The following is a 113,309-nucleotide window of genomic DNA, read 5'->3' as shown; positions in this document are numbered from 1 at the left end:
CGCAAGCTTGTGGCGCGCGATTACGTCGCCCATCGTATAGTTGCGCACATGTCCCATATGGATCCGGCCAGACGGGTAGGGGAACATTTCAAGCACATAGTATTTCGGCTTGTCCGCCTTGTGGTTGGCGGTGAAGATTCCGGCCTTGTCCCAGGCCTCTTGCCATTTTGCTTCGATTTCTGTGGCCGAATAGCGCGACATCGTGCGGTCCTTCGTAATGAAAACGCCGGGCATGAACCCGGCGTGGTAATATTGCGATTTGAAGCGGGTTGCTAGAGCTTGTTGTCCGCAATGCGCAGCTGACGGGCGCGGGACAGGATTGCATCTTCGATTGCGCGTGTGGTTGCCGCGCTGACCGGTGCACCCCCGCTGGTCTGCAGCGCAACCGACAAGGATCGTGCCGCCAGGGCGGGATCGCTGATGTGAACCGTGGCCCTGTATTGCCGTCCACCACCCGGAGGCGTGCCGTAACCTGTTACGATTACACCGGTAAAGGGATCGACTTCCTGCACAGGCAGAAAGTTAAGGACATCCAGCGAGGCAGCCCACAGATAGCGGTTCACATTGGTAACCTGCTCGGCGTCTGCGGTGTTGAATACATCCCAGATCGTTGAGCGATTCGGATCGTTCAGCTCACGCTCGTCCGAGCGACCGCCATCCACATTGAGTGGCGTTGCACTGGGTTCTGCGTTGCGATTCTGTCCGCAAGCCGACACCGCGGCTGTCACTATGATCAAACCGAAAATTGTCTGCAGGCGCATGTTGGACAGGTTCCGTTTCGTTGGTTTTAGGTTATTCACGTTACTCCTAGACAAGGTCTGGTTCGTCAACAAGCTTAATCTTGTCACATCCAGAGCAGGCTTCGGGGTTGATTCAGTGGGCAAATCAGACTGTGGCATCCTTGCACCAATTCTAGGCCAATGCGCGTCAGTTTTTATGCCAAGCTTGCGTGACAGGGGCAAAAAGGGCGAAACGGTTCCCGTGCTGAGACATGTGCCTAAGCACGTGTCGAGTTAAAAAACTTTTGAAACCGAGGGAAACAAGATGAAAAAAGTTCTCTTCGCATCGACCGCACTGATTGCAACCGCAAGTGTTGCAGCGGCCGAAGTTAAGTTCAGCGGCTACGGCCGTTTTGGTATTGGTTATCAGGAGGACCGCACAGCGGCCACCACCACCACCACTACCACCACCACTACTGCAAGTAGTGCAACTGTTCAGAACGTTAACGTGTTCGCGAACGACACTGACGACGCAATCCTGGTCTCGCGCTTCCGCTTGAACATCGACGGCACAGCCGAAACCGATGGCGGCGTTGAGTTCTCGGCTCGTGTACGTCTGCAGGCTGACGAAGACTCGTCCACCGGCGAAGCCAACTCGGCTGGCCTGAACGGCGCGCGCTTCTCGGTCATCTACGGTGGTCTGCGTGTTGACGCCGGCAACGTTGCTGGTTCTTTCGACAACTTGGCAAACTACTACGGTAACGAGCCTGGCCTGGAAAACTTCATCGGTCAGTATTCTGCCGTTGACTATAGCTTCCTGGGTTACTCGTCGACCGGTTCGGGTTCGAACGCTGTGTTCTTCCAGTACGCAGTTGGTGACTTCGCCTTTGGTGCGTCGTACGACCAAGCAACTATCTTTAACGGTGGTGGCAGCACAACCGACGCGGATCGTTGGGACGTAAGCGCGACTTACACATTCAACAACATCACTGCAGCGCTGGCCTATGGTCAAACTGACGCGGGCACTGGTGGCGACGATCCAAGCCTGCTGGTCTTCACCCTGGGTGCAGAATTCGGCGACTTCTCGGGTACGCTGTTTGTTGCTGACGATAAAACCGAAGTTGACGCCACCGACGGCACTGCTTGGGGTGTATCGGGTGCCTACAATGTTGGCGCAGCGACCACTCTGACCTTCGCCTACGGTGACGGTAACGCTGATGCGGACACGCAGCAGTACGGTATCGGCGCCATCTACGACCTGGGTGGCGGTGTATCGCTGCGCGGTGGTGTAGGTGTCAGCGACTGTGACGTCTGCGACGACTCGACCACACGTGCCGACTTTGGTGCACAGTTCAACTTCTAAGTTGATCTGAGCCGCAAAGTTTAAGGGCAGGTCTTCGGACCTGCCCTTTTCTTTTTGTCCGACATAGTGTTTTTCTTCGCCCATAACTGATCGAGGACCCAAATGTCGCTGCAAGAAATATCTGCCCGGATAACCAAAGCCGAAACTGCCTCGGGGCGGGACGTCGGGGCCGTGAAGCTGATCGCCGTGTCAAAGGTTCAGCCGAATGAGCGTGTAGCGGAAGTGCTTGCTTTAGGGCATCGCTGTTTTGGTGAAAACAGGGTTCAAGAAGCCGTCGGAAAATGGCCGGAATTCAAGCAGCAATATCCAGATGTCGATTTGCATCTGATTGGCCCCCTGCAAACGAACAAAGCCCGCCAGGCGCTCGAGCTGTTCAGCACGATCCATTCCGTTGATCGTCCGAAACTGGCCAGCACTCTGGCCCGGCTTGCGCAAGAGGTCGGCACTTGCCCGGACCTGTTCATTCAGGTCAATACCGGTGAAGAGGATCAAAAGGCAGGAATTCTGCCCACCGAGGCGGATGCATTTATTGCCGATTGCCGCGGGCTCGACCTTCCGATTCAGGGCCTGATGTGCATTCCGCCTGTCGAGGAAGAGCCATCTCTGCATTTCGCCTTGCTTGCCAAGATAGCTGAACGCAATGGTCTGAAAGGGCTATCCATGGGGATGAGCAGCGATTTCGAGCAGGCCATTGCACTTGGCGCTACCCATGTGCGCGTCGGCTCGGCCATTTTCGGTGAACGAGTTAAGCCTGAGGGATAATCAACCGCGTGCCTGGCTCGATTCGACGTGCGATCCACCGCAGATGGTCGCGCCGAAAGGCAACGCAGCCTTCTGTAGGAAAACCGGGCCGTCGCCATTGATGCAGGAAAATTGCTGAACCGCGCCCAGCCACCGCATTGGGCCAGTTCCAGTCAGTGATCAGAACCAGATCGTAAAGCGGGTCCGCGCGGCGGAGTTTTTCGTGGCTGAAAGGATAAGGTGCGCTGACCATATGATTGTACTGCGTGTCTTGCACATCATCTGACCAGAGGTCCTGAGGACCGATTGGGATGGCCCAAGGCGACGGTCTTGCGAGCCGGTCGGGCCGGTACAGCATACCAACGATGTTGAGACAGCCGGTCGGCGTGGCGCCGTCCCCCTCACGCTTGCTGTTGCTTAACCCACCTTTCCCGATCGAACAGGGGAAATACCCGCCGCGAAAACGAACGCCGTGTCGGGTTAGAACCAGATCTGCGGGTGTCACAGCAAATGTCCCGACTTGGCTGCTTTGGTGGCCAGATAGTCGCGGTTATGGGCAGTTTCGCCGACTTTCAGCGGGACGCGCTCGGTGACGGCGATGCCGGTCTTCTCCATCATCGCGATCTTGGCGGGGTTGTTGGTCAACAGCCTTACGGAACTGAAGCCGAGCAATTTCAGGATGTCCGAGCCCAGACGGAAATCGCGCTCGTCATCCTCGAACCCGAGACGGTGATTGGCCTCGACTGTATCGAACCCTTGATCCTGCAGGAAATAGGCGCGCATCTTGTTGGCCAAGCCAATCCCGCGGCCTTCCTGATTCAGATACAGAAGTACTCCTGCCCCTTCAGACCCCATCTGGGCCAGGGCCCCACGCAGTTGTGGCCCGCAATCACATTTCAAGCTGCCCATCAGATCACCGGTGAAGCAGGCCGAATGCAGCCGAGCCAATACCGGTTTGCTGCGGTCGGGGCGGCCGATCTCTATTGCGTAATGTTCCTCGCCGCCATCTTCAGGGCGAAAAACGTGCAGGCGCCCGGCTTCGGATACCTCCATCGGCAGTCGGGCGGCCACGACCTCATTCAAAAGGCTTCGATCCGACAGATGTGGCGCGGCGCGGGTATGGTCAATACATGTCAGGCCATGTGCAGTAGCGAAGGTTCGACCATCTTGAACAGGAACAACGATTGCCGCCGGCAGAAGGTGGGCTGACTTGGTCAAAGCAATGGCAATGCGATGCAGATTGGCGTTGCCCTGACGCTCTGTCATCAGTGGGCCTTTCATAGGCGCGTTCAGATCGTCCGAGGGATCGGCCACCGCCTGCACCCAGGCAACATCGGCATCTGCCGGAACGATCACACGCGCCAGGTCACCGTCATAGGCCCGTGCCTTTAATGTCTCGGCCCGTCGGACAGTCACTGCGACTACAGGATCGCCACCCAGACCTTGCAAGTCGGCAAGCCGCTGTGCGCTCAGCGTTTCCGACGCAATGGCCAGTACGCTAAAGCCGGTGTCATCCGTCAGGGCGACCGGCAAGCCCATGCGCAGGTCAGCCCGTGCCCGAGCAAGCAGTTCCGAGATATCCGGGATAAGACTCATCTATTGTTACCCTGTAACGATCAGCCCTTCATGTAGCCTGATCAAAAGGAAATGTGAAACAATTCCTCATCCTGGGACACGAGGGCGTGAAACGGTTGCAGCAAACCTTGTTGATTGCATCTTTCGCGCGCAAGTGGTGGAAAAGGGCTTAGGAGGACCGGATATGGCACAGCTAAAGAAAATCCTGCTAGTGGATGATGATGAGGATCTGCGCGAAGCGTTGAGCGAACAGCTCGTGATGACCGAGGATTTTGATGTATTCGAAGCGTCGGACGGGGCATCAGCCATGGAGCGGGCTCGCGAGGCGATTTACGATCTGGTCATTCTGGATGTTGGCTTGCCCGACACGGATGGGCGCGAGCTGTGCCGCCTGATGCGCAAGCAAGGTGTGAAAAGCCCGATTCTGATGTTGACCGGTCATGACAGTGACGCGGACACCATCCTGGGTCTGGATGCCGGTGCCAATGACTATGTTCCCAAGCCGTTCAAGTTTCCGGTTCTTCTGGCACGTATCCGTGCACAGCTTCGCCAGCATGAACAATCAGAAGACGCGGTATTTGTGCTCGGGCCTTATACTTTCAAGCCGGCGATGAAGATGCTGATCACCGACGAAGACCGCAAGATTCGACTGACCGAGAAGGAAACCAATATCCTCAAGTTCCTGTACCGGTCCGCCGACGGTGTCGTCGCCCGTGACATTCTGCTGCATGAGGTCTGGGGCTATAATGCCGGTGTCACCACACATACGCTGGAAACTCATATCTATCGCCTGCGTCAGAAGATCGAGCCCGATCCATCCAACGCGCGCCTTTTGGTCACAGAATCGGGTGGATATCGCTTGGTATCGTAACTTGATGTGGATTGACTTGGATCAAAGTGATACCCTGTAGACATCTTTAAGTTACTCCCAACCCGTACATGTCCGGGTAATGACATGTACCTCCCTGTTGGACTGCCGGGCCTGATGGCCCGGCCTTTTTTGTTTGTGCTGCAAAATGTTTTGCGGCTCCTAGCGGATTGCGACAAAGTATATGTTCATGTAATGTTCTATTTCTGGAGTGCAAAATTGGAGGCGAAAGTGATTCATGGAAGTTGCCTGTGTGGCGCCGTAAAATTCCAACTTACCAGTGAACCTTCGGTTATGGGAACATGCCATTGTTCGCGTTGTCGGAAGGCAGGTGCAAGCACTGTTGTCTTCGTCAAGAAAGATGATGTTGTTTGGCTGGACGGTAAGGACCGAGTTGTCACTTACCAACCTGAACCGCCCTATAAATATGGCAGGTGTTTCTGCGATACCTGTGGGACGTCGTTTGGTGAAATTCTGGCTGATGCGGACAGTTTTCCGATTGCGGCCAATGCGCTGGACACTCCGTTTGATCTGAAAGTCCAGTTTCACGAATCCGTATCTGAGAAACCGCATTGGTACGAGATTTGCGATGATGCGCCCCAATCCTCAGGGCATCCGTCCTGATAATTTCTTTTACGATGGTACCTGTGAAAGCACCGCGTTAGGGTGCGCCAACCGCGACAGAGGAATTCCCTATGCCTTTTACTCTTGCCACATGGAACATCAACTCGGTCCGCCTGCGCGAGCCTATCGTGCTGAAATTGTTGCGCGAAGAGGCGCCGGATGTTCTGTGCCTGCAGGAATGCAAGTCTCCGGTGGACAAGATCCCCACCGAAGGGTTTGCCGAACTGGGTTACACTCACATGGTTGCGCGCGGGCAAAAGGGCTACAACGGCGTTGCGATCCTGTCTCGCCTGCCGATGGTCGAGGCGGGCGACATGGATTTCGCAGATCTCGGCCATGCGCGCCATATCGCGGGGCGGCTGGAAAACGGCGTGACGATTCACAATTTCTATGTCCCTGCGGGCGGTGATGTGCCGGATCGTGAGGTGAATGAGAAATTTGGCCAGAAGCTGGATTACCTGACCGATATGCGTGACTGGTTCCACGCGGAAAAGCCCGAAAAATCCATTCTGGTTGGTGATCTGAATATCGCTCCGCGTGAGGATGATGTCTGGTCGCACAAACAGTTGCTCAAGGTCGTTTCGCATACACCGGTCGAGGTCGAGGCTTTGGCCGAAACGCAGGACGCAGGCGGTTGGGTCGATGTCACCCGGCAGGACATCCCCGAAGGGCAGCTTTATAGCTGGTGGTCCTATCGCGCGCGGGATTGGGACGTGGCCGACAAGGGGCGGCGGCTGGATCACGTCTGGGCGACCCCGGATATCTCGAATGCAGGCCATTCCAGCCGCGTTCTGCGCAACGCGCGCGGATGGGAAAAGCCCAGTGATCACGCCCCGGTCTTTGCGACCTTTGACGTCTGACGTAAAACTCTGCCCTTGGTTTCCGGGTCAAGCGACTGCATATAGAGCGCAAGTTTAATCGAAAGAGTGACAGCCATGGACCTTCTGAACGGCGCAGACACCCCCGCCACCGATCTGATCAAGGACGGGACCGAAGCCACTTTTATGGCGGATGTGGTCGAAGCCTCGCAGGACGTGCCGGTCATCGTTGATTTCTGGGCGCCGTGGTGCGGCCCATGCAAAACGTTGGGCCCGCTGTTGGAAGAGGCTGTGACCGCCGCCAAGGGTGCGGTCAAGATGGTCAAAGTCAATGTGGACGAAGCACAGATGATCGCTTCACAGATGCGCGTTCAGTCTATCCCGACCGTGTATGCCTTTCACAAAGGCCAACCGATCGACGGATTTCAGGGCGCAGTGCCCGGATCCGAGATCAAAGCATTTGTAGATCGCGTGATCGAGGCGACAGGTGGCGAAAGCCCGGGTGGTCAACTGGACGATGCTGTCGAGGCTGCCGAGGAAATGCTGACCGAAGGTGCCGCAGCGGATGCCGCTCAGACCTTTGCTGCCATTTTGGGTGAGGATCCGAACCACGCCACCGCTTATGGTGGGCTGGTACGCGCGCATATCGCCACTGGCGATTTGGAGCAGGCCGAGGCAATTCTGAACGGGGCCCCGGCGGAGATTTCCACATCGCCAGAGCTTGAAGCCGCAAACGCACAATTGGAACTGGCCAAGCAAGCTGCAGATGCCGGCCCGGTGGCCGAATTGACCGCAGCGGTTGAGGCCGATCCTGACAATCATCAGGCACGGTTCGATCTGGCGCAGGCCCTGCATGCCAATGGCGAGGTTGAAGAGGCGGTGGCGCAGCTGCTGGAAATGTTCCGCCGTGACCGTGAATGGAACGAAGGCGCGGCCAAGTCTCAGCTGTTCACGATATTTGATGCGCTCAAACCCAATGATCCGATTGTTCTGAACGGGCGGCGCAAGCTCAGCTCGATGATATTTGCCTAATTCTGGATCAGGGCTACACTCGGGTACATGATGCATCCCGCTGATCTGCCGGAAACGGTATCCGTTTTCCCTTTGCCCGGGGCGCTGTTGCTGCCCCGATCGCGCTTGCCGCTGCATATATTTGAGCCGCGCTATCTGCAGATGCTGGACGACGCTTTGAAGACCCAGGAACGGTTGATCGGGTTGGTTCAACCGAATCCCTGTCAAAGCAACGAAAACAAGCTGCACCAAATTGGCTGCGCGGGGCGGGTGACGCAGTTTTCCGAAACTGAAGACGGCCGCTATCTGATCACTCTGACTGGCATCTCCCGGTTCCGTATTCAGGCCGAGTTGGATGCATTTACCCCATACCGCCGTTGTAACGTGACCTGGCGCGGGTTTGACCGTGATCTTGGCAAGGTCGAGCACGACGAGGGGTTTGATCGGGTGGGGCTTTTGAAGCTGTTGGAAAAGTTCTTTTCGTCGCGAAAGTTGTCGGCTGATTGGGATATGTTGAAAGACGCGAATGATGAACTGCTTGTGAATTCGCTGTCGATGTTGCTGGATTTTGATCCGGAAGAAAAACAAGCCTTGCTAGAGGCTCCCTGTTTGCGCACCCGACGCGAGACTTTGGTGACACTGATTGAATTCGCCATGCGCGGCGGAGCGAATGAGGAAACACTACAATGACCACCGTTGAACACGCTTTTGACCGCCACATGCTTGAGGCGCTAATTTGTCCGAAGACGCATACAACGCTGCATTATGACGCTGAAAAGCAGGAACTGGTGTCAAAAGCGGCGGGTTTGGCCTTTCCGATCCGCAATGGCATTCCTGTCATGTTGGTGGATGAGGCGCGCGAGCTGGACTAGATCGCCCGACCCTGCAGTAGTTTTGGCAGGTCCCCGGTCAGGCCGGCGGCCTCGCGCACGAAACCGCGACGCAGGCCGGGTAGTGACCCGACGACGCCCATCCCGATATCCCGTCCGATCCGTAGTAGAGGATTGTCGTTGGAAAACAGCTTGTTGAACACATCCGTCGCCATCGCCAAAGACGCGGTATCAAACCGTCGCCATTCCTGAAAACGCTCCAAAACCAGTGGCGAACTAATATCTTCCCCGCGCCGTCCGGCCAGGGTCAGCACCTCGGCCAGAGCGCCCACGTCGCGCAGGCCCGCATTCAGGCCCTGGCCTGCAATCGGGTGCATTCCATGGGCTGCGTCTCCGACCAGTGCCATCCGTTCTCCGATGAAAGAGCTGGCGATGGTCAGGTTCAGCGGATAGGTAAACCGATCTCCGGCCAGACGGATTTCGCCCAGGAAATCGCCGAATCTGGGGCGCAGGACCTGCAGATAGTCCTCCTCGGGCAGGGCGTTGATGCGCTTGGCCATTTCTGTTCGCTCGCTCCAGACGATAGAGCTGCGATTGCCGGTCAGAGGCAGAATGGCCAAAGGGCCGGGTGGCATGAAGAACTGATGCGCGATGCCGTGATGCGGCAAGTCATGTTCGATGGCGCAGACCAGCGCGGTCTGCCCGTAATCCCATCCTGTGCGTTTGATCCCGGCACGTTCCGCTGTGCCGCTGCGACGCCCATCGCATCCGATCAGCAGCGCACCCTTGACGACCGCGCCATCATCCAATGTCAGGCTGACGCCTGTTCCCGAGGTCTGCTGTGACACTACCGTCTTGCCGCTGATCTGGGTAATGGCCTTTTCCGCGGCCATCGCGTCCAGAAAGGCACGGCGCAGGTGGCGGTCTTCGACCATAAAGCCCATCGGACCTTCTTCGATCTCGGCATGGTCGAAATGCATGAAAAACGGCGACGGGCCAGCGCCTGCATGGCCATCGGTGACCTTGATTTCGAGCATTGGCTGGGCGTGTTTGGCAACCCGTGACCAAACCCCAATCGCCTCTAGCAGGCGCTGCGAGGCCAGGGCCAACGCATAGGCTCTGCCGTCAAAAGCCGCATTTTTGCGAACCTTTTCGGCCAGCGCGTCAATGACGGTAACTCTGTGCCCTGTTTGTGCCAGTGCCAAAGCCAAAGCGGGGCCATTCAGGCCGCCGCCGACGATCAGGATATCCGAGCTCTGTTCCATGCTGCGCACTATGCGCGCCCATTCGGGATTGTCCATGTGCGGTCCTGTCGCTACCGTCGCTGGGAATGCAGAAATTGAAGGGGGCAGTGATGCAGGATTGGTTGTCGATGACGGCTTGTGATCTGGGTCGGGGCATTGGCATGGGCCAGATTGACCCGGTTGAACTGACAGAGACCTTTCTGACTGCGATAGCAGCCCACCCGCATCGCGACCGAATCTATGCCCGCGTGACCGAAGCGCGCGCCCGAGCCGAGGCTGAGGCGGCGCAGGAACGGGCCAAGCTGGGATTGCGCCGATCATTGTTGGATGGGGTGCCGATCAGTTGGAAAGACCTGTTCGATACTGCCGGGACTGCCACCGAGGCAGGAACGGCACTGCTGAAAGACCGGGTTCCCAAAACTGATGCAATCGTGCTGCGAAATGCCAGTGCCATGGGCGCGGTATGTCTTGGCAAAACCCATATGAGCGAGCTGGCGTTCTCGGGTCTGGGCCTGAACCCGATCACCGGAACACCGCCCTGCATCGATGATGAGGATGCGGTTCCCGGCGGGTCATCCTCGGGGGCTGCGGCGTCCGTGGCTTGGGGCTTGGCGGCCTGCGCGATTGGCTCGGATACTGGCGGGTCGGTGCGGATACCGTCAGCCTGGAACAATCTGGTCGGGCTGAAAACCACTGCCGGGCGGGTCAGCCTGGAGGGTACAGTCCCGTTGTGCCTGCGGTTTGATACCGTTGGACCGCTGGCCCGCTCGGTCGAAGATGCGACCCATATGCTGGCCATGCTGGAGGGCGGGACGCCAGCTGATTTGCGCGGAGCCAATCTAAAGGGGCGTCGTTTCGCGGATTTGCAGACTGTCGCCAAGGATGATTTGCGCGCAGAGCCGCGTGTCGCTTACGAGGATGCCCTGGATCGGTTGCGTGAGGCCGGTGCAGATATCCTGCCTCTTGAGGTCCCTGAACTAGCCGACGCGATGGGGCTGTCGGGGGTTCTTTACACCACCGAAGCCTATGGCCTGTGGCGAGATGTGATCGAGGCCAACCCAGATGTGATGTATCCCGAAATACTCGAACGGTTCCGTGCTGGACGAAATGCTTCGGGCCCCGATTATGTTGCAGCCTGGTCAAGGCTGAAGGCGTGTCGCGGTGCATGGGACGTGGCCACTGCCGGGTTTGACGCCGTTTTGGCCCCAACTGCACCGATCCTGCCGCCCAATCTTGAACGGCTGATGAGCGATCATGACTATTACGTCACCGAAAACCTGCTGGCATTGCGGAACACCCGGATCGGCAACCTCATGGGGCTGGCAGCGCTGACCTTGCCGACCGGAAAACCGGGCTGCGGGCTGATGATGATGGGTTATCCGGGGTCCGAAGAGGCGCTTTTGCGGCTTGGTTCCGCGGCCGAGGCCGCATTGGCCTGAATGCCACAATCCCCTGATTCGGCACCGCTTTGTCTGGACGAAGCCCCGCCCGGACTGTAACCTGCTTGAAAACGGGGCGAAATGATCCCGATATTGAGGCAGTAGTTATGAATTTCCCCGAGCGGTTTTCGAACCTTCCGGAATACGCATTCCCGCGCCTGCGCACCCTGTTGGATCATCACCAACCGGGCGGTGAAGTGATTCACATGACCATTGGCGCGCCGATGCACGCTTTTCCGGCCTGGGTCAGCGACGTGATTGCGGAAAATGCTGCCGGTTTTCAGGGATATCCGCCGAATGAGGGTTCGGCCGAGCTGCGCGGTGCGATCACTGACTGGATTGCACGCCGTTATGGCGTCACGATGGATCCGGACACGCAGGTTATGGCCCTGAACGGGACGCGCGAAGGGCTGTATAACGCCGCCATGGCGCTGTGCCCCGAACAGAAATACGGACAAAAACCGGTCGTTCTGTGCCCGAACCCGTTCTATCAGGTCTATATGGTTGCCTCGATCTCGGTCGGGGCTGATCCGGTTTTTGTCCCGGCCACGGCGGCCACAGATCATCTGCCGGACTATGCGGGATTGCCCGCGGATGTGCTGAACCGCACTGTCGCCGCTTATATCTGCTCACCGGCCAACCCGCAGGGCGCAGTTGCCACGCGTGAATACTGGGTCGAGCTGATCCGGTTGGCTGAAACATATGATTTCCGCATCTTCGCCGATGAATGCTATTCCGAGATTTACCGCGACACAGCGCCTACAGGTGTTCTGACGGTCGCAAAGGAACTGGGCGCTGATCCTGAACGGATCACCCTGTTCAACTCGCTGTCAAAGCGGTCGAACGTGGCCGGGCTGCGGTCTGGCCTGATTGCAGGCGGGCCGGAAACGATCAAGCGGGTCAAGCAGTTACGCAATTATGCAGGCGCGCCATTGCCGCTGCCGTTGCAGGCCGCCGCCGCAAGGCTCTGGGCCGATGAGGCGCATGTGGACGAGAATCGCGCGCTCTATCAGGAAAAATACGCCATCGCAGACCAGGTGTTTGCAGGCATCCAGGGCTATATGCCGCCCGAGGCAGGGTTCTTTCTGTGGCTGCCGGTCGAGAATGGCGAGGAAACCGCATTGAAACTGTGGCAGCAGACCGGAGTTCGGGTGCTGCCGGGTGCATATCTTTCTCAAGGTGATCCGGGGCAAAACCCGGGCGAGCAATTTATCCGGGTCGCTATGGTGGCCCCAAAAACAGAGATGCGGCAGGGGCTGATCACGCTCCGCGACTGCATCTATTCGTGAGGTACGAGGGCAAAATGGCATCATATAACGCGCGCAACCGCGATCCATTGCTGGACAGCACGACTCAGGCCGCCATCGAAAGGCGCAGCAAAGAGTTGATCGGCATCGCCCTGATCCTACTTGGGTTGGCTTCGGCGGCGATGATCTGGTCCTACACACCGGATGACCCGAACTGGATGGTGTCGACGGATGCACCAGTGCAGAACTGGATGGGTCGTGTTGGTGCCTCGATCGCGGCGCCATTGTTCATGATTGTCGGTTGGGGCAGTTGGAGCATCGCGTTGGTTTTGATCGGCTGGGGTGTGCGTTTTGCCGGGCATTTCGGTGAAGATCGTGCCGTCGCGCGCCTGATATTTGCACCGATCTGGATCGCCATTGTCTCGGTCTATGCGGCGACATTAGTGCCGGGTGAGGCTTGGCGCGTAACGCATAGTTTTGGTCTGGGTGGATTGTTTGGGGATACGGTCATGGGTGCCTTCCTGACCTTGTTGCCCATATCCTCGCATTTTATTGTCAAGCTGATGTCTCTGGCGATGGCTATTGGGATGCTGACGCTGGGCGTGTTTGTTCTTGGTTTCACCAAGGATGACGTGCGCAAGGGGTTCCGCGCCTTCCTGCTGGGGCTGGTCATGTCCTATGACATATTGATGAATCTGCTGGGCCGTGGGGCTGCCGCAACAGCGGAGGCTGCGCGCGAACGTCGTGCCCAATGGGACGAACGCAAGTTGGCCCGCGCCGAAGGGGCCGTGTTCGACGACGAGATTGCCTTTGCGGACCCTGTTTTCAACGAGCCACTTCTGGAAGCGCCCGAACCGGTAAAGACCGGCCTTCTGTCGCGCATTCCTGATCTGATCCGCCGCCCGGACCCTATGCCCGAACCCGAGCTGATCGACCGTGAACCTGTCGCGGGTTACGAGGAAATGCCGGGTGAGGACCGTATCCGTTCAAAGATTTCTGCCGCCGTGCGCAACCGTAAGGTTGCAGTCGGAGAGATGGCTCCTGAGCCCGATCCCGACCTGCCGCTGACCAAAGGGCGGGGCCGTGGACCTGATCCGTTGATCCTGAATGCAGGGCCTGCGGACGAACTGCCGCCCGAGCCGCCAGTGACATCAACCGGGCTGCCGCCCGAACCGATGCTGTCAGCGCAGCCTGAAACAGAATGGCAGGAACCGCTGCATCAGGATTTTGCGCCCGAGCCAGATTTCGATGACGAGGCCGTTTTCGAGGATGACGCCGATGAGATGCCGCAAGCCCGCCCAGCGATGAAAATCCCCGTGGCCGAGCCGCGCAAGCCTGTGGTTGCGCAACCCGTGCGCCGCACCCCGCCGCCCTCGCGCCGGGCCCAGGCCGAGGCCCAGCCCGCGTTGTCGTTCGAGGAAAAGCACTCCGATTTCGAACTGCCTCCGCTGGGCCTGCTGTCCAACCCCTCCAGCATTCAGCGCCATCACCTGAGCGATGAGGCCTTGGAAGAGAATGCGCGGATGTTGGAAAATGTGCTGGATGACTATGGCGTCAAAGGTGAGATCGTCAGCGTCCGCCCCGGTCCGGTTGTCACCATGTACGAACTTGAGCCGGCTCCGGGTTTGAAAGCCAGCCGCGTTATTGGTCTGTCGGATGACATTGCCCGCTCGATGTCGGCCCTGTCGGCGCGGGTTTCGACCCTGCCGGGCCGCTCGGTCATCGGGATCGAACTGCCCAATGAAAACCGTGAAATGGTGGTGCTGCGCGAAATCCTTTCGAGCCGTGACTTCGGAGACGGCAATCAGGCGCTGCCTTTGGCGCTGGGCAAGGATATCGGCGGTGAATCCGTTGTGGCCAACCTGGCCAAGATGCCCCACCTGCTGATCGCGGGAACCACCGGTTCCGGTAAATCGGTGGCGATCAACACGATGATCCTGTCGTTGCTGTATAAGCTGACGCCGGATGAATGCCGCCTGATCATGATCGACCCCAAGATGCTGGAATTGTCGGTTTATGACGGCATCCCGCATCTGCTTTCTCCGGTCGTGACAGACCCGAAGAAGGCGGTTGTCGCCTTGAAATGGGTCGTGGGAGAGATGGAGGATCGCTATCGCAAGATGTCCAAGATGGGCGTGCGTAACATAGCGGGCTATAATGGCCGGGTGAAAGACGCGCTGTCCAAGGGCGAAATGTTCAGCCGCACGGTCCAGACCGGTTTTGACGACGAAACGGGTGAACCGATGTTCGAGACCGAGGAATTCGCACCCGAGTCGATGCCCTATATCGTTGTAATTGTCGACGAGATGGCCGACCTGATGATGGTCGCGGGCAAAGAGATCGAGGCCTGCATCCAACGTCTGGCGCAGATGGCTCGGGCCTCGGGTATCCACCTGATCATGGCCACGCAGCGCCCCTCGGTCGATGTGATTACCGGCACGATCAAGGCGAACTTTCCGACCCGGATTTCCTTCCAGGTGACGTCAAAGATCGATAGCCGCACCATTCTTGGTGAAATGGGCGCCGAACAACTGCTGGGTCAGGGTGACATGCTGTATATGGCGGGTGGCGCGAAGATCACCCGTTGCCACGGTCCGTTTGTCTCGGATGAAGAGGTCGAGGAAATCGTCAACCATCTGAAGCAATTCGGCCCGCCGGATTATATGAGCGGTGTGGTCGATGGACCGACCGAGGAAAAGGCTGATAATATCGACGCTGTTCTGGGTTTGAACACCGGGGGCAACACCAATGGCGAAGACGCCCTGTACGATCAGGCCGTGGCGATTGTGATCAAGGATCGCAAATGCTCGACCTCGTATATCCAGCGGAAACTTGCCATTGGCTATAACAAAGCTGCGCGTCTGGTTGAGCAGATGGAGGACGAAGGCATTGTTTCATCGGCAAATCACGTCGGAAAACGCGAAATCCTGGTGCCAGAGCAATAGGATATTTAATAACAAGGGCAGAGCGCTTATCTGGGTCTTATGAAACAGATTGCTTTTGCCCTTGCACTGACACTGGCCGCACCCGCCGCCTGGGCGGCGGACAAGCTGCCGCTGTCGCAGATATCGAATTACCTCAATGGCCTGAAAACTGTCGAGACGACATTTACACAGGTCAATGATGATGGCTCACTGAGCACAGGAAAGCTGTGGATCGCACGGCCTGGAAAGATGCGGTTCGAATATGACCCGCCAGACAGCGCCGTTGTGTTGGCGCGCGCTGGCACCGTTCAGATATTCGATCCGAAATCCAATCAACCGCCCGAGCAGTATCCGTTAAAGCGAACACCTCTGTCTCTGGTTCTGGCACGGAATGTCGATCTGGGTCAGGCTAATATGGTGGTTGGGCATGACTTTGACGGAACGGCCACTGTCGTGACAGCACAGGACCCGAAAAACCCTGACTCCGGTCGAATTGAGCTGATGTTCACTGGCGATCCGGTTGAGCTGCGAAAATGGGTGATCCACGATAATGCAGGCGGACAGACAACGGTTCTGCTGGGTCAGCTTGAGACCGGAAAGAATCTAAGCAGCAACTTGTTCTCGAATAAGAACAGAAGCGGGTCAGGCAATCGCTGACCCGCTGTTTGTTCAGTAACGACAGCCTGACAGTTGCGCCTGGTACATCCGGGCGCGCGCATCCACATCATTGGCCACGTTCAGCAACCACGTCTTGCTGTAATGGCTGCCGCGGGCATAACCGGTATGGCCTTCATGATAGGCCAGATACTGATTGCGCGTGTCGCTTGGCTGGATGCCATTCCGCTCATAGCTTTTGTTCATGTACCAGCCGATGAAATCCGAAGCGTCCCGAATACGATCCCGCTTGGCCCGGCGTTTGCCGGTTTCGCGCTGATACTCATCCCATGTCCCGTCCAGCGCCTGGCTGAAGCCATAGGCGCTGCTCTGACGGCCCATCGGAATCACACCCAGAACATATTGATGGGGCGTTCGCGCATCGTGGCGATACCGGCTTTCCTGATAGATCGTTGCCATCTGAACGTGAACGGGGATTCCCCATTTCCGCTCGGTGCTTTTGAACGCCTTGATATATTCGGGCCGTTCACGCGCAATGCTGCATGCATCATTCAGCTTGCTGGGTGGCTGGTTGGAACCACCCCCGCAGGATGCCAAAAGCAGCACCCCGAAGAGTACGATAAGAATTCTGCTCATGTGCCTCGTGCCTTTTTTCTTCATTCTAGCGCAGATTGAGCGATTAGGAAATCACAATCGCTACAGAACAATAGCTAGAATTATAGGCAAAGCGCCGACGGACATCAGGGTTGAGACCATAACCAGCCCCGCAACCGCGTCAGAATCCGCCTCGAACCGTTCGGCTAGCAGGTATGAGGTTACGGCAACCGGTGTACACATCTGCACCACCAGAACGCCGAACGCGACGTTATCCAGATCAAACCCTTTTGCGATTGCCCATGCCAGGGCAAAACACACGACCAGTTTCAACGCCGATAGACAGACCGCTTGCCCTAGCTTTCTGGTGGTCAGCCGCGCAATCGCAACACCAAGCGTGATCAGCATCATCGGAATTGCCATCTGTCCCAGCAGGTCCAGCGTATTGGTCACGAAGACAGGTGTTTGCCAGCCCTGCCACAGAAACAGCGCCCCCAGCAGAGTAGCCCAAACCATGGGTTCACGTGCTACCTTGCCGAAAGCGCCTTTTCCCGCCACCAGGTAGATCCCGTAAGTAAAGGAAAACAGGGCGGTAACGGCCAGAAATATCACCGCGAAACCCAAGCCTGCCTGCCCAAATGCGAAAATGGCCAGAGGCAGGCCCAGATTCCCCGTGTTGCCGAATATCAGCGGCGCCAGATAGGTGCGCCTTTCCAGCTTGCTGGCCCGGACAAATACGCCAAATGCGACCGCCAGCCCGACATGGCCTGTGATGGCGGCCAAAGTGAACCGGGTCAGCTCTCCGGGCGGGATCTGGGTTTGCATCAGGGCCACGAAAATCAGGCTGGGCACGGCGAGCGTCACCGCAAGGCGGGTCACAAATTGCAGCCTGTATTCAAAGCCAAGTTTGACCCAGGCAAACCCGATCCCCGCCAAGAGGAAGACCGGGGCCACGATTTCGAGTACTGTCAGTAAGAGGTTCACAGACTGTTTCCCATTATTTTAGATCAATGATTGGCATTCCTATGAGGAAACGGGTAGTAAGACCTTTGGGGGCAAACGTGATGCTAAAGACACAAGCAAAGTACCGGCTGGGCCAAGTCGTCCGCCACAAAAAACATCCCTTCCGAGGGGTGATTTTTGACGTGGACCCAGAGTTTTCAAATACCGAAGAATGGTATCAGGCCATTCCCGAAGACAGCAGGCCGATCAAGGATCAGCCGTTTTATCATCTGTTGGCGGAAAATGACCAATCCTTCTATGTTGCTTATGTTTCTGAACAAAATCTGATTGCCGACCAGTCCGGAGAACCGGTCGAGCATCCGGATATCCCCGATATGTTTGGTCCGTTTGAAAACGGCGCATATCCGTTGCATTTCCATTTGAACTAAAAATGGAAGCGCGGGTGAAACCGGGCCCATACTGTCAATAACCAAGCGCGCACCCATCTTTTCGCGGATCGCTTGCGCCTTGCAAAACGCCGCTCTTCTGGATTCGGATCGCTTGAGCCCCGCCAAGAGGTGTTTCTGAAATCAGAACTTTGTGGCCGATTTCAGATAATTGTTGCGCGACCTTCCGCGAAATTCCGCGTTCCAGTTTCAAGACAGGTCCGTCTGCAAAGGCCCGCGGTGCGTCTATGGCCTGCTGCAGCGCAAACTCATCGTCAGTTAGCAGCGAGACCAGCTTTGCATGTCCTGTGGGCTGAAAGGCACCACCCATCACGCCGAAGGGCATCAGGATTTTGCCTTTCTGTTTCAACATGCCGGGAATGATCGTGTGCATCGGGCGTTTGCCGCCGCCAAACTCGTTCGGATGGCCTGATTGCAACGTAAATCCAGACCCGCGGTTTTGCAGCAGAATGCCGAATTTCTCAGAGGCGATACCCGATCCAAAGCTATGAAAGATCGAATAGATCAGCGATACCGCCATCCTGTCCCTGTCGACCACCGTGATATAAACCGTGTCCTTGTGAATGGCTTCGGTCAGTGGGGCAGCAGCGGGCATGGCATGGTTTGGATTGATAAGCTCTGCCAGCCGATCGGCTGTTGTCTGGTCCCAAAACCTGTCTGCGTGTGTCGTATGATCCGGATCGGCGATGAACCTGTTGCGGGCATCGTAGGCGAGTTTTGAGGCTTCGGCCTCGATATGCAGACGCTCTGCGGATAGCGGATCCATGGATCCGAGGTCAAAGTTCTTGAGGATATTCAGCAGCAAAAGGGCGGTTGCACCTTGGCCATTGGGCGGATGTTCCAGCAGGTCCAAGCCACGATAGTGCCCTGCGACCGGAACTGTGGGTGTGGCAGCGGTCGCGTCCAGATCTTCTGCTGTGTGTACCCCGCCCATGGCCGTCAGGGTCGAGATAATATCTTCGGCGACCTCGCCCGCGTAAAACGCCTTTCGTCCGTATTTGGCGATTCTGCGCAGCACTTCTGCCTGCCCGGCGGACCGGAACATGTCTCCGGTCTTTGGAACGTCTCCTTTCAGCAGATAGTGGTTCCTGGCTGCCCCCTGCAACGTGTTAGCACCCGGGCCCCAATCAAAAGCCACACGTGGGGCGACCGGCACGCCCTGGTCTGCATAGCGGATGGCGGGTTGCAGGATGGCGTCCAGCCCTAGTTTGCCCTCGGTTTCGGCCAGCTGGCAGAACGCCTCGACCGCGCCGGGAATGGTGACCGCATCCGGTGTATTGAGCGGAACTGCAGTCAGTCCCTTATCGCGCAAGCTGCCAGCGTTGGCTGCTGCCGGTGCCCGGCCAGAGCCGTTGAGGGCCCGAACCTCATCTTCTCCGGCGCGGTTGTACAGAACAAAGCAATCTCCGCCCAGGCCGGTCATTTGTGGTTCGCAAAATCCCAAAAGCACTGCCCCGGCGATGGCTGCGTCCATCGCGTTGCCACCTTGCTGTAGAATGCCAAGGGCCGCTTGGGCTGCCAGCGGGTGAGATGTGGCGCACATCCCTTCGGTCGAAAAAACTTCGGATCTGCCTGGTGCCTGAAAATCCCGCATTGCGCTGCCTTCCCGTGTGATCGCGCAGAAGGTATCGCGCGTCCGGGTATTGTCCAGTCAAATCAAAGGGGAAGTTCCTCGGCATCGTTCACTGGGTGGGGGCTGTGACATACGATGCCGAGGGAAGCTATCTGAGCTACAGTTAAGACTTTGATCTTTGTTTGCGGCGCTACAATGGTTCGAAAAGGGCCTTATTGTGACGTTTTATAGCCCTAATCCGGGTCGAGAAAACTGAATCGCAGTGACAACCGGTTGCAGCCTTCGCTACGGTCATAGCGGATTTCACTGGTCAGTTGGTGGATCAGAAACCATCCAAATCCCCCCTCGGGCAGGTCTTCACGTCTTTCCCCCAGAGGTGCAGGTGCACCTTCTGGTACGCGAAAGCCAGGAAGGGGATTGCCGGTATCCGAGATGAGGATTTCCAACCAGTTCTGATGCAGGCGGCAGTGTACCTTTACGCTGGCGGGCGTGGTTCCGGCATAGGCGTGTTCAACGACATTGTTAATGGCTTCGGCCAGGGCAATTCTGACATCAGCCGCTTTGTGTGCAGGCAGCCCTTTGGACGACAGTGCCTGGCTCAACTTGGCAATGCCAGAGCTTGCTTCGACCTCGGTCGCAGCGAAGCTCAAATCGAAACTGATGCCGTTACACATTAGCCTTGCGCCTGTTCAGTTTCTCCTTGTGTTCAATCCGGCGCACCGGACAGTGCGTCATCCATCGTTGGGTAAAGCTTGAACACTGTGTCCATGCGCGTAAGACGAAACACCTTTTCCACAAAAGGCTGAAGACCTGCCAGATCCAGGCGCCGTTCAGCCCCGAGTTGTTTCATGGCGGCGACAATGGCGCCCAAACCACTGGAGTCAATGAATTCGACACCGCTGAGATCCAGAACCACGCGCACAGCCCCACCTTCGGTTTCCGTGCGCATGTTTTCTTTGAACTGAATGGCCATTGCGGCATCAATCCGGTTGGATTGTACAGTAATTATTTGAATATTGTTGGTCGTAGTACTGGACAGGCCCATACGTGACGGTCCTTTAACTGAAATCGCTCGTAGAAATACGCTAGACGGGAATTCTTACCATTCGGTATCCATTGAATGACAAGAATTTAGGAGCGCCCAGATGAAGCAAGTTGTAATCGCCGGAGCAGCACGTACCCCGATGGGTGGATTTCAAGGAATGTTCGATGGTGTTTCTGCCGCCGATCTGGGTGGAGCCGCGATCCGGGCCGCGCTGCAGGGTGCCGGTGCTGAAACGGTTGACGAAGTACTGATGGGCTGCGTTCTGCCAGCCGGTCAGGGTCAGGCCCCTGCACGTCAGGCTGGGTTTGCAGCCGGTTTGGGCCAAGAGGTCCCGGCCACGACGCTCAACAAGATGTGCGGATCAGGGATGAAGGCTGCGATGATGGCCTTCGATCAGATCGCATTGGGCCATGCCAACACAATGATCGCAGGCGGGATGGAGAGTATGACGAACGCGCCCTACCTGTTGCCCAAAATGCGTGAGGGTGCGCGCTTGGGGCACGCTCAGGTCGTCGACCACATGTTTCTGGACGGGCTGGAGGACGCCTACGACAAAGGTCGTCTGATGGGCACTTTCGCCGAAGACTGTGCCGAGGCGTTCCAGTTCACCCGCGAAGCGCAGGACGAATACGCCCTGCAGTCCCTATCCAACGCGCTGGCCGCGCAGGACAGCGGCGCGTTCGACGGTGAAATCACTCCGGTAACCGTCCGTACAAGGAAAGGCGAGGTCACGCAGTCCGCGGACGAGCAGCCGAAAACCGCCCGCCCGGAAAAGATACCTTCGCTGAAACCGGCTTTTCGCAAGGGTGGAACGGTGACGGCGGCCAACGCGTCGTCGATCTCTGATGGGGCGGCAGCTCTGGTTCTGGCGTCAGCTGAAGCCGCCGAAGCGCAATGCCTCTCGGTTCGGGCGCGCATTCTGGGTCATTCCAGCCATGCGCAGGCTCCGGGATTGTTCACGACTGCGCCAGTTCCCGCTGCGCAAAAGCTTTTGGCCAAAATCGGCTGGTCCAATGATGATGTGGATCTGTGGGAAGTAAACGAAGCCTTTGCCGTGGTGCCGATGGCATTCATGCATGAGATGGGTCTGACGCGTGACAAGGTAAATGTGAATGGTGGTGCATGCGCTCTGGGTCATCCTATCGGCGCTTCGGGAGCGCGTATCATGGTCACCCTGCTGAACGCGTTGGAAAAGCGGGATCTGAAACGCGGCGTGGCGGCGATCTGCATCGGTGGTGGAGAGGGGACTGCAATCGCGATTGAGCGCGTTTGACGCGGGGCCGATTCCACCATAGGTCCGGTGCTGTAGAACCTGTTTACAAGATCACTGACCGGACCCGCTCCCCATGACCGTTGATTACGATACGCTGACCAAGACAATCGTCGCCCTAACCGCAGGCGAGACAGATCAAGTTGCTCTGATGGCGACAATCGCCTGTGAGGTTCATCACGCCGATGATCGGTTTGACTGGACGGGGTTCTATCGCGTAACAGATCCGGGCATTTTGAAAATCGGCCCCTATCAGGGTGGTCACGGGTGTCTGGTTATTCCCTTCGGGCGCGGTGTCTGTGGTGCCGCGGCGCGGACCGGAAAGGTACAGTTGGTGGCGGATGTGCATGCGTTTCCAGGTCACATCGCCTGCGCCTCGTCTACGCAGTCCGAACTGGTGCTTCCGGTGCGCAATGCCTCGGGCGAGGTCATCGCGGTTTTTGACATCGACAGTGACCAGCCTGATGCGTTCACGGATGAGGACGCAGAAAAGCTGTCTGCCATATTGTCAAAGGCGTTTTCGGGCGAGTTAAGAGGGGCCTGACGCAAAATCAGCCCGTCTGTTAGACTGGAATGGATACTAATTGCGACTGGCCAAGGCATGATCCCGGACCAATTCACCACAGAGCGGCTTGCCGTCTGCCACTGGCAAGTGGAAGTCTCTGAAGCTGGTCGCCTTTCAGCGTTGACGGCCGAGTTGGCAACCGTCCTGACACCAGCGGTTCTTGAGCCCCTGCCGCCTTCGATGCAGGTCGAAGAAACGCCCAGCGGGATGACCGACTGGATCGCGGCACGCAAGACCGAAAGCGATGTTCTTCTTGTTCGGCTAAGGCAAAATAATCAGCTGATCGGACTGCTGATACTGGCCTCAGAACCCGAAGATCAGGCCGCACCAGCCATTCACCTTGGATATCTGTTTGCCGAACGAGCCTGGGGCTGTGGCTATGCAACCGAACTTGTGTCCGGCTTTATCGCGGCCTGCGGCACGAGCCGCGCCATTCGGTTTTTGGCCGGGGTCGAGCACAGCAATCCCGCCTCTGCCCGTGTGCTACAGAAATCGGGGTTCACGCGATCCTCAGCTCACTCCACCGACGATACCGATATGTATGTCTGCGACATTTCCTAGATCCCATCGGGATCTTACGTGGCTTGCGGATCAAGCCAACTACAGAATGTCTGTGATTAGGAAATATGCCAGCCCGACCTGAGTCGCAAAGATCGCAAACAGCGACAGGGAAAACCGGCCTTTTCGGGACTTGTGATTGAAAATCCAACGCCCGACCAGCGCACCGGGACTGCCGCCCAGTGCCGCCAGCCACAATAGCCTGCGTTCCGGAACCTGGCTTTTTCTGCGTCTGGCGCGCAGCTTGTCCCAGCCAAAGGCCAGCAAAGTCAGGCCGTTGATGACCCACAGGTATATAACCGCAATCCACATAGCTGACGGATAGCTAAATGCGTCGATTTTCCCAAGTGAAAAAATGCTTGGAATTTTCACCGATTCGCGGCATCGTGAAAAACACGAGGAAAATTTCACCAGATATCGGAGAGTTCGGTGAACAGCCAAGCCCCCCACAGTGCAACGCTCGGAGCCGACATTCGCGCATTGCGTAAGGCGCGTGGGTTGACGCTGACCGAGATCGCAGAGCGGTTGAACCGGTCGGTCGGATGGCTCAGCCAGGTTGAACGCGACAAGTCCGAACCGTCAATTTCAGACCTGCGTCAGATCGCGAAATGTCTGGGTGTGCCGATGTCCATGCTGTTCGCCCATTCTGCCGCCCCCGCCAATGAACAAGGCTATGTCGTGCGCGCCGGGTCGCGCCGCCCTATGGGGTCGGGCGAAGAAGGTCTGATCGAGGAACTGCTGTCACCCGATCTGACTGACGATTTTGAGATGGTGCATTCCACCTTTGAGCCGCATTCCAAGATGCAGAATCCGGCGGACCGCCCCACGCAAGAGGTTGGCTATGTGATTTCCGGTCAGTTGAATCTGACCATCGGCGCGCAAAGCTTTTCGGTTGGGCCCGGTGACAGTTTTCGGATCAAGAACGAACCCTATATTTGGGCGAACCCTCATGATGAGCCTGCTGTGGTCATCTGGGTCATCGCACCTCCGGTGTACTGATGAGTTTCGAGGCCTGGACCATATTCGCGCTGTTCTGGGTGGTGTTTGTAACCACACCGGGGCCTAACGCGGTGAACTGTATCTCGAACGGGATGAGCCTGCCCTTCGCAAAAGCGATGCTGGGTGTCTTGGCGATCCTGACCCAAGCCAGCGCCTTTTTGGTTTTGTCGGCGCTTGGGGTGACGGCCTTGATCGCGGCCTCACCCACCGGATTCTTCATCGCCAAGCTGGTGGGCGCAGGGTTTCTGATCTGGCTGGGTGTCCGAGGCTGGAAGGCTGCAGCAAATCCCGCCCCTATTTCCGAACGCCCTGCACGGCATGTCTATCTGCACGCGCTGGCCGTCGCGACAATCAACCCCAAAAGCGTCGCGGGTTATCTTGCTGCATTCTCGCAATTCGTGCAGCCGGATGTGCCGATCTGGGAGCAAATGTTGGTCATCATGCCAACGGCGCTGATCATCACAACGCTCAGCTACATCGGGTTCACTCTTCTAGGTGCGCTTATGGGGCGGGCCGCGCTGGGGGCCGTGTTCAACATCTGGGTGCGCCGGGTCATGGCCACCTGTTTCATCATTTATGGCGTGTTGCTGGGCACCACCAGCGCGCCAGCAGCAAGGGGATAAGCGAAATGCATACAGGTTCCTGTCTGTGCGGCTCGGTTGCGTTCAAGATCGAAGGCGATCTTCCTGCCGCCTCGGCCTGCCATTGCGGTCAATGCCGCAAACAGTCGGGTCATGTCTGGGCCTCGACCTCGGCCCATCAAGACGACATCACCTTCACCGCCAGCGATACGCTGAGCTGGTTTCGTGCTTCCGACATCGCCCGTCGGGGATTTTGCAACGCCTGCGGCTCTTACCTGTTCTGGCAGCATAAGGACGAAGATCGGATTGCCATTGCTATGGGGGCGCTGGATGCACCCACCGGACTGACCCTCGCCCGCCATATATTTGTGGCTGACAAAGGCGATTACTACGACATCACGGACGATCTGCCTCAAGAGGCACAGTAACAGGGACTGAAAGACATGAGTGATTTTCCGACAAAAGCCCGCGTGGTTATTATCGGTGGCGGAGTGGTGGGGACATCGTCCCTGTATCATCTGGCCAAAAAGGGCTGGACCGACTGTGTTCTGCTGGAGAAAAACGAGCTGACCGCCGGGTCGACCTGGCATGCAGCTGGCAACGTGCCGACCTTTTCGACCTCTTGGGCGATCATGAACATGCAGCGCTATTCGACCGAGCTTTATGCGCGGCTGGGTGAAGAGGTCGACTATCCGATGAACTATCACCAGTCCGGCTCAATCCGGTTGGCCCATTCGAAAGAGCGGGTGCAGGAGTTCGAGCGGGCAATGGCGATGGGCCGTTATCAGGGCATCGAGATGGAGATGTGGACACCCGAACAGGCCAAAGAGCATTACCCGTTCCTGGAAACTCATGACCTTGAGGGTGTTCTGTTCGACCCGACCGATGGCGACATCGACCCGGCGCAGTTGACCCAGGCACTGGCCAAGGGTGCGCGCGACATGGGGGGGAAGATCCTGCGTTTCTGCCCGGCCACGGGTGTGACCCAGAAGGAAGACAAGACCTGGATCGTGCATACTGACAAGGGCGATATCGAAGCGGACCACGTGGTCAATGCAGCCGGGTATTACGCCCAGCGTGTGGGTGAATGGTTCAAGCCCTTCGGCGGTCGCACCGTTCCGGCCATGGTGATGAGCCACCAGTACCTGCTGACCGACGAAGTGCCCGAGATCGAGGAATGGTCCAAGGCCAATGGCGGTAAAAAGCTGCCGCTGCTGCGCGACGTGGATATCTCCTATTACCTTCGGCAGGAGAAGAATGGATTCAACCTCGGCCCCTATGAGCCCAACTGCAAGGGCCACTGGATGACCGAGGATGATCCGATGCCCGAGGATTTCAGTTTCCAGCTATGGAATGATGATCTGGACCGGATCGAAGACATCGTCACCGACGCGATGGAGCGGGTGCCGCTGATGGGGACCTCGGGTGTGGGTCGGGTGATCAACGGGCCCATCCCCTACGCGCCGGACGGGCTGCCGCTGGTTGGCCCGATGCCGGGCGTGACCAACGCGTTTGAGGCGCATACCTTTACCTTCGGCATCGCGCAGGGCGGTGGTGCCGGCAAGGTGCTGGCCGAATGGATCGTCGATGGCGCAACTGAGTGGGATATGTGGGCCGTCGATCCGCGCCGTTACACCGATTACACCGATCAGGATTACTGCAACCAGAAGGGGCTTGAGGTCTATGGCAACGAATACGCCATGCATTTCCCGCACCATGAATGGCCCGCCGCGCGCGACAAAAAGCTGTCGCCTGTCCACACCAAGGTCAAGGAATTGGGCGGCGTGATGGGGCCCTATAACGGCTGGGAACGCGCCAACTGGTTTGCGCAACCGGGCGACGATACCTCTGAAGAAGCGACCCATACCTGGGGCCGTTCGGGGCCATGGGAGAAGCGGATCAAGGAAGAGTGTGAGGCTGTCCGTGATCATTGCGGCGTATTGGACTTGCCCGGATTTTCGCGTTTCATCGTAAAAGGTGAGGGTGCCGCCGAGGCGCTGCGGTCGCTGGTTACCGGCGGTTTGCCCAAGGTGGGTCGCATCAACCTGGTCTATATCTCAGATGGTCGCGGCCGGATCCTGACCGAAATGTCCTGTATCCGTCTCGGCGATGACGAGTTCGTCATGATCACGGCCGCTACAGCGCAATGGCATGACCGCGATATCCTGTCCGAGGCAATGCCCACTGGCGTCACCGTCGAGGATGTCACCACCACTCGTGACACGCTGATCGTGACAGGTCCAAAATCGCGCGACATTCTGGCGGGGCTGAGCGATGCGGACCTGTCCAGTGGCTGGCTGACCCATCAATCGGCCACGGTTGCAGGTCAGCCCGCATTCCTGATCCGCGTCTCGTTTGCAGGAGAACTTGGCTGGGAGGTTCACGCGCTGAACGACCATATGCCCGCGATCTATGGCGCGATCCTTGACGCTGGTGCCAAACCGTTCGGGATGTACGCCCTGAACTCTCTGCGCATCGAAAAGGGTTATCGGGCTTGGAAAGGCGATCTGTCCACTGATTACTCTCTGTTGGAAGGCGGGTTGGAACGGTTCGTCAAACTTGACAAACCGCAGGACTTCCCCGGCAAGGCCGCGATCCTGAACGAAAAGCAGCAGGGCGTGAAAAAGGCGTTTGCCACTATGTTGGTTGAGGCAGGTGACGCGGATGCGCCCTACATGTCCTGTATCTGGCACAACGGCGAGATCGTTGGCGAAACCACCTCGGGCGCTTGGGGGTATCGCGTTGGCCAATCCATTGCGCTGGGCATGATCCGTCCCGAATTGGCGGTGGCAGGTACCGAGCTTGAAATCGAAATCTTCGGTGAGAAGCGACGCGCCGTGGTACAGGACGATAAACCGCTCTGGGATCCAGAAAACGAGCGGCTGCGCGCCTGATCGCCCGAAGGAGACCTGCATGAGCATGCGTTATTCAAAACGGGGGCCCGGAGAGGGCCTCAATTATGACTGGGAAAATGACCACACATTTGTGAAGGTTTCGACCCGGGATACTGATGGCGCCTATACGCTCATGGAAGACAATCTGAAGGCCAGCTTTGCGCTTGGCCTTCATCGCCATGAAACCCATGCTGAAAGCTTCTATTTTCTGGAAGGCGAAGTGGATTTCTATGTTGATGGCGACTGGCATCGCTGTGGGCCGGGCAGCACGATGCATGTGCCGCCCGGTGTGCCGCATGCCTGCCGCGTTGCTGGAAATGCACCTGCTAAGATGCTGATGATTTTCCAGCCTGCCGGTTTTGACGGATTCCTTGCTGAGCTGGCCAAGATGACCGAGGCGGACTTCGCCGATGAGGCGAAAATGGCCGAATTGAACGCGCGGTATGACATTGTCCCGATGGGCTCTGTGCCGCCTCATCCCGATGACGAGGTTTGATCATGACACTGCCTAAAACGATGTCCGGTGTATTCCTGACCTGTCACGGCGGGCCCGAGGCGCTGGAATGGCGTGACGATATACCCGTCCCAACCCCTGCGCCGGGGCAGGTTCTGGTCCGTGTGGCCGCAGCCGGGGTGAACAACACCGATATCAACACTCGTATCGGCTGGTACTCCTCGGATGTGACCGGCGCTACGGATGCGGTGGATCAAGAGGTCGAAGCCGGAGGCTGGGGTGGCGCGCTGAATTTCCCGCGCATTCAGGGCGGTGACCTGTGCGGCATCGTCGAAATCGCGGGGCCCGAGACCGGGTTCACCCCGGGCCAGCGCGTGACCTGTCCGATCAACCTGCCACGTCCGCGACCGGGCAACCCGACAGGCTTCATCGTGCTTGGGTCCGAGATTGACGGCGCCTTTGCGCAATATTGTCTGGTGCAGGCCGATGACCTTTACGATGTCAGCGCCTCACCCCTGTCCGATATTGAAATTGCCGCTATCCCCTGCGCCTTCGGAACTGCCGAGGCTTTGCTGACCCGATCCGCTGTGACTGCCGGGCAAAAGGTGTTGATCACCGGGGCGTCGGGCGGTGTGGGCCTTGCCGCCGTGCAACTGGCGGCGCTGCGCGGTGCCTCGGTTTGGGGCGTGACCGGTGCGGCCAAGGCCGAAGCGGTGAAAAGCCAGGGCGCGACCGCCACGTTCAACCGGGATGCGTCGCTGCCCACCGACATGTTCGACGTGGTCATTGACGTGGTGGGCGGACCTGCATGGGCTGACCTGATCCTGGCGCTGAAACCGGGCGGTCACTATGCCGTTGCGGGTGCGATTGCTGGCCCGATTGTTCAAGCCGATCTGCGGGATATCTATCTGCGCGACATTACCATTCACGGCAGCACCCATCAGCCGTTCGAAGTCTTCGGTCGCCTGGTCGAACTGATGAATGCGGGGCGGATCAAGCCCCTGATTTCAAAAACCTATCCGCTGAAAGACATTGCGACGGCGCAAGAGGACTTTCAGTCAAAAACGTTTCCGGGAAAACTGGTTCTGGTTCCCTGAGGAGGTTCATTGATGGCAGATATAACCCTTCTGGATGGGTCTATCGGACAGGAACTGGTCAAACGCAGCGGTGATGCGCCGACGCCTTTGTGGTCGACCCGGGTGATGATGGACCATCCCGAGTTGGTCGGGGATGTGCATGCGGATTATTTCTCACGCGGTGCGACTGTGGCCACGACAAATACCTATGCTGTTCACCGGTCGCGTCTGGACCGTGTCGGCTTGGGTGATCAGCTGCCAGATCTGATCGAGGCGGCCCTGTCGCAGGCCGAGCGTGCGCGCCCGGCGGGTAGGCGCATCGCTGGGGCTTTGGGTCCGCTTCTCGCCTCTTACCGGCCGGACCTGAATCCAGAGGTCGAAGAGGCGGCAGAGAAATTCACCGAACTGGTGGCGATGATGGCAGATCGCGTTGACCTGTTCCTGATCGAAACCGTGTCGTCGGTGCAAGAGGCCGAAGGCGCGTTGCGTGGAACGGAACAGGCAGACAAGCCGGTCTGGCTGGCGCTGTCCGTGATGGATGATGATGGGACGCGGCTTCGGTCGGGTGAGCCATTGTCGGGAATAGCATCTTTGGTTGATCGCTTTACGCCTGAGGCCGTGCTGATCAACTGCTCGCGCCCCGAGGCGGTGCCCGCTGCGCTGAATATTATCGCCACCTTCGGGCGTCCGTTTGGGGCATATGCCAATGGCTTCACCGGGATTACCCAGGAATTTCTACAAGACGCCCCAACCGTCGATGCGCTGCAACAGCGCCACGACCTTGGGCCGGATGAATATGCTGATCAGGCGATGGGGTGGGTGGCGCAGGGTGCAACTATCATCGGCGGATGCTGCGAAGTCGGTCCCGATCACATTCAGCGACTGGCAGATCGGCTGTGCGCTGCTGGCCACAGCATCGTCTGAAGGGGGTAAAGATGCGGCAACGACCAGATAGCTTGACCGACAAGGCGCAGATACATTTCGATGTTCTGGTCGCGCCGGGCTATGTGCTGTTGGAGCTTGCCGCATTGATTGAGGTTCTGAGGCTGGCCAACCGCGTCTGCCCCAACCCGCCCTTCAGCTTTACCTATCGGTCTCTGAAAGGTGGGCCCATTGCCAGCAGCAGCGATGCGACGGTCCAAACTGAACCCGTATCAACCCATCCCAAGGCGGATTATCTGTTTGTGATCGGAAATTCCGACCCTGACCACCCCGATCTGTCTATCGGACGGGTTGTATCGGACTATACGTTCCGAGGCGCTCAGGTCTTTTTGCTGGCCGAAGCTGCCAGCCGCTATATTGACGAATTTGGCACCGCAGACATGGCGACCCATTGGGAAAACGCCTCTTTCCTGAGTGAACGCGGGGCCCGGTTCGAGGCGAAGCTGTCGATAGCCACAGAACAGGGCCAAGTCGTGACCTGCGCAGGGATGGAGGCGACAACCGATGTTGCTTTGTCCGTGATCGGACGCCACATCTCGGGGCCTGCCAAGATGACGGTGGCCAATATCATGCTGCACGAAAATATCCGCGACTTTTCATCGATGCAGCCTTTCTCGGGGGCGCAACTGACAGCTACTGGGGACGCCAAGCTGGATCAATGTATCAAGCTGATGCAGGCCAATATCGAAGACCCCTTACCCATCCAGCAGATTGTCGAGGCATTAAATCTTTCGAACCGATCGCTTGAGCGAAAATTCAAAGCTTTCTTTGGCACCAGTCCAAACGGTTTCTATCGCGAGATGCGGCTGGCGAAGGCTAACAACCTGCTGCTGAACACCACGATGAGCGTTCGGGAAATCGGTCTGGCCTGCGGCTTTCCGAACGGTTTCTCCTCGGTTTACAAAAGCTTTTTCGGGGTCACGCCCTTTGTTCTGAGGCGCGAAAGACGGGCTGCGTCACATAGGTGAAAATCGCCTATAACATGACGCTTTTGGTGCATTTATTGCCGATCTTCCATGGCAACGTGCCCAAAACCTGATTCAGCGGAGACCTCAGGATGGTTGATCTTCCAAACAAAGCCCGAGTTGTCATCATCGGCGGCGGCGTCATCGGATGCTCGGTTGCCTATCATCTGACCAAGAAAGGTTGGAGCGATGTTGTGCTGCTTGAACGCAAGCAGTTGACCAGCGGCACCACATGGCATGCGGCGGGTCTGATCGCTCAGCTGCGGGCCTCGTCCAACATGACCAAACTGGCAAAATACACGCAGGAGCTTTACGGCGCGCTGGAAGAGGAAACCGGCGTGTCCACCGGGCTTAGACGCTGTGGATCGATTACCGTGGCACTGACTGAGGAACGCCGTGAAGAGATCTATCGCCTGGCTGCCATGGCACGTGCCTTTGGCGTTGAGGTCGAAGAGATTTCCAATGAGCGCGTCAAGGAAATGTATCCGCATCTGAATGTCGAAGACGTCAAGGGCGCGGTCTATCTTCCGCTGGACGGGCAGGGTGACCCGGCCAATATCGCGCTGGCCCTGGCCAAGGGCGCACGGCAACGCGGTGCCATTACCAAGGAACGGGTGAAGGTCACCGACATCACCAAACAGGGCCGTACCGTGACGGGCGTGGACTGGGTTGCCGATGACGGCAGCGGCTCGGGCCATATCGAATGTGATATGGTGGTGAACTGCGCCGGCATGTGGGGGCATGAGGTCGGCCGGATGGCCGGTGTGAACGTCCCGCTGCACGCCTGCGAACATTTCTACATCGTCACCGAAGGCATTGACGGACTTTCGCAACTGCCGGTTCTGCGAGTGCCGGATGAATGCGCCTATTACAAGGAAGATGCCGGTAAAATCCTGCTGGGCGCGTTTGAGCCTAATGCCAAACCTTGGGCGATGAAGGGCATCCCGGACAGTTTCGAATTCGATCAGCTGCCCGAAGATTTTGATCATTTTGAGCCCATTCTAGAAGCGGCGTGTAACCGGATGCCGATGTTGGCCGAGGCGGGCATTCATACCTTTTTCAACGGCCCTGAATCCTTTACTCCGGATGACGCTTATCATCTGGGTCTCGCGCCCGAGATGGACAATGTCTGGGTCGCGGCGGGCTTCAACTCGATCGGCATTCAATCTGCGGGCGGTGCGGGCATGGCGCTGGCGGAATGGATGGATAGCGGCGAGAAACCGTTTGATCTGGGCGATGTGGATATCAGCCGGATGCAGCCGTTTCAGGGCAATAAGCAATACCTGTTTCAGCGTTCGAAAGAGACGCTGGGCCTGCTTTATGCCGACCACTACCCCTATCGCCAGAAAGCCACTGCGCGCGGTGTTCGGCGCACCCCGTTCCATCACCATCTGAAAGAGCAGGGCGCGGTGTTTGGTGAACTGGCGGGCTGGGAGCGTGCAAACTGGTACGCAAATCCGGGGCAGGAGCGCGAATACCAGTACAGTTGGAAACGTCAGAACTGGTTCGAGAACTCAGCTGCTGAACACCGCGCGGTGCGCGAGAATGTGGGCATGTACGACATGTCTTCTTTTGGCAAGATTCGCGTTGAAGGACCGGATGCCGAGGCGTTCATGAACTATATCGGGGGCGGCGATTATTCGGTGCCGAACGGCAAGATCGTCTATACCCAGTTCCTGAACCGCACCGGCGGGATCGAGGCGGATGTGACGGTGACCCGTCTGACCGAGACCGCCTATCTGGTCGTGACCCCGGCGGCGACGCGGCTGGCGGATCAGACCTGGATGATGCGCCATGTGGGTAGCTTCAACGTGGTCATAACCGATGTCACCGCTGGCGAAGGCGTTTTGGCCGTGATGGGCCCCAATGCGCGCGCTTTGCTGGAAAAGGTCTCGCCGGCGGATTTCTCGAACGCGACCAACCCCTTTGGCACCGCACAAGAGATTGAGATTGGCATGGGCCTGGCCCGCGCTCATCGGGTGACCTATGTGGGCGAGCTGGGATGGGAGATCTACATGTCCGCCGATATGGCGGGCCATGTGTTCGAGACGCTGCATGAGGCGGGTCAGGACATGGACCTGAAACTCTGTGGCATGCACATGATGGACAGTTGCCGGATCGAAAAGGGCTTTCGCCATTTTGGTCATGACATCACGTGCGAGGACAACGTCGTGGATGCCGGGCTTGGTTTTGCGGTCAAGGTGGACAAAGGCTGTGACTTTATCGGGCGCGAGGCAGTGATTGCCCGCAAGGAAAGCGGGCCGAAAAGCCGCCTGGTTCAGTTCCGCCTGACCGACCCGGAACCGCTGTTGTTCCATAATGAACCGATCGTGCGGGACGGGGAATATGTCGGCTATCTCAGCTCGGGCAATTATGGTCATACTTTGGGTGGCGCTATCGGTATGGGCTATGTGCCCTGCGAGGGTGAGAAGGCGGCGGATGTTCTGGGGTCAACCTATGAGATCGACGTGTGCGGCGTGAAGGTAAAGGCCGAGGCGTCGTTGAAACCGATGTACGATCCGAAATCCGAACGCGTCAAAGTGTAATCAAATTGTCGGAGCGCTGCGGCGCTCCGGCTTTGTTCTGGTCTCACATATCAAATATCCTGATGGGCCGCTTCACAGTTTTCGCGGTTCCCAAGCATGTCTGGATTACCGTAAAGACGACCGGTACCCCCCGGAGACCTGCAATGGCCAACGCAACACCCGCACAGAATGCCGATACGCCAAAAGGCCTTGTTCTGGCGGTTACGGCTTATGTTTTGTGGGGGTTTTTGCCTTTATACATGAAGGCGGTGGCCCATATCGGACCGGTTGAGATCGTAGCGCATCGGATCATCTGGTCTGTACCCGTTGCCGGACTATTGCTGATCGCACTGGGGCGGACGCGGGATCTGAAGTCAGCTTTGCGCGATCCCAAGATGCTGGGCATGGCCTGTCTGACGGCTGCATTGATATCGGTGAACTGGGCGATCTATGTCTGGGCCATAGCCAGTGGGCATGCGCTGGACGCAGCGCTGGGCTATTACATAAATCCGCTGTTCAGTATCGCGCTGGGCGCGGTGCTGCTGCGCGAACCTTTGAACCGGACGCAGCTGATTGCTGTTGGGTTGGCCGCAGCCGGGGTGGTGGTTCTTGTTGTAGAGGCCGGAAGCCTGCCTTGGGCGGCGCTGGGGCTTATGTTCAGCTGGGGGTTCTACGCCTTCTTCAAACGCTCACTCCCCATCGGGCCAAATCAGGGGTTCTTGCTGGAAGTGCTGATCCTGCTGATCCCCGCATTGGTTTATGTGACTTGGCTGGGGGTCAACGGGACGGGGCATTTCGGGCTGGTCGCAACCGACACCATGCTGCTGGCCGGGGCAGGGGTGGTGACCGCAGTGCCGTTGCTGATCTATGCCAATGGTGCCAAACTGGTGCGCCTGTCGACGATGGGCATCCTGCAATACATCGCGCCGACCATGATTTTTGTGACTGCCATCGCGGTTTTTGGAGAGCAGATTGACCGCGGCCGTATGATTGCGTTTCCGCTGATCTGGGCCGCACTTGTGGTCTACTCGATCCCGATGATCCGGCAGATACGGGCTCAGGCCTGACGCAACAATTCGGCGGCCCCCTGCGCCCAGATCGCATAGGCTTTGGGGCTGGGATGATAGCCGTCCGGTGCGGCCAACGCCGGGTCATCGGGTAAATCAATGGACAGATGGCGGATTTGCGGGAAGCCGGTCGCAATCTGTTGCAGGCCTTGGTCCAGGCGGGCTGCCTGACGCCCCAGCACCCAGGCAAGCGGTTGCGGCAAGGCGGGAAACCGACCCATCTGGGGAACGGCCGTTACAATGACACGCCGGGCTCCAAGCTGGTCGGTGATCAGGTGCATCAGACGGGATTGGTGTTCGACAAACCGCTTTTTAGTGACGCCACGGGTGACGTCATTGACGCCAAGCGCCGTAATGGCGGCATCAAATTGATCTGTCAGACCGTCAAGGCGTTTCAGTGTATCCAGCGTTGTATGCCCTGTCATAGCCTCGAGCCGCCATTCGACACTGTGGCTTTTTGCTAGCTGTGCGACCAACTGCCCGGACAAAGCCTGCGCCTGGGTGCCAGCGCCAACACCTGCTGCCGAGCTGTCGCCTGCGATTAGCAACCGCAAACGCGGGCCGCGCCCTTCACGGCCTTCGCGCGGCCCGGTCGGTTCGGGCAGGAACCGCGCCTTTCGTCGAACTGAAATCCCCTGTGCCGCCAATAGTGGCAACAGCGGTAATCTCAGAAACTGATCAGCTCCGATCCGGGCAGGCTTGGTCAACCCAAAGCGTCCCTGAAATTGATAAAGCGAGGGTCTTTTGCCACGCGTGCCATCATCTCGGTGCGCAGGGCTGCAATGGTTTTAAGTGGGCGCATGACCACTTCGAACTTTTCGATCAAGCCTTCATCATTCAGCCGGATCAAGTCCACACCAACCGCATCCAGATCACCAACCTTGCACTGAAATTCCAGCGCCCAGTCTTTGCCTTCACCCATGATCCGACGATAGCTGAAGTCCGAGAATACCTGCCCCACATGCCCCAGCAGAGCCGCCACGGGTTCGCGCCCGGCCCAGGTGCTGTAGTAGGTCGGCGGCAGAAAACGCACGTCTTCTGCCAGAAACTCGTGAATCAGACTTTCATCGCCTTTTGTGATGACATCTTTCAGTTGTTCGATTGTCGGGTGCATGGTTTCTCCTCCGAGTTGTCGCATGATTTGCTGAACTATTCAGTTCAGGCAAGCGCGACGTTGCGGGAGGTTGTCGCTTGCGATAGGCAGACCCGCATGAGCGAGACCTACGATCCCCCGAAAACACCGCTGGATGTGCTGCACGAAGATGCGCATCTGATTGTGGTGAACAAGCCCTCGGGGCTTTTGTCCGTACCGGGTCGCGGAGAGCATCTGGCCGATTGTCTGCTGACCCGTGTGCAGGCGGCGTTTCCGCAGGCGCTGCTTGTGCATCGGTTGGACCGCGATACCTCGGGCGTGATGGTTTTTGCCCAGACGCCCCATGCGCAGCGCAATCTGAGCATGCAATTTGAACAGCGTCAGACTCGCAAGACCTATATCGCCCGCGTCTGGGGTCTGGTCGAGGAAAAGACCGGAACCGTTGATCTGCCGTTGATTGTCGACTGGCCCAATCGGCCGCTGCAAATGGTGTGCCATGAGACCGGCAAACCTGCGGTGACGGATTGGCGTGTGGTCAAATACGAAGGCAACACCACCCGCATACGCCTGTTCCCGAAAACCGGACGCTCGCACCAGCTGAGGGTTCACATGCTGGCGCTGGGCCATCCGATTTTGGGTGATCCGTTCTACGCAAAAGGTGAGGCACGGGCCTTTCCGCGCCTCATGCTGCATTCCGAGGAATTGCGCCTGAAAAGCCCCGATAGCGGGACGTCGATGAAGTTTCGCGCCAAGGCCGGGTTCTAGGCTCAGGCGGGATTGGTCCAAAGCAGCTTGAGATTGCCCAACGAAAACCGTCTGGTGCGTTTCTTTGGGGCGCAGGGCTGGCGGCTGGCCATGATCTCGCGTTCGATTTCAAAGGCGCGCAGGGTATGGTCCTGGGACCAGCGTCCCAGTTGCAGTGTCATCATTACGTGATTGTCGAGGCTGGGCATCAGTAATCTCCTGTGAATTGTTGAACCAGCATCCCGCATCACTCCTGACAGCGCGTTGTCAGGGGGGTGTGCTAAGGTGTCAGCAGAGAAACCGGAGTTTGCCATGCGCCGTTCGTCCCGCCTGTTTGAAATCATCCAGATTCTGCGTGCCGCCGACGCTCCGGTTACCGCTGAGATGCTGGCGCAAAAGCTCGAAGTCTCGGTGCGCACGGTGTATCGCGACATCGCGGCACTGCAGGCCCAACGCACACCGATCGAGGGCGAAGCCGGCGTCGGGTATCTGATGCGGCGGGGCTATGACTTGCCACCACTGAACTTCGACGCTGAAGAGGTCGAGGCGCTTTGGGTCGGTCTGTCAATGCTGGCACGGACCGGCGACAGTACCCTGCAGGAGGCCGCCAAACGCATTTGCCGGAAAATAGAAGGCCTGCGCGCAAGTCCCGACTGGTTGCAGGTCGCGCCTTGGGGGGCTCCGGTTGATGATCCGGCCAAGGGCTGTATCCCGGTCGTGAATTACCGCGAAGCCATCCGGGACGAGCGCAAGCTTCGCCTCACATATGTCAGCTCGCAAGACGTTCGCTCCGAACGGGTCGTCCGTCCGGTTGCCCTGATCTATCATATCGAGTGCACGATGCTGGTTGCGTGGTGCGAATTGCGCAACGGTTTTCGCCATTTTCGGACCGATCGCGTCTGGGCCTGCGAAATGGTTGACGATCATTTCTGCGGCCAAGGGCAGCCGCTGCGGGAGATCTGGCAGGAGCAGAACCAATGGGGTTCCCCTGCCGAGGCCCATTGAACGGCGGGTATTCGCCGATATCACCTGATTGTTGCTTGAGCCTGCGGGGGGGCAGGGCGATATACTGTGCCAAATAATGGGACCCGGCAAACGGGCCTCTGAGCAGAAGGTGATATCATGACGATTTCCAAGCTTGTTGTTTCTGCTGGGCTTTGCTCGGCCTTGTTCTTGGCGGGCTGCACCGACCCCGGAACGCTGAACTTGCCCTCGGACCCCAATCAAAATACCAAACAGGGTGCGCTTTTGGGTGGGTTGGTTGGTGCCGGTGTCGGGGCCATTGCGAACGACTCGGATCCGCTTTTGGGTGCGCTGGCTGGTGGTGCAATCGGTGCGGCAGGTGGCGGCCTTATCGGCAATCAACTGGACCGTCAGGCGGCTGAGTTGCGCCAGCAGCTGGCAAATGACGGCATCACAATCGTCAACGCGGGCGACCGCCTGATTGTTACCGTCCCCAACGACATCACCTTTGACACCGACAGCTCGACCGTACGGCCTGCATTGCGTTCTGATTTGGTCCGGGTGGGTCAGAATTTGGTGAGATATCCCAACTCGGCCGTTCAGGTCATTGGCCATACGGATAGTGATGGCGAAGCCTCTTATAATCAGGCCCTATCTGAGCGTCGGGCTAGGTCCGTGGCGGATGTTCTGCAAGCCAATGGTGTGAACGGGGCCCGTATCAGCACCATCGGTTTGGGTGAGAACCGACCTGCGGCCTCGAATCTCACACCCGAAGGGAAGGCGCGGAATCGTCGGGTTGATATCGAAATCATCCCCAACGGCAACACCTGATGTGACCGGGCACCGTCAAGGTGCCCGTTTTTGCACATTGACTGCGCGTCAAGTGGGCTTTGGCTGGCGGTGATCAGGAGCTACCTTCTGGAAAACGCCTGAACGGAGACCTTTATGTCCGAACCGATCCTTCTGAGCCTGTCAGGTTCGCTGCGCCAAAATGCCACCAACCGAAAACTGCTTCGCGAGGCGGCGCGGCTGTTTGAGCCGGGCACCCATATCGAGGCTGACCTGAACTTGCCGCTCTATGACGGCGATCTTGAAGAAGGCGAGGGCATCCCCAAGGGCGTTCAGGTTTTGGCCGGTCAGATCGCCCGTGCGGATGCGGTGATCATTTCGACGCCGGAATATAACAAAGCGCCGTCCGGCGTGTTGAAGAATGCGCTGGATTGGGTAAGTCGCACCAAGGATAAGCCCTGGGCGAACAAGCCGGTTGCGGTGATGTCTGCCGCTGCGGGTCGTGCCGGCGGGGAACGTGCACAGATGATACTGCGCAGCTATATGGTTCCGTTCCAGACGCGCATCTTGCAAGGGCCGGAAATTCATCTGGCCGACAGTTCGAACGAATTCGACGCGCAGGGCAAGCTGGTTAACGAACGCTATGAAAACGCCCTTCGGACCTTGATGAGGAACTTGCGGTCAGAGGCCGGTTTCTGAAACTGCCGGTTTGCTTGCCCGTATGGGGCAGGCCGCCTAATCTTGCGCTATGTCGATGGAAATTCAGACAGATGTGATGGACGCAGCCCGTGCTGGCGCGTTGCAGATGGCGCTTGGGAAACAGGCAACTGTGAGGGGCGGCACTGCGTTGCCGCCGTTCTTTCATCACCTGTACTTCTGGACTCCGCAGCCACCCGGCCAACTTGGGCGCGACGGACATCCCAAAGTCGGGGGCCTGATCCCCGATATGGGCTTACCCCGCAGAATGTGGGCAGGCGGACGCTTGGAGTTTTTCGCGCCTCTGATAGCAGGTCAGTTAGCCGAACGGCGATCGCTATGTGAAAGTTCGAGTTCGAAATCGGGACGCACCGGCCCCTTGGGCTTTGTCACGTTGCGCCACGAGGTTTGGCAGAGCGGTGCGCTGCGCCTGACCGAATGGCAGGATCTGGTTTACCGCCAAGACCCCTCGGCAGATACGGCCACCCCTCCGGCACCACTGGCCAGGCAGGATGAAACCGAACATCGCGAGCTGTCCTTCGACAGCACAATGCTGTTTCGCTACTCGGCCCTGACATTTAACGGACACCGCATTCACTATGACATCGACTATGCCCGTGATGTCGAAGGATATGCCGGGCTGGTCGTGCATGGCCCGCTTTTGGCGCAGCACCTGATGTTGTTTGCGGAAGATGTGATGGGCCCATTGGCGCAGTTTTCTTTCCGCGCAACCTCGGCATTGATGCATTTCGAAACTGCGAGCCTGTGCCGGAGGGGCAATACCCTGTGGGTGCGTGCGGCAGACGGGCGCCAATGTATGATTGCCGAAGCCTCAGCCTAAATGTTTCTGCATGGTAATCGAGGTCGCCCGGGTGAACCCGGGATGCGCCGTTTCCGCCGTTTTGACAAAGCCCATCCGGGCAAAGGAGGCATGGTTTTCGACCAATTCGACCCGTGCCTTCAGTTCCAGCGTCGCAAAACCTATTTCAACCGCCCGCGCGGATGCCAGATCGACCAGACGCTGTGCCAGCCCCTGACCACGTCGGGTTTCGTCCACAGCCAGTTTGCTCAGATACAGACAGTCCTGTTTGGGTGTCAAAAAGACGACCGCATCCGGGCGATTGCCTATGATCCAAACCTCGTGGTCGCGGGCCTGTTGCCTAAGCGTTTCCTCGGTCAGGCGATGCATTGACGAGGGCGGGTCTATACGCCCCTCCATGAATGCAAAGCTGTGGCGGATCAGGCGTAACACCTGTGGCAATATCGGATCGTCCGGTTGCAGGCGAACTGGGGTGTCGTCGAGGGAGGTCACAAAGAAGCCTCGGGTTGAAAATCTGCGGGGATTTCATCGCGTCCTTCAAGCACCAGTTCGGCCATGACTTCTGCCACTTTGGGCGCCATACCAAAGCCGATCTTGAACCCTCCATTCGCGATGAATTCTCCGGCGTGCAGCGGATGCGCACCCAACATCGGCGCACGGCTTTTGCTGCGGGGTCGAATCCCGGCCCAGCGTTCGATCACTTCGGCACCGTGTAGGACCGGAACCGCCCGCGTGGCCCGGTCCAGGACATCATCCAGCGCAGCATCGGTGCTGGTTGGGTCGTCATAGTCCCGTTCCGAGGTCGATCCGATGGCCAAAGTACCATCTGCATGCGGGACAATGTGAAAGGCATCTGCAAACAGCTGGGAGACGTCCCCGGCATCGAACCGCAGCAAAGCCGCCTGTCCCTTGACGCCATTGCCGACCGTTTTGCCAAAGGCGTCGTTCAGTTCTAGCAGGCCAGAAAGCCCAGTGGCGTGAATGATCTGCCCTAGATTGGCCGCATCGGTTTTGACCTCAACCCCCATCACTGCCAGCGCCGAAACCAGTGCAGAACATGCCCGCCTTGGGTGCATCCGGGCGCTAAGCGTGTCGTGGATCACAAAGCCGGTAGGGCTGGGAGGACACCACGACCCGACCTCATCCATTGCAACAACGCGCCATTCGGCCCGCCCCTGCCAAAGCTCCGCGGCGGTGACCGTACGTGCATGGGCCAGATCCAGCGTGCGGCTATCTGCGATGGGCTGCAGCCTACCCAACCGGGCATATCCGGCTGAGACGCCTCCGGTCGCCTCAACCTGTTTCCAGAAGGGTTCGGCCATGATCAGGCTTTCGAATTGAAAAGCTTTCTTGGCATTCCAGTTCTCGGGCACATGCGGGGCCAAAGCCCCGACCAGACCGCCGCTGGACCCGGCACCGGGGCCAAAAGGATCTATGACCTGAACTTTTGCGCCGCGTCTAGCGCAGGCCCAGGCGATCGAAAGGCCAAAAATGCCCGCGCCTCGCACCGTCACATCGACCATTGCCATTCCCCTTTTCCTTGTTCAGTGTCGCGCCGCTTAGCTACAGGATTCCCCGATGGCAGACCAGCGCGCCGAACTGACCTGGAAAGACGGGCAGATACCTGTCTCAGGCCGTTTCGACGACCCCTATTTCTCGTTGCAGAACGGGCTGGAGGAGACGCGGCATGTGTTTTTGGCGGGCAATGACCTGCCCGCGCGGTTTGCGCCGGGGTTTCATATTGCCGAGCTTGGTTTTGGCACCGGCCTGAACTTGCTGACTGTCTGGTCCGAATGGGAAAAGGCTGGCCAAACGACCCCGCTGACATTCACCAGTTTCGAAGCCTATCCAATGGCGCCAGACGACATGACGCGTGCTCTGGCCGCCTTTCCTGAGTTGTCCCCTTGGGCCGACCGGTTCCTGTCCCAATGGCAGGGCGGTACCTGCGATCTGGGCACCCTGCAGCTTGAGGTTATCGAGGGCGACGCGCGGTCCACCCTGTCCGCATGGTCGGGGCAGGCCGATGCCTGGTTTCTGGACGGGTTCTCTCCGGCCAAGAACCCCGAACTTTGGGGCGCAGAGCTGATGCAGCAGGTATCCGATCACACGGCGCTCAATGGCTCTGCGGCTACCTATACCGCCGCCGGGTTCGTCCGGCGCGGGCTCGAGGACGCAGGGTTCACCGTCACCCGCGCACCGGGCTATGGGCGCAAGCGCCACATGACTCGGGCGGTCAAGCCTTGACCCAACAGAACAACACCCGCGCCGGTATCGCGCTGATGATCGCGGCTACCGTGGTGTTTGCGCTGCAGGACGGTATCTCGCGCCATCTGGCCGGGACTTATAACACCTATATGGTCGTGATGATCCGCTATTGGTTCTTCGCTGCGTTTGTCGTCGCTCAGGCGCTGCGCGCACCCGGCGGTATCGCGGCCACGGCCCGCACCAACCAGCTTGGGCTGCAGATCCTGCGCGGGGTGCTTCTGGCCGGAGAGATCTGCGTCGCGGTTTATGCCTTTACCATCCTGGGCCTGATTGAAAGCCAGGCCGTTTTCATCTGCTATCCGCTGCTGGTGGCGGCGCTCAGCGGACCCGTTCTGGGCGAGAAGGTCGGCTGGCGTCGGTGGTCAGCCATCGGCGTGGGGTGTATTGGTGTTCTGATCATTTTGCAGCCCGGGGTGGGAGTGTTCAATCCGTGGGCGGTGATCCCGTTGATCTCGGCCCTGATGTTTGCCGTCTATGGCCTGCTGACCCGCTATGCGGCGCGGCGCGACACTACCGCCACCAGTTTTTTCTGGACCGGCATCGCCGGGGCGGTTGCCATGACGGCCGTGGGCGTGTGGTTTTGGGAGCCTATGCAGGGCGGTGACTGGCTTTGGATGGGCCTGCTCTGCCTGACCGGAGTTCTGGGACATTGGTTGTTGATTAAGTGCTACGAAATGGCCGAGGCAAGCGCCGTGCAGCCCTTTGCCTATTTTCACCTGATGTGGAGCGCCATTCTGGGAATCTCGGTCTTTGGTGAAAGCTTGCGACCCGCGGTTGTTGCAGGGGCCACATTGGTTATTGCCGCCGGACTGTTCACCTTATGGCGCGAACGACGCCAGAGTTGACCCGATCAGTTCTTCGGAAAATGGCACCGGCAACGCCTGCTGCCCCAACCGTGCGCGATACACAGGCAGGCTTTCGGCGACGCGCATGACATAGTTGCGGGTCTCGCTAAAGGGTATGAATTCGATCCAGTCGACGATATCGGCCTCACCCCGGCGCGGGTCGCCATTGCGTTTCATCCACGAGATCGGCCTGCCCGGTCCGGCATTATACCCCGCCGCCATCATCACCACATTGCCGTTGAATTCTGCTGCCAGCTCGGACAGGTAATTCGCCCCCAATTTGGCGTTATATCGCCAGTCCGAAGTCAGTTTTCCGGTTTGGTGGCTGCTTAGAATGCCCATGTTCCGGGCCACAACTTTCGCCGTCGCGGGCATTACCTGCATAAGCCCGCGCGCGCCCGCGCCGCTGATGACAACCGGGTCAAACTCGCTTTCGCGCCGGGCGATTGCTAGCGTCATTTCCTTTGCCATAGGTAGGCCTAGATCTGCCACCGGATGAACCGGGTAATACGCGGCGGGCAGAACAACGCCGGTGGTCGCGGCGCGCTTGGCGATCATCACCGCCAGATGTGGTTCGTTCAGTTCGATGACCAGATCGCCCAGTTGGCTTGCCTGAACGGGGTCGAGCCCCTCAACCAGATGGGTCAGGAACCGCTCGGATAGGTTTGCCTCACCTGCGCGCAACAGCAATAGCCCCGCTTCCAGAACGCTGGAATCGGCAAACTCCGCTTGTTTCCAGTGCGGTGCCCTTCGCGGGTTTGCCAGATCGCTGTCGAAGGGGCGCCCTATCCGTTCGGCGGCAAGAAGCCCGTAGAACGAGGTCTGGTGATCAGCACCCATGGCATAGGCCTCATAAGCCTTTTCCGCATCCCCCTGCGCGGCATAGGCCCGACCCAGCCAATACCCGCCGCGTCCCTTGGAAATCGGTGACTGCACCGCGCCCGAGAAGTTTTGGAAATGCCGTACAGCCGTTGCGGGATCATTCAACCGACGCAGGGCAAGGAACCCGGAAAGCCATTCGAGATCGGCATAGGCATAGCCCATGTCCGGCGTCATATGGTGACTAGAGGCAATCTTGTATGCGCGGCTCATATCACCGTTGCGCATCTCAAGCCGGGCCAACCGGCGACGGCCCTCGGCCCATTTGTCTGGCTCGCCCAGAGCATCCGGGCTGGATGACCGCGCCAGCATCAGATCAATCGCACTGTCATCCAGTTCCTTTTTGTCTCGCCAGACAAAGCGGTCAAAGGCAAGCCCCGCCGATCCGGCCACGGAATCGGGAACCGCCCCTACTTTGGCATCAACACCCGGCGCACGTTTTTGCAATGCAATCCGCGCCTCGGCCAGCTTGCGCTGATCGTCATTCACCAATGGCAGCATTTGTCCTGCGCTGATCAGATGACCGTCCCACAGCATCCGGTCCAGCCGCGCCGCGTGGTGGGGTTTCAGCAATGTTTCAAAGTTCTCGATATAGTCTTTCTGCAGGCCCGATCCCATCGGCATCGTACGCCAGGCGGTGACGATATCCGCCTGCGCATCACCCTGCCGTCCCTTAGCCTTCAGCGCTACGGCGAAATTCAGCGCCCCTTCCGCCGTTTGCGGGGCAATGTCGGCGTAGAATTTCAACACCCGGTCCGGGTCCGCCCCGGTAAAGGCGGGTTCGCTTTCGCGCCGTAACCATGCCAGCCCCGGCCAATCCGGCCTGCGGTTCAGAAATACCAGCACATCGCCCGAGCTTCCGAACCCCTCGCGCAGCCAATGCCATACGATGATGTCACGTGACACAGATCCGCGCGGGCCTGCCTCTTGCAGCGCTGCGTTCCAATCGCCCTTTCGCATTTCATACATGCCAGCGCGCAGATCGCCCACCGAGTCGGCTTGGGCCGGCCCGAAGGATGCCAGAATCACCGCTGTCAAAAGCGCCAGAACGCGTGTCATGCCTTGCATTTCCCAACCAACCAAGGATAGAGCCATTTAGGATAAACCTTGCGCCGGCGGGATCAACACACATTGCTAGGAATGTGATTGCCCAAGGCGCAAAAATTGCTAACCGCACAGCAAGGAGCGTGTCATGTTCAAAGGCTCGATGCCAGCCCTCGTTACCCCGTTTTCGAATGGCGAGTTGGATCTGGGCACGCTCAAACGTTTGGTGGAATGGCAAATTCAGGAAGGCTCGACCGGTTTGGTGCCGGTGGGGACCACCGGTGAAAGCCCAACCCTAAGCCATGAAGAACACGAAACGGTGGTGGCAGAAGTTGTCAATGCCGCAGCCGGTCGTGTCCCGGTGATCGCTGGTGCGGGCTCGAACAACACTGTCGAGGCGATCCGATTCGTTCAATTTGCGCAGCAAGTCGGCGCGAATGCCGCTCTGGTGGTGACCCCGTATTACAACAAGCCGACCCAGAAGGGCCTAATTCAGCATTTCCGCACCCTACATGATTGTGCCGATATTCCGATCATCATCTACAACATTCCAGGCCGTTCCGTCATCGACATGACTCCCCAGACGATGGGTGAGCTGGCCGAGTTGCCAAGGATCGTTGGGGTTAAAGACGCAACCGGAGATTTGGGGCGTGTCAGCCAACAGCGCGCCTCTTGCGGGCCTGAGTTTTGCCAACTGTCGGGCGAAGACGCCACGGCGCTGGGTTTCAATGCGCATGGTGGTGTGGGCTGTATCTCGGTCACGGCGAATGTTGCGCCCAAGCTCTGTGCCGAATTCCAGCAGGCCACCCTGCAGGGGGATTATGCCAAAGCGCTGACTTATCAGGACCGCCTGATGCCTCTGCATGAGGCGATCTTTATCGAACCCGGTCTGGTCGGGGCCAAATACGCCCTCAGCAAGCTGGGCCTATGCAGCGAAGAAGTTCGCTCGCCCCTGACCACGTTGGACGACAGCACCAAAACTACTATCGACGCAGCCATGAACCACGCAGGTCTGCTGTAACCAGGGGTGTTCTTGGCCTGATCCGATCTTCATCTGGCCAAAAATACCTCGGGGGATGAATTGGCCTGTCTGGGCCAAGAAGGGGGCTGGCCCCCTTCTTTACCGTTTGCCGTAATACAGACCCACGACATGCTCGGCCTGCGCAAAGAACAGCCAGCGCGAAACTGCAACGCCTGCCACATGCGACAGCGCAGCCAGAAGAGCGAAGAAGTGGTTGAACGGCAGGATCAGCAGGATGACCGGCAATAGGAAGGCCAGCACAAACGAGATGACCCGCAATTTGTCCGCATGTTTCCTGCCAACCACGTGGACAAATTCGCGCAGAAGATAGTTTGTACCTGTATGTGGAGGCTCAAACGCACGCACTGCCCCGCGCTGCCCCAAACCCGTAGCGGTGCCAAGGTTTGTTCCTGAGTTCGCAAATGCCTTATCCCCTTGCCACCAGTAAAATGTCTGCGCAACGGCAGCGACCACCAACAGAGGGACGGCAAGGCTGACCTGACCGGCCAGAAGCGAGCCACCGGCAAGGCTGAAGCTCAGAAACATGATTGGTGTCAGTTTCATGTTCCAACGTGGGATTGTCTTGAGCTGGGTGTAGATCATTGAGGTGGTGAAAACTGTTGCCAGCGAAAACAACGCGCCAAGGACGCCCAGAACACCCCAACGCTGTCCAAAGAAGACGGCGCCCAGCGCGTAGAAGCCCAGAAGAATCAAGGCGATCACTGCGCACCAACCCTCACGGCTGAGCCAGCTTGACCGCCATTGGGTGAATGCTTTCCACGCACGTTCAGGATGGCCCAGGTGAAAGGTCGAGGCCATCAGCCCGCCCACCGACAGGCCAAAGGCCATGGCATAGAATACGAAGGCCACCCACCCGGTGACATCCGGCATCCCAAGGCCCAGAAAAAACAGCAGCCCAAAGCCCAGACCGGACAAGGTAGTGAAGATAATGACAGATGGGGCCGGATGCATCAGAGCTTCTCCAGTGTCTTGTCGAGCCAACCCAGAAAGCCCTTGGGCTCTTCGGCTACCGGGGCCAGAAGGGGCGCGAGAATGTCGACCTGGTCCTCGATCTGATCTTTAGGGCGAGGTGGCAGGTATTTGTTAACGGGCTTGGTGCCCATTTCAGGCATCAGATCCATGCCACCACGTTCGGCGACCAATTTGCTGACATCGCTATCTGCGTCGCCCAGATCACCGAAATGGCGGGCTCCGGCGGGGCAGGTCCGCACACAGGATGGCACGCGGTCCACTTCGGGTATGTTCTCGTTATAGATGCGATCCACGCAGAGGGTGCATTTCTTCATCACGCCCTCGGCCATATCCATCTCACGCGCGCCGTAAGGGCAGGACCAGGCGCAAAGCCCGCAGCCGATACAGTCGCTTTCATTGACCAATACGATACCGTCCTCGACCCGCTTATAGCTGGCCCCGGTGGGGCAGACGGTGACGCAGGGCGCGTCCTCGCAATGGAGGCAGGATTTGGGGAAGTGGATCAGCTGGGCGTGACCCTGTTCGGGTTGGACCTCGTAGGAATGTACCCGGTTTAGGAAGGTGCCGGACGGGTTGCCGCCATAAGCGTCCTGATCCGACAGGGGCGCCCCGTAGTTTTCGGTGTTCCAGCCTTTGCAGGATATCACACAGGCATGGCAGCCGACACAGGTGTCCAGGTCGATGACCAGACCCATTTTCTTGTCTGTGGATTGGGGGAGCTGGGTCATTTTCCTACCTTCCACGCCAGATCTTTTGGTCCGGTGCCGACCGGTGATTTGATCGGTTTGAATTCGGGCTGGCTTTCTGCATCCGAAGGTGGCGCCGCCTTTTCGATCCTGACCTTCAGGTCGAACCAAGCCGCCTGACCTGTAATCGGATCAGAATTGGCCCAGCGCATTCCATCGCCTTTTGACGGCAGCAGTTCGTGGATCAGGTGGTTCAGCAAAAAGCCTTTGGTGGCCTCTGGTGCGTCTTCCTGCAGGGCCCAAGCACCTTTGCGTTTGCCGATGGCATTCCAAGTCCAGACAGTATTTTCATTCAGCGCGGCCATCTCCATGACCGGAACAGTAATTTCCCCGTGCGGAGACGTCACTTTGGCCCAGTCGCCGTCCTGCATCCCGTGTTCGCGCATCAGTTTGGTTGGCACATAAAGCGGGTTGCGCCCGTGTAGCTGGCGCAGCCAGGCGTTTTGGGTGCCCCATGAGTGATACATCGCCATCGGGCGCTGCGTCAGGGCATTGATTGTGAAACCTTCATTGCCCTGCTGATCGGTTTCGTACCAGATCGGCAGCGGGTCCATGGTGTCCTTGAGGCGCTGGCGCAGATTTTCCGGCGGTTGCCGGTCCCCGTGGCCTTCGGCGGCCAGTTGGAACTTGCGCATCGGTTCTGAATAGAGCTGGAACAGATAGGGTTGCGGGCTGTCGTAGATACCCATCCCCACTGCCCAATCCTGATAGGCAGCGTTCCAGGGTTTGTAGTAATCCGCCCCTTCGGGGATATGCGCGACGTAGAAGCCGCCATTTTCGATGTAGCGATTTAGCTGGTCGGGGTTGACCTCGCCACGACCTTCTTTGTCGCCATTTTCGCCTCGAAACCCGGCCAGCGGGCCAATACCGGGTTTTCGCTGATGGTTAACGATATAGTCAGCGTAGTCTTTCCACTTCGGCGTACCGTCTTCGTTGGTAAAGCCTGGCAAGCTCATGCGGTTGGCCAGTTCCACCAGCACCGACTGAAAGCCTCGCACGTCGCGGTCGGGCTCGATCACCGGCCAGCGGATTGCGTCGGCGGCGGCGTCTGCCTCGCAGATCGGGCGGTCGAGCAGCGAGATACAGTCGTGCCGTTCAAGATAGGTGGTGTCGGGCAGGATCAAGTCGGCATAGGCCACCATTTCCGAGGAATAGGCATCGGAATAGATGATGTTTGGGATGACGTATTTGCCGTCTTCGGTCTTGGCGGTCAGCATCTCCATCACACCTTTAGTGTTCATGGAGGAGTTCCACGACATATTCGCCATATACATGAACAGCGTGTCGATCTTGTAGGGATCACCGGCGGCGGCGTTTGAGATTACCATATGCATCAGCCCATGGGCTGACATCGGGTTTTCCCATGTGAATGCTTTGTCGATCCGTTGGGGAGTGCCGCAGTCGTCCAGCAACAGGTCTTCGGGCCCGCGGGGGAAGCCTAGATGGGGGCCTTCCAGGGGTCTGCCGGGGCGGCGGTCGCCATGCGGGGTAGGGTGCGCCTCGACTGGTTTGGGATAGGGCGGTTTGAAGCGGAAACCGCCCGGAACTTCGACCGTGCCGAGGATGATCTGCAGCACGTGCAGCGCGCGGCAGGTCTGGAACCCGTTGGCATGGGCCGAGATGCCACGCATGGCGTGGAAGCTGACCGGGCGACCGATCATCTTAGCATGGGATTCGCCGCGGAAATCGGTCCATTCCTGATCCAACTCGATCGCCTCGTCAAAGGCGACGCGGGCGATTTCCGCCGCGATGGCGCGAATGCGACTGGCCGGGATGCCACAGCGGTCAGCCACGGCCTCAGGGGCGTGCTCGTCGCTTAGGTATTTCTCGGCCATCAGGTGGAAAACCGGGCGATGGGTGACGCCGTCCTTTTCGTAAGTAGCCGACAAGTCCGGGCGCACGCCCGGCTTGTCGAACGCAGTGAGTTCGCCTGTGGCCCGGTCGATCACCAGCGGTTTGCCGTCACTATCGCGCAAGAACAGACCCTTCTCGGGGCCTTCGGATGCGTTCACCAGAACAGGCGCGTTGGTATAACGGCTGAGGTAATCCAGGTCGATCTTGCCCGCCTTCATCAACACATGGATCAGCGATAGGATGAATAACCCATCGGTGCCGGGGGTGATCCCGACCCAGTCATCGGCCACAGCGTTATAGCCTGATCGGATCGGGTTCACACCGATCACCCGTGCGCCGCGTGCCTTGATCTTGCCGATCCCCATCTTGATCGGGTTGCTGTCGTGGTCTTCGGCCACGCCGAACAGCATGAACAGTTTGGTGTGGTCCCAGTCGGGCTGGCCAAACTCCCAAAACGCACCGCCCATCGTATAGATGCCCCCTGCTGCCATGTTGACGGAACAGAACCCGCCATGGGCGGCATAGTTTGGGGTTCCAAAATTCTGTGCCCAGAAGCTGGTGAAGCTTTGGCTTTGGTCGCGTCCGGTAAAGAAGGCCAGCTTGTGCGGTGCGGTTTCGTGCAACTCGTTCATCCAGCCGACGGCGGTGCTGATTGCCTCGTCCCATTCGATCTCGCGGAACTCGCCCGATCCGCGCGGGCCGACACGGCGCAGCGGTTTACGTAAGCGCGACGGCGCGTTGACCTGCATAATGCCCGCGGACCCTTTGGCGCACAGAACGCCTTTGTTCACTGGGTGGTCTCGGTTGCCCTCGATATAGGCGACCTTGCCGTCTTTCATGTGAACGTTGATGCCACAGCGGCAGGCGCACATGTAACAGGTGGTCTGCCGGATCTCGTCCGAGACTTTGGGCGAGGTGTCAATCACTGGCTGGTTCATAGGCGCCCCTGTAGTTTGCAGACCGGTATTCCCCCGAGTATTGCCGGGAACCGGAATAAAATTTGTTTTTCACGGACTTGTCGAGACTTATATTCCGTTTTCGCCATGTTGTGCTTGAACAGCAGTCACGGCGATCATGTGAAGGATGTCCTCTGCCGTACAGCCGCGCGATAGATCATTTGCCGGCTTGGCCAGGCCTTGTAGGACTGGCCCGATTGCCTCAACCCCTCCGATGCGCTGTGCGATCTTATAGCCCAGATTGCCCGCATTCAGGCTGGGGAAGACAAAGACATTTGCTTCGCCCTTCAGTGGCGAATCCGTCGCCTTTTGCGCCGCAACCTCGGGGACAAAGGCGGCATCGAACTGCAGCTCTCCGTCGATCAGAAGGTTCGGATCTTTTTCACGTGCGATCCGGGTTGCCTCGACGACCTTGGATACTTTTGGGTGTTCGGCGCTTCCCGAGGTGGAAAAAGACAGCATCGCCACACGCGCCGTGTTTCCAGTCAAAGCTGAATAGGATGCGGCTGATGCGCGGGCAATTTCCGCCATTTCTTCGGCGTTTGGATCCACCACCAGGCCACAATCGGCAAAGATGCGCGCGCCTTTGACCTCGTGATGATCCTGACAGAACAGCATGAGAAAAAAGCTGGATACCATTGTTGTACCCGGCGCTGTTCCGATGATCTGCAACGCCGCGCGAACTGTGTCAGAGGTGGTTTCAACCGCTCCGCCCACGGTGCCGTCAGCGATACCCTGATGCACCAGCATGGCGGCAAAGGTCAGCCTGTTGGTGATCTGTTGCACTGCCTCTTCAAGGGTCATGCCCTTGTGCTTGCGGCGATTAAACAGCGCTTCAGCCAGTTCCGGGGTGATTGAGGAATGCGCCGGGTCAAGAATGTCTATCCGAGTGGGATCAAATCCTTCATGCGCATCCAGAAGGGCCGAAATTTTGGCCCCGTCGCCGATCAAGATGATCCGTGCAACGTCCTCTTTTACGGCCCTGACCGCACCTTCCACGACGCGGGGATCATCGCCCTCTGACAGGGCGATGATCTTGTCCGACGCGCTGGCCGTCCCGAGAATGGCGCGCAGCGGTTTCACGCGGATTATACCCCCGCCTGCGGTTCCATGTCGTCATTGCTGATGCCTGCCACCGCGACCGGTTTCTTCATTGCGTCCCGACGGAAGGGCTCGCCCAGTTCCTGGTTGATCATGGCTTCGATCAGCGTGGTGATCCCATTCTTCTGATCCTCAATGGCCTGATTCAGGGCTGCAGTCAGCTCGTCCTGTGTGCGGGCCACGACACCTTTCAGGCCACAGGCCTGAGCGATACCGGCATAGGACACTTTGGTGTCCAGTTCGGTTCCGACAAAGTTGTCGTCGAACCACAGGGTCGAGTTGCGCTTTTCAGCACCCCACTGATAGTTGCGGAAAACGATCTGGGTGACTGCGGGCCATTCATCGCGGCCGATTGCGGTCAGTTCGGTTACAGCAATACCAAAGGCGCCGTCACCCGAGAACCCAACGACAGGCACATCCGGGCAACCGATCTTGGCACCCATGACAGATGGCAATCCGTATCCACAGGGGCCGAACAGCCCGGGGGCAAGATATTTGCGGCCCGCTTCAAAGGATGGGTAGGCGTTGCCGATGGCACAGTTATTGCCGATGTCGGACGAGATGATCGCCTCTTTCGGCAGGGCTGCCTGAATGGCGCGCCACGCCATGCGCGGGCTCATCCAGTCGGGCTTGGCTGCTCGGGCGCGTTCGTTCCAGGTTGTGCCCGGATCGTCCTGCTCGTGGTCCATCGAAGTCAGTTCCTGCGCCCAGCGTGACTTGGTTTCCGCGATTTTCGCTTTGCGTGCATCGCGTCCTTCGTCACCTGCGGTGTCTGACAGCTGTGCCAGGATATTGGTTGCAACAGTGGCTGCGTCGCCAACAATACCGACAGATACCTTCTTGGTCAGGCCAATGCGGTCGGGGTTAATGTCAACCTGAATGATCTTTGCATTCGCCGGCCAGTATTCCATACCATAGCCAGGAAGAGTCGAGAACGGGTTCAGGCGAGTGCCGAGACACAGAACCACGTCTGCTTCTTTTATCAGCTCCATAGCGGCTTTCGAGCCATTGTAACCCAGCGGGCCAGCAAACAGCGGGTGCGAGCCCGGGAAGGCGTCATTGTGCTGGTAGCCAACACAAACCGGGGCGTCCAGACGCTCGGCCAGTGCTTTCGAGGCTTCGATGCCGCCCGCAGACAGAACCGTGCCCGCTCCGTTCAGGATGACAGGGTTCTTGGCATCCGACAGCAGCGCGGCGGCTTCGGTAACGGCTGATGCGCCGCCAGAAGGCAGTTCAAATTCAACTACGGCAGGCAGTTCGATATCGACAACCTGAGTGAAGAAATCACGTGGAACATTGATCTGTGCCGGTGCCGAGGCGCGCTTGGCCTTGGTGATAACGCGGCTCAGAACTTCGGCCATCCGCGAAGGGTCGCGTACTTCTTCCTGGTAGCAGACGCAGTCCGCGAACATGCGCATTTGTTCCATCTCTTGGAAACCGCCCTGACCCATGGTCTTGTTTGCGGCCTGAGGGGTCACAAGCAGCAACGGGGTGTGGTTCCAGTAGGCGGTTTTGACGGCAGTAACAAAGTTGGTGATCCCCGGTCCGTTCTGCGCGATCATCATCGACATTTTGCCGGTGGCGCGTGTGTACCCGTCAGCCATCATCCCGCCCGAGCCTTCGTGTGCGCAATCCCAGAACGTAATGCCAGCTTTTCCAAAAATATCCGAGATCGGCATCATCGCCGAACCGATGATCCCAAACGCATGCTCGATCCCGTGCATCTGCAGAACTTTTACAAAGGCCTCTTCGGTGGTCATTTTCATCTGATTTGTCTCCGCGGATTTGTGGATGAAGCCGGACGATCAGCCCAGCCTTTGGGTACGGTTGTGGCCCAAGGGACGGAATGGCGTTAGGTCCAAAACGAAATGCGGATTAGGTCCAGACGCGGGCTACTGCGTTTGGATGGCATCCGCGATCAGCTTCACGCCCGGAGCGATGCGGTCGGGCGCGATGGATGAGTATCCGAGCCGATAGAAGTTCTGTGGCCTATCCGGCCCTGCGAAAAACGGTGTACCAGGCTCGATGTGAACGCTTTGGTTTTGCAGGCTGCGTGCCAGCTGGGACATGTCGACATGTTCGGGGGCGGACATCCACATCGAAGATCCGCCCATCACACCGCGCCCCGCCACCGACAGCCCGTATTCGTCGATAGCCTTGTCCATTGCCTCCCGCCGCTTGGACAGCTCTTTGGACATGCGCCTGATCTGTGCATCGTAATGTCCCAGAGACAGAAAATACGCTGCCGTGCGCTGAATGTGGCCCGGCGGGTGGCGCAGCACCAAAGAGCGCAGCGCGCGCGCCTCGCGGATAAACGGCTCGGATCCAACCATGTAACCAAGGCGCAATCCAGGGAACAGCGATTTTGAGAAGCTGCCCACATAGATGACACGTCCATCCCGGTCCATGGACTTCAGCGCGGGTGAGGGCGCCCCCAGAAACGCCATTTCGAATTCATAGTCATCCTCGACCACCATTGCGTCCAGATCCCGGGCACGATCCAAAAGTTGGCGGCGACGGGTGATCGGCATGGTTGCGGTTGTCGGGCTCTGATGGCTGGGCGTGGTGAAGATGACATCCGTTTCATCGGGCAGCGCCTCGGGTGGCAGGCCATCCTTGTCCACGCCAATGGGCACGACCGCGCAGTCCCAATGGTTCAACAGGCTGCGCAGCGCATAGTAACAGGGGTCTTCGATGACGGCGGTGTGATTGTGAGTCAGCAGAATGCGCGACGCCAGCCAAAGTGCGTTCTGCGCCCCCAGTGTGATCAATATTTCTTCGGGGCGGGCCGAGATTCCACGGCGGGGCAGAGTGTGGCGGGCGATGAACTCGATCAGCAGCGGATCGTCCTGATCGACATAGTCGCGGGTCAGCGATTCGAAATCCTTGTGCCCCAATGCCCGCACTGCACATAGCCGCCAGTTGGCATGATCGAACAGGGTTCGGTCCGCCTGACCATAGATAAAAGGATAGGTATAGTCCCGCCAATTCCAGGGCTTGGGCAACACATCCGAATCTACAAACCGGCGGGCCAGCGCCTTGTCCCAATCCACGGTCTCAGTGCCCCGTTGGATGGGCGTGTATTTAGGCGGTACTGGCGCATTTTCCGACACATAATACCCAGATCGGCCCCGGGCGGTCAGGTAGTCATTGGCCAACAGCTCGGTATAAGCCAATGTCACGGTGATCCGGCTGACACCCAGATGCGTGGCCAGTTTACGCGACGAGGGCAGTTTTTCTCCGACATGGAAACGGCCTGACAGGATGCCTTCTGCAATCATCTGCTGAATCTGGGCCTGCAAGGTGCCTTGCCCATTCAGCTCTAGAAAGAACGTATCAACTGATATCCCCATAAGACCTTATAGAGTGGCCTTATTGATTGAGCAATCTGGACTCACGCTCTTTTCACGAATTCTGATCAGAATTTGTTGACGGTAGCTTTCAATATCTCTATATAACTAGAAATCTAGTTTATTGGAGTTGTGGATATGTGGGAAACCGCTGCAGCAGGATTTTCGGCGATGGGGTCAGAGGCGCGACTGAAAGTCCTCAAGACACTCGTTCGCGCCGGAGAGGCCGGGCTCACCGTAGGTGAAATCCAGGAGAGAACCGGCATTGCCCCGTCGACGCTGGCCCATCACCTCCGGTTTCTTGCGGCCGGTGATGTTGTCGAACAGGAAAAGATCGGGCGCACCACGATCAACCGTGCCCGGTATGACCATCTCAGAAACCTCGCGCAGTTCATTCTGTCGGAATGTTGTGCGGACGAAACTGGAAAGGCGGCAAACGATGGCTGACCTTACTCAGAGCCCTCGGGCCCCGTTCAAAGCTGTCTTCGACCTGATCAAAACCCCATGGGCGGTGATTGTCGCCATTCTGATCGCGGTGGCGATACTCGACCCAGGGAATCTAACGGAAGTGATAACATTTGCCGGCAAGGCACTGGCCCATACCGGCCAATATATTCTGTTTGCTGTGCTGCTGTTGTCATACCTCAAGGCCACCGGTGCCGAAGTCATGGTGGCCCGAGCCTTTGAAGGCCGCGAAACGCGGATGATCCTTTTGGCTGCCCTATTTGGCGGGTTGGCCCCATTCTGTTCCTGCGAGGTCATCCCGTTCATTGCTGGTTTACTGGCGCTTGGGGCGCCACTGTCTGCGGTTATGGCGTTCTGGCTCAGCTCTCCGCTGATCGACCCGCCGACGCTATTGATTACGGCTGGCGCATTGGGATGGCCCTTTGCTATCGGAAAAGCCGTAGCCGCAGTGGCACTTGGCCTGTTTGGCGGATTCGTCGTGCGCACCATGACGCGCAGCGGTGTGTTGACCCAACCTTTGCGGAACTACCAACCAACTGGATGCGGCAGTTGTGGACCTAAGCAAGAGGACAAACCGGTCTGGAAATTCTGGCATGACCCTGCGCGCCGGAATAGATTTCGTAGCGAGTTTTTTCGGAACGGCCTGTTCTTGTTGAAATGGCTGGCGCTTGCCTATGTTCTCGAGGCGTTGCTGATCAATTATGTACCCGCTGATCTGATCGCACGCGCGGTCGGAGGAGACGGCGTGTTGCCCATAATCATCGCGGCACTTGTTGGGATGCCGGCCTATCTGAACTCATACGTCGCGCCGCCGCTATTGGCAGGTCTGATGGAGCAGGGGATGAGCGCCGGGGCAGCAATGTCCTTTATGATCGCGGGTGCGGTCAGCTCGATCCCGGCCATGGCTGCGGTATGGTCGCTGGTCAGGCCGAAAGTGTTTGTGACCTATCTGGGCCTGGGGATAGTCGGCGCAGTGATCGCAGGGATCATCTTTCAGATGATCTGAAGGAAAAACCGCCCGGTGTGGACACCGGGCGGTTTTGCTTTGTCAGCTTGCTTCGCAATAGCGCGGAAGTTTGAAGCGATACCTTGGTTCACCGCTTTCCACATAGACCCGCTTTTCGACACAGGCGCTTTGGCCGACGGTCTGGGAAATCGGGGCCTCGGTCGAAGTGATCGACGTCGCGGACCCGTCGGGTAAACGTACCGAGGCAATCACCCCGTTCTTGAGGTCGCCGTTGATAGCGGTGGCGGACAGAACCGGGACGGTCATGAAGGCTTCGTGTTCATGCGTGCCGTCGTCGTTCAGCAACAGCAGGGCTGCGGCAACCGCGATAACGCCTACGACACCGAACACGAGCAGGCCCCAGGTTCTTAGGAAGGCATAGATTGTCACGGCGCGGTGTGGGCCAAAAATGGCAGACAGTATGTTCAGCATCAGAGTCTCGTCAAAAAAGCCCCGGCCAGTTTGACCGGGGCTGTCTGCGTATCAGAAACGCGGATCGCTTTCGTCTTCATCCTCGGCCTCGCCTTTGGGCAAGTTGAAGAAACTGTCGGCGTCGATGATCGGCTTTTCTTTCTCCTCGGGGGAGTCATCAGACAACGAGAAGGTCTCGAGACCCTCGATCGCCGTTGGAATTTTGGGCGCTGCGTCCATTTCCAGTGACTGTTCGGTCGAAACCAGCTTGCGGCGCTCATCATCGCTCATGACGCCACCTTCAGCGGCTTTCTTGGCGGCGGCTTTCTGCACGATTGCGTCCAGCTCGGACTGTTTACACAAGCCCAGAGCGACGGGGTCAATCGGTTGCATGTTCGAGATGTTCCAGTGCGTCCGCTCGCGGATCGATTGGATGGTCGGCTTGGTGGTGCCGACCAGCTTGGCAATCTGACCGTCGCTGAGTTCGGGGTGGAACTTGACCAGCCACAGGATCGAGTTCGGACGGTCCTGACGCTTGGACAGCGGGGTATAGCGCGGGCCACGACGTTTTTCCTCGCCACTGGCGGCGGGGTTGAACTTGAGCATCAGCTTGTGCAGCGGGTTGCCCTGCGCCACGTCAATCTCTTCCTGCGTAAGCTGGTTGTTGGCGATCGGGTCGAACCCTTTGACGCCAGCGGCCACGTCGCCATCGGCGATGCCCTGCACTTCCAACTCGTGCATTCCTACGAAATCCGCGATCTGCTTGAAGCTGATCGTTGTGTTGTCTACTAGCCATACGGCTGTTGCCTTGGCCATAAGCGGTTTTGCCATCAGCCCGTCTCCTATGCATACATCTTTCCCGTCGCCGGAATTCGGCGGCCCCGTGATCTTGGGGCAGGTTTCCGTTGTCGGGGAACTTGGGCTGTATATAGTCGCGGCAGGGCAAGAAGGGAAGAGGCGAATGCGCTGGCTGGTTCTATGGGTTTTCAGTGCAATGACGGCGCTGGCCGAGGGTGAAAAACCGGGCGCGTTCGACTACTACGTCCTGGCGCTGAGCTGGTCGCCGAACTGGTGCGCGCGCGAAGGCGACGCGCGTGGGTCCGATCAATGCGATGTGCGGCATGATCACGGCTGGATTCTACACGGGCTTTGGCCGCAATTCCATCAGGGCTGGCCATCTTATTGCCGCACGGCCGAGGCCTCGCCGACGCGGACTATGACCCGTGAAATGGAAGATATTCAAGGCAGTTCCGGCCTTGCCTGGCATCAATGGAAGAAGCACGGCACCTGCTCGGGCCTAAGCGCTTCGGACTATTACACCTTGTCGCGGCAGGCCTATGGGTCGGTCGAGCGTCCAAAGGTGTTCCGCCAGTTGGACACATCTGTAAAACTGCCCGCATCTGTCGTGGAAGAAGCGTTTCTAAAGGTCAATCCGGGCCTGGAGCGCGACATGATCACCGTCACCTGCAAACAAGGCTATATCGAAGAGGTGCGCCTGTGCCTGTCGCGCGAACTTGATCCGGTGCCGTGTGGCCGGGATGTGATCAAGGACTGCGCGGCCAAAGACGCGCTTTTTGATCCGATTCGTTAGGGTTTGCGGTAAAGGCGAGATGGTGGGTAATCGCAACTTCTACGTTGTTGCCACCGCATCCTGTTCAATAGCCAGATCGTGCCGAGGCTAAGGCCTACCTTGCTATTCCAAAGTCCTCAGGGCCACTGCGATACCATAAAGCTAGTCGGAATTGCGTTTCGGTTTTACTTCGGAATGGAACGCGCGCATGTTTCCCTTTTGGCGTGCGGCTGCCCGCCAGAGTTTCTTTCGCGCATCGCCCGGCTCTAGATGCGCGTATTCACCGCCGGAAAACTTGGGCCAGTCCAGAGCCAGTCCAAGTTTAACCAATTCTGCGGCGACATCAGTACCATCTGGAAGCGTGCACTTGGCGACGATCCGATCGTAGGAAACCTCTTCTTTGATTTCGGCTGTGATCACCATGCCTTTGCACATCTTGATCAGCGCAAACTTGGATTTCTTGCCCCAGGGATGCTCAAGCTCGGGCGCATCGATTCCGGCAACCCTGATCTTGGTGCCGCTTATCACGATCGTGTCGCCGTCGATTACGTGGCACTTGCCTTTGAGAGTCCGTGTGGTTGGATAAGCCGAGGGCGGCTGCTTTGACGGAACCGGCCGTGCTCTGGTGATCGCAGGTCTTTTAGTTGGTTGGAAGGGCACCACCCTGGATCGTTTGCGCGATGATCCGAACAGGGCCCTCAATATATATCTCAACATATGAAAAACGCATTCTAAATCTGCTTAATCGATGCGTAGAATGTTAGGCTGGATACAGTATTTGTGTAAACTTGATATTTGAATTCGACCAAGTGTCGAAGCTCAACTACAACTCCTTCCGCGCCCTCAGCGCCGCCGTAATCGTCCCGTCATCCAGGTAGTCCAACTCGCCGCCAATCGGCACGCCCTGCGCCAGCGAGGTCAGGCGCACCTGCCCGTCCAGTTGATCGGCTATATAGTGCGCGGTGGTCTGGCCATCGACAGTGGCGTTCAGCGCCAGAATGACTTCGGTGATCCCCTCGGCTGTGACCCGATCCTTGAGGCGAGGAATGCGCAGCTCATCCGGGCCGACTCCATCTAATGCCGACAAGGTGCCGCCCAGCACGTGATAGCGGCCTTTGAAAACCGCGGCGCGTTCCATCGCCCAAAGGTCGGCGACGTCTTCGACGACGCACAGCTCTCCGGTCGCGCGGACTTCGCTATCGCAGATGTCGCAGATATCCGAAGTGCCTACATTGCCGCAATTCAGGCACTCACGGGCAGTGATGGCAACCTGTTGCATCGCGTCCGCAAGCGGTGTCAGCAGAAGGGCGCGTTTGCGGATCAGATGCAGCACTGCGCGACGGGCCGAACGTGGGCCGAGGCCTGGCAGTTTGGCCATCAGGTCGATCAGATTGTCGATATCGCTGTTCGAACTCACTGCGCTTGCTCCTGCATAAGGGCCGGGCAGTTGGGCCCGGCCGGTATTTCGTCAGGAGTGCCTATCAGAACGGCAGCTTGATGTCTGCGGGCAGGCCCATACCTTCGGTCAGCTTAGCCATCTCAGCCTGCGACCGTTCTGCGGCCTTGGCCTGAGCATCTTTGACGGCGGCCAGGATCAGGTCTTCGACCACTTCCTTGTCGTCGCCGTTAAAGATTGACGGGTCGATATCGAGACCTTTCAGCTCTCCCTTGGCCGTGGCTGTTGCCTTGACCAGCCCTGCACCGGATTCGCCGACAACCATGATGGTATTCAGCTCTTCCTGCATATCCGTCATCTTGGTCTGTAGATCCTGCGCGGATTTCATCATCTTGGCCATGTCACCCAGGCCGCCGAGTCCTTTGAGCATCGGTATTCTCCTAATATCCGGTTTGACGCCTAAATACGGGCGCGGTCGGCGCGGCACAAGGGCCGAGCTGGCTCCCGCCCGTCGTCAAGGCCTTTCCTCCCGTTGGGCCCGGGAGGTTTCCAGTTGGGTCAGATGGGACGGTTTCAGTCTTCCTCGAACGGGTCCCATTCGTCTTCGACCTCGGGCAGCGCCTCGGTTTCCACTTTGGCGGCACGTTCTTCCGGTGTTTCAATCCGCTTGATGCGTGCCTTCGGAAATTGCATGAGCACCGCCTGAACCAACGGGTGTTTCTCAGCCTCTGCTTTCAACGCCAGCTCGGCGGCGTCTCGAATCTCGGCGATGGTCGCAACCTCACCATCGGCTACAATCGACACAGCCCAGCGGTTGCCAGTCCATCGTTGCAGCGACGAACCCAGTCTCGCTGCCAGATCTGTGGGTGCGTTTTGTGTCGGGGTGAATTCGATCCGCCCCGGTTGGTAAGAAACCAGCCGCACCCCGTTTTCGACCTCGACCAGAAGTTTCACATCCCGATTGGTGCGGATCAATTCAACCACGTGGTCAAAACTCGGATACCGTGCCAGCGCCGATTGGATATCATGGGCCAGAGCGGCCGACGGCGCGCCGGCGGGGCTGCTAGTTGCGGACACGTAAGAAGATGATGCCGCTGGTACCGGAGCCTGAGAGGGCACGGCCATACCACCGCCCGGACCACCATTCGGAGGCGGTGGCGGGTTGTCCTGCAGGCGCTTGATCAGCTCTTCGGGGCTGGGCAAGTCGGCAACATGGGTCAGGCGGATAACGGCCATTTCAGCAGCCATCATGGCATTTGGCGCGGCCGATACCTCTTCCAGCGCTTTCAGCAACATCTGCCACATCCGGGTCAAAACGCGCATTGGCAGGGCCTCGGCCATTTGCTGACCACGGGCACGTTCATCAGGGGAAACCGTCGGGTCCTCGGCTGCGTCTGGCGTGATCTTCACAACCGAAACCCAGTGCGTGATTTCGGCCAGGTCACGCAGCACGGATAGCGGATCGGCCCCTTCGGCATATTGCCCGCCCAATTCAGTCAGCGCGCTTGCTGCATCCCCTCGCAGGATCATTTCCATCAAGTCCAATACCCGGCCCCGGTCGGCCAGACCCAGCATCGCGCGCACCTGATCGGCGCTGGTTTCACCGGCCCCATGGCTGATTGCCTGATCCAGCAGCGAAGTTGCGTCGCGCGCCGACCCTTCGGCCGCGCGGGTGATCAGCGCCAGGGCATCATCCGCGATCTGTGCCTTCTCAGCCGCTGCGATCTTATTGAGCAGGCCAATCATGTCCTCGGGTTCGATCCGGCGCAGGTCAAATCGTTGGCACCGCGACAGAACAGTCACCGGGACTTTGCGGATTTCGGTCGTGGCAAAGATGAACTTCACATGCGCAGGAGGTTCTTCCAACGTCTTGAGCAGCGCGTTGAACGCGCTGGTCGAAAGCATGTGAACTTCGTCGATGATGTAGATCTTATAGCGCGCACTGGCGGCACGATAGCGCACCGAGTCGATGATTTCGCGAATGTCATTTACGCCGGTGCGGCTGGCGGCGTCCATCTCCATCACATCGACATGGCGGCCTTCCATGATGGCGACGCAATGTTCGCACTGGCCGCAGGGTTCGGTCGTGGGCTTGCCTTGCCCATCAGGACCGATGCAGTTCATGCCCTTGGCGATGATCCGGGCCGTGGTCGTCTTACCGGTGCCGCGGATGCCAGTCATGATGAAGGCTTGCGCAATCCGGTCGGCCTCGAACGCGTTTTTCAGCGTGCGCACCATTGCGTTCTGACCGACGAGGTCAGCAAAAGTTTCCGGGCGGTATTTCCGCGCGAGAACCTGATAGGCGGGGCTGGGCGTGTCGGTCATGTCTGCTCTGTTGGATTCGTGTCAGGTTTGCAGCGTAGAGACCCCCGCCGTCCGCGTCCACCGCGCGCGAAAAGGAATTTCGTTTTGGCAAGTTGCATCAGAGCCGGTAAATCATGAGGGGCCTCAGCCCCATGTGGTGATGCAGGAAAAGGAGCTGTGTTGGAGAGTTTTGCAATTCACCCTCTTGGATTGGGCAAAGGGCAGATCGCTCTGTGCCCACTGCCGGGTGTCACGGGCGATTATGCTGGAGATTTCGCAGTAATCCGAGATTGGGCGCCGGACCTGGTCATCTCGATGACTACTCTGGATGAGTTCCAGCATTCCGGCGGGTTGTCATTCGAGGCGGACCTGCAGTGCGAACGAATTGCCTGGGTCCACCTTCCGGTCTCCGATTTCGGCGCCCCCACGCCTGAGGTTGAGGCGCTTTGGCCGCAAGCCAGCGCCGCCGCCCAACATGTCCTTGCCAGTGGCGGCAAGGTGCTGGTGCATTGCCGCGGTGGGTGCGGTCGCTCGGGGATGGTTGTGATGCGGCTAATGGTGGAATGCGGCGAAGCGCCTGGCCAAGCGCTTCGGCGGTTGCGTGCGGTGCGGCCCTGCGCGGTGGAAACCGACGCGCAAAAGGACTGGGCCGGGTTGCCGGCCCGAACCCTTCCCTGATTCAGGCAGACACTTGATACGGAATACTGTCGCTGCGCGGCGGCAGGGTCGAAACGTCGAGCATCGCACAGGGTGGTTCTGACAGAAAACCAGCGGATTTCTGGATGAACTCCGGCCCGAACATCATGTCGCCATAGGCGTCCAGCTTTTCTGTCGGGGTGTCCGTGCTGGTGCCGCAATAGACCCTGATCTGTTCTGATTGGGCCCGAAAACGGGCCGTGCAGCCTTCGGTGCAATGGGTCAGATCGCTGGTACCTTCGACCTCGAATGTTTTGGATGTCGCAGGCCTTGCCGTCGCCATCGCCTCGGCCATGGCGCGTGCCATTCGGGCAAGGGCGGGGCAGGGTTTCCCGGTCCTCTGACAGACGGTTGCGGTGAATTCATGTGTTTTTGTCTTCCAGATCATAATGCGCCCTCCGCGCGCTGGACGAAGGGTGAGGATCAGGTGTGACAGCGCGCTGACGACCTGCCCGGACACCCCGCCCGAGTTTCGGTTTCGATACGATGGCAGGTCTCCTGACTTGCGGGTCGTCGCTTTGCCGACCTTCCCAGCCCTGGGGCCAGTGGTATTTCGGCATTGCTCACCGCTTACAGTTGCGGGGGCAGTCGCGGAGTTGGCCCTTTCCGGCATCGCCGGGGCAGACCGCACCGTGTTCCCTTTTCATCCCGCCCCAATTCCGGGGCAAGAACCATCACCACATCGCTAGCGGCTATGCAGACCCCGAGTCAAGCCACCTGTTGGGTTCAAACCGGACGTTTGGTCATCTTGATGAAATCTTGACTCTGGTGGCCGAAATCGGGCCGATTGTTGAGTGAACCGAGTAGTTCAGAATTTGTCGGAAGCGCCATGCTTGATACCACGCCCTGCGTCCAGACTAAGGACTTTGACTTTGCCTCATGCTCTGCCAGCCTGTCGGCACGGCTGTATCTGCCTGCAACCGAGCCGAAGATCGCCGTGGTGATTCACAGCGCAACTGCAGTGCCGCGCGAATATTACCAGCATTTTGCCCGTTGGCTGGCCGCCGAACAGGGTATTGCCTGTCTGACCTATGACTACAGCGATTTCGGGCATTCGCTGCGCGACAAACTCAAAACCTCCGAGGTGACCATGGCGGATTGGGCCTTGGTCGACATGCCCGCCGCACGGGCTGAGATGCGCAGGCGGTTCCCGGACGCTTTGCAGTGGAGCATCGGTCATTCCCTTGGCGGCTTGCTGGGGCCGGTGCAGCCAGACATTGATCAGATCGACCGGATGATCTGTGTATGTTCGGGGCTGGTTACTCTGTCCGACCATCCCTGGCCCTATCGCGGGCTGGCGTGGTTGTTCTGGCACGGCCACGGGCGTCTGGCAGTGAATGCACTGGGGTATCTGCCGGGCAAAGCTGTGGGGATCGGTGCCGATTTGCCGGGCCCGGTCTATTGGCAATGGCGCAGCTGGTGCACGGCGCCGCAGAATTATGTGCCGCAGATCGGTGACGCTCTGCCCGAAGCGAGATGGGCGCAATCGAATACGCCGGTGGACCTGTTCGCCTTCGAGGACGACCAGATGGTGCCGCCAGACGCAGCCTGGCGGCTTGCCGATCTGTATGGGCCGAAGGCGCGGCGACATCTGTTGTCTCCGAATGAATTCGGAGCGCCTGAGATCGGTCATATTGGCGCTTTTGCCCGCAGAAACCGGGCGGTTTGGCCCCGGTTGATTGCCTGAAAACGAGGCGCCTTTTTTGTCACGCTTAGTGTCTGCTGCGGGACTTTTTGTCGTGCATGACGGATCGCACCATTTTGCCAAAGGCTTTGTCACGTGCCCGTGACTGCGCGAGGGTCTCGGAATTCCTCTGATCTTCGCGCCGAAGCTTGTGCCAGCGCGCCAGCCGGTCGGGCTCAATCACGCCATTGGCAATCGCCTCCTGCACAGCACAACCGGGTTCGGCCTGGTGCTGGCAATCTGAGAACCGGCACGTTGCAGCCAATTCCAGAAGGTCGGAGAAAACCTCATCCACGCCGTCTTGGGCATCCATCAAACGCAGGGCGCGCATTCCTGGCGTATCAATCAGCCACCCCCCGTTTCGCATCGGGTGAAGCGCACGATGGGTCGTGGTGTGGCGACCCCGTGCGTCATCCTCGCGGATCCCCGCCGTTGTCCCGGCCTGACCAGTCATGGCGTTCGCCAATGTGGTTTTGCCGACACCGGATGAGCCGGCCAAAGCAGCAGTTTGCCCGGCAGGGCACCAGGACAGGATCGGATCAATCTCTGACGCCTCCAGCGCGTTGACGGTTAGAACAGTCAGAAACCGAGCCAGCGAACTGGCCTGACTGGCATAGCTCTCTGGGTCAGGGCAGCTGTCGGCCTTGGTCAGGACAACAACCGGATAGCATCCGGCCTGATGCGCCAGTGCCAGATAACGTTCAAGCCGGGCCAGATTGAAATCGGCATTGCAGGAACTGACGATATACAGCACGTCCACATTCGCCGCGATCAGCTGAACCTGCGCACCGGTGCCTGCGGCCCGGCGTTGCAAGAGGCTTTTGCGCTCCAAAAGATGCCGAATGCGGTTTTGATCATCCGCAAGGACCCAATCGCCAACCGCAAATTCGCCGGTTGATCGGTCAGGGGTCAGATCAGATGTGCCGCCAAGCGCATTCAGGCCGATCAGGCGATCACGATGGACGGCGTTGATGCGATGCGGTGTGCAGGTAGGGTTCACAGCATGTTGGGCTGCAAAATGAGAGGACCATCCCAGGTCCGAAAGTGATTTGGACATTGTTCTGCCTGTGTTCAGATACAGGAAACCATCAGGGTGGCAGGCGCGCACCCATCGGTAACGTGTTCAGGCAAGAGCGGGGGTTAGTCCCGGAAACGCTCTGCCCGAAGGGTCATTGCTACAATCATAAAGTCCCTCCTGCGGCAGTCGTTGCGCGTAAGTGAGAGGTTGGACATCGACCCAAGCGGGGCTCGTTGTGGCTGCTTCCTTCCGGATCTGACCAGGTTGGCGAGGCGCTCGCCCGCGCCAACCTCTCGAGGGTGGATATAGGCAGTTGGCCGGAAAAACACAACCCGTCAGAAGGTCAGAAGAATCCGTAAAAAGCCATTTTCGTCGGTTCCAAGGACTTGTGGATCAAATTCCTGAATGTCCTGCAGATGTCGGTGGGCATTTGGACCGGTGCGTAAGATCGCCTGCGTACCCGTGTTACTGGTGATTCTGAAGGGTTCCTGGGCCTCTTCCAGCGGATCGCTGACCAAGGTGCCTGACAGATAATCCAACAGGGCATGCTGGACCGGCAGGATGGGCAAGTCGATACGTTGCGCATTACCCGCAAATGGGAAATGCCCGCCCCCGCTGGCGCGATAATTGTTAAGCGCGACAGCAAATTTCTGATCCGGTGCAATGGGGGTGGCACCGACCAGAACCTCTGAAACGCGCCGGTTTTCGGCGTTGATCAAGGTGCCCATATCGTCGAAACGCGGAGGTTGTGTCAGATCAATTCTGCAGGACAGCCCGTATAGCACATCAAAGTTGTGACCCACCCGATTTTCGCAAATAAGTTCGGATGCAGATCCGGTCGAAATCTGGTTGAAAACAGCTGCGGACATCTCAAGCCAGTCCACGATTTGGTCACCGGATACAATGACACCCTGCAATTCGTTTGGAAAAACATGCAGGTCAACCACGTTACGCAGGAATATCTCGCCAGGCTTAACATCCGTATAGAATCGCGGCCCGGCCCGACCGCCGAATTTCGAAGGTGAAACCGCCGATAAAATCGGAATATCTGCTAGGTCGGTATCGGACGTACACAGACGTAACGCGGCAGCCTGGGCGGCGGCGACCAGCCTCAGCCCACGGTCCTCGGTGCAAAAGCTGAAATAGCTGTGCAGATGGTGCGGGGTGCGGCCGACCGGCTGGCCCGCTCGCCTGCGGGTTTCGGCATGACCAGAGGAAAACAGATGCAACAATTCCGGATCTTCGGGCGCCAGTGATACGATTTCGTCGGGACGCCCCGCAGATATCGGTCGCAGCGCCGCCCGGGCTTCGCCAGCGGTCCAGCCGCCGCGCTCTGCCGAGTGAAGTTTCAAGTCGATCACCCCCAGATGTGATCCGGCCGTTCCGGGTAGGACAACTGGTTTGCCATGCACCAGAGTGTTTTCAGAGCCGGCCTTGACGGGATAGGTCAAATGGGAATGACCAGCAATTATTGCGTCGATACCTTCGATTTCGGCCAGCGGAATAATCGCGTTTTCCATATTCCGTTGTGACCTGTCCGGTCCGAAACCGGTATGGGCCAGCGCGATGATCAGGTCGCAATTTTCGTCTTTGAGCTTTCTGACTTTGTTTGCCGCACAAGTCAGGATGTCCTGAGTGGTAAGGGTGTCGTGCAGCTTGTGCGCCTCCCATTGCGCTGTCTGAGGCGGGAGGACCGAAAAAACCCCAATTTTCAAGGCCATAGGTGTCGGCGAGCCAGGGATCTCTTTGTGCAAAATGACATGATCTTGCCAGATCTGAGGCCCATTCGTGCGCAAGGCGTTGCTGCTGAGCACAGGGCAGGGGGCGTCAGAGATAACGTGCTGTAAGAATTGAAGCCCGAATCCGAAGTCGTGGTTTCCCAGGCCAATCGCGTCATATCCCAGGCTGCCGAAGGCCTGCATCAGGATGTGCGGCGCATTGGCGGGATCGGCAGCCCAATCCCCCAACGGTGTACCCTGCAGAGCGTCTCCGTTGTCGAAGAGCAAGACGATATCTCCGTCTGCCTCAGCCTCGTTCCGCGCCTGCCGGATCAGGCTGGCCGTTCGGGTCAATCCGATCGTAGGTTCGTCTTGATCCGCGTAATAATCAAAACTGCACAGGTTCATGTGCAGATCGGTGGTCGCCAAAATCCGGATACCTACAGACTGATCAGACAAATGCGAAATTGTTTTTTATACTCTACTTTTGGCAGTTTTATGAATAACAACTTCAACAAAAAGCATAGTAAGTGCAAATTTTTTTATGCACTTGCGGTAATTTGACGGGATCGCCTCGGTTTTCGGTCGTGGAATTGTCGTTGCAACACCGAAGCTGTCATGGCAGCCCTGTGCAGGCGAACCAGAGGAATTTAAATGAAGAACGCGGAACAGGTAACGTTTGGTGGATCAGGGCTGGATCGTGCCGCACATCTTCGCGGAGACGTCGACACGATGGCAGCAGCGCGAGCACATCCGAAAGCGAAATGCCTGTTGCTGTGGCGCGGAAAGCTGCTGGTTCAAGGAGAGGCCCTTGATCAACTCTGCTTGTTACCTGTCTTGCATGAGCTGATCGCAAATGGTCCCGGTGGGATCGTCCCAGCGCCAGTATTGCTTGGTCTCTCGGATGAAGTTCCGGTTTTTGCCTTTGATATATCCGATTGGATGCCCGAGGGCGTTGACCTGTCCGAGCTTGGGGCATTCTTCGACCGATCAGAGCAACAGCACCCGGATTTGCCTGAAGGTCAGGTTTTTGTCGAATTGCGCCGCATCATGGCGCGCCTTTCCCCACGTGATGCCGAACTTTCGGCTTCCGCCAAGGCGGTCATCGCCTGGCATGAAACCCATAGGTTTTGCGCCCGTTGCGGCGCCGCCAGCGAGATGTCGCAAGCAGGATGGCAACGCAGTTGCCCGTCGTGTGGGGGGCAGCATTTCCCACGCACCGACCCGGTCGTCATCATGTTGATCACATTTGGGAATTCGGTGCTGATGGGGCGATCCCCGGGATGGCCTGAAGGCATGTATTCGCTACTGGCCGGATTTGTCGAACCCGGAGAAACGCTGGAAGCGGCGGTGCGCAGAGAGGTGATGGAAGAGGCCGGTGTCCCCGTCGGGCAAGTAACCTATCTTTCCAGCCAGCCCTGGCCCTTTCCGGCGTCACTGATGTTTGGCTGTTCAGGCGAGGCATTGTCGCAAGAAATCACTATAGATCCGGTTGAAATCGAAGACGCTATATGGGTGAATAAGGCTGAAATGATGCAGGTCTTTGCTGGGGAACATCCCAGCCTTCTGCCCGCGCGCAAAGGCGCGATTGCGCATTTTCTGCTGCAAAACTGGCTTGCAGATACGCTCGACTGACAAAATACTGGGCGAATAGGCAAGAGAACGATAACCCACCATGCAATTCTCCGCACGTGAAGATATTCAGGCCCCTGTCAACGCGGTGTTCGAAATGTTTGCGGATTTCGAACGGTTCGAGCGGATGGCAATGCGCCGCGGGATCGAGGTCCGGCGTTTGTCAGGGCATATGGGCGTTGTGCCCGGTACATCCTGGGAGACCGAGTTCCGTATGCGCGGAAAGCCCCGGCGCGTGGAAATCAATATGGCCGAATGTGATCCACCGACCCATATGCGGTTCGAGGCGGCAAGCAAGGGAATGAATGGCTCAACCAGGGTCGAGTTTCTGGCCCTGTCGCAACGTAGAACCCGGCTGACCGTGGATATGTCGCTATCGGCCAAATCCCTGCCTGCACGGCTGTTGCTGCAATCGCTCAGATTGGGTCAGTCGCGGTTCCGGCGACAGTTTCAGGCCCGCCTCAGCGAATTCGCGCGGGAAATGGAAGAACGTCATCTGCACGGTTCTTGAGAATTCCGAGACAAGAGGCCCTGAATGTCTGATGTGATATTGCGCAGCGCTGTTGTGGATGACGCCAAAGGTATTTCCGAGGTCCTGCAAGAGATCGTGACCGCCGGTAAGCGCACCAAACCCAGCGATGAGAGTTTTGCCAAAGAGCATTACATCAGCCACTGCGGCAGCATCCAATGCACCGTGGCGGTGCAGGGTTCACAGGTATTGGGCTTTCAGGCGCTGATACTGGCCGTCGACGGAAACACTTATGGCGTAACAGCCGGTTGGGGCATCATCGGAACACATATACGCCCGTCAGCCGCGCGCATGGGGGTCGGGCGGGCCCTGTTTCAGAAAACGCTGCTGGCGGCCCGAGCCGCAGGTCTGCCTGCAATAGACGCGACCATTGGAGCGCAAAATGCCGAAGGCCTGGCCTATTACGCGGCCATGGGATTTGTCGGTTACCGGTCACATGAAGGTGCGGTGTGCAAGAAATACCAGTTAGCCTGAGCTAGCCGCGCGGCTGGACGGCTGGATACACACCCAGAATCTCAACATTGGTGGTGAAATGTTCCAGCTCTTCCAGGGCCAGTTGTACATTGCGGTCATCTGGGTGCCCGACAATATCCGCATAGAACTGCGTGGCCGTGAACGACCCGTCGACCATATAGCTTTCCAGCTTGGTCATGTTGACACCATTGGTGGCGAAGCCGCCCATCGCCTTATACAGCGCGGCCGGGATGTTGCGGACCTGAAACACAAAACTGGTGATCATCCCATGCGCCCCGCGCCGCGACAGATCCGCGTCGCGTGACATGATCAAAAAGCGCGTGGTGTTGTCGTCGCTGTCCTCGATATGGCGGGCCAGGACGTTCAGGTTATAGATCTCTCCGGCCAACTCGCTGGCCAGCGCAGCAGAATGCAGTTCGGCGGCCTCGGAAACCTCGCGCGCGGCGCGGGCATTGTCCGGGCTGACGCGTCCCTGAATGCCGTGCTGCTTCAGGAACCCAGCGCATTGTGGCAGCAGCACCAGATGCGAATGCGCTTCGGTGATGTCGCTCAGCTTGGCACCGGGGACGGCCAACAAATTGATGTGTACGCGAACAAAAGCTTCATCGATGATATGCAACCCGCTATGGGGCAGCAGGCGGTGAATATCGGCCACCCGCCCATAGGTCGTATTTTCGACCGGAAGCATCGCCAGGTCTGCTTTGCCGGACCGAACTGATTCGATCACATCCTCAAATGTGCGGCAGGGCAGGGCCTCCATATCGGGACGAGCGTTTCGGCATGCCTCGTGGCTATAGGCACCGGGTTCTCCCTGAAATGCGATACGTTTTGTCATTTGGTCGATTCCGTGCAACAAGTTCCAGAATTGGGCGTTTAGTCGCGGTGTCTATACCTTGCCTCTTGTAAGGGGAAGCCTTAGACACCCCGCAGACAGCTGAAATGGACTCGCGATCAATGTTCGACACGATGACAGTTACCAAGGCCGCAGCAGGCCTGTTTGGCACCTTCCTGGTGCTGCTTCTGGCCAAATGGGCCGCAGAAGAGCTTTACCACGCCGATGCCCATGGCGAGACGGCTTCGTACATCATCGAAACCGAAAGCGCAGGCGAAAGCGCCAACGGTGAAGAGGTAGTATTTGAAGAGCTGCTGGCCGCCGCCGACGTTGAAAAAGGCGCCAAAGTTTTCCGCAAGTGTACCGCGTGTCACAAGCTGGAAGACGGTGCAAACGGCACAGGCCCCTATCTGTATGGTGTCGTTGACCGCCCTGTCGCAACGGCCAGCGGTTTTACCGGCTATTCGGCACCGATGCAGGCCCATGGCGGCAACTGGACACCCGAAGCACTGGATGCCTTCCTGACCAAGCCAAGCAGCTATATCTCGGGCACATCCATGAGTTTTGCTGGCCTGAAAAAACCGCAGGACCGTGCCGATCTGATTGCCTATCTGCAGACAATCGGCAACTGATGCCACACCGGCACATCTGAAATTCAAAGCCGCTGCCCCGTGCAGCGGCTTTTTTTGTATGAAGAAACCTTCACAATGCGCTCACGCATTCTAAACTTGAATCAGTCAACGCTGGACCTTTAGCTTCGTTCAGGCGCAAGACTATAAGAAGTGACGCAACAGGGGATGAGCCAAATGGAATCCAACCGACAGATTGTTCAGGCACGTGCATTGGATTTCAGAGGTTGGTTGACCATACCGATAACCGGCTTTTTGCTGCTTGCGCTCATGACCTCTCAACTGTTTGCCGAAGAGACCATCATCAAAAGACACGGATTCTCGGAATTTGGCGATTTGAAATACCCTGAAGGGTTTGCCCATTTCGACTACGTAAATCCTGATGCGCCGCGCGGCGGAGAGTTATCTTATGCAGCGCAAGGGACATTTGACAGTTTCAACCCCTATACGCGGCAGGGACGCGCGGGTGCGCGTTCTGCGGATCAGTATGAATCCCTGATGGTCGCGTCCTATGATGAAACGGCCACTTACTACGGTCTGCTGGCAGAAAGCCTTGAATACCCGGAAAGCCAGGATTGGGTCATCTTCAACATGCGACCTGAGGCGCGGTTTTCCGATGGAAGCCCGGTGACTGCCGAAGATGTTGTGTTTTCGCATAATCTGCTGCTGGAACAGGGGTTAAAATCCTATGCCGACGCCGTCCGCGAGATGATTCCGCGTGCCGAAGCGCTGGATGATCATCGGGTTAAATTCTACTTCGCACCGGATATCCCGCGCCGTGGCCTAATAAGTCAGGTTGCCGGGACATCTGTGTTTTCCAAGGCCTGGTTTGAGGCAGACCCTGAAAACCGGCGGCTCGACAAATCCCGGCTTGAGCCCGGTATCGGATCCGGACCTTATGTTTTGGACAGCTATGACATCAACCGGCGCATCGTCTACAAGCGCAACCCGGACTATTGGGGCGACCACGTTAATGTGAATATTGGCCGCAACAACTATGACTCCATCCGGATCGAATATTTCGCGGACTCGATTGCTGCGATGGAGGGGTTCAAAGCGGGCACGTTCACACTGCGCCAGGAAAACAACTCGAAAAGCTGGGCAACGGCCTATGATTTTCCTGCCATAGCAAACGGAACAGTGGTTCGGGTAGAGCTGGAAGACGGGGATGTCCCCAACGCTTCGGGCTTTGTCATGAACCTGGACCGGCCGCAATTTCAGGATCCCAAGGTGCGCGAAGCCGTCCAGTTAGGGTTCAACTTCGAATGGACGAATGAAAGCTTGCAATATGGCCTGTTTCAGCAGCGCGACTCATTCTGGCAGGGAACTCACCTAGAGGCGACGGGGCTGCCCGAGGGGCGTGAACTGGAGGTTCTGCAAAGCCTGGGCGATGCGCTGGACCCTGCGGTACTGACCGACCAACCGGTCGTTGCCCATGAATCCCGCGCCGAGCGTCAGAATGATCGTCGCAATCTGCGCGCCGCGATGAAGCTGCTGGATGAGGCCGGTTGGCAGGTGGGCGAAGACGGTATCCGCCGCAATCAAAACGGTGAAGTACTAGCCATAGAATTTCTGTCAGACCAGCCGACTCTTGATCGTATAATCCAGCCATTTGTCGCTAACCTGAGGACGATGGGTATCGATGCGACCTACAATCGTGTGGACAATGCGCAATTCACCCTGCGCCGCCGTGACCGGGATTTCGACATGATTTTCGGCGGGTACCCAAGTTCGCTGCAACCTTCGACGGGACTGTACCAGCAATTCGGAACCGAGGCGGCATCGTATTCCGTATTCAACCCGTCCGGTGCGCACGGCCCGGATATTGAGCCACTGATCGACAACATCGTGGCAGCAACCAACAGCGAAGAGTTGTTTGCCAATGTCCGCGCCCTGGACCGTGTTCTGCGGGCTAAGCGGATCATGGTGCCCACTTGGTATTTGGGCAAATACTGGGTTGCCTATTGGGACATGTATGATTACCCGGAAAACCTGCCGCCTTATTCATTGGGTGTCGAAGACCTGTGGTGGATCAACGCCGAGCAGGAAGCCCAGTTGAAATCCTCCGGCGCCTTGAGGTAATCCGCCCAAATGGGAGCATATATTCTAAGACGCCTGCTGCTGGTCATTCCCACACTGCTGGGAATCATGATCGTCAACTTCACCCTTGTGCAGTTTGTGCCAGGCGGCCCGATTGAACAGATCATCGCCCAGATGGAGGGTGGTGGAGATGTATTTGAAGGTATCGCTGGCGGTGGCGGCGATATCGAACAGCAGACCGGCGGCACAAATGATCGTTATATCGGCGGGCGTGGCCTGCCGCCTGAATTCATCGAAGAACTGGAAAAAGAATTCGGGTTCGACAAACCGCCCTTGGAACGGTTTCTGAATATGATGGGTAATTACCTGACTTTGGATTTTGGCGAGAGCTATTTCCGGTCGATCAGTGTGACCGATCTGGTACTGGAAAAGATGCCGGTGTCTATTTCGCTGGGGCTTTGGTCGACGCTGATTGCCTATCTGGTGTCGATCCCTCTGGGTATTCGCAAGGCGATCAGGGACGGATCAAGCTTTGACACCTGGACCAGTGGCGCCATCATCGTGGCCTATGCCATCCCGGGATTTCTGTTCGCCATTTTGCTGCTGGTGCTATTTGCCGGTGGGTCCTATTGGCAGATCTTTCCGTTGCGGGGGCTTACCTCGGACAACTGGGACAGCCTGAGTGTATTTGGCAAGATTGCCGATTACTTCTGGCATATCGCGTTGCCGATCCTGGCGCTGACCATATCGGCCTTCGCAACGCTCACCTTGCTGACCAAAAACTCGTTTCTGGACGAGATCAAAAAGCAATATGTCATGACCGCACGCGCCAAGGGCCTGAGCGAAAGCCGGGTGCTGTATGGCCACGTATTCCGCAATGCGATGCTGATCGTAATCGCGGGTTTTCCGGCCGTCTTCATCGGTGTGTTTTTCGGAGGGTCAATCATCATCGAAACCATCTTTTCGCTGGATGGATTGGGCCGGTTGGGCTTCGAGGCCGCCGTGGCGCGGGATTACCCGGTTATTTTCGGGACCCTGTTCATCTTTGGCCTGATGGGTTTGGTGGTCGGCATCATCAGTGATCTGATGTATGTGTTGGTTGATCCGCGCATCGACTTTGAAAAGCGGGAGGGGTAAATGGCGCTTTCCCCCCTGAATCAGCGCCGGTGGCGCAACTTCCGCCGGAATGGCCGGGCGTTCTGGTCGCTGATCATCTTCTCGATCCTGTTCGGCCTGTCGCTATTTGCTGAATTTATCGCAAATGACAAACCGATCCTCGTGAAATACCGCGGTGAGCTTTATACGCCGATCTTCAATTTCTACCCAGAGACCGAGTTTGGCGGTGATTTCCAAACCGAAGCAATCTATCGCGACCCCGAAGTGCGTTGTCTGATAGACAGTGGCGGTTTGGATCAGTGCTTTGACGATCCTGACGGCATTATCGAACAGATCGAGGCCGGATCCTTTGCCGCCGACGGGTTCGAGCGCGGCTGGGCCATCTGGCCGCTGATCCCATACTCTTTCAAAACCAGCGTTGATCGGCCGGGCGCAGCCCCACTGCCGCCCAATGGTCAGAACCTGCTTGGCACCGATGACACCAAGCGCGATGTGCTTGCACGGGTGATCTATGGGTTCCGTCTGTCCATTCTGTTCACGCTGATGGTCACAGGTGTTGCCAGCCTGATCGGTATCTTCGCAGGTGCCATTCAGGGCTTTTTTGGCGGCTGGCTGGATTTGATCTTTCAACGGATCATCGAGATTTGGTCGGCCACCCCATCGCTTTATGTGATCATCATCATGTTCGCTATTCTAGGGCGCAGTTTCTGGTTGCTGGTGTTGCTCATGATCCTGTTCAGCTGGACCGGATTGGTTGGCGTTGTCCGAGCAGAGTTCCTACGGGCGCGAAACCTTGAATATGTCCGGGCGGCGCGGGCGTTGGGCGTCAGCAACAGGACGATCATGTTCCGCCACATGCTGCCCAATGCAATGGTCGCCACGCTGACCTTCATGCCCTTCATCGTCACCGGAACGATTGGCGGGCTTGCATCGCTGGATTTTCTGGGCTTCGGCCTGCCGTCCTCGGCTCCGTCACTTGGCGAGCTGACCTTGCAGGCAAAACAGAACTTGCAGGCCCCTTGGCTGGCCTTTACCGCCTTTTTCACCTTTGCCATCATGCTGTCGCTTCTGGTCTTCATTTTCGAAGGCGTCCGCGATGCGTTTGATCCCAGAAAGACCTTCTCATGAGCCTGCTGGATGTAGACAACCTCAAGGTTTCGTTCCGGCAGGACGGGCAGGTCAGTGCGGCGGTCAAGGGCGTGTCCTTCACGGTGGATCGTGGGGAAACCGTGGCTTTGGTAGGGGAATCCGGGTCCGGAAAATCTGTGACCGCCTTGTCGACCGTCTCGCTGTTGGGAGACAGCGCGATTGTCGAAGGTTCGGTGAAATATGACGGGCAAGAGATGATCGGGACGTCCGAGCAACATCTGATGGATGTGCGCGGCAACGACATCAGCTTCATCTTTCAAGAACCGATGACATCGTTGAACCCGTTGCACACGATCCAGAAGCAGATGGCAGAATCGCTGGCACTGCATCAGGGGGTGGTGGGCGACGCGGCCCGTGATCGGATTGTCGAGTTGCTGACGAAGGTTGGCATCCGGGACCCGAAGGATCGGTTGGACAGCTATCCGCACCAACTTTCGGGCGGACAGCGGCAGCGCGTCATGATCGCCATGGCGCTGGCCAATAAGCCGGACATTCTGATCGCAGATGAACCGACCACGGCGCTGGACGTGACCATACAGGCACAGATACTCGAGTTGCTGGCAGACCTGCAGAAAGCCGAAAACATGGGGATGCTGTTCATCACCCATGACCTTGGCATCGTGCGCCGGATCGCCGATCGAGTTTGCGTCATGAAGGACGGAGAGATTGTCGAAGCCGGTGCAACCGCGGACATCTTCGAGAACCCTCAGCATCCCTATACCCGGAAATTGCTGGCGGCCGAACCGTCGGGCCAACCCGATCCGGTCGCCGCGGATGCAGAAGAGGTCGCCCGCACCGATCACCTGAAAGTCTGGTTCCCGATCCAGCGCGGCTTTCTCAAGCGAACTGTCGGCCATGTTAAGGCGGTGAATGACGCCAGCCTCAGCGTGCGCGCCGGCGAAACCGTGGGGATCGTGGGCGAAAGCGGGTCGGGCAAGACCACGTTGGCGCTGGCCATCATGCGGCTGATCGCGTCCGAGGGTGGTATCACCTTTCGCGACCAGGATGTGCGCCGTTGGTCCACACGCGAATTGCGCCGTTTGCGCAAGGATATGCAGATTGTGTTTCAGGACCCGTTTGGCAGCCTGAGCCCGCGCATGACCTGTATGCAAATCATCGCCGAGGGTCTGGCAATCCACAAGGTTGATCCACACCGCTCCCCGCGTGATCTGGTGGCGGATGTGATGACCGAAGTGGGGTTGGACCCGGCGTCGATGGACCGGTATCCGCACGAGTTCTCGGGCGGGCAGCGGCAGCGTATCGCCATCGCACGGGCGATGGTGCTCCGTCCCAAACTTCTGGTGCTGGATGAGCCGACAAGCGCGCTGGACATGACGGTTCAGGTGCAGATCGTAGACTTGCTGCGAGATCTGCAGCGGAAATACGGGTTGGCATATCTGTTCATCAGCCATGACCTAAAAGTGGTCCGGGCGATGTCACATAATGTCATCGTTATGCGGAACGGTGACGTGATTGAAATGGGCGCTGCCGAAGACCTGTTCGAAAACGCGCAGACAGATTACACCCGCGAATTGATTGCGGCAGCGGGCTGAAGCCCGCTCGCCGTGTTTTTCACGCGTTTGCGGTTTCCCGCGTTGCCGCTTTCGGTATCGGGCCGCGCAGTTCTTCATAGTGATCAAAGCTTAACTTTACCCAACCGGTGCCGCGCGTGGCGCTGGCCAGGGTGCGATGCAACTCATCCTCGGCCACGGCAGGAAGTTGGGCATTGAAAATCTCCCAGCCCGAAGCGTTGGGGTTGCCTTCGAATCCCAGCACTTGACCCTGTAAGGAACTGATCGTGGGGACAAGATCACCGACGAAATCGGATGGCAAGTGAATCTCTGCGTTCAGAATGGGTTGCAGGACCACCGGTTTGGCCTGAGGCAGCGCCTCGCGTACGGCGTTCTTGCCTGCGGTGCGGAAAGCATAATCGGAACTGTCCACATTGTGGTGTTTGCCGTCACTCAGCGTGATTTTGACATCAACAACAGGGAAGCCCTCAGGCCCCTGCTCCAGCGCGTCCTTGGCCCCGTGTTCAACTGAGGGAATATAGTTGCGCGGCACCGAACCGCCTTTCACGATCTCTTCGAACTGAAACCCTGATCCGCGCGGCATGGGCGTGACCGAGATCACGACATCTGCAAACTGACCCGCACCACCGGATTGCTTGCGGTGACGGTGGCGGTGTTCGATGGGCGCACGGATGGTTTCGCGATAGGCGGTCTCGATCGGGTCGGCCACGATTTCGATCCCGAAATCTTCGGCCAGTTTGGCGGTGATCCGGCGCATGTGCTGCGGGCCTTGAGAGCCCAGCACCGCATGGCCGCTCAGCTCATCCTGCTCCAGATGGAGACCGGGGTCGATCTCGACCAGACGGGTCAGAGCGTTCGACAGGCGCACGTCATCTCGCTCATGCGCGGGTGATACGATCTGACGTTGGGCGACTGGATGTGATGATGCCCATTCCGGCAACGGAGATTCGGATTTGCTGTCGTAAACATTGCCGGGGATCAGGTGATCGGATTTCACGGCCAGCCCGATCTGACCTGCCTCCAGCCCGGAAATCTGGGTCTTGGCGTCAAGTGTCGTCAGATTGCCGACTGTCTCACCTCCCAAAGCTTCATGCGCACGCACGCCATCTCCCAGGCCACGAAGGACGATGATCTTGCCGATATGTTTCTTCACGTCCGCGAATCCCGCAATGGCGCGGGCAGTCTCGGTGGCCTCATCGCGGTTGGCGGCAATGTTGAACTCAGGGGCTTCGTGCCGCAGGGCTTTCATCAGGCGGGTCAGGCCATTGCCATGGCTGGCCGCGCCCAGACAGGCGGGGATCAACTGGTGGTTCTGCAAAACCTGCGCGGCCAGATCGTAGATCTCGGCACTTGCGGGCTGTTTGTCTTCGATCAGCTGCTCCAACAGGTGATCGTCAAAATCCGACAGCGTCTCTAGCAGCTCGGTGCGGGCTTCTTGTTCGCGGTCCTCGACCGAGAGCGGCAGTTCGATCAGGGCCGAGGGCTGGCCTTCCTGATATTTCCAAGCCCGCTCCGAGATCAGATCGACCGCGCCGACTATTGTCTCGCCGTCGCGAATAGGGACCTGACGTAGGGCGATGTGGTGGGTGCAGTAGGTCTGTAGCGCGGCGATGATATCCCGGATACGGCCATTTGGGGCGTCCATCCGATTGATGAACAGGAAACAGGGAATGCCCGCCTCTTCAACCAGCCGCAGATAGGGCGCGCACAAGACAGCCGCGTCTGGGTCCGGCGGGACAACCACAACCGCCGCATCCGAAATCGCCATGGCTGGTCCGACATAACCCAGATTGTCGCTGCCCCCGTCCACGTCGATCGCGCACCAGGGCTCGTCCAAGTAAGAAAAACCGTGCAAGTGCACGGTTCCGGAGACATCGAATGTGGTGGGTCGGTTGTCGAGACGGCTTATGGCCTCGACCAGGGTTGTCTTGCCAGATTGGCTGGGGCCGAGGACGGTGAATACGCGCATGAGTGATGTCCCTCTTTTCAGGTTGCAGTAATACCTGCACGAAAAGGGCCGACCCACACGGCTGCGTGGGCGAGGACTGACTGCGAATTCACCTGCCTCAGGGTTCGGATCGTTCCGCCCAAGTGTGAAGACAACCAGAGGCTCGCGTCAAGCCCCTGTACTGGTATCTAAGCGGCGGGCCGCACAACCGGGCCCACCTGTAAGCGATCAGATCGCCGAGCTGTGGCCTGCCTTGCTCAGGTCATAGGCGTCAAAGCTGCGGGCAATCATTCGGGTCAGCGGCCGGGCCTCGGGTGGAATGAACAGGCCATCCTTGGTGACGTGTAGCAGATTGTTGAAGTCGGCATTGGCCTTCTGGAACATCTCGTTCAGCTCTTGGGCGGATATGTTGTGGTCACGCAGAATCTCAGCCGAATTGATCTGAAAATCACACATCAGCGCTTCGATCAGACGTGCGCGCAAAATGTCCTGCCCTTTGAACAAATGCCCGCGCGAGGTCGAAAAGCGCCCCTCGCGGATGGCTTTCGTATAGGCCGATGTTGCCGGTGCGTTCTGGGCGTAGCCCTGAGGAAACCGCGAGATCGAGCTTGCGCCCACACCGATCAGCACCTCGGCTTGATCATCCGTATAACCCTGAAAGTTCCGTTTCAGTCGCCCGGTCCTGAGCGCATGTGTCAGACCATCATCCTGCGTGGCAAAGTGGTCAATTCCGATCTCGGCGTAATCATCCCAGAGGAACAGTCGACGCGCCGTCTCGAACAGCTCCAGACGTTGCTCGGGCGTGGGCAATGCGTCCGAAGGAATCAACTGTTGCCGCTTGGCCATCCACGGCACGTGGGCGTATCCGTACAGCGCAACGCGGTCGGGGTTCAGTGACAGCAGTTTCTGTACGCTTTCAGTCATCCTTGATTTGGTCTGATGCGGCAGACCGTACAGGATATCTGCGTTCAGACTGGTAATGCCGCGGGCACGGATCATGTCCACAGCTGCGCGCGTGGTGTCATAGCTTTGGACGCGACCGATAGTTTTCTGAATCTCATCGTCGAAATCCTGCACGCCGATCGAGGCACGGTTCATGCCCGCTTCGGCCAGCGCGTCCAGTCGGGCTTGGTCAATCTCGTTCGGGTCGATTTCGACCGAGAATTCAGCACCCGGGCCCAGCGGGATAACATCCAGAATGCGTGTGGCCAGATCTCGCATCAGATCGGGATTCAACAGCGTTGGTGTGCCGCCGCCCCAGTGCAGACGCGAGAGGGTGACGCCTTGAGGCAGGCGCGCGGCCAGCAGATCAAGCTCGGCCTTGAGGACGTCGACATAGGCGATGACCGGGTTGTCAGTTTGCGTCCCCTGTGTTCGGCAGGCACAAAACCAACACAGCCTGCGGCAGAAGGGCACGTGTATGTACAACGAGACGGAGCTGCCGGGTTTAATGCCGGTAATCCAGTCTTCGTAAAGGTTTACCCCCACATCATTGTTGAAGTGAGGGGCTGTTGGATAGCTTGTGTAGCGCGGTACTTTCGCGTCAAATAGTCCAAGCTTTGCAAGTTGTGGTTTAACTATCATGGCGATACCGTTAGAGGACGGCACGCCTAGCAACCTTGATAGAGATCAAGTGGGAACGCGCATGACACAGATTTTCAAAATCGATCATACAAACTGTGAAGATTGTCCAATCCGCCACAGAGCAGTCTGTGCACATTGCGATGTTCATGAGCTGGAGCTTCTTGAAGGTATTAAATATTATCGCAGCTTCGAGGCTGGGCAGACAATCATCTGGTCCGGTGATCAGATGAATTTCGTGGGCTCGGTCGTGTCGGGGATCGCTTCTTTGACTCAGACCATGGAAGATGGGCGCACGCAGATGGTTGGCCTTTTGCTGCCCAGCGATTTCGTCGGTCGTCCAGGTCGAGATTCAGCGCCTTACGACGTCGTGGCAACGACTGACATTGTCATGTGCTGTTTCCGTAAGAAGCCGTTCGAAGAACTGATGGGTGCGACTCCGCATATCGCGCATCGTTTGCTTCAGATGACATTGGATGAGCTGGACGCTGCCCGTGAATGGATGCTGGTGCTGGGACGCAAGACTGCGCGCGAAAAAATCGCAAGCCTGTTGTCCATCATCGCGCGCCGGGATGCGTCGATTGGGCAGAACGGGAGTTCCAGCCCAATCGTTTTTGATCTTCCGCTGACGCGCGAGGCGATGGCAGACTACCTTGGCCTTACACTGGAAACTGTCAGCCGTCAGATATCCGCCTTGAAGAAAGACGAGATCATCTTGCTAGAAGGAAAGCGCCGTGTATCTGTTCCGGATATGGGCCGGTTGATGGAAGAGGCAGGCGACGATTCCGATGGCGGATATCTGGTGTGATTCACATACGGCGTGACCCGTTGTCTTAACCGTGGTTTAGTGGGACCAGTGAAACTGCGTCAGGAGTAAGTCATGGGATTCAGCAGCCTTTTGGCCATGCTGCTTATTGGTGCCATCGCGGGATGGTTGTCCGGAAAGATCATGGAAGGTCGGGGATTCGGCCTGATTGGCAACATCATCGTCGGCGTAGTTGGCGCATTTCTGGCGGGGGTGATTTTCCCGGCCCTTGGCTTTGCCGTTGGCGGCGGTCTGGTCTCGTCCATTATTTTCGCCACCATCGGGGCGATCATTCTGCTTTTCCTGATCGGCCTTGTGAAACGCGGGTAAAAGCCGCCCGCTGGGCGGCTCTGCCGTTTCAATGTGCCATGAACACCGGAACAGTCGATTGTTCCAGCATATTGCGTGTCGCGCCGCCCAGGATGGCTTCTCGGAATCGGGAATGCCCATAGGCGCCCATGACGATCATATCTGTTTCGGTATCCGTCGCATGGCGGTTCAGGATGTCCGATACACGCGACATTGTTTTGCTGAGCACGTCGATTTCGCACTTAACTCCGTGGCGTGACAGCATCTGGGACAACAACCCACCGGGGTCCGAGCGATCCGGCCCATGCGTTGGTGGGTCGATCACCACGATCCGCACCTGATCGGCCTCGATCAGGAAGGGTAGGGCGCAGCGAATGGCGCGCATGGCCTCGACGCTTTCGTTCCAGCCGACCAAGACAGTACCGGGCTTGTCAAAAGGCGTCGTGTTTTCGGGTATGACCAGAACCGGAGCGTGACCTTCGAACATGGCTGCCTCGACGATAGGCTCTGCTTCGACGCTGCGGTCTTTTCCGTAAGGTTGCGGCAGAATAACAAGGTCCGAGAACCGCGCCCGATGGGCAACGTGGCGACCAATATCGGCAATCTGGGCCACGCCGCTTTCTGCAGACCAGCGTACGCCGGAACTGTTCAGATAGGTCTCTGCATAGTGCAGGGTGTCCTCCGCCTCTGCTTTGGCGCGGGACAGGGTCTCCTGCAGAATCAGCGCGTTGGCGCCAGCATAGTAATAACCGGTCTGACTGCGATCGACCCCCAGGCACAGGGCTTCGGCATGCGCATCCTGGGCTGTGGCCAGGGCTGCCATTTGTGCCAGCGCCAGGGCCGATTGTTCCGTTTCCGTTAGAACTGTGAGAAGGGATTTATACGCCATCTTGACCTCTTGCCTCCAGGGCCGTTCCGTCCGCGACATTCCGGCCAAATCATTTCTGTAGCCTTGTCACAATATTCGCTATTCTGTCTTGATACAGATCAAAGCAGTTTGGGCTGTCCTCGGACAAAACAACGACCAGTCAAATGGGTTCCGCGACAAAAAAGAATCGCGCGGAGCATGGCAAAGGGACGCAATATGTCAAATTACATCAAGCTGATCGTGCTTGGTCTGATCGTGCTGTTTGCAGCGATCGGGACCAATTATGCACGCGATTTGGCGTATCAGGTGCATGCAATTCTGGTGATGTTGATCGCCGCGGGATTGTTCATCTGGACGCTTAGAAACACGGATGAGCCAGATATCCTCATAGATCGTTCAGGCGAATACATGGACGATGTGGTCCGTTACGGCGTAATCGCGACGGCCTTTTGGGGCGTGGTTGGTTTTCTTGCCGGGACATTCATCGCCTTTCAGCTGGCCTATCCGGTGCTGAACTTTGAATGGGCACAAGGATATCTGAATTTTGGCCGATTGCGTCCGCTGCATACATCGGCGGTTATCTTTGCCTTTGGCGGCAACGCACTAATCGCTACGTCCTTCTACGTCGTCCAGCGGACCAGCGCCGCGCGCCTGTGGGGCGGCAATCTGGCATGGTTCGTTTTCTGGGGCTATCAGCTGTTCATTGTGCTGGCTGCGACCGGGTATGTGCTGGGCGGAACCCAGTCCAAGGAATACGCCGAGCCGGAGTGGTATGTCGATCTGTGGCTGACCATCGTCTGGGTGGCCTATCTTGCCGTGTTCCTGGGAACAATCGTCAGGCGGAAAGAGCCTCATATCTATGTGGCGAACTGGTTCTACCTGGCCTTTATCGTTACCGTCGCCATGCTGCATCTGGTCAACAACATGACTATCCCTGTCAGCATCTGGGGTTCGAAATCTGTCATCGTCTGGTCAGGCGTTCAGGACGCAATGATTCAGTGGTGGTACGGCCACAATGCTGTGGGCTTTTTCCTGACTGCCGGTTTCCTGGGCATGATGTACTATTTCATCCCGAAACAGGCCGAACGTCCGGTGTTCAGTTACAAGCTGTCGATCATCCACTTCTGGGCGCTGATCTTCCTGTATATCTGGGCTGGTCCGCACCATTTGCACTATACAGCGCTGCCTGACTGGGCCTCGACACTGGGCATGGTGTTCTCGATCGTGCTGTGGATGCCGTCCTGGGGTGGCATGATCAACGGCCTGATGACCCTATCGGGTGCGTGGGACAAGCTGCGTACGGACCCGGTGATCCGGATGATGGTGATCTCGGTCGGCTTCTATGGCATGTCCACTTTTGAGGGCCCGATGATGTCGATCCGAGCGGTTAACTCTTTGAGCCACTATACCGACTGGACCATTGGTCACGTGCATTCGGGTGCGCTGGGTTGGAACGGCATGATCACCTTTGGTGCGCTGTACTTCCTGGTGCCCGTCTTGTGGAAGCGTGAGCGTCTGTATTCGCTGCAGATGGTCAGCTGGCACTTCTGGCTCGCCACTATCGGCATCGTGCTCTACGCCGCGTCGATGTGGGTGACAGGTATCATGGAAGGCCTGATGTGGCGCGAAGTGGATGCCAACGGTTTCCTTGTGAACTCGTTCGCCGACACCGTGGCTGCCAAGTTCCCGATGTATGTGGTGCGAGCTCTGGGTGGGGTCATGTTCCTCGCTGGGGCGCTGATCATGTGCTACAACCTGTGGATGACTGTGCGGAAAGCGCCGGCCAAAGAGGCCAGCCTGACCGTCGCGGTCCCGGCTGAATAAGGAGGGCCGGAGCAATGGCAATTCTCGACAAACATAAGATCCTCGAGACCAACGCGACCCTCCTGCTGATCTTCAGCTTTCTGGTCGTGACCATCGGTGGCATCGTGCAGATCACCCCGCTGTTCTATCTTGAGAACACCATCGAAAAGGTGGAAGGCATGCGCCCTTACACCCCCTTGGAAATGGCGGGCCGTGACATCTATATCCGCGAAGGCTGCTATGTCTGCCACAGTCAGATGATCCGCCCGATGCGGGATGAGGTCGAGCGCTATGGCCACTACTCGCTGGCGGCTGAATCAATGTATGATCATCCGTTCCAGTGGGGGTCCAAACGCACCGGGCCTGATCTGGCCCGTGTCGGTGGTCGTTATTCTGACCAGTGGCATGTGGATCACCTGCGCAACCCGCAGTCGGTGGTGCCTGAATCTGTAATGCCGAAATACGGCTTCCTCGAGCATCGCAAGATTGACGGTAAGTATATCGGTGATGTCATGAAGGCGAATGCGCTGGTAGGCACGCCCTATACCGAAGAGATGCTGGAGAACGCCGTGGCGGATTTCCGGGCGCAGGCCGATCCCGACAGTGACTATGACGGCCTGCTGGAACGCTATGGTGACAAGGTCAGCGTGCGGAACTTCGATGGTCAGCCCGAGCTGACCGAAGCGGATGCGATGGTCGCTTATCTGCAGATGCTGGGAACGCTGGTCGATTTCTCGACCTTCACCCCAGACGCGAACCGGTAAAGGAGGGTGTGATGGAAGAATATACACTCTTACGGCAATTCGCGGATAGCTGGATGTTGCTGCTGCTCTTTGTTTTCTTTGTTGGGATCATAATCTGGGTTTTTCGCCCGGGTTCCAGCAAGGAATACAAGGACACCGCGAATATCCCGTTTCGGCATGATGATGCACCAGCGCCCCTGCGGGGCGACGACAATCCCGCCACATCCAAGGAGGCGCGGCAATGAGCAAGACACCTGAAAAACAGCCGGGTGATCCGAGTACAACCGGCCACAGCTGGGATGGTATCGAAGAATTCGAAAACCCGATGCCGCGCTGGTGGTTGTGGACATTCTACGCCACCATCTTCTGGGCGGTGATCTATACGATCATGTATCCCGCATGGCCCTTGGTTCAATCCGCCACTGCTGGCGTTTTGGGCTGGTCCTCTCGCGCTCTGGTACAAGAAGAGATGATTGCGTTTGAAGAGGCGAATGCCCCTTGGAACGCCAAGCTTGTGGAAACATCGCTTGAAGATATCTCGGCAGATCCCGAACTGCAGCAATACGCGGCGAATGCCGGGGGCGCGGTGTTCCGTACCTGGTGTGCGCAATGCCACGGCTCAGGCGCGCAGGGTGCACCGGGATTCCCGAACCTGCTGGATGACGCCTGGCTGTGGGGCGGTTCGCTTGAGGATATCGAGACCACAATCGCCTATGGCATTCGCAACGAGGAAAGCGACGATGCGCGCTATTCCGAAATGCCTGCATTTGGCGAAATCCTGGAACATGACGAGATCACCCAAGTGGTTCAATACGTGATGTCCCTGACCAATGCGCAGACTGATGACGTAGCTGCGCAGGCAGGCAAGGTCGTCTTCGAAGATAACTGTTCGTCCTGTCATGGCGAGGATGGCACTGGTGACGTCTTTCAGGGCGCACCCAACCTGACCGATGCGATCTGGCTCTATGGTGGCGACGCAGAGGCATTGACTGAGACCGTGACCAATAGCCGTTTCGGTGTAATGCCTGCTTGGGAAAACCGCCTTACGGACGCGCAGATCCGCGCTGTGACGGCCTATGTCCACCAGTTGGGTGGCGGTCAGTAAGGCCAAAAGAATACCTTCGGACGGTTCGCCGCCCGAAGGTTAAGGCACCGGCTGTTCTCTCTGTTCGCGCGTTTCCTGAACAGCCGGTGCTACTATTATCAGACTACAGGCCCCCATTGGTGCAGTCCAGATGCGCCTTTTCGCGCGGGCCAGACTTTTCAATCCACCAGTGATGGTCCGGCAGCCAGCTGCTGCGCACAAGGTCGCGGCTATCTGTGCCAGTGCCTTTGCCGTCAGCCTCTGTTTTGGTGGCTACCATGTAACTTCGTGCCAGTATCGCAAGCATCTGATCCCTCCTGGATTGTGTTGCCGCTGTTATCAGGATTGATCTTTAGCCTGATAAATGCGACTCAATTACCATTCCAATATGTAAGTAGGACTTACAGATGAACTGGATGGATATGCCGCCGCTTGCGGCTTTGCGCGCCTTTTCTGCCTTTGCTGAGACTGGAAATGTTGTTCAGGCAGGGGCGTCGCTGAATGTCAGTCACGCAGCGATCAGCCAACAACTGCGTGCGCTTGAAAAACACCTGGATCTGGCCCTTCTGGACCGATCCGGTAAATCCATGACCCTGACGGCCGAGGGCAAGGTTCTGGCGCGTGCCCTGCATTTGGGATTTGGGGCCATAGGTGCGGCGGTCACTGACCTGAAGCGTGCAACCGAGGATCGTCCGGTCCACGTATCGCTGACGGCCTCTTTCGCAGCTTCATGGCTTATGCCGCGCTTGCCCGCATTTCAGGCCGAGCATCCAGGCATTCACCTTGCGCTGGATCCCTCGCCCCGGTTGGTCGATCTGCGCCCGGGCGGCGTGGATCTGGCGATCAGATATGGGGCAGGGGACTGGCCCGATGTGACGGCCGAACTGCTGTTGCAAAGTCCGATCGTGATTGTCGCCGCGCCATCCCTGTTGACTGGGCGGGCACCTGTGACACCTAAAGCACTCAGCCGTCTGCCCTGGCTTGAGGAGTTCGGCACAACGGAGGCAACGCAATGGCTGGCCCGTCACGGCGTGGGCCATAGCCCCGGCGCTGGCCGCATCGCCTTGCCGGGAAACCTGCTGCTTGAGGGAGTGCGCGCCGGGCAGGGTGTGACGGCCACCGTGCGGCATTTTGTCGAAGCGGATATCATTGCGGGTCGATTGGTCGAACTGTTCCGCGAACCCGACGGGCGCGGATACCATATTGTCACCGGAAATATGCCGCTTCGTCCTGGGGTGAAGATATTTATCAGGTGGCTCAGGCGGCAAGCTGGTAAGATGTGACAAAAGGTGTCTTTACGATGCGCTTTTGACCCATGTCAAAGTGGCTGCCCGTATGATCTGGAAGAAGACGCCGTAGAACAGCTACATCTGGAGCCAGCCCGTGAGCGATTCCGACCCCGCCCCCAGCCTATACGCAGCGCGCGAACCGATCTTTCCCCGCCGCGTGTCCGGCCCGTTTCGCAACCTGAAATGGTTCATCATGGCGGTCACGCTGGGGATCTATTACGTCACACCCTGGATCAGATGGGATCGCGGTCCCAGCCTCCCGGACCAGGCGGTGCTGCTGGATCTGGCCAACCGGCGCTTTTACTTTTTCTGGATCGAGATCTGGCCGCACGAGTTCTATTTCGTGGCCGGGTTGCTGATCATGGCCGGTCTGGGCCTGTTTCTGTTTACATCGGCGCTGGGGCGCGTGTGGTGCGGCTATGCCTGCCCGCAGACCGTCTGGACTGATTTGTATATCTTGGTCGAGCGCTGGATCGAAGGTGATCGAAACGCCCGTCTGCGCCTGCATCGTCAGAAAAAGATGGATTTCCACAAAGCAAGGCTGCGTGTCACCAAATGGGTCGCTTGGCTGTTTATTGGTCTGGCAACGGGTGGTGCCTGGGTGTTCTATTTCGCGGATGCGCCAACGCTGGTCCGTGACCTAGTGACCGGAGATGCACATCCGGTCGCCTATACAACCATATTGATCCTGACGGGGACGACCTTTTTGTTTGGTGGGTTCGCACGCGAGCAGATCTGTATTTACGCCTGTCCCTGGCCGCGCATTCAGGCCGCGATGATGGACGAGGATACTCTGGTGGTTGGGTATCGCGAATGGCGCGGTGAACCGCGCGGCAAAGGCAAGCGGACCGCGGATTCCGATCTTGGGGACTGCATTGATTGCATGGCCTGTGTGAATGTCTGCCCTGTCGGTATCGACATCCGCGACGGTCAGCAGCTTGAATGTATCACCTGTGCGCTGTGCATCGACGCCTGCGATGACATGATGGCCAAAATTGGCAAGCCGCGTGGCTTGATCGACTACATGGCGTTGAGCGACGAATCGAGTGAACGCGCCGGTCATCCGCCCAAGAATGTCTGGAAACACATCCTGCGGCCTCGGACCATCATGTATACGGGTATGTGGTCTGCGGTTGGCTTCGCGCTTTTGTTCGCCCTGTTCATCCGTTCTGACATTGATCTGACCGTAGCGCCGGTGCGAAACCCGACATTTGTAACCCTTTCTGACGGAACTATCCGTAACACTTATGATGTACGACTGCGGAACAAACATGGCGAGGACCGCCCATTCCAACTGACCCTGTCCGGTGATCCGGCCCTGAAGATACAGATCGAGGGGGTTGAAGGTGAGACTGTCAATGTGACGGCGGATACGGCACAGTTGACCCGTGTTTACATCGTCGCATCGGGCGACACCGGGCCAGCAACTTTGGATACGACGCCGGTCCGCATCTGGGTCGAAGACCTGCAGAGCGGTGAGCGCGCCTATAAGGACACCACGTTTAACGGACGAGGGAACTGAACATGGCTGAACGTAAATTCACCGGCAAACATGCGCTTGCTGTGTTCGTTGCATCCTTTGGCGTGATCATCACGGTGAACCTGGTTCTGGCCTATAGCGCGGTGAAGACCTTTCCGGGGCTCGAGGTCAAGAATTCCTATGTCGCCAGCCAGGAATTCAACGAACGCCTGAAGGAACATCAGGCGCTGGGCTGGTTTATCCGCGCCGAGATTTCGGGCGGATTGCTGATCCTGCATATAACCGATCAGACGGGCGCACCGGTCAAGGTGGCTGACCTGCAGGCCGTTGTGGGCCGCGCGACCCATGTCAAAGATGATTTTGCTCCTGATTTCATATTCGACGGGACTGCATATGCGACTCCGGCATCGCTGGGTCCGGGCAACTGGAACATTCGGCTGGTTGCCAAAGATCACAGCGGGGCCGAGTTTGCACAGCGCGTGCCGCTTTATGTGAAAGGCTAGGGGATGTCTGCGCAGATGTCCTCTGGCACCGCAGCTTGCCCCGGCTGTATCGCCGCCCCGGTAGAGCCCGCAAGGCCGATCCCGCAGGATGTGCAGATCGCGCTGTCATTGCCGGGAATTCACTGCTCGGCCTGTATTGCCACGGTCGAGCGTGAATTGAATGCCCAGCCCGGGGTCGAGGACGCGCGCGTGAACCTGACCTTGAAACGTGCGATGGTCAAAGCCGCGCCCGATCTGCGCGCCGCCGATCTGATCCCGGTGCTTGAACGCGTAGGCTTTGAGGCGCACGAGCTGGACCCTGGATCCCTGTCTGCCACGCAGTCCGACAAAGCTGGTCGCGACCTGTTGATGCGGTTGGCGGTGGCTGGTTTTGCCTCGATGAATGTAATGTTGCTGTCTGTCTCTGTCTGGTCAGGGGCAACCGATGCAACGCGCGACATGTTCCACTGGATTTCGGCAGCGATTGCTTTGCCTGCGATCGCGTTTTCGGCGCAGCCCTTCTTTGCCAATGCCTGGAGCGCCTTGCGCGTCGGTCGCCTGAATATGGATGTGCCGATCGTGTTGGCAATCCTGTTGGCATTGGCCACATCGCTGTGGGAAACCGCGCTGAGTGGTGAGCACGCCTATTTTGACGCCGCCCTGACCCTGACGTTCTTTCTGCTGGCCGGACGCTATCTGGACTACCGTACCCGCGCCGCCGCCCGATCCGCAGCCGAGGAGTTGACCGCGTTGGAAGTTCCGCGCGCGATCAGGCTGGCCGATGGTCAAGAAGTTGAGGTGCCCGTCGCAACGCTGAGCGTGGGTGATCTGATCCTGGTACGTCCCGGAGGCCGAATGCCGGTGGATGGCGAAATCGTTTCCGGGCAATCCGAGCTCGACCGATCGCTGCTGACGGGTGAAACCTTGCCGGTATTTGCGGAAACCGGTCTGACGGTCAGTGCTGGCGAGGTAAATCTAACGGGTCCATTGACCGTACGGGCGACAGCTGTGGGTGAGGATACATCGCTGCACCGCATGGCCGATCTTGTGGCCATCGCGGAATCTGGGCGGTCGCGTTATACTTCGCTGGCGGATAAGGCAGCCAAGCTTTATGCACCGGGCGTGCATATCCTGTCGGCGCTGAGCTTTCTGGGCTGGTATATCTATTCCGGCGATATCCGCACCGCGCTGAATATCGCAGCGGCGGTGCTGATCATCACCTGCCCCTGTGCGCTGGGTCTGGCCGTACCGGCGGTGACGACGGCGGCCTCGGGCCGGTTGTTCCGCAAAGGGATGCTGATCAAACACGCCACAGCGCTGGAACGCCTCGCCGAGGTGGATACGGTTGTGTTCGACAAGACGGGAACGATGACCTCGGGAACGCCGGAGCTGACCAATCTTGCGGATCATGCGCCCGGCGATCTGGAAATCGCACTGGCACTGGCCGAGGCCTCGTCGCACCCGCTCTCTGTTGCGCTGGCGCAGGCTGCCCGTCAAGCGGGGGTCACGCCCGCAAATGTCGAGGGGATCTCTGAAGTTCCGGGGTACGGCACCGAAGGCATCTTTCAGGACCATCCCGTGCGTCTGGGACGCGCCGAATGGACCGGTGGGCAAGAGGCTGAACAAACTGCGGCCTGGCTGTCGTTAGCAGGGCGGGCGCCTTCAGTGTTCTTGTTCTCGGACACATTGCGCGCCGGTGCGGCTGAGGCGGTTCAGGCGTTTCGCGATGAGGGGAAAAAGGTCATTTTGATCTCGGGCGATACGCAAGGCGCGGTTGAGACGCTGGCCGGTAAGCTGGGGATTGAGACATGGATTGCGCAGGCCCTGCCGCAGGACAAGGCAACCCATGTGCAAAGCCTGCGGGATCAAGGCTGCCACGTCCTGATGGTTGGTGACGGGCTGAACGACACGGCGGCGCTGGCCGCGGCGCATGTGTCGATTTCACCGGCCTCGGCGCTAGATGCTGCGCGCGTGGCATCCGATATCGTGCTGTTGGGTAACGACCTGTCGCCGATTGCGGGTGCCTGCGATACTGCGGTTAAGGCAACGAAACGGATTCGCGAGAACTTCCGTATTGCAACCATCTATAATATCATTGCAGTGCCACTGGCGGTTGCGGGCCTAGCCACGCCGCTGATCGCGGCATTGGCAATGTCGACCTCGTCCATTACCGTTTCTCTGAACGCGCTGCGGCTAAGGTGATCTGAATGGAAGTTCTGGCCTATCTCATACCGATTTCCCTGCTTTTGGGAGGGGTTGGCCTGTTTGCGTTCATCTATACCGTTCGGTCGAACCAATATGACGACCCCGAAGGCGATGCGCGCCGCATTCTAAGCGACGAATGGGACGATAAGCCCAAGCCCTGACGGCCCCCTTGAAATTGCCTCAATGCCCGGTTATGTCCGGCCCATCCGCTAGCAGAGAGAACAAAGCCAAATGGCAACTATGAATCCGATCCAGTTTATTCAGCAGGTCCGTGCCGAGGTTTCAAAGGTCGTCTGGCCAACCCGCCGCGAGGTGTTGCTGACCACGGTCATGGTGTTCATCATGGCAGCACTGACGGCTGTGTTCTTTGCGCTGGTCGATCTTGGTATTCGTGGTGGCCTGCAGCTGATTCTGGGCATGTTCGGTTAAACCGGGCCGGGCAGGTCGGAAACGTCGCTGCCCCCTTGCACAGCTTGCGATGTCAGAGTAGGTGACGCGGTACTATTCGGAATGGGCGTGCGGCGATTCGGGCTGTGCGCCGCTTTTTATTCCGGATGACGCGACAGATTTTCAATAACGGCTTTTCCGGTACATGGAATGCAGCCGAAGGCAAACAAGGACGACAGGTTCATGGCGAAACGGTGGTACTCGGTCAGCGTTCTTTCGAATTTCGAAAAGAAGATCGCAGAGCAGATCCGCACGTCGGTGGCCGAGCAGGGCCTTGAGGATGACATTGACGAAGTTCTGGTGCCCACCGAAGAGGTGATCGAAGTGCGCCGGGGCAAGAAAGTCACAACCGAACGTCGCTTTATGCCGGGTTACGTGCTGGTACATATGGAAATGTCGGATCAAGGGTATCACCTGGTCAACTCGATCAACCGGGTCACTGGTTTTCTGGGTCCGCAAGGCCGCCCGATGCCGATGCGCGATGCCGAGGTGAACCAGATCCTCAACCGTGTCCAGGAGGGCGAAGAAGCGCCCAAGTTGATGATCTCGTTCGAAATTGGCGAGAAGGTCAAGGTGAATGACGGTCCGTTCGAGGATTTCGACGGCATGGTCGAAGGTGTGGATGACGATAACCAGAAGCTGAAGGTCTCGGTCTCGATCTTTGGTCGGGAAACCCCGGTCGAGCTGGACTTCACTCAGGTCACCAAACAAAGCTAATTTCAAATTAGCGAAATTTGACAACGCCGCGTTGCCCTGGGCACTGCGGCGTTTCTTGTTTTGGAGCCTTCAGCCCGTTATCTGACCCGGGCAAATCAGGGCGGAACTGATCTGTCGAAATCGGGATAATCTTTGTCGTAACCAATCGGGATGGAACCCGGCCGCCTGGCATATTTGGACAACCATACAAGGCAAGTGGGCAGGTAGATGAAATTCATACATATCACAGATATCCACCTTGTTGACCAAGACGGTCACCTGAATGGCGGCGTTCCTTCGACCCAATTTTCCCGTTGCCTTGAGGACATCGCCAAATGGCATTCGGATGCAGCGTTTTGCGTGATTTCCGGCGACCTGGCCGAGTTTGGAAGGGCTGAAGCCTATCAGGTGCTCAAGTCACATCTGGACGATTTCCAGCTTCCTTGTCACCTGATGATCGGCAACCATGATGATCGTCAGGTTTTCAGAACGGTCTTTACGGATGACCCTGTCGATTCAAATGGCTTTGTTCAGCACAGCATCGAGACCGACGCGGGAAAGTTTATCTTTCTGGATACGACAAAAGACGGTGCGGATATGCATGAAGGTCAGCTGTGCAGCTTGCGCTTGAATTGGCTGAAAGAACAGCTGATCTCGGCGGGGGATAAGCCCTGCTATTTGTTCATGCACCACCCGCCTTTTGACATCGGCATTCCCTATGTGGACGACATCCGCCTGGTCGAAGCCGAAGTGTTTTTTGAAACACTCGGTCACGGGCGTAACATTCGCCACGTCTTCTATGGGCATGTCCATCGCATGACCTATGTGAACTGGCGTGGCATCCCGTTCACCAGCCTGCCCAGCCTCAATCACCAAATCCCTCTGACTGCCGACAGTGTTGACGGGGAATTCTGTGATGAACCGCCAGCCTATGGTGTTGTGCAGATCGCGGACGACCAGATGACTGTGCACTATAACACCTTTCTGCAGCGCAATCCGCTTCATCAGACCTGAGATATGGAACTTGGCCTGATTGTTCTGGTTCTGATTTCGGCGGCGACACATCCGCTGCGGGATCTGTTGTTGAAAGACACGGCGCATCCGGTGTCCTGTTATGTTGGTGTAGCGCTGACCTGGGTCATTCTTGCGGCACTTCACGCCCGACTGGTTGGCCAGCCCCTGACCCTCAGCCGCGAGGTCTGGCCTCTGGTGCTGGTTTCTTCCCTGGGGTTGAGCTTTTATTACTATGGCACCCTTTCAGCCCTGCGCCGGGGCAACCTTTCGGTGTATTATCCGGTCATCCGGTCCTCGCCGATTGCCATCGTTGCCTTTAGCTGGCTTGCGCTGGATCAACAGTATTCGTGGCTCATCCTTGTGGGGATTTCGCTGGTCCTGATGGGCAGCCTGATGATCCAGAAATCTCCGGGCGGATTGCTGCATGATCACAAGGCTTTTGCGCTGGCTGTCATGGCGATGCTTGGCTCGGCCGCCTATTCGCTGAGCGATGCAGGCGCTATGCAAAAAACAACCCCCGCGCCTTTCCTGTTCTACTGTTATATCCTGGTGACATTGACCCTTGCCGGCATCCGGGCCTGGGAAGATCGCCATATGTCGACCCCATTTCTAGGCGTGGTACGAGGCTGGACACTCGCCCCGTGGCGGATCGTATTAGCAGGGATTGCGTCCTATCTATCCTATCTTTTTATCCTGAAAGCTTTCCAGTTAGGCGCCGAGGCCGCACCTGTCAGCGCGGTCCGGCAGGCCTCGATTCCGGTATCCGTAGTCCTTGCCGCGCTCGTCCTGAAAGAGCCGCGCTTTCTTCACCGCATCGGCTGGGCCTGCCTGATCGCGCTTGGGATATTGGCAATCACACAGTCCTGATTAGCCTTTGCGCGACAACTGGCAAGCAAGGCAGAGTTGCACCAGGTTTTCTACATCACTCGGCGAGGTGGCGAAGCGCCCAAACTGATGATCTCGTTCGAAATCGGCGAGAAGGTCACGGCCTACTCTGGTCCATTCGTGGATTTTGACGGGATGGTCGAGGGCGTGGATGACCAGAGGCAGGAGGCAAAATTTATTCGGTGGATTTTGAGGGGCCGCATTGCCCTAGCCAGTGTGGCATCTTGGCTGGCTGAACGTTTACATTGATGATCTGGGTTGGTACATAACTGCCCTATTGATTTGACCGAATGTTTTTTCCGAAAAGTGACCACAAGGCGTTTTTCATGCGTGCGTTCATCTATTTTGTTTTCTTGATTTTGGCTGCGTGTACCGCTGATGTTTTGTCACCCGAAGTGTTGTCCTCGAAAGTAGCGCGCGCATCGTCCGCAGAGCTGTGTTCCGCATATCGGCTCCCAAGTACGACATTGCGGGGGAAACTGATGATCGAAGCAGAGCTGGCTGCTCGAAAAGTAAACCAATGTGGTTATAGCAATTATGGTCAGTACAGCCTGTCTACAGCTGGGACCAAATCCTACGAGCGACCGTTTTCATCCGAGGCAGCAGGGGGTGACTATGATTGTGATGACTTTCCGAATGGCGCAGCAGCGCAAAGGTTCTTCTTAGCCTCTGGTGGACCTGTATCTGATCCACATAATATGGATCTTGATGGCGATGGTCTCGCGTGTGAGTGGGGTGCTCAGATCAGGCGAGTATCTTCGTACCGCCGACCGGTTGCCAGCGTTAGGCGCGTGACCTCACGATGCTACACGGGTCCAAGAGGCGGAACCTACACAATCACGGCGAGTGGAAACAAGAATTATGGCGGCTGCTAAGTTGCTCTGATAGCCCGCAAGGTTGTGCATGTAGCGGGTGCAATCTCATTGGGCGATGACAGATGCTGGTTTGCTGTTGCTTAGCTTTTGTGCGAGGGTCGGTTTGGGTTCGATGTGGCTGCTTCAGGCCGTGATTCAAACCCTTGCCAACACTTCCGTTCCCCTGTAAATGCCGCCTCTATCGTCTTTGGGCGAGATTCTCTCGTGGGAGATTACCGGGATCGCGATCCCGGATCGGACCACGCAACATAATCTGGGTGAAACGCGTTTCACTTTAGTTGAAAGGAAAACCAAATGGCCAAGAAGCTTGCTGGTACAATGAAACTGCAGGTTCCTGCAGGTCAGGCGAACCCGTCGCCGCCAGTTGGTCCGGCGCTGGGTCAGCGCGGCATCAACATCATGGAATTCTGCAAGGCGTTCAACGCCAAGACCGCAGACATGGAGCAAGGCGCGCCTTGCCCGACCGTGATCACCTATTATCAGGACAAGTCCTTCACCATGGACATCAAGACGCCACCAGCGTCTTATTACCTGAAGAAAGCAGCTGGCCTGAAGCCGGTTGGCAAGCGTAATCGCCCCCGTGGTGCGGAAAACCCAGGTCGTGAGACCGTGGCATCCGTGACCTCGAAGCAGGTTCGCGAAATCGCCGAAGCCAAAATGAAAGATCTGAACGCCCACGACGTCGAAGGCGCAATGCAGATCATCCTGGGCTCGGCCCGCTCTATGGGCATCGAGGTGAAGTAAGATGGCAAAACTCGGTAAACGTACCCGCGCTGCGCGCGAAGCTGTCGCTGGCAAGGAAAACCTGTCGGTCGAAGAAGCAGTTGCCCTGGTCAAAGCCAACGCAACTTCGAAATTCGATGAGACCATCGAAATCGCTCTAAACCTGGGCGTTGACACCCGTCACGCGGACCAGATGGTTCGTGGCGTTGTTGGCCTGCCGAATGGCACCGGTAAAACAATGCGCGTTGCTGTATTCGCTCGTGGCCCCAAGGCTGACGAAGCGAAAGAAGCAGGGGCGGATATCATTGGTGCAGAAGACCTGATGGAAACCATTCAGGGCGGCACCATTGAATTCGATCGTTGCATAGCAACCCCGGACATGATGCCCATCGTTGGTCGTCTTGGTAAAGTTCTGGGCCCCCGCAACCTGATGCCGAACCCCAAGGTTGGCACTGTGACCATGGACGTGAAAGCGGCCGTAGAAGCAGCTAAAGGCGGCGAAGTTCAGTTCAAAGCTGAAAAAGGCGGCGTTGTGCACGCTGGCGTTGGCAAAGCGTCCTTCGACGAAGCCAAATTGGCAGAAAACGTTCGTGCATTTGTGACCGCTGTTGCCAAAGCCAAGCCAACAGGCGCCAAAGGCACCTACATGAAGAAAATCGCGCTGAGCTCGACCATGGGCCCAGGCGTGACTCTGGATGTGGCTGCTGCTGCGGGCGAATAAGCCCCTAGCCTATAGCTAAAATGACTAGACCCGAACGGTAAAGGCTGTTCGGGTCTTTCTTTTTCAGTCCTCACTCATACACGATACACGGCTTGCAGGCGCAGGTTCAGGCGGTCTCTGCGAAAGCTCTCGTATTCGCTGCAGGATCTGTCCAATCGCCATAAGTCCAGCCAATCCATCACCAGACGTGCGCGCATGCACATATCCAGAACGTCCATCTGAATTGGATGGCGATATTTTCGAAAGAACATGTCTTTGTTCGTTTTCAGGATGCCGCTTTGATCAACCTGATCATCAGTGCCATCGCGAAAGATATCGGACTTTAGAAAGTCGACAATATCATATACAGCCAGCTTTTCCCGCGTTTCGGTAAAATCCAGGCCGATCATTTCGCCTTGCCCGACGATCAGATTTTGACTGTGACAATCTCCGTGTGCAAGGACCAACAGTTCAGGGGTGCCTTTTAGCTGTAATGCCTCGTCAGTCAGATGCTGGACCATATTCCGCCCCCAGGGCTGTGGTGTGTCCGGGGCAAGACGTAGCAAAGCCTGAAGCCTGTCGATCATCCAGCTAGGGCGGAAATCATAGGTCTTGATGGGTTGAAAGCTGTGCAGCTCGTTCAGCCACGATCCGGCGCGGCGATAGATGCGGCCGATCTGGTCGTCATCCAGGCTGTTATGGATAAGATCCGCAGCGGTGGGGCGGTCAATAAACTGCGTCACAAAAAACGCCTCACCCGGTGAAATATAGACTGGATCGACAACCCCCGCGGTTTCGTACTGCGCAAAGTGGTCGGTCAGCTTTCTGAGCATATCAAACTCATCGCGCAAACGTCCCGTCCCGGGCGATTCCGTATCGACCTTTAGGGCATAGTCCTGGCGCGCACCTCGGACCCTGAGCACTATACGCGAGCCCGCAAAATCATGAGAACGATAGACGCACTCGAAACCCGCCGGTCCATCCTCTGGCGTTTGATCCAGGAACTCCTGAACAAAGCCGCGCGCGCGTTCGTATTCGTCTGTGGTGAGAGTCAGCATTCAGGGATGGATACCTAAGAAGAAAGGGGCTTAGCCAGACTGGACCTCAGCGTATGGAACATGTCAATCTAGGACACTGTTCCGATGCCGGCTGCGCTGCTCGATCATTTCCGGTTTTGGCCCAATTTACCCCTTGGAAACCCGGCGTAACTGCCATAAAGAGAGCTGCGAAGTAAAGCGTGCGATTCGTCGTGCGCTTTATTTTGTTTCGTCCAAGACGGTGGGTGGTGTCATCTGACCCCTTAATTCCCTGCCTGAGACGGGTAAGACCAAAGAATTCTGAGGGCTTCGATCCTCGGGCGAATTTTGGCTAATCCCGTAACAACGGACCTGAACGCCGGAGCGTAAGCTGCGGCAAATATGAGCCGGGGTGAGATATCACCCCTAACTTGGAGAAAACTGTGGATAGAGCCCAGAAAGAGAAAGTGGTCGACGAGCTCGGCCAAATCTTCGAAAGCTCTGGCGTCGTAGTGGTTGCACACTACGCCGGTCTGACAGTTGCCGAGATGCAGGACCTTCGCGCACGTGCTCGTGACGCGGGTGGTGCCGTGCGTGTTGCCAAGAACAGGCTCGCCAAAATCGCCCTCGACGGAAAGCCATGTGAAAGCATTGCCGACCTGCTGACGGGGATGACCGTTCTGACCTATTCTGAGGACCCTGTGGCAGCAGCCAAAGTGGCCCAGGACTACGCCAAAGAGAACCAAAAGTTCGAAATTCTTGGCGGTGCAATGGGTGAGAACGCTCTGGATCGTGCCGGCGTTGAAGCCGTGTCCAAAATGCCTTCGCGCGAGGAGCTTATTGCTACTATCGCGGGCATGCTGGGCGCACCTGCTTCGAACATCGCTGGCGCAATTGGCGCACCTGCAAGCAACATCGCAAGCATCCTTTCCACCATCGAAGAGAAGGCGGAAGCTGCGTAAGCGGTTGGCACTGAATGATCTGCGTAGGGTAGTCACCCTGACGTTGGAACACACACTGTAAACGGAAAGAGCTGATAAAATGGCTGATCTGAAAGCACTCGCAGAAAGCATCGTGGGTCTGACCCTGCTGGAAGCACAAGAACTGAAAACCATCCTCAAAGACGAATATGGCATCGAGCCCGCAGCAGGCGGCGCAGTTGTCATGGCAGCCGGTGGCGACGCCGGTGGCGCAGCTGAGGAAGAAAAAACCGAATTCGACGTCGTTCTGAAGAACGCCGGCGCTTCGAAAATCAACGTGATCAAAGAAGTTCGCGGCATCACCGGTCTGGGCCTGAAAGAAGCCAAAGAGCTGGTCGAAGCTGGCGGCAAGATCAAAGAAGCTGTGTCGAAAGACGAAGCCGAAGACATCAAAGGCAAGCTGGAAGCAGCTGGCGCCGAGGTCGAACTGGCCTAAGTCAGTCTTTTGGTGCATCGCAGATGCACCGGAAATTTGGCTGGTCCCGGAGAAATCCGGGTCCAGCCGAACCTGTCTTAGAAAGGACCTCATGGATTGGGGTGTTTTCTAAGACGCGGTTCATGGATCGGGAGGCCGCCATTCGGGACGGTGGCCACGAATTGATCCGGACGTGTTGTCTCTAATGTGCAAAGCACCGGGGCCCGACGGTGTCTTTGTCCGCTGAGAACATCGAAAGGTGACATCTGACATGGCTCAATCGTTCCTTGGCCAGAAACGTCTTCGGAAATATTACGGCAAAATCCGCGAAGTGCTGGAGATGCCGAACCTCATTGAGGTACAAAAATCTTCATATGATCTATTCCTGCGCTCCGGCGATGCAGATGTGCCGACAGACGGCGAAGGCATCAAAGGCGTGTTCCAGTCGGTTTTCCCGATCAAGGATTTCAACGAAACCTCCGTTCTGGAGTTCGTGAAATACGATTTGGAAAAACCCAAATACGACGTCGAAGAGTGCATGCAGCGCGACATGACCTACAGCGCGCCGCTGAAAGTCACTCTGCGTCTGATCGTGTTTGATGTCGACGAGGACACTGGCGCCAAGTCGGTCAAAGACATCAAGGAACAGGACGTGTTCATGGGGGATATGCCCCTGATGACACCAAACGGGACGTTCATTGTGAACGGTACCGAGCGTGTGATCGTGTCCCAGATGCACCGTTCGCCCGGTGTGTTCTTTGACCACGACAAGGGCAAGACCCATTCCTCGGGCAAGCTGTTGTTTGCCTGCCGCATCATCCCGTATCGCGGCAGCTGGCTGGACTTTGAGTTCGACGCCAAGGACATCGTGTTCGCCCGTATCGACCGTCGCCGCAAACTGCCTGTGACAACGCTGCTGTATGCGCTGGGTCTGGATCAAGAAGCGATCATGGACGCCTATTACAACACGGTGTCGTACAAGCTGGACAAGAAGAAGGGCTGGATAGCACCGTTCTTCCCCGAGCGTGCACGCGGTACGCGTCCGACCTATGACCTGATCGACGCCAAATCCGGTGAAGTGATTGCCGAAGCGGGCAAGAAAGTTACCCCGCGCGCGGTCAAGAAGCTGATCGATGAAGGCAACGTCACCGAGCTGTTGGTTCCATTCGATCACATCGTCGGGAAGTTTGTCGCCAAGGACATCATCAACGAAGAAACCGGCGCGATCTATGTCGAAGCTGGTGATGAGCTGACGCTGGAATACGACAAAGACGGCGAGCTGATCGGAGGCACCGCGAAAGAGCTGATCGACGCGGGCGTCACTGATATTCCGGTTCTGGATATCGACAACATCAATGTCGGCCCCTACATGCGCAACACCATGGCGGCAGACAAGAACATGGGCCGCGACACAGCGCTGATGGATATCTATCGCGTCATGCGCCCGGGTGAGCCGCCCACCGTCGAAGCGGCCTCGGCGCTGTTCGAAACGCTGTTCTTTGACAGCGAGCGCTATGACCTGTCCGCCGTTGGCCGTGTAAAGATGAACATGCGTCTGGCTCTGGATGCGCCCGATACGCTGCGCACCCTGCGCCGCGAAGACATCGTGGCCTGCATCAAGGCTCTGGTTGAACTGCGTGACGGCAAAGGGGACATCGACGATATCGACCACCTCGGCAACCGTCGTGTGCGTTCGGTCGGCGAACTGATGGAAAACCAGTACCGCGTTGGCCTGCTGCGCATGGAGCGCGCGATCAAAGAGCGTATGTCGTCGGTCGAGATCGACACCGTCATGCCTCAGGACCTGATCAATGCGAAACCGGCTGCTGCTGCTGTCCGCGAATTCTTCGGCTCGTCGCAGCTGTCGCAGTTCATGGACCAGACCAACCCGCTGTCGGAAGTTACCCACAAACGCCGCCTTTCGGCGCTTGGCCCCGGTGGCCTGACACGCGAGCGTGCGGGCTTTGAGGTGCGCGACGTTCATCCGACACACTATGGCCGGATGTGCCCGATTGAAACGCCGGAAGGCCCGAACATCGGTCTGATCAACTCGCTGGCGACCTTTGCCCGTGTGAACAAGTATGGCTTCATCGAAACACCGTACCGTGTCGTCAAAGACGCCGAGGTGACCGATGAGGTTCACTACATGTCCGCGACCGAGGAAATGCGTCACACGGTGGCACAGGCGAACGCGACACTGGATTCGGATGGCAAGTTCATCAACGATCTGGTTTCGACCCGTCAGTCAGGTGACTACACTCTGGCCCCGCGCGAGAATGTGGACCTGATCGACGTCAGCCCAAAACAGCTGGTATCGGTTGCTGCATCGCTGATCCCGTTCCTTGAAAATGACGATGCTAACCGCGCTCTGATGGGCTCGAACATGCAACGTCAGGCGGTTCCGCTGCTGCGGGCCGAGGCGCCGCTGATTGGTACCGGAATCGAGGAAAAGGTTGCGATTGACTCAGGTGCTGCGATTCAGGCGAAACGCGCCGGTATCATCGATCAGGTCGATGCCCAGCGTATCGTTATCCGCGCGACTGAGGATCTGGAACTGGGCGACGCTGGCGTTGACATCTATCGTCTGCGCAAATTCCAGCGGTCGAACCAGAACACCTGCATCAACCAGCGTCCGCTGATCAAAGTGGGTGACACCGTCCAGAAAGGCGAGGTCATTGCCGATGGTCCGTCGACTGATATGGGTGAACTGGCCCTGGGTAAGAACGTGGTCGTCGCGTTCATGCCGTGGAACGGTTACAACTACGAAGACTCGATCCTGATCTCGGAACGTATTGCGCGTGACGACGTCTTTACCTCGGTCCATATCGAGGAATTTGAAGTCGCCGCCCGTGACACCAAGCTGGGTCCGGAAGAGATCACCCGCGATATTCCGAATGTCGGTGAAGAAGCGCTGCGTAACCTCGACGAGGCGGGCATCGTTTACATCGGCGCGGATGTTGAACCGGGCGATATCCTGGTCGGCAAGATCACTCCGAAGGGCGAAAGCCCGATGACCCCGGAAGAAAAGCTGCTGCGCGCCATCTTTGGTGAAAAAGCATCTGACGTGCGCGACACCTCGCTGCGCGTGAAACCGGGCGATTACGGTACGGTCGTCGAAGTTCGCGTCTTCAATCGTCACGGTGTCGAGAAAGACGAGCGTGCGCTGCAGATCGAGCGTGAGGAAGTCGAACGTCTGGCCCGTGACCGGGACGATGAGCTGGCGATCCTGGACCGCAACATCTATGCGCGCCTGCAAGGCCTGATCATGGGTAAAACCGCGGTCAAAGGCCCGAAAGGCGTCAAGCCAGGGTCGGTGATCACCGAGGACCTGTTGGAAACCCTGACCCGTGGTCAGTGGTGGCAGCTGGCGCTGGAAGATGAGCAGGACGCACAGATCGTTGAGGCTCTGAACGAGCAGTACGAAGTGCAAAAGCGTGCTCTGGACGCCCGTTTCGAGGACAAGGTCGAGAAGGTTCGTCGTGGCGATGACCTGCCGCCGGGTGTGATGAAGATGGTCAAAGTCTTCATCGCCGTGAAGCGCAAGCTGCAACCGGGCGATAAGATGGCCGGTCGTCACGGGAACAAAGGTGTAATTTCCAAGGTTGTTCCGATGGAAGACATGCCGTTCCTGGCCGATGGTACGCCGGTTGACTTCTGTCTGAACCCGCTGGGTGTTCCTTCGCGTATGAACGTTGGTCAGATACTTGAAACCCACATGGGTTGGGCCGCGCGCGGTCTGGGTCTGAACATCGACGACGCGCTGGGTGAATATCGCCGCTCTGGCGACCTGACCCCGGTTCGCGAAGCAATGAAGCTGGCCTATGGCGACGATGTCTATGAAGAAGGCATCACTGGCATGGACGAGGGTCACCTGATCGAGGCTGCGGGCAACGTGACCCGTGGTGTTCCGATCGCGACTCCGGTCTTTGATGGCGCCAAAGAGGCAGACGTCAATGACGCTCTGGTGCGCGCGGGCTTCTCGCAAAGCGGTCAGTCGGTTCTGTTCGACGGTCGTACGGGTGAGCAGTTTGCACGTCCGGTGACCGTGGGCATCAAGTACCTGCTGAAACTGCACCACCTTGTGGATGACAAAATCCACGCGCGTTCGACCGGGCCGTACAGCCTGGTTACCCAGCAGCCGCTGGGTGGTAAGGCGCAGTTCGGTGGTCAGCGCTTTGGTGAGATGGAAGTCTGGGCTCTGGAAGCTTACGGCGCCGCCTACACCCTGCAGGAGATGCTCACCGTTAAATCGGATGACGTCGCCGGCCGGACCAAGGTCTATGAGTCGATCGTCAAGGGCGAGGATAACTTTGAAGCGGGCGTACCGGAATCGTTTAACGTTCTGGTGAAAGAAGTCCGTGGCCTCGGCCTGAATATGGAACTCCTGGATGCGGAGGAAGAGTAGGGGCGGCAACGCCCCAAACTCATCCCATCCCAATTTGTAAGGACGCAAAATGAACCAGGAAATTACCAATAACCCGTTCAACCCGCTGACGCCGCCTAAGGTCTTTGACGAGATCAAGGTCTCATTGGCCAGCCCGGAACGGATTCTCTCTTGGTCTTATGGCGAGATCAAGAAACCCGAAACCATCAACTACCGGACGTTCAAACCCGAACGTGACGGTCTGTTCTGCGCGCGTATCTTTGGCCCGATCAAAGATTACGAATGTCTGTGCGGTAAATATAAGCGGATGAAATATCGCGGCGTTGTCTGCGAGAAATGCGGTGTGGAAGTCACCCTGCAGAAAGTCCGCCGCGAGCGTATGGGTCATATCGAGCTGGCCGCGCCCGTCGCACACATTTGGTTCCTGAAATCGCTGCCGTCCCGCATCGGTCTCATGCTGGACATGACGCTGCGCGATCTGGAACGCGTTCTGTACTTTGAAAACTATGTCGTCATCGAGCCCGGTCTGACCGACCTCTCCTATGGTCAGATGCTGACCGAAGAAGAGTTCATGGACGCGCAGGATGCCTATGGCATGGACGCGTTCACCGCGAACATCGGTGCCGAAGCTATCCGTGAGATGCTGGCCCAGATCGATCTGGAAGCCGAAGCCGAACAGCTGCGTGCTGATCTGGCCGAAGCCACCGGTGAACTGAAGCCCAAGAAGATCATCAAGCGTCTGAAGGTTGTTGAATCCTTCCTCGAGTCGGGCAACCGGCCTGAGTGGATGGTGATGACCGTGATCCCGGTGATTCCGCCGGAACTGCGTCCGCTGGTTCCACTGGATGGTGGTCGTTTTGCGACTTCGGATCTGAACGATCTGTATCGCCGCGTCATCAACCGGAACAACCGTCTGAAGCGTCTGATCGAACTGCGCGCACCTGACATCATCGTCCGCAACGAAAAGCGGATGCTGCAGGAATCCGTCGATGCTCTGTTCGACAATGGCCGTCGTGGCCGCGTGATCACCGGCGCCAATAAGCGTCCGCTGAAATCGCTTTCGGACATGCTGAAGGGTAAGCAGGGTCGCTTCCGTCAAAACCTTCTGGGTAAGCGCGTCGACTTCTCGGGCCGTTCGGTCATCGTGACCGGTCCGGAACTCAAGCTGCACCAGTGTGGTCTGCCCAAAAAGATGGCGCTGGAACTGTTCAAGCCGTTCATCTACTCGCGCCTTGAAGCCAAGGGTCTGTCTTCGACCGTGAAACAGGCGAAGAAACTGGTCGAGAAAGAGCGTCCCGAAGTGTGGGATATCCTCGACGAGGTGATCCGCGAACACCCTGTCATGCTGAACCGTGCGCCGACCCTGCACCGTCTTGGCATTCAGGCGTTTGAACCGGTTCTGATCGAAGGTAAAGCCATCCAGCTGCACCCGTTGGTCTGTTCGGCCTTTAACGCCGACTTCGACGGTGACCAGATGGCCGTTCACGTCCCGCTGAGCCTTGAGGCCCAGCTGGAAGCCCGCGTGCTGATGATGTCGACAAACAACGTTCTGTCGCCAGCAAATGGCGCGCCGATCATCGTTCCCTCGCAGGATATGATCTTGGGTCTGTACTATGTGACACTGGAACGCGAAGGTATGCCGGGCGAAGGCAAGGTCTTTGGCTCGATCGACGAAGTTCAGCACGCGCTGGACGCCGGTGAAGTGCATCTGCACACCAAGATCACTGCGCGGATTACTCAGATCGACAGTGAAGGCAATGAAGTTCAACAGCGGTTTGAAACCACTCCGGGCCGAGTGCGCCTGGGTGCTCTGCTGCCGATGAACAACAAGGCGCCGTTCGAACTGGTCAACCGTTTGCTGCGGAAGAAAGAAGTGCAGCAGGTGATCGACACCGTCTACCGTTACTGCGGTCAGAAAGAGTCGGTCATCTTCTGTGACCAGATCATGTCGATGGGCTTTAAGGAAGCGTTCCGCGCCGGTATCTCGTTCGGTAAGGACGACATGGTGATCCCTGATGACAAATGGGGCATCGTCGATGAAACCCGTAGTCAGGTGAAGGATTTTGAACAGCAGTACATGGACGGCCTGATCACTCAGGGTGAAAAGTACAACAAAGTTGTTGATGCCTGGTCGAAGTGTAACGATCGTGTAACCGAAGCGATGATGAGCACGATCTCATCTTCGGATCGGGCAGAGGACGGGTCTGAAAAGGAACCGAACTCGGTCTACATGATGGCCCACTCGGGCGCGCGTGGTTCGGTCACTCAGATGAAACAGCTGGGCGGTATGCGCGGCCTGATGGCCAAACCAAACGGTGACATCATCGAGACGCCGATCATCTCGAACTTCAAGGAAGGTCTGACCGTTCTTGAATACTTCAACTCGACCCACGGCGCCCGTAAGGGTCTGTCGGATACCGCTCTGAAAACGGCGAACTCGGGTTACCTGACCCGTCGTCTGGTGGACGTGGCACAGGACTGCATCGTGCGTGAGCTCGATTGTGGAACCGAGCGCGCGATCACTGCGGAAGCCGCGGTAAACGACGGTGAAGTTGTTGCTTCGCTAGCCGAACGTGTGCTGGGCCGTGTCTCTGCCGATGACGTTCTGCGTCCCGGTACCGATGAGGTTCTGGTCGCTGCGGGTCAGCTGATCGACGAACGTATGGCTGATATCATTGATGAGGCCGCTGTTGCGTCGATGCGCATCCGTTCGCCTCTGACCTGTGAGTCCGAGGAAGGCGTCTGTGCAACCTGCTACGGTCGTGACCTTGCACGCGGTACTATGGTCAACACGGGTGAGGCTGTCGGCATCATCGCCGCCCAGTCCATCGGTGAACCCGGTACGCAGCTGACAATGCGGACCTTCCACATCGGTGGTGTTGCGCAAGGTGGTCAGCAGTCGTTCCAGGAAGCCAGCCACGACGGTGTCGTTTCGTTCGAGAACCCGCAGATCCTGGTCAATTCCGCGGGCGAAAGCCTGGTCATGGGCCGGAACATGAAGATGGTGATCAAAGACGAACATGGCGAAGAGCGTGCCAACCACAAGTTGGGTTATGGCTCGAAGCTGTTCGTCAAGGATGGCACCAAGGTGAACCGTGGCGACAAGCTGTTCGAATGGGATCCTTACACCCTGCCGATCATCGCCGAAAAGTCCGGTACCGCGAAATATGTTGATCTGGTTTCGGGCATTGCTGTCCGCGACGTGACCGATGATGCAACCGGCATGACCCAGAAGATCGTGATCGACTGGCGCGCGGCCCCTAAAGGCAGCGACCTCAAGCCTGAGATCATTCTGGTTGGCGAAGATGGCGAACCGGTCCGTAACGATGCGGGCAACCCGGTTCACTATCCGATGTCGGTGGATGCGATCCTGTCGATCGAAGACGGTCAGCAGATCGAAGCTGGTGAAGTTGTCGCGCGTATCCCGCGTGAAGGTGCCAAGACCAAGGACATCACCGGTGGTCTGCCGCGCGTTGCCGAACTGTTCGAAGCCCGTCGTCCCAAGGATCACGCGATCATCGCAGAAGCTGATGGTTACGTGCGCTTTGGCCGCGACTACAAGAACAAGCGTCGCATCAGCATTGAGCCGGCTGACGAGTCCATGGAGACCATCGAGTATATGGTGCCCAAGGGTAAGCACATCCCGGTTGCAGAAGGTGACTTCATCCAGAAGGGTGAATACCTGATGGACGGTAACCCGGCCCCGCATGACATCCTGTCCATCATGGGTGTCGAAGCGCTGGCGGATTACATGATCGACGAAGTGCAGGATGTTTATCGTCTGCAGGGCGTGAAGATCAACGACAAGCACATCGAAGTGATCGTGCGCCAGATGCTGCAGAAGTGGGAGATCCTGGATTCAGGTGACACCACCCTGCTGAAAGGCGAACATGTCGACAAGCAGGAGTTCGACGCGGCCAACGAGAAGACCCTCGCCCGCGGTGGACGTCCGGCTCAGGGCGAGCCGATCCTCTTGGGGATCACCAAAGCCTCGCTGCAGACGCGTTCGTTCATCTCGGCGGCGTCGTTCCAGGAAACCACACGCGTTCTGACCGAAGCTTCGGTTCAGGGTAAGAAAGACAAACTGGTTGGCCTGAAAGAGAACGTCATCGTCGGTCGTCTAATCCCAGCCGGTACCGGTGGCGCAACGCAAAGCGTACAGCGCGTCGCGCAGTCGCGTGACAACGTTGTCATCGAAGCCCGCCGGGAAGAGGCCGAAGCCGCCGCTGCTCTGGCTGCGCCGATGATGGATGACGATATGGTCGGGGATGAGCTGGATGTTCTGGTGGAAACACCGGAAAGCCGCGAATAAGCGATCCTACATTCCAAAGATCAGGCCCCGCGATTTCGCGGGGCCTTTTCATTTCAGGCTCGGGTGTGGCTCTGCATGAAGCGCCATTGGAAATGTCATGCTAGCAGAGCATTGGCGGGCGGAGCCATATTGACATCTCTTTCTTGAACGCCGCCAAATGCACTTCGTGGCCAAATGCGGAGTTCAAAAAGAGTGACGCCGAATTTCAGGGGTGCTTTGCTGATGATGGGCAGCATGGCTGCCTTCACCATCAATGACACTTTGATCAAGGCCGCCGGAGCCCAGATACCGCTGTTTCAGATGGTTGCCATCCGCGGGGTTTTGGCGACCATTCTGGTGTATCTTCTGGCACGGTACTATGGGGCGTTGCATCTGAACTTTCCGCGTCATGACAAGTGGTTGGTCGCGGCACGTTGTCTCGCCGAATTGTTGGCGACAATTTTCTTTTTGGTCGCGCTGCTTCATATGCCGTTGGCAAACGTGACTGCCATTCTGCTGGCCTTGCCATTGACCGTAACACTTGGGGCCGCGTTGTTTTTTCAAGAGCATATCGGTTGGCGTCGGATTCTTGCCATCGTTTTCGGGTTCGCCGGTATGTTGCTGATCGTTCGCCCGGGCACGGACGGTTTTAGCATCTACGCGATATATGCTTTGATCGCAGTTGCTTCGGTAACTGCCCGGGATTTGATTACGCGACGCATGTCAGTGCATGTGCCATCACTTGCAGTAACGCTGGCAACAACCGCGACGATTACATTGACGGCGGTTCTTGTCACCTCTGTCTCGGGCTGGGTTCCGGTTCCGGCAGCCGCCGGTTCGATGGTAGCGTGTGCTGCAGTCTTTGTTCTGACGGGATATTTGTTCAGCGTCATTGTCATGCGCGCTGGTGAGATCGGCTTTATCGCGCCGTTTCGTTATTCCAGTCTGATCTGGGCGTTGGGTTTGGGCTGGGCCGTATTTGGGGACTGGCCCGACAGGATTACGATGGCGGGCGCGGCCTTAGTGGTTGGGGCAGGAATGTTCATGCTGTTCCGTGAAAGGACGCGTCAATCTGCCGAATGAATGCGGCGAACGGCGTCCTGGTCGATGGCGAACCGTGCGATGAATTCGCCTTCCTGTTCAGAGGTTAGGGGGGACAGCTCGGTCTTGCTGTTTCGCGCATGCGGAGAATCGTTGAACTGGTTAAGCGTGCGGACCCACATAGGTGCGTCCGGATAGCTGATAACGGGCATGAAATTTCCGATCCGGTGATGTGCGAAATTCATGATCGTCAAGTCACTCCCCCCGTCGGAGTACATCGCAAAGCCGACCCCCAGCAAAGGTTGATACACCTGTGCCGCCCTGATGCCATCAGCACCGAAACGGGCCAGGAACCCCTGATTGTAGTCTATCGCAACGGTTCTGTGGTTCCGCATTAAGCCCTGACCCTCATCTGCGGCGATGCGCAAGCGCTCAACGAAATCGACCGAAACCGCATCGTCATCATCGTGGCGGAACTGGATGCAGGGGGCGTCCGGTTTGGTGCGTGCTGAATTCAGGATTTCTTTCATGACCCTGCGATGACGCTTTGGTTCGCGTGCGATTATCTGTACCTGAGGCATGCCCGCTGTTAAGTCGTAAAGACGTTCGCGTGCCGGGTTTGGCAGGCATGTACCGATCACGATGAGAAACTGAAAATCCTCGTCGGTTTGCTCTTTTATGCAGGGCAGGCTAGTAGTTTCAAACAGGCGAAACCGCTCTTCCAGCCGGTCAGATTGATACAGATAGGAGCGCCGGTCCTCGATCGTTTCGTGTTCGATCTGAAAGCCGCCATGGGCGGGATAGGAAAAACGACACAGGCCAAGTATTTGCATGATTCATCCGTGGTCCAGACCAATGGGCTGACTATGCCTGCACGGACCTGTTCCTGCAACGGGCGGTAAGACTGGATGAGCTTTGGTTCCAGCGCGAAACGGCCTGATGTGGAACGGATCAGCTGTACTGTTGACACTGGGTCCGACTCCCCCTATTACGCGCCACATCTCGGTACCGGGGGCCGCCCCAAAACCGATTTCAGTAATGAACTGGTCAAGGCCCGAACTCTTTTATCGTTCGCGCCCTCTGATAACAAACCGCGACGTTCACCTCGGAATGGGAACGCTCGCGGGTTTTGCGCTTGTGGACGCACGAGTGCAGCGAATTTAACCGCACGCATCACGCGTGCATGTCATGTGTGTTGCAAAACGGGGATATAACCGGAATGCCAACGATCCAACAGCTGATCCGCAAGCCGCGGCAGCCGAAAGTAAAACGCTCGAAGTCCATGCACCTGGAGCAGTGCCCGCAGAAACGCGGCGTCTGCACACGTGTTTACACAACCACACCGAAAAAGCCGAACTCGGCGATGCGTAAGGTTGCCAAAGTGCGCCTGACAAACGGGTTCGAGGTCATCTCGTACATCCCCGGTGAAAGCCACAACCTGCAGGAACACTCGGTTGTTCTGATCCGTGGCGGCCGTGTAAAAGACCTTCCCGGTGTCCGTTACCACATTCTGCGTGGTGTTTTGGATACCCAAGGCGTCAAAGACCGTAAGCAACGTCGTTCGAAATACGGCGCGAAGCGTCCCAAATAAGAAGGAGAGGCTGATATGTCACGTCGTCACGCCGCCGAAAAACGCGAAGTCCTGCCTGACGCCAAATTTGGCGACAAGGTACTGACTAAATTCATGAACAACCTGATGATCGACGGTAAAAAGTCGGTTGCAGAGCGCATCGTTTACAACGCCTTTGACCGCGTTGAAGGCAAGATCAAGCGCGCCCCTGTCGAAGTGTTCCACGAAGCACTCGACAACATCAAGCCGTCGGTCGAGGTTCGCTCGCGCCGGGTTGGTGGTGCAACTTATCAGGTTCCGGTCGAAGTGCGCCCCGAGCGCCGCGAAGCACTGGCCATCCGCTGGCTGATCACTGCTGCGCGTGGCCGCAACGAAAACACCATGGAAGAACGCCTCGCCGGTGAGCTGCTGGACGCTGTACAGTCCCGCGGTACCGCTGTGAAGAAGCGTGAAGACACCCACAAGATGGCCGAGGCGAACAAAGCCTTCAGCCACTACCGTTGGTAATTCCAGAGGCTTATTGAAATGGCACGCGAATATACACTCAACCATTACCGTAACTTCGGTATCATGGCGCATATCGATGCAGGTAAAACGACCTGCTCGGAACGCATCCTGTACTACACCGGCAAATCCCACAACATCGGTGAGGTGCACGACGGTGCAGCCACCATGGACTGGATGGAGCAGGAGCAGGAACGCGGAATCACTATCACTTCGGCTGCGACCACCACTTTCTGGGAACGCACTGAAGACGGTGAAACTGCTGACTCGCCCAAGCACCGCCTGAACATCATCGACACCCCCGGCCACGTTGACTTCACCATTGAAGTTGAGCGTTCGCTGGCGGTTCTCGACGGTGCCGTCTGCGTTCTTGACGCAAACGCCGGTGTTGAACCTCAGACCGAAACCGTGTGGCGTCAGGCTGACCGCTATAAGGTTCCACGGATGGTGTTCGTCAACAAGATGGACAAGATCGGCGCGGACTTCTTCAACTGCGTTGCAATGATCGAAGACCGTACCGGCGCACGCGCTGTTCCGGTTGGTATTCCGATCGGCGCAGAGACCGAATTGGAAGGCCTGATCGACCTGGTCACCATGGAAGAATGGCTGTGGCAGGGCGAAGACCTAGGCGCAAGCTGGGTCAAAGCACCGATCCGCGACAGCCTGAAGGACATGGCTGACGAATGGCGCGGTAAAATGGTCGAAGCGGCCGTCGAAATGGACGACGACGCGATGATGGAATACCTGGAAGGCAATGAGCCCGACGTTCCAACCCTGCGCGCCCTGCTGCGCAAAGGTACTCTGGAAATCGCGTTTGTTCCGGTTCTGGGTGGTTCGGCGTTCAAAAACAAAGGTGTTCAGCCGCTGCTGAACGCTGTGATCGACTATCTGCCCAGCCCGCTGGACGTTGTCGATTACATGGGCTTCAAACCCGGTGACGAAGAAGAAACCCGTAACATCGCCCGCCGTGCGGATGATGATATGGCGTTCTCGGGTCTGGCGTTCAAAATCATGAACGACCCCTTTGTTGGCTCGCTGACCTTTACCCGCATCTACTCGGGCACTCTGTCCAAGGGCGACACGCTTCTGAACTCGACCAAGGGTAAGAAAGAGCGTATCGGCCGGATGATGATGATGCACTCGAACGAACGTGAGGAAATCACCGAAGCGTTCGCGGGCGACATCATTGCGCTGGCAGGTCTGAAAGACACCACCACGGGCGACACTCTGTGTTCGACCGGCGATCCGGTAGTTCTGGAAACCATGACCTTCCCCGATCCGGTGATCGAGATCGCGGTTGAGCCGAAAACCAAGGCTGACCAGGAAAAAATGAGCCAGGGTCTGGGCCGTTTGGCCGCCGAAGACCCGTCTTTCCGTGTGGAAACTGATCTGGAATCGGGTCAGACCATCATGAAGGGCATGGGCGAACTTCACCTGGACATCCTGATTGACCGTCTCAAGCGTGAATTCAAGGTTGAAGCGAATATTGGTGCGCCGCAGGTGGCCTATCGCGAAACCATCGGTCACGAAGCCGAGATCGTTTACACCCACAAGAAACAGTCGGGTGGTTCGGGTCAGTTCGCCGAGGTGAAGATGATCATCACCCCAACAGAGCCGGGCGAAGGTTATTCGTTCGAATCTCGTGTTGTTGGTGGTTCGGTGCCCAAGGAATACATCCCGGGCGTTGAAAAAGGCATCAGATCCGTCATGGATAGCGGCCCGCTGGCTGGCTTCCCTGTGATCGACTTCAAGGTTGCCCTGATCGAAGGTAAATTCCACGATGTGGACTCTTCGGTTCTGGCCTTTGAAATCGCCGCTCGTATGGGTATGCGCGAAGGCATGCGCAAAGCGGGTGCGAAACTGCTTGAACCGATCATGAAGGTCGAAGTGATCACACCGGAAGAATATACCGGTGGCATCATTGGTGACCTGACATCGCGTCGGGGACAGGTTTCCGGGCAGGAAAACCGTGGCAACGCCATCGCGATTGACGCGTTTGTGCCGCTGGCCAACATGTTCGGCTACATCAACACCTTGCGTTCGATGTCGTCTGGCCGTGCCCAGTTCACCATGCAGTTCGACCACTACGATCCGGTTCCGCAGAACATCTCGGACGAGATCCAGGCGAAATACGCATAAGCGAAAATTTGAGGGAGCTCGATTAGCGGGCTCCCTTCATTACCGATAAAGGAGGCCATCATGGCAAAGGAAAAGTTTGAGCGTAATAAGCCGCACGTCAACATCGGCACGATTGGCCACGTTGACCACGGCAAGAC

Annotated in this window: 111 protein-coding genes, 1 other RNA gene and 1 riboswitch (1 of these 113 running past the window's edge); of the genes, 72 read left to right on the top strand and 40 right to left on the bottom strand. The window is 57.7% G+C overall.

The genetic code is table 11. The annotated features are described in order from the left end of the window. Both leuS and AC2FGB_RS14510 read right to left on the bottom strand, forming a co-directional pair. Positions 1-201: the beginning of a leucine--tRNA ligase gene (gene leuS / locus AC2FGB_RS14515; protein ID WP_496694167.1), read on the bottom strand. 2,337 nt of this gene lie to the left of the window's left edge; 201 of the gene's 2,538 nt are visible here — the first part of the coding sequence; its start codon is at positions 199-201; its stop codon lies beyond the left edge, outside the window. Positions 202-272: 71 nt separating this feature from the next. Then, positions 273-761 (bottom strand): DUF3576 domain-containing protein, encoded by a 489-nt coding sequence (locus AC2FGB_RS14510; RefSeq protein WP_142637277.1) that lies wholly within the window; start codon positions 759-761, stop codon positions 273-275. Between the two features lie 283 nt (positions 762-1,044). On the opposite strand from AC2FGB_RS14510, the gene AC2FGB_RS14505 reads away from it, so the two are divergent. Both AC2FGB_RS14505 and AC2FGB_RS14500 read left to right on the top strand, forming a co-directional pair. Then, positions 1,045-2,082 carry a porin gene (locus AC2FGB_RS14505; RefSeq protein ID WP_496692521.1) on the top strand — a complete coding sequence of 346 codons (1,038 nt, stop codon included), beginning with the start codon at positions 1,045-1,047 and terminating at the stop codon, positions 2,080-2,082. A 102-nt stretch (positions 2,083-2,184) separates the two neighbouring features. Further along, on the top strand, positions 2,185-2,844 hold the full coding sequence (locus AC2FGB_RS14500; protein ID WP_496694166.1) for a YggS family pyridoxal phosphate-dependent enzyme: 660 nt from the start codon (positions 2,185-2,187) through the stop codon (positions 2,842-2,844). Here the strand turns inward: AC2FGB_RS14500 and AC2FGB_RS14495 are convergent. Together AC2FGB_RS14495 and ribA are read right to left on the bottom strand one after the other, a co-directional pair. Further along, on the bottom strand, positions 2,828-3,328 hold the full coding sequence (locus tag AC2FGB_RS14495; protein ID WP_496694165.1) for a L,D-transpeptidase family protein: 501 nt from the start codon (positions 3,326-3,328) through the stop codon (positions 2,828-2,830). The genes AC2FGB_RS14500 and AC2FGB_RS14495 overlap by 17 nt on opposite strands. Next, positions 3,325-4,419 carry a GTP cyclohydrolase II gene (gene ribA / locus AC2FGB_RS14490; RefSeq protein ID WP_271949672.1) on the bottom strand — a complete coding sequence of 365 codons (1,095 nt, stop codon included), beginning with the start codon at positions 4,417-4,419 and terminating at the stop codon, positions 3,325-3,327. The genes AC2FGB_RS14495 and ribA overlap by 4 nt, the downstream gene beginning before the upstream one ends. Positions 4,420-4,582: 163 nt before the next feature. Between ribA and AC2FGB_RS14485 the strand changes: the two genes are divergently transcribed. From AC2FGB_RS14485 to AC2FGB_RS14460, 6 genes are all read left to right on the top strand, one after another. Next, positions 4,583-5,269 carry a response regulator transcription factor gene (locus AC2FGB_RS14485; protein ID WP_142637092.1) on the top strand — a complete coding sequence of 229 codons (687 nt, stop codon included), beginning with the start codon at positions 4,583-4,585 and terminating at the stop codon, positions 5,267-5,269. Between the two features lie 228 nt (positions 5,270-5,497). Further along, the gene (locus AC2FGB_RS14480; protein WP_281995419.1) at positions 5,498-5,890 is read left to right on the top strand and encodes a GFA family protein; all 393 of its coding nucleotides are present in this window, start codon (positions 5,498-5,500) and stop codon (positions 5,888-5,890) included. A gap of 71 nt (positions 5,891-5,961) precedes the next feature. Continuing rightward, positions 5,962-6,750 (top strand): exodeoxyribonuclease III, encoded by a 789-nt coding sequence (locus tag AC2FGB_RS14475; RefSeq protein ID WP_142637090.1) that lies wholly within the window; start codon positions 5,962-5,964, stop codon positions 6,748-6,750. A gap of 75 nt (positions 6,751-6,825) precedes the next feature. Continuing rightward, positions 6,826-7,740, top strand: coding sequence for a thioredoxin (gene trxA, locus AC2FGB_RS14470; RefSeq protein ID WP_281995418.1), 915 nt, complete (start codon positions 6,826-6,828; stop codon positions 7,738-7,740). Between the two features lie 27 nt (positions 7,741-7,767). Further along, entirely contained in the window at positions 7,768-8,409 is a 642-nt protein-coding gene (locus AC2FGB_RS14465) for an LON peptidase substrate-binding domain-containing protein (protein WP_142637086.1), read from the top strand. Continuing rightward, positions 8,406-8,591: a Trm112 family protein gene (locus AC2FGB_RS14460; protein WP_142637084.1), complete on the top strand. Its 186-nt coding sequence runs from the start codon at positions 8,406-8,408 to the stop codon at positions 8,589-8,591. Before AC2FGB_RS14465 ends, AC2FGB_RS14460 begins: the two co-directional genes overlap by 4 nt. On the opposite strand, the gene AC2FGB_RS14455 is transcribed toward AC2FGB_RS14460, so the two are convergent. After that, positions 8,588-9,814 (bottom strand): FAD-dependent monooxygenase, encoded by a 1,227-nt coding sequence (locus AC2FGB_RS14455; protein WP_496694202.1) that lies wholly within the window; start codon positions 9,812-9,814, stop codon positions 8,588-8,590. The two genes, AC2FGB_RS14460 and AC2FGB_RS14455, sit on opposite strands and share 4 nt — an antisense overlap. Positions 9,815-9,903: 89 nt before the next feature. Between AC2FGB_RS14455 and AC2FGB_RS14450 the strand changes: the two genes are divergently transcribed. The 4 genes from AC2FGB_RS14450 to AC2FGB_RS14435 all read left to right on the top strand — a co-directional run bounded on the left by AC2FGB_RS14450 (position 9,904) and on the right by AC2FGB_RS14435 (position 16,060). Next, positions 9,904-11,232, top strand: a complete 1,329-nt coding sequence (locus AC2FGB_RS14450) for an amidase (protein WP_271949844.1) — start codon at positions 9,904-9,906, stop codon at positions 11,230-11,232. Between the two features lie 107 nt (positions 11,233-11,339). After that, on the top strand, positions 11,340-12,521 hold the full coding sequence (locus tag AC2FGB_RS14445) for an aminotransferase class I/II-fold pyridoxal phosphate-dependent enzyme (protein ID WP_496694164.1): 1,182 nt from the start codon (positions 11,340-11,342) through the stop codon (positions 12,519-12,521). A gap of 14 nt (positions 12,522-12,535) precedes the next feature. Beyond that, positions 12,536-15,424 (top strand): DNA translocase FtsK, encoded by a 2,889-nt coding sequence (locus AC2FGB_RS14440; protein ID WP_496694163.1) that lies wholly within the window; start codon positions 12,536-12,538, stop codon positions 15,422-15,424. Positions 15,425-15,463: 39 nt separating this feature from the next. Beyond that, positions 15,464-16,060, top strand: coding sequence for a LolA family protein (locus tag AC2FGB_RS14435; RefSeq protein WP_496694162.1), 597 nt, complete (start codon positions 15,464-15,466; stop codon positions 16,058-16,060). Positions 16,061-16,072: 12 nt separating this feature from the next. On the opposite strand, the gene AC2FGB_RS14430 is transcribed toward AC2FGB_RS14435, so the two are convergent. Together AC2FGB_RS14430 and AC2FGB_RS14425 are read right to left on the bottom strand one after the other, a co-directional pair. After that, positions 16,073-16,654 (bottom strand): transglycosylase SLT domain-containing protein, encoded by a 582-nt coding sequence (locus tag AC2FGB_RS14430; protein ID WP_282021966.1) that lies wholly within the window; start codon positions 16,652-16,654, stop codon positions 16,073-16,075. A 60-nt stretch (positions 16,655-16,714) separates the two neighbouring features. Further along, complete coding sequence (locus tag AC2FGB_RS14425; RefSeq protein WP_496694161.1) at positions 16,715-17,596, bottom strand: AEC family transporter; 882 nt, start codon at positions 17,594-17,596, stop codon at positions 16,715-16,717. Positions 17,597-17,676: 80 nt separating this feature from the next. On the opposite strand from AC2FGB_RS14425, the gene hspQ reads away from it, so the two are divergent. Continuing rightward, positions 17,677-18,003 (top strand): heat shock protein HspQ, encoded by a 327-nt coding sequence (hspQ, locus tag AC2FGB_RS14420; RefSeq protein WP_142637073.1) that lies wholly within the window; start codon positions 17,677-17,679, stop codon positions 18,001-18,003. A gap of 34 nt (positions 18,004-18,037) precedes the next feature. Here the strand turns inward: hspQ and AC2FGB_RS14415 are convergent, their stop codons facing one another. The 3 genes from AC2FGB_RS14415 to AC2FGB_RS14405 form a co-directional block, all read right to left on the bottom strand. Further along, complete coding sequence (locus tag AC2FGB_RS14415; RefSeq protein WP_142637071.1) at positions 18,038-19,615, bottom strand: gamma-glutamyltransferase family protein; 1,578 nt, start codon at positions 19,613-19,615, stop codon at positions 18,038-18,040. A gap of 212 nt (positions 19,616-19,827) precedes the next feature. Beyond that, positions 19,828-20,268 (bottom strand): ATP-binding protein, encoded by a 441-nt coding sequence (locus AC2FGB_RS14410; protein ID WP_496694160.1) that lies wholly within the window; start codon positions 20,266-20,268, stop codon positions 19,828-19,830. A gap of 32 nt (positions 20,269-20,300) precedes the next feature. Continuing rightward, entirely contained in the window at positions 20,301-20,639 is a 339-nt protein-coding gene (locus AC2FGB_RS14405) for an STAS domain-containing protein (RefSeq protein WP_142637067.1), read from the bottom strand. A gap of 100 nt (positions 20,640-20,739) precedes the next feature. Here AC2FGB_RS14405 and AC2FGB_RS14400 point away from each other — a divergent pair, with 100 nt between their 5' ends. From AC2FGB_RS14400 to AC2FGB_RS14390, 3 genes are all read left to right on the top strand, one after another. Further along, the gene (locus tag AC2FGB_RS14400; RefSeq protein ID WP_142637066.1) at positions 20,740-21,912 is read left to right on the top strand and encodes a thiolase family protein; all 1,173 of its coding nucleotides are present in this window, start codon (positions 20,740-20,742) and stop codon (positions 21,910-21,912) included. 73 nt (positions 21,913-21,985) lie between these two features. Next, positions 21,986-22,453, top strand: coding sequence for a GAF domain-containing protein (locus tag AC2FGB_RS14395; protein WP_271949692.1), 468 nt, complete (start codon positions 21,986-21,988; stop codon positions 22,451-22,453). 57 nt (positions 22,454-22,510) lie between these two features. Further along, a complete protein-coding gene (locus tag AC2FGB_RS14390; RefSeq protein ID WP_142637062.1) occupies positions 22,511-23,035 on the top strand; it encodes a GNAT family N-acetyltransferase in 525 nt (174 codons plus the stop codon). 39 nt (positions 23,036-23,074) lie between these two features. On the opposite strand, the gene AC2FGB_RS14385 is transcribed toward AC2FGB_RS14390, so the two are convergent. After that, positions 23,075-23,344, bottom strand: a complete 270-nt coding sequence (locus AC2FGB_RS14385) for a DUF1294 domain-containing protein (RefSeq protein WP_496694159.1) — start codon at positions 23,342-23,344, stop codon at positions 23,075-23,077. Between the two features lie 117 nt (positions 23,345-23,461). Between AC2FGB_RS14385 and AC2FGB_RS14380 the strand changes: the two genes are divergently transcribed. The 10 genes from AC2FGB_RS14380 to rarD all read left to right on the top strand — a co-directional run bounded on the left by AC2FGB_RS14380 (position 23,462) and on the right by rarD (position 34,535). Further along, entirely contained in the window at positions 23,462-24,031 is a 570-nt protein-coding gene (locus AC2FGB_RS14380) for a helix-turn-helix domain-containing protein (protein ID WP_496694158.1), read from the top strand. Next, the gene (locus AC2FGB_RS14375; protein ID WP_281973074.1) at positions 24,031-24,654 is read left to right on the top strand and encodes a LysE family translocator; all 624 of its coding nucleotides are present in this window, start codon (positions 24,031-24,033) and stop codon (positions 24,652-24,654) included. The genes AC2FGB_RS14380 and AC2FGB_RS14375 overlap by 1 nt, the downstream gene beginning before the upstream one ends. A 5-nt stretch (positions 24,655-24,659) precedes the next feature. Next, positions 24,660-25,040 (top strand): GFA family protein, encoded by a 381-nt coding sequence (locus tag AC2FGB_RS14370; RefSeq protein ID WP_142637055.1) that lies wholly within the window; start codon positions 24,660-24,662, stop codon positions 25,038-25,040. Positions 25,041-25,055: 15 nt separating this feature from the next. After that, positions 25,056-27,506 (top strand): GcvT family protein, encoded by a 2,451-nt coding sequence (locus AC2FGB_RS14365; protein ID WP_496694157.1) that lies wholly within the window; start codon positions 25,056-25,058, stop codon positions 27,504-27,506. 19 nt (positions 27,507-27,525) lie between these two features. Further along, a complete protein-coding gene (locus AC2FGB_RS14360; protein ID WP_142637051.1) occupies positions 27,526-28,002 on the top strand; it encodes a cupin domain-containing protein in 477 nt (158 codons plus the stop codon). Positions 28,003-28,004: 2 nt separating this feature from the next. Next, positions 28,005-29,057: an alcohol dehydrogenase family protein gene (locus AC2FGB_RS14355; RefSeq protein WP_496689918.1), complete on the top strand. Its 1,053-nt coding sequence runs from the start codon at positions 28,005-28,007 to the stop codon at positions 29,055-29,057. Between the two features lie 12 nt (positions 29,058-29,069). After that, positions 29,070-29,960: a homocysteine S-methyltransferase family protein gene (locus tag AC2FGB_RS14350; protein WP_142637049.1), complete on the top strand. Its 891-nt coding sequence runs from the start codon at positions 29,070-29,072 to the stop codon at positions 29,958-29,960. 11 nt (positions 29,961-29,971) lie between these two features. Beyond that, positions 29,972-30,946, top strand: a complete 975-nt coding sequence (locus tag AC2FGB_RS14345) for a GlxA family transcriptional regulator (RefSeq protein ID WP_142637047.1) — start codon at positions 29,972-29,974, stop codon at positions 30,944-30,946. 89 nt (positions 30,947-31,035) lie between these two features. Further along, positions 31,036-33,489, top strand: a complete 2,454-nt coding sequence (locus tag AC2FGB_RS14340; RefSeq protein WP_496694156.1) for a GcvT family protein — start codon at positions 31,036-31,038, stop codon at positions 33,487-33,489. 143 nt (positions 33,490-33,632) lie between these two features. Then, positions 33,633-34,535: an EamA family transporter RarD gene (gene rarD / locus AC2FGB_RS14335; RefSeq protein WP_496694155.1), complete on the top strand. Its 903-nt coding sequence runs from the start codon at positions 33,633-33,635 to the stop codon at positions 34,533-34,535. On the opposite strand, the gene AC2FGB_RS14330 is transcribed toward rarD, so the two are convergent. Together AC2FGB_RS14330 and AC2FGB_RS14325 are read right to left on the bottom strand one after the other, a co-directional pair. Further along, on the bottom strand, positions 34,526-35,242 hold the full coding sequence (locus tag AC2FGB_RS14330) for an SGNH/GDSL hydrolase family protein (protein WP_496694154.1): 717 nt from the start codon (positions 35,240-35,242) through the stop codon (positions 34,526-34,528). The two genes, rarD and AC2FGB_RS14330, sit on opposite strands and share 10 nt — an antisense overlap. Further along, on the bottom strand, positions 35,239-35,649 hold the full coding sequence (locus AC2FGB_RS14325; protein ID WP_496689915.1) for a nuclear transport factor 2 family protein: 411 nt from the start codon (positions 35,647-35,649) through the stop codon (positions 35,239-35,241). Before AC2FGB_RS14325 ends, AC2FGB_RS14330 begins: the two co-directional genes overlap by 4 nt. Between AC2FGB_RS14325 and AC2FGB_RS14320 the strand changes: the two genes are divergently transcribed. Continuing rightward, positions 35,587-36,393, top strand: a complete 807-nt coding sequence (locus tag AC2FGB_RS14320; protein ID WP_496689914.1) for an RluA family pseudouridine synthase — start codon at positions 35,587-35,589, stop codon at positions 36,391-36,393. The genes AC2FGB_RS14325 and AC2FGB_RS14320 overlap by 63 nt on opposite strands. Before the next feature lie 2 nt (positions 36,394-36,395). Here the strand turns inward: AC2FGB_RS14320 and AC2FGB_RS14315 are convergent, their stop codons facing one another. Continuing rightward, positions 36,396-36,581, bottom strand: a complete 186-nt coding sequence (locus AC2FGB_RS14315; protein ID WP_142637040.1) for a hypothetical protein — start codon at positions 36,579-36,581, stop codon at positions 36,396-36,398. 103 nt (positions 36,582-36,684) lie between these two features. On the opposite strand from AC2FGB_RS14315, the gene AC2FGB_RS14310 reads away from it, so the two are divergent. The 4 genes from AC2FGB_RS14310 (at position 36,685) to AC2FGB_RS14295 (ending at position 39,661) form a co-directional block, all read left to right on the top strand. Continuing rightward, positions 36,685-37,377, top strand: a complete 693-nt coding sequence (locus AC2FGB_RS14310; protein ID WP_271949714.1) for a helix-turn-helix transcriptional regulator — start codon at positions 36,685-36,687, stop codon at positions 37,375-37,377. A gap of 117 nt (positions 37,378-37,494) precedes the next feature. Beyond that, a complete protein-coding gene (locus tag AC2FGB_RS14305; protein ID WP_142637036.1) occupies positions 37,495-38,166 on the top strand; it encodes a YiaD family glycine zipper/OmpA-like lipoprotein in 672 nt (223 codons plus the stop codon). 114 nt (positions 38,167-38,280) lie between these two features. Then, on the top strand, positions 38,281-38,823 hold the full coding sequence (locus tag AC2FGB_RS14300) for an NADPH-dependent FMN reductase (RefSeq protein WP_142637034.1): 543 nt from the start codon (positions 38,281-38,283) through the stop codon (positions 38,821-38,823). Between the two features lie 49 nt (positions 38,824-38,872). Further along, positions 38,873-39,661 (top strand): HTD2 family dehydratase, encoded by a 789-nt coding sequence (locus AC2FGB_RS14295; protein ID WP_281995405.1) that lies wholly within the window; start codon positions 38,873-38,875, stop codon positions 39,659-39,661. On the opposite strand, the gene AC2FGB_RS14290 is transcribed toward AC2FGB_RS14295, so the two are convergent. Both AC2FGB_RS14290 and AC2FGB_RS14285 read right to left on the bottom strand, forming a co-directional pair. Further along, positions 39,653-40,132, bottom strand: coding sequence for a GNAT family N-acetyltransferase (locus AC2FGB_RS14290; RefSeq protein WP_271949719.1), 480 nt, complete (start codon positions 40,130-40,132; stop codon positions 39,653-39,655). The two genes, AC2FGB_RS14295 and AC2FGB_RS14290, sit on opposite strands and share 9 nt — an antisense overlap. Beyond that, positions 40,129-41,169, bottom strand: a complete 1,041-nt coding sequence (locus tag AC2FGB_RS14285) for an NAD(P)/FAD-dependent oxidoreductase (RefSeq protein ID WP_496694153.1) — start codon at positions 41,167-41,169, stop codon at positions 40,129-40,131. Before AC2FGB_RS14285 ends, AC2FGB_RS14290 begins: the two co-directional genes overlap by 4 nt. A gap of 49 nt (positions 41,170-41,218) precedes the next feature. Here AC2FGB_RS14285 and mnmC2 point away from each other — a divergent pair, with 49 nt between their 5' ends. Both mnmC2 and AC2FGB_RS14275 read left to right on the top strand, forming a co-directional pair. After that, positions 41,219-41,884 carry a tRNA (5-methylaminomethyl-2-thiouridine)(34)-methyltransferase MnmC2 gene (gene mnmC2 / locus AC2FGB_RS14280; protein ID WP_496694152.1) on the top strand — a complete coding sequence of 222 codons (666 nt, stop codon included), beginning with the start codon at positions 41,219-41,221 and terminating at the stop codon, positions 41,882-41,884. After that, complete coding sequence (locus AC2FGB_RS14275) at positions 41,881-42,750, top strand: DMT family transporter (protein WP_496694151.1); 870 nt, start codon at positions 41,881-41,883, stop codon at positions 42,748-42,750. The genes mnmC2 and AC2FGB_RS14275 overlap by 4 nt, the downstream gene beginning before the upstream one ends. On the opposite strand, the gene AC2FGB_RS14270 is transcribed toward AC2FGB_RS14275, so the two are convergent. Further along, on the bottom strand, positions 42,724-44,688 hold the full coding sequence (locus AC2FGB_RS14270) for a lytic transglycosylase domain-containing protein (RefSeq protein WP_142637260.1): 1,965 nt from the start codon (positions 44,686-44,688) through the stop codon (positions 42,724-42,726). The genes AC2FGB_RS14275 and AC2FGB_RS14270 overlap by 27 nt on opposite strands. 133 nt (positions 44,689-44,821) lie before the next feature. Between AC2FGB_RS14270 and dapA the strand changes: the two genes are divergently transcribed. Continuing rightward, entirely contained in the window at positions 44,822-45,694 is an 873-nt protein-coding gene (dapA, locus tag AC2FGB_RS14265; protein WP_142637014.1) for a 4-hydroxy-tetrahydrodipicolinate synthase, read from the top strand. A 99-nt stretch (positions 45,695-45,793) separates the two neighbouring features. Here dapA and AC2FGB_RS14260 read toward each other — a convergent pair whose 3' ends face one another. From AC2FGB_RS14260 to pdxR, 6 genes are all read right to left on the bottom strand, one after another. After that, positions 45,794-46,666 carry a dimethyl sulfoxide reductase anchor subunit family protein gene (locus AC2FGB_RS14260; protein ID WP_142637012.1) on the bottom strand — a complete coding sequence of 291 codons (873 nt, stop codon included), beginning with the start codon at positions 46,664-46,666 and terminating at the stop codon, positions 45,794-45,796. Further along, positions 46,666-47,415, bottom strand: a complete 750-nt coding sequence (locus AC2FGB_RS14255; protein WP_142637011.1) for a 4Fe-4S dicluster domain-containing protein — start codon at positions 47,413-47,415, stop codon at positions 46,666-46,668. Before AC2FGB_RS14255 ends, AC2FGB_RS14260 begins: the two co-directional genes overlap by 1 nt. Next, positions 47,412-50,225, bottom strand: a complete 2,814-nt coding sequence (locus AC2FGB_RS14250) for a molybdopterin oxidoreductase family protein (RefSeq protein WP_496694150.1) — start codon at positions 50,223-50,225, stop codon at positions 47,412-47,414. Before AC2FGB_RS14250 ends, AC2FGB_RS14255 begins: the two co-directional genes overlap by 4 nt. Positions 50,226-50,312: 87 nt before the next feature. Then, positions 50,313-51,326 (bottom strand): phosphate acetyltransferase, encoded by a 1,014-nt coding sequence (gene pta / locus AC2FGB_RS14245; protein ID WP_281995400.1) that lies wholly within the window; start codon positions 51,324-51,326, stop codon positions 50,313-50,315. 5 nt (positions 51,327-51,331) lie between these two features. Next, positions 51,332-53,110, bottom strand: coding sequence for a sulfoacetaldehyde acetyltransferase (gene xsc, locus AC2FGB_RS14240; RefSeq protein ID WP_496689909.1), 1,779 nt, complete (start codon positions 53,108-53,110; stop codon positions 51,332-51,334). 126 nt (positions 53,111-53,236) lie between these two features. Beyond that, positions 53,237-54,697, bottom strand: a complete 1,461-nt coding sequence (gene pdxR, locus AC2FGB_RS14235; protein ID WP_496694149.1) for a MocR-like pyridoxine biosynthesis transcription factor PdxR — start codon at positions 54,695-54,697, stop codon at positions 53,237-53,239. Positions 54,698-54,832: 135 nt separating this feature from the next. Here pdxR and AC2FGB_RS14230 point away from each other — a divergent pair, with 135 nt between their 5' ends. Further along, positions 54,833-55,141 carry an ArsR/SmtB family transcription factor gene (locus AC2FGB_RS14230; RefSeq protein WP_142637001.1) on the top strand — a complete coding sequence of 103 codons (309 nt, stop codon included), beginning with the start codon at positions 54,833-54,835 and terminating at the stop codon, positions 55,139-55,141. After that, positions 55,134-56,165, top strand: a complete 1,032-nt coding sequence (locus AC2FGB_RS14225) for a permease (protein WP_271949736.1) — start codon at positions 55,134-55,136, stop codon at positions 56,163-56,165. Before AC2FGB_RS14230 ends, AC2FGB_RS14225 begins: the two co-directional genes overlap by 8 nt. A gap of 42 nt (positions 56,166-56,207) precedes the next feature. Here AC2FGB_RS14225 and AC2FGB_RS14220 read toward each other — a convergent pair whose 3' ends face one another. Together AC2FGB_RS14220 and AC2FGB_RS14215 are read right to left on the bottom strand one after the other, a co-directional pair. After that, positions 56,208-56,597, bottom strand: coding sequence for a hypothetical protein (locus AC2FGB_RS14220; protein WP_142636997.1), 390 nt, complete (start codon positions 56,595-56,597; stop codon positions 56,208-56,210). Positions 56,598-56,648: 51 nt separating this feature from the next. Then, positions 56,649-57,407, bottom strand: a complete 759-nt coding sequence (locus AC2FGB_RS14215; RefSeq protein ID WP_496694148.1) for a DUF1013 domain-containing protein — start codon at positions 57,405-57,407, stop codon at positions 56,649-56,651. Positions 57,408-57,537: 130 nt separating this feature from the next. On the opposite strand from AC2FGB_RS14215, the gene AC2FGB_RS14210 reads away from it, so the two are divergent. Further along, positions 57,538-58,167, top strand: a complete 630-nt coding sequence (locus AC2FGB_RS14210) for a ribonuclease T2 family protein (protein WP_496694201.1) — start codon at positions 57,538-57,540, stop codon at positions 58,165-58,167. Between the two features lie 141 nt (positions 58,168-58,308). On the opposite strand, the gene AC2FGB_RS14205 is transcribed toward AC2FGB_RS14210, so the two are convergent. From AC2FGB_RS14205 to AC2FGB_RS14190, 4 genes are all read right to left on the bottom strand, one after another. Beyond that, positions 58,309-58,806 carry a thermonuclease family protein gene (locus AC2FGB_RS14205; RefSeq protein WP_496694147.1) on the bottom strand — a complete coding sequence of 166 codons (498 nt, stop codon included), beginning with the start codon at positions 58,804-58,806 and terminating at the stop codon, positions 58,309-58,311. A gap of 163 nt (positions 58,807-58,969) precedes the next feature. Further along, positions 58,970-59,563: a recombination mediator RecR gene (gene recR / locus AC2FGB_RS14200; protein WP_142636989.1), complete on the bottom strand. Its 594-nt coding sequence runs from the start codon at positions 59,561-59,563 to the stop codon at positions 58,970-58,972. A gap of 64 nt (positions 59,564-59,627) precedes the next feature. Continuing rightward, positions 59,628-59,972, bottom strand: coding sequence for a YbaB/EbfC family nucleoid-associated protein (locus AC2FGB_RS14195; RefSeq protein WP_142636987.1), 345 nt, complete (start codon positions 59,970-59,972; stop codon positions 59,628-59,630). 143 nt (positions 59,973-60,115) lie between these two features. After that, a complete protein-coding gene (locus tag AC2FGB_RS14190; RefSeq protein WP_496689908.1) occupies positions 60,116-61,867 on the bottom strand; it encodes a DNA polymerase III subunit gamma/tau in 1,752 nt (583 codons plus the stop codon). 156 nt (positions 61,868-62,023) lie between these two features. Here AC2FGB_RS14190 and AC2FGB_RS14185 point away from each other — a divergent pair, with 156 nt between their 5' ends. After that, positions 62,024-62,524, top strand: a complete 501-nt coding sequence (locus AC2FGB_RS14185) for a protein-tyrosine phosphatase family protein (protein WP_496689907.1) — start codon at positions 62,024-62,026, stop codon at positions 62,522-62,524. A gap of 1 nt (position 62,525) precedes the next feature. Here the strand turns inward: AC2FGB_RS14185 and AC2FGB_RS14180 are convergent, their stop codons facing one another. Further along, the gene (locus AC2FGB_RS14180) at positions 62,526-62,930 is read right to left on the bottom strand and encodes a hypothetical protein (RefSeq protein ID WP_496694146.1); all 405 of its coding nucleotides are present in this window, start codon (positions 62,928-62,930) and stop codon (positions 62,526-62,528) included. An 83-nt stretch (positions 62,931-63,013) separates the two neighbouring features. Next, positions 63,014-63,233, bottom strand: a riboswitch (cobalamin riboswitch). Positions 63,234-63,371: 138 nt separating this feature from the next. On the opposite strand from AC2FGB_RS14180, the gene AC2FGB_RS14175 reads away from it, so the two are divergent. Continuing rightward, entirely contained in the window at positions 63,372-64,229 is an 858-nt protein-coding gene (locus tag AC2FGB_RS14175; protein WP_496694145.1) for an alpha/beta hydrolase family protein, read from the top strand. A gap of 25 nt (positions 64,230-64,254) precedes the next feature. On the opposite strand, the gene rsgA is transcribed toward AC2FGB_RS14175, so the two are convergent. From rsgA to AC2FGB_RS14160, 3 genes are all read right to left on the bottom strand, one after another. Continuing rightward, positions 64,255-65,283, bottom strand: coding sequence for a ribosome small subunit-dependent GTPase A (rsgA, locus tag AC2FGB_RS14170; protein ID WP_496694144.1), 1,029 nt, complete (start codon positions 65,281-65,283; stop codon positions 64,255-64,257). A 158-nt stretch (positions 65,284-65,441) separates the two neighbouring features. Beyond that, positions 65,442-65,540, bottom strand: an RNA gene (gene ffs, locus AC2FGB_RS14165) — signal recognition particle sRNA small type. Between the two features lie 39 nt (positions 65,541-65,579). Next, positions 65,580-67,421, bottom strand: a complete 1,842-nt coding sequence (locus AC2FGB_RS14160) for a 5'-nucleotidase C-terminal domain-containing protein (RefSeq protein ID WP_496694143.1) — start codon at positions 67,419-67,421, stop codon at positions 65,580-65,582. A gap of 195 nt (positions 67,422-67,616) precedes the next feature. Between AC2FGB_RS14160 and nudC the strand changes: the two genes are divergently transcribed. The 3 genes from nudC to AC2FGB_RS14145 are packed head-to-tail and all read left to right on the top strand — an operon-like array spanning position 67,617 to position 69,597. Then, positions 67,617-68,597, top strand: a complete 981-nt coding sequence (gene nudC / locus AC2FGB_RS14155) for an NAD(+) diphosphatase (protein WP_496689904.1) — start codon at positions 67,617-67,619, stop codon at positions 68,595-68,597. 40 nt (positions 68,598-68,637) lie between these two features. Next, entirely contained in the window at positions 68,638-69,105 is a 468-nt protein-coding gene (locus tag AC2FGB_RS14150; RefSeq protein WP_142636970.1) for an SRPBCC family protein, read from the top strand. Positions 69,106-69,129: 24 nt separating this feature from the next. Continuing rightward, entirely contained in the window at positions 69,130-69,597 is a 468-nt protein-coding gene (locus AC2FGB_RS14145) for a GNAT family N-acetyltransferase (protein WP_496677811.1), read from the top strand. Between the two features lies 1 nt (position 69,598). Here the strand turns inward: AC2FGB_RS14145 and AC2FGB_RS14140 are convergent, their stop codons facing one another. Next, positions 69,599-70,432 carry a prephenate dehydratase gene (locus AC2FGB_RS14140; RefSeq protein WP_142636966.1) on the bottom strand — a complete coding sequence of 278 codons (834 nt, stop codon included), beginning with the start codon at positions 70,430-70,432 and terminating at the stop codon, positions 69,599-69,601. 119 nt (positions 70,433-70,551) lie between these two features. Between AC2FGB_RS14140 and AC2FGB_RS14135 the strand changes: the two genes are divergently transcribed. From AC2FGB_RS14135 to AC2FGB_RS14115, 5 genes are all read left to right on the top strand, one after another. Further along, positions 70,552-71,061: a c-type cytochrome gene (locus AC2FGB_RS14135; protein WP_142637256.1), complete on the top strand. Its 510-nt coding sequence runs from the start codon at positions 70,552-70,554 to the stop codon at positions 71,059-71,061. Between the two features lie 174 nt (positions 71,062-71,235). Further along, on the top strand, positions 71,236-73,140 hold the full coding sequence (locus tag AC2FGB_RS14130; RefSeq protein WP_496694142.1) for an extracellular solute-binding protein: 1,905 nt from the start codon (positions 71,236-71,238) through the stop codon (positions 73,138-73,140). A gap of 9 nt (positions 73,141-73,149) precedes the next feature. Continuing rightward, a complete protein-coding gene (locus AC2FGB_RS14125) occupies positions 73,150-74,235 on the top strand; it encodes a microcin C ABC transporter permease YejB (RefSeq protein ID WP_142636962.1) in 1,086 nt (361 codons plus the stop codon). Further along, complete coding sequence (locus tag AC2FGB_RS14120) at positions 74,236-75,342, top strand: ABC transporter permease (protein WP_142636960.1); 1,107 nt, start codon at positions 74,236-74,238, stop codon at positions 75,340-75,342. Next, entirely contained in the window at positions 75,339-76,916 is a 1,578-nt protein-coding gene (locus AC2FGB_RS14115; protein ID WP_496694141.1) for an ABC transporter ATP-binding protein, read from the top strand. The genes AC2FGB_RS14120 and AC2FGB_RS14115 overlap by 4 nt, the downstream gene beginning before the upstream one ends. A 19-nt stretch (positions 76,917-76,935) precedes the next feature. Here AC2FGB_RS14115 and AC2FGB_RS14110 read toward each other — a convergent pair whose 3' ends face one another. Together AC2FGB_RS14110 and hemN are read right to left on the bottom strand one after the other, a co-directional pair. Continuing rightward, complete coding sequence (locus AC2FGB_RS14110) at positions 76,936-78,864, bottom strand: elongation factor G (protein WP_271949797.1); 1,929 nt, start codon at positions 78,862-78,864, stop codon at positions 76,936-76,938. 207 nt (positions 78,865-79,071) lie between these two features. After that, on the bottom strand, positions 79,072-80,427 hold the full coding sequence (gene hemN / locus AC2FGB_RS14105) for an oxygen-independent coproporphyrinogen III oxidase (protein WP_281995392.1): 1,356 nt from the start codon (positions 80,425-80,427) through the stop codon (positions 79,072-79,074). A gap of 61 nt (positions 80,428-80,488) precedes the next feature. Here hemN and fnrL point away from each other — a divergent pair, with 61 nt between their 5' ends. Both fnrL and AC2FGB_RS14095 read left to right on the top strand, forming a co-directional pair. Beyond that, positions 80,489-81,232 (top strand): transcriptional regulator FnrL, encoded by a 744-nt coding sequence (gene fnrL, locus AC2FGB_RS14100; RefSeq protein WP_281973102.1) that lies wholly within the window; start codon positions 80,489-80,491, stop codon positions 81,230-81,232. A gap of 72 nt (positions 81,233-81,304) precedes the next feature. Then, the gene (locus AC2FGB_RS14095) at positions 81,305-81,559 is read left to right on the top strand and encodes a GlsB/YeaQ/YmgE family stress response membrane protein (protein ID WP_271949803.1); all 255 of its coding nucleotides are present in this window, start codon (positions 81,305-81,307) and stop codon (positions 81,557-81,559) included. 28 nt (positions 81,560-81,587) lie between these two features. Here the strand turns inward: AC2FGB_RS14095 and AC2FGB_RS14090 are convergent, their stop codons facing one another. Then, the gene (locus AC2FGB_RS14090) at positions 81,588-82,427 is read right to left on the bottom strand and encodes a universal stress protein (protein WP_496694140.1); all 840 of its coding nucleotides are present in this window, start codon (positions 82,425-82,427) and stop codon (positions 81,588-81,590) included. A 195-nt stretch (positions 82,428-82,622) separates the two neighbouring features. On the opposite strand from AC2FGB_RS14090, the gene ccoN reads away from it, so the two are divergent. From ccoN to ccoP, 4 genes are read left to right on the top strand one after another with little or no spacing between them, the layout of a single operon-like run. Then, positions 82,623-84,230, top strand: coding sequence for a cytochrome-c oxidase, cbb3-type subunit I (gene ccoN, locus AC2FGB_RS14085; RefSeq protein WP_142636945.1), 1,608 nt, complete (start codon positions 82,623-82,625; stop codon positions 84,228-84,230). Positions 84,231-84,244: 14 nt separating this feature from the next. Next, entirely contained in the window at positions 84,245-84,973 is a 729-nt protein-coding gene (gene ccoO, locus AC2FGB_RS14080) for a cytochrome-c oxidase, cbb3-type subunit II (protein WP_142636943.1), read from the top strand. Positions 84,974-84,984: 11 nt separating this feature from the next. Continuing rightward, positions 84,985-85,197: a cbb3-type cytochrome oxidase subunit 3 gene (locus tag AC2FGB_RS14075; RefSeq protein ID WP_142636941.1), complete on the top strand. Its 213-nt coding sequence runs from the start codon at positions 84,985-84,987 to the stop codon at positions 85,195-85,197. Further along, entirely contained in the window at positions 85,194-86,057 is an 864-nt protein-coding gene (gene ccoP / locus AC2FGB_RS14070; protein WP_142636939.1) for a cytochrome-c oxidase, cbb3-type subunit III, read from the top strand. The genes AC2FGB_RS14075 and ccoP overlap by 4 nt, the downstream gene beginning before the upstream one ends. A 103-nt stretch (positions 86,058-86,160) precedes the next feature. Here the strand turns inward: ccoP and AC2FGB_RS14065 are convergent, their stop codons facing one another. After that, positions 86,161-86,343: a hypothetical protein gene (locus tag AC2FGB_RS14065; RefSeq protein WP_496694139.1), complete on the bottom strand. Its 183-nt coding sequence runs from the start codon at positions 86,341-86,343 to the stop codon at positions 86,161-86,163. Between the two features lie 100 nt (positions 86,344-86,443). Here AC2FGB_RS14065 and AC2FGB_RS14060 point away from each other — a divergent pair, with 100 nt between their 5' ends. The 11 genes from AC2FGB_RS14060 (at position 86,444) to rplA (ending at position 96,853) form a co-directional block, all read left to right on the top strand. After that, positions 86,444-87,319, top strand: coding sequence for a LysR family transcriptional regulator (locus AC2FGB_RS14060; protein WP_271949812.1), 876 nt, complete (start codon positions 86,444-86,446; stop codon positions 87,317-87,319). Between the two features lie 100 nt (positions 87,320-87,419). After that, positions 87,420-88,847 (top strand): cytochrome c oxidase accessory protein CcoG, encoded by a 1,428-nt coding sequence (gene ccoG, locus AC2FGB_RS14055; RefSeq protein WP_271949814.1) that lies wholly within the window; start codon positions 87,420-87,422, stop codon positions 88,845-88,847. A gap of 2 nt (positions 88,848-88,849) precedes the next feature. Continuing rightward, a complete protein-coding gene (locus tag AC2FGB_RS14050) occupies positions 88,850-89,308 on the top strand; it encodes a FixH family protein (protein WP_271949816.1) in 459 nt (152 codons plus the stop codon). Positions 89,309-89,311: 3 nt separating this feature from the next. Then, positions 89,312-91,489, top strand: a complete 2,178-nt coding sequence (locus tag AC2FGB_RS14045) for a heavy metal translocating P-type ATPase (RefSeq protein WP_496694138.1) — start codon at positions 89,312-89,314, stop codon at positions 91,487-91,489. A 5-nt stretch (positions 91,490-91,494) separates the two neighbouring features. Further along, positions 91,495-91,653 carry a cbb3-type cytochrome oxidase assembly protein CcoS gene (gene ccoS, locus AC2FGB_RS14040; RefSeq protein ID WP_142636927.1) on the top strand — a complete coding sequence of 53 codons (159 nt, stop codon included), beginning with the start codon at positions 91,495-91,497 and terminating at the stop codon, positions 91,651-91,653. A 70-nt stretch (positions 91,654-91,723) separates the two neighbouring features. Further along, a complete protein-coding gene (gene secE / locus AC2FGB_RS14035; RefSeq protein ID WP_142636925.1) occupies positions 91,724-91,921 on the top strand; it encodes a preprotein translocase subunit SecE in 198 nt (65 codons plus the stop codon). A 201-nt stretch (positions 91,922-92,122) separates the two neighbouring features. Next, positions 92,123-92,656, top strand: coding sequence for a transcription termination/antitermination protein NusG (gene nusG / locus AC2FGB_RS14030; protein ID WP_142637254.1), 534 nt, complete (start codon positions 92,123-92,125; stop codon positions 92,654-92,656). Between the two features lie 207 nt (positions 92,657-92,863). Further along, positions 92,864-93,649, top strand: coding sequence for a phosphodiesterase (locus tag AC2FGB_RS14025; protein ID WP_496694137.1), 786 nt, complete (start codon positions 92,864-92,866; stop codon positions 93,647-93,649). A gap of 3 nt (positions 93,650-93,652) precedes the next feature. Further along, on the top strand, positions 93,653-94,516 hold the full coding sequence (locus tag AC2FGB_RS14020) for an EamA family transporter (protein WP_496694136.1): 864 nt from the start codon (positions 93,653-93,655) through the stop codon (positions 94,514-94,516). Between the two features lie 1,187 nt (positions 94,517-95,703). Next, on the top strand, positions 95,704-96,153 hold the full coding sequence (rplK, locus tag AC2FGB_RS14015) for a 50S ribosomal protein L11 (protein WP_496694135.1): 450 nt from the start codon (positions 95,704-95,706) through the stop codon (positions 96,151-96,153). A gap of 1 nt (position 96,154) precedes the next feature. After that, positions 96,155-96,853 carry a 50S ribosomal protein L1 gene (gene rplA, locus AC2FGB_RS14010; protein WP_142636917.1) on the top strand — a complete coding sequence of 233 codons (699 nt, stop codon included), beginning with the start codon at positions 96,155-96,157 and terminating at the stop codon, positions 96,851-96,853. A gap of 74 nt (positions 96,854-96,927) precedes the next feature. Here the strand turns inward: rplA and AC2FGB_RS14005 are convergent, their stop codons facing one another. Then, positions 96,928-97,890, bottom strand: coding sequence for a phosphotransferase (locus AC2FGB_RS14005; RefSeq protein ID WP_496694134.1), 963 nt, complete (start codon positions 97,888-97,890; stop codon positions 96,928-96,930). A gap of 401 nt (positions 97,891-98,291) precedes the next feature. Between AC2FGB_RS14005 and rplJ the strand changes: the two genes are divergently transcribed. From rplJ to AC2FGB_RS13980, 5 genes are all read left to right on the top strand, one after another. Beyond that, positions 98,292-98,810, top strand: coding sequence for a 50S ribosomal protein L10 (gene rplJ, locus AC2FGB_RS14000; protein ID WP_142636913.1), 519 nt, complete (start codon positions 98,292-98,294; stop codon positions 98,808-98,810). 79 nt (positions 98,811-98,889) lie between these two features. Then, on the top strand, positions 98,890-99,264 hold the full coding sequence (rplL, locus tag AC2FGB_RS13995) for a 50S ribosomal protein L7/L12 (protein WP_142636911.1): 375 nt from the start codon (positions 98,890-98,892) through the stop codon (positions 99,262-99,264). 250 nt (positions 99,265-99,514) lie between these two features. Next, positions 99,515-103,648: a DNA-directed RNA polymerase subunit beta gene (gene rpoB / locus AC2FGB_RS13990; RefSeq protein ID WP_142636910.1), complete on the top strand. Its 4,134-nt coding sequence runs from the start codon at positions 99,515-99,517 to the stop codon at positions 103,646-103,648. Between the two features lie 49 nt (positions 103,649-103,697). Continuing rightward, positions 103,698-107,939 (top strand): DNA-directed RNA polymerase subunit beta', encoded by a 4,242-nt coding sequence (rpoC, locus tag AC2FGB_RS13985; RefSeq protein WP_271949832.1) that lies wholly within the window; start codon positions 103,698-103,700, stop codon positions 107,937-107,939. Positions 107,940-108,113: 174 nt separating this feature from the next. Beyond that, positions 108,114-109,001 carry a DMT family transporter gene (locus AC2FGB_RS13980; protein WP_496694133.1) on the top strand — a complete coding sequence of 296 codons (888 nt, stop codon included), beginning with the start codon at positions 108,114-108,116 and terminating at the stop codon, positions 108,999-109,001. Here AC2FGB_RS13980 and AC2FGB_RS13975 read toward each other — a convergent pair. Next, positions 108,986-109,792 (bottom strand): putative rhamnosyl transferase, encoded by an 807-nt coding sequence (locus AC2FGB_RS13975; protein ID WP_281995385.1) that lies wholly within the window; start codon positions 109,790-109,792, stop codon positions 108,986-108,988. The two genes, AC2FGB_RS13980 and AC2FGB_RS13975, sit on opposite strands and share 16 nt — an antisense overlap. A 386-nt stretch (positions 109,793-110,178) precedes the next feature. Between AC2FGB_RS13975 and rpsL the strand changes: the two genes are divergently transcribed. The 3 genes from rpsL to fusA are packed head-to-tail and all read left to right on the top strand — an operon-like array spanning position 110,179 to position 113,172. Next, positions 110,179-110,550, top strand: coding sequence for a 30S ribosomal protein S12 (gene rpsL / locus AC2FGB_RS13970; RefSeq protein ID WP_005621086.1), 372 nt, complete (start codon positions 110,179-110,181; stop codon positions 110,548-110,550). Positions 110,551-110,565: 15 nt separating this feature from the next. Beyond that, positions 110,566-111,036, top strand: a complete 471-nt coding sequence (rpsG, locus tag AC2FGB_RS13965) for a 30S ribosomal protein S7 (protein WP_008756926.1) — start codon at positions 110,566-110,568, stop codon at positions 111,034-111,036. A gap of 18 nt (positions 111,037-111,054) precedes the next feature. Continuing rightward, positions 111,055-113,172, top strand: a complete 2,118-nt coding sequence (gene fusA / locus AC2FGB_RS13960) for an elongation factor G (RefSeq protein ID WP_281995384.1) — start codon at positions 111,055-111,057, stop codon at positions 113,170-113,172. Positions 113,173-113,309: the final 137 nt, after the last annotated feature.

The sequence above is a fragment of the Ruegeria sp. CDSC021 genome (assembly GCF_059610845.1).
Note: the sequence above shows the minus strand (reverse complement) of the source record. Positions and strands in the feature narration are given on the sequence as shown.

Coding starts and splice junctions, on each gene's coding strand:
- pdxR (WP_496694149.1), bottom strand. CDS start 54,697: ATGGGGATATCAGTTGATACGTTCTTTCTAGAGCTGAATGGGCAAGGC.
- AC2FGB_RS14075 (WP_142636941.1), top strand. CDS start 84,985: ATGGAAGAATATACACTCTTACGGCAATTCGCGGATAGCTGGATGTTG.
- AC2FGB_RS14295 (WP_281995405.1), top strand. CDS start 38,873: ATGTCGATGGAAATTCAGACAGATGTGATGGACGCAGCCCGTGCTGGC.
- AC2FGB_RS14460 (WP_142637084.1), top strand. CDS start 8,406: ATGACCACCGTTGAACACGCTTTTGACCGCCACATGCTTGAGGCGCTA.
- AC2FGB_RS14210 (WP_496694201.1), top strand. CDS start 57,538: ATGCGCTGGCTGGTTCTATGGGTTTTCAGTGCAATGACGGCGCTGGCC.
- AC2FGB_RS14430 (WP_282021966.1), bottom strand. CDS start 16,654: ATGAGCAGAATTCTTATCGTACTCTTCGGGGTGCTGCTTTTGGCATCC.
- AC2FGB_RS14190 (WP_496689908.1), bottom strand. CDS start 61,867: ATGACCGACACGCCCAGCCCCGCCTATCAGGTTCTCGCGCGGAAATAC.
- rsgA (WP_496694144.1), bottom strand. CDS start 65,283: ATGTCCAAATCACTTTCGGACCTGGGATGGTCCTCTCATTTTGCAGCC.
- hemN (WP_281995392.1), bottom strand. CDS start 80,427: ATGATAGTTAAACCACAACTTGCAAAGCTTGGACTATTTGACGCGAAA.
- AC2FGB_RS14465 (WP_142637086.1), top strand. CDS start 7,768: ATGATGCATCCCGCTGATCTGCCGGAAACGGTATCCGTTTTCCCTTTG.
- AC2FGB_RS14250 (WP_496694150.1), bottom strand. CDS start 50,225: ATGAACCAGCCAGTGATTGACACCTCGCCCAAAGTCTCGGACGAGATC.
- AC2FGB_RS14310 (WP_271949714.1), top strand. CDS start 36,685: ATGCGCCGTTCGTCCCGCCTGTTTGAAATCATCCAGATTCTGCGTGCC.
- AC2FGB_RS14365 (WP_496694157.1), top strand. CDS start 25,056: ATGAGTGATTTTCCGACAAAAGCCCGCGTGGTTATTATCGGTGGCGGA.
- AC2FGB_RS14115 (WP_496694141.1), top strand. CDS start 75,339: ATGAGCCTGCTGGATGTAGACAACCTCAAGGTTTCGTTCCGGCAGGAC.
- AC2FGB_RS14500 (WP_496694166.1), top strand. CDS start 2,185: ATGTCGCTGCAAGAAATATCTGCCCGGATAACCAAAGCCGAAACTGCC.
- AC2FGB_RS14455 (WP_496694202.1), bottom strand. CDS start 9,814: ATGGAACAGAGCTCGGATATCCTGATCGTCGGCGGCGGCCTGAATGGC.
- ccoS (WP_142636927.1), top strand. CDS start 91,495: ATGGAAGTTCTGGCCTATCTCATACCGATTTCCCTGCTTTTGGGAGGG.
- mnmC2 (WP_496694152.1), top strand. CDS start 41,219: ATGGCAGACCAGCGCGCCGAACTGACCTGGAAAGACGGGCAGATACCT.
- AC2FGB_RS14360 (WP_142637051.1), top strand. CDS start 27,526: ATGAGCATGCGTTATTCAAAACGGGGGCCCGGAGAGGGCCTCAATTAT.
- AC2FGB_RS14440 (WP_496694163.1), top strand. CDS start 12,536: ATGGCATCATATAACGCGCGCAACCGCGATCCATTGCTGGACAGCACG.
- nusG (WP_142637254.1), top strand. CDS start 92,123: ATGGCGAAACGGTGGTACTCGGTCAGCGTTCTTTCGAATTTCGAAAAG.
- AC2FGB_RS14450 (WP_271949844.1), top strand. CDS start 9,904: ATGCAGGATTGGTTGTCGATGACGGCTTGTGATCTGGGTCGGGGCATT.
- dapA (WP_142637014.1), top strand. CDS start 44,822: ATGTTCAAAGGCTCGATGCCAGCCCTCGTTACCCCGTTTTCGAATGGC.
- AC2FGB_RS14340 (WP_496694156.1), top strand. CDS start 31,036: ATGGTTGATCTTCCAAACAAAGCCCGAGTTGTCATCATCGGCGGCGGC.
- AC2FGB_RS14300 (WP_142637034.1), top strand. CDS start 38,281: ATGTCCGAACCGATCCTTCTGAGCCTGTCAGGTTCGCTGCGCCAAAAT.
- AC2FGB_RS14385 (WP_496694159.1), bottom strand. CDS start 23,344: ATGTGGATTGCGGTTATATACCTGTGGGTCATCAACGGCCTGACTTTG.
- secE (WP_142636925.1), top strand. CDS start 91,724: ATGGCAACTATGAATCCGATCCAGTTTATTCAGCAGGTCCGTGCCGAG.
- AC2FGB_RS14140 (WP_142636966.1), bottom strand. CDS start 70,432: ATGACAAAACGTATCGCATTTCAGGGAGAACCCGGTGCCTATAGCCAC.
- AC2FGB_RS14050 (WP_271949816.1), top strand. CDS start 88,850: ATGGCTGAACGTAAATTCACCGGCAAACATGCGCTTGCTGTGTTCGTT.
- ccoO (WP_142636943.1), top strand. CDS start 84,245: ATGGCAATTCTCGACAAACATAAGATCCTCGAGACCAACGCGACCCTC.
- AC2FGB_RS14395 (WP_271949692.1), top strand. CDS start 21,986: ATGACCGTTGATTACGATACGCTGACCAAGACAATCGTCGCCCTAACC.
- fusA (WP_281995384.1), top strand. CDS start 111,055: ATGGCACGCGAATATACACTCAACCATTACCGTAACTTCGGTATCATG.
- AC2FGB_RS14350 (WP_142637049.1), top strand. CDS start 29,070: ATGGCAGATATAACCCTTCTGGATGGGTCTATCGGACAGGAACTGGTC.
- AC2FGB_RS14355 (WP_496689918.1), top strand. CDS start 28,005: ATGACACTGCCTAAAACGATGTCCGGTGTATTCCTGACCTGTCACGGC.
- AC2FGB_RS14215 (WP_496694148.1), bottom strand. CDS start 57,407: ATGGCAAAACCGCTTATGGCCAAGGCAACAGCCGTATGGCTAGTAGAC.
- AC2FGB_RS14260 (WP_142637012.1), bottom strand. CDS start 46,666: ATGCATCCGGCCCCATCTGTCATTATCTTCACTACCTTGTCCGGTCTG.
- AC2FGB_RS14390 (WP_142637062.1), top strand. CDS start 22,511: ATGATCCCGGACCAATTCACCACAGAGCGGCTTGCCGTCTGCCACTGG.
- AC2FGB_RS14020 (WP_496694136.1), top strand. CDS start 93,653: ATGGAACTTGGCCTGATTGTTCTGGTTCTGATTTCGGCGGCGACACAT.
- AC2FGB_RS14110 (WP_271949797.1), bottom strand. CDS start 78,864: ATGCGCGTATTCACCGTCCTCGGCCCCAGCCAATCTGGCAAGACAACC.
- AC2FGB_RS14060 (WP_271949812.1), top strand. CDS start 86,444: ATGAACTGGATGGATATGCCGCCGCTTGCGGCTTTGCGCGCCTTTTCT.
- AC2FGB_RS14135 (WP_142637256.1), top strand. CDS start 70,552: ATGTTCGACACGATGACAGTTACCAAGGCCGCAGCAGGCCTGTTTGGC.
- AC2FGB_RS14090 (WP_496694140.1), bottom strand. CDS start 82,427: ATGGCGTATAAATCCCTTCTCACAGTTCTAACGGAAACGGAACAATCG.
- rpsG (WP_008756926.1), top strand. CDS start 110,566: ATGTCACGTCGTCACGCCGCCGAAAAACGCGAAGTCCTGCCTGACGCC.
- AC2FGB_RS14095 (WP_271949803.1), top strand. CDS start 81,305: ATGGGATTCAGCAGCCTTTTGGCCATGCTGCTTATTGGTGCCATCGCG.
- rpsL (WP_005621086.1), top strand. CDS start 110,179: ATGCCAACGATCCAACAGCTGATCCGCAAGCCGCGGCAGCCGAAAGTA.
- hspQ (WP_142637073.1), top strand. CDS start 17,677: ATGCTAAAGACACAAGCAAAGTACCGGCTGGGCCAAGTCGTCCGCCAC.
- rplA (WP_142636917.1), top strand. CDS start 96,155: ATGGCAAAACTCGGTAAACGTACCCGCGCTGCGCGCGAAGCTGTCGCT.
- AC2FGB_RS14435 (WP_496694162.1), top strand. CDS start 15,464: ATGAAACAGATTGCTTTTGCCCTTGCACTGACACTGGCCGCACCCGCC.
- rplK (WP_496694135.1), top strand. CDS start 95,704: ATGGCCAAGAAGCTTGCTGGTACAATGAAACTGCAGGTTCCTGCAGGT.
- AC2FGB_RS14065 (WP_496694139.1), bottom strand. CDS start 86,343: ATGCTTGCGATACTGGCACGAAGTTACATGGTAGCCACCAAAACAGAG.
- AC2FGB_RS14150 (WP_142636970.1), top strand. CDS start 68,638: ATGCAATTCTCCGCACGTGAAGATATTCAGGCCCCTGTCAACGCGGTG.
- AC2FGB_RS14415 (WP_142637071.1), bottom strand. CDS start 19,615: ATGCGGGATTTTCAGGCACCAGGCAGATCCGAAGTTTTTTCGACCGAA.
- AC2FGB_RS14120 (WP_142636960.1), top strand. CDS start 74,236: ATGGCGCTTTCCCCCCTGAATCAGCGCCGGTGGCGCAACTTCCGCCGG.
- nudC (WP_496689904.1), top strand. CDS start 67,617: ATGAAGAACGCGGAACAGGTAACGTTTGGTGGATCAGGGCTGGATCGT.
- AC2FGB_RS14315 (WP_142637040.1), bottom strand. CDS start 36,581: ATGCCCAGCCTCGACAATCACGTAATGATGACACTGCAACTGGGACGC.
- trxA (WP_281995418.1), top strand. CDS start 6,826: ATGGACCTTCTGAACGGCGCAGACACCCCCGCCACCGATCTGATCAAG.
- AC2FGB_RS13975 (WP_281995385.1), bottom strand. CDS start 109,792: ATGCAAATACTTGGCCTGTGTCGTTTTTCCTATCCCGCCCATGGCGGC.
- ribA (WP_271949672.1), bottom strand. CDS start 4,419: ATGAGTCTTATCCCGGATATCTCGGAACTGCTTGCTCGGGCACGGGCT.
- AC2FGB_RS14370 (WP_142637055.1), top strand. CDS start 24,660: ATGCATACAGGTTCCTGTCTGTGCGGCTCGGTTGCGTTCAAGATCGAA.
- AC2FGB_RS14125 (WP_142636962.1), top strand. CDS start 73,150: ATGGGAGCATATATTCTAAGACGCCTGCTGCTGGTCATTCCCACACTG.
- AC2FGB_RS14225 (WP_271949736.1), top strand. CDS start 55,134: ATGGCTGACCTTACTCAGAGCCCTCGGGCCCCGTTCAAAGCTGTCTTC.
- AC2FGB_RS14045 (WP_496694138.1), top strand. CDS start 89,312: ATGTCTGCGCAGATGTCCTCTGGCACCGCAGCTTGCCCCGGCTGTATC.
- AC2FGB_RS14325 (WP_496689915.1), bottom strand. CDS start 35,649: ATGCACCCGACAATCGAACAACTGAAAGATGTCATCACAAAAGGCGAT.
- xsc (WP_496689909.1), bottom strand. CDS start 53,110: ATGAAAATGACCACCGAAGAGGCCTTTGTAAAAGTTCTGCAGATGCAC.
- ccoP (WP_142636939.1), top strand. CDS start 85,194: ATGAGCAAGACACCTGAAAAACAGCCGGGTGATCCGAGTACAACCGGC.
- rpoC (WP_271949832.1), top strand. CDS start 103,698: ATGAACCAGGAAATTACCAATAACCCGTTCAACCCGCTGACGCCGCCT.
- AC2FGB_RS14230 (WP_142637001.1), top strand. CDS start 54,833: ATGTGGGAAACCGCTGCAGCAGGATTTTCGGCGATGGGGTCAGAGGCG.
- fnrL (WP_281973102.1), top strand. CDS start 80,489: ATGACACAGATTTTCAAAATCGATCATACAAACTGTGAAGATTGTCCA.
- AC2FGB_RS14305 (WP_142637036.1), top strand. CDS start 37,495: ATGACGATTTCCAAGCTTGTTGTTTCTGCTGGGCTTTGCTCGGCCTTG.
- AC2FGB_RS14005 (WP_496694134.1), bottom strand. CDS start 97,890: ATGCTGACTCTCACCACAGACGAATACGAACGCGCGCGCGGCTTTGTT.
- AC2FGB_RS14285 (WP_496694153.1), bottom strand. CDS start 41,169: ATGGCAATGGTCGATGTGACGGTGCGAGGCGCGGGCATTTTTGGCCTT.
- rpoB (WP_142636910.1), top strand. CDS start 99,515: ATGGCTCAATCGTTCCTTGGCCAGAAACGTCTTCGGAAATATTACGGC.
- AC2FGB_RS14025 (WP_496694137.1), top strand. CDS start 92,864: ATGAAATTCATACATATCACAGATATCCACCTTGTTGACCAAGACGGT.
- AC2FGB_RS14270 (WP_142637260.1), bottom strand. CDS start 44,688: ATGACACGCGTTCTGGCGCTTTTGACAGCGGTGATTCTGGCATCCTTC.
- AC2FGB_RS14475 (WP_142637090.1), top strand. CDS start 5,962: ATGCCTTTTACTCTTGCCACATGGAACATCAACTCGGTCCGCCTGCGC.
- AC2FGB_RS14130 (WP_496694142.1), top strand. CDS start 71,236: ATGGAATCCAACCGACAGATTGTTCAGGCACGTGCATTGGATTTCAGA.
- AC2FGB_RS14510 (WP_142637277.1), bottom strand. CDS start 761: ATGCGCCTGCAGACAATTTTCGGTTTGATCATAGTGACAGCCGCGGTG.
- AC2FGB_RS14195 (WP_142636987.1), bottom strand. CDS start 59,972: ATGCTCAAAGGACTCGGCGGCCTGGGTGACATGGCCAAGATGATGAAA.
- AC2FGB_RS14400 (WP_142637066.1), top strand. CDS start 20,740: ATGAAGCAAGTTGTAATCGCCGGAGCAGCACGTACCCCGATGGGTGGA.
- ccoN (WP_142636945.1), top strand. CDS start 82,623: ATGTCAAATTACATCAAGCTGATCGTGCTTGGTCTGATCGTGCTGTTT.
- AC2FGB_RS13980 (WP_496694133.1), top strand. CDS start 108,114: ATGCGGAGTTCAAAAAGAGTGACGCCGAATTTCAGGGGTGCTTTGCTG.
- AC2FGB_RS14445 (WP_496694164.1), top strand. CDS start 11,340: ATGAATTTCCCCGAGCGGTTTTCGAACCTTCCGGAATACGCATTCCCG.
- AC2FGB_RS14345 (WP_142637047.1), top strand. CDS start 29,972: ATGCGGCAACGACCAGATAGCTTGACCGACAAGGCGCAGATACATTTC.
- AC2FGB_RS14255 (WP_142637011.1), bottom strand. CDS start 47,415: ATGACCCAGCTCCCCCAATCCACAGACAAGAAAATGGGTCTGGTCATC.
- AC2FGB_RS14485 (WP_142637092.1), top strand. CDS start 4,583: ATGGCACAGCTAAAGAAAATCCTGCTAGTGGATGATGATGAGGATCTG.
- AC2FGB_RS14180 (WP_496694146.1), bottom strand. CDS start 62,930: ATGATCTGGAAGACAAAAACACATGAATTCACCGCAACCGTCTGTCAG.
- AC2FGB_RS14220 (WP_142636997.1), bottom strand. CDS start 56,597: ATGCTGAACATACTGTCTGCCATTTTTGGCCCACACCGCGCCGTGACA.
- AC2FGB_RS14175 (WP_496694145.1), top strand. CDS start 63,372: ATGCTTGATACCACGCCCTGCGTCCAGACTAAGGACTTTGACTTTGCC.
- AC2FGB_RS14410 (WP_496694160.1), bottom strand. CDS start 20,268: ATGTGTAACGGCATCAGTTTCGATTTGAGCTTCGCTGCGACCGAGGTC.
- AC2FGB_RS14405 (WP_142637067.1), bottom strand. CDS start 20,639: ATGGGCCTGTCCAGTACTACGACCAACAATATTCAAATAATTACTGTA.
- AC2FGB_RS14505 (WP_496692521.1), top strand. CDS start 1,045: ATGAAAAAAGTTCTCTTCGCATCGACCGCACTGATTGCAACCGCAAGT.
- AC2FGB_RS14375 (WP_281973074.1), top strand. CDS start 24,031: ATGAGTTTCGAGGCCTGGACCATATTCGCGCTGTTCTGGGTGGTGTTT.
- rarD (WP_496694155.1), top strand. CDS start 33,633: ATGGCCAACGCAACACCCGCACAGAATGCCGATACGCCAAAAGGCCTT.
- AC2FGB_RS14145 (WP_496677811.1), top strand. CDS start 69,130: ATGTCTGATGTGATATTGCGCAGCGCTGTTGTGGATGACGCCAAAGGT.
- rplL (WP_142636911.1), top strand. CDS start 98,890: ATGGCTGATCTGAAAGCACTCGCAGAAAGCATCGTGGGTCTGACCCTG.